Below are 112,677 nucleotides of genomic sequence, written 5' to 3'. Positions count from 1 at the left end.
TCACGCCGGCGCAGCCGATGCTCGCGATGCCGAAGCTGGTTGAAGAAGCAAAGACTTCTCCGCCGCCCGAGGCAGATATTCACCTCGCACTTGCCAGCGCCCCGCGGGCGACATATCTCGCATTGCGCGAGGAGGTGGTGAAGAACGTGCCTTCCGTGGCCAAACTCCTGCAAAGTTGGACCGAGGATAATGAGTAACCTGAGCCCGCCGCGTGATCTCAGCGGCGCCGAACGCGCGGCGGTGGTCTTGCGCGAACTCGGCGAGCCGCTGGCCGTCGATATCCTGAGGCACATGGACGAGGGGGCGATCACCAAGATCTCCCTCGCCATGGCGGGCCTTCCCAAGATCGATCTGCCCATCCGCAGCGAGATCATGCGCAGTTTCGCGCAGGATTTCGGCATGGCCGAGATGGGAGAGGACGGGATGCAGTTCATCACCAGCGTTCTGACGACGGCCCTGGGCGAGACTCAGGCCCGTTCAATCCTCGAACAGCTTTCCTTCAGCGATCGCGAGTCACCCTTCCGCAAGATCGACCCACAGACACTCGCCATTCAGATGAGCAACGAGCGGCCGCAGACGATCGCGCTTCTGCTTGCGCAGATCCCGCATGAGACTGGCTCGGCGATGCTGACCTATCTGCCCGAGCAGCTCGCGGCTGACGCTCTTTATCGCTACACGCTACTCGACACCGTGTCGCCTGGCGCCGTCAAGGAGCTGAAAGAGATGCTGAACGACATCATCGCCAGCAATGCGATGGGGCCGGCGCGGCATGTGGCCAACCTCGGCGGCCCGCGGGAGGCGGCGGATATCCTCAATCTCCTCCAGACCGGGCTTTCCGAGCGGCTGATGGGAGCGATCGCCGAGCGCGATACCGAGACAGCCGAGAAGATCCGAGCCAACCTCTTCACCTTCCTAGATCTCGTGAAGCTCAACGATCGCTCGATTCAGATCCTGATGCGCGAGATCTCAAGCGATCGGCTGGCAATGGCGTTGCGCGCGGTCGACGAAACGGTCCGCGATCGGTTTTTCACCAACATGTCCGGCCGCATGGCGGAGGTGCTCAAGGAAGAGCTGGCTAACGGGCCGCCGATGCGGCGCTCCGATGCTTTGGCGGCTCAGGCCGAGATCGTCAGCGCTGCGCTCAAGCTCGCGAATGAAGGGCGCATCGTCATCAACGCATCGGAAGATCTGGTCTGATGAATATTCTTCCCCGCCTCGTTCCGGTGCAGATATCCCCAGGCGACAGCGTGACTGCCGCCGCGGCGCACCCGGCCAACAGCGCCACTTGGGAAGAGGCGGTCGCTCAGAGCACGGCGGCCTCTTCAGCGCCCGCGCTGCGGCAGGGGCCGGCGCCGGCCCCTGTCACGCCCTCCGCGTCGAACGGCAGCGGCTCGGCGATTGCTTCGGCGGCGCCGCAGCCGAAGGGCCAAGCATCTCCAGCGCGAGCCACGCGGGCCGATGGAGCTTCATCAAGCTCGCTCGCCAGCCTCGTCGCCGACCTGCCCAACTATCACGCCGCGTTGCCTTCCCCTGCTCAGCTGCCGCCGACCCAGGACCAGGGCGCGCCTTCAGGCCACATGACCGCCGCAAGTCTCGGCACGCGCACGGGGGGGCGATCCGGTACGTCCCCGTCTGCTCGCGGGGTCGCCTTGGGGCAAGAGCCCGGAGCCCAAGCGAGCCGCAGCGGCGAAGCAACGAAGCCCGGGCTGGCGGCTCCGGTCAAGCATCATGATGGCCAGGTGGGGAGCGGGGCCACGGTGGCTCTCGCTAACCCGATGGCGATGGTCGTCGCGCCCGCTCAGCTTGCAGACCAGGTGCCACCTCCGCCCTCGCTCGCGGCCGCCATCGGCGATGGGTCAGAAGGCCAGGGCGGACGAGGAACGCGCCCAGGCCCCCTTGGTACAATCGGGCCACAGCAAGGGACGACCGTCGAGCGGCAAGGCTCAGCCGGCCCAGGCGCCTCCAGTGCGCCTCCTGCCACGGCCGTCGCCGCCATCGCGCAGGGCGGAGCGCTCCCGACCGGAGCCCCCGCGACGATCGCACTGGCAACCGGGGAAGCGGCAGCCGGGCAAACCGCTCCGAACGCACCAACACCGCGCCCGTCGGCGAGCGACAAGCTTGCCGCAAGCGCGCAAGGGGCTGTTGCAGGAGGGGTGACATCCGCCACCCTCCCAACCGCTCCCTCACAGGCCGCCGCTCCGGCGGGCCCACTGACGGGCGGCGCGCATGCGGCAACCAAGCCCGCTTCGGCTGCCCTCGGCACCCCGGTTGCAGCAGGCGTCGCGGCCGCAGCGCAGAGCGCAGCCGGTGGGCAAGCCGCGACGATGCCGGGAAGCTCTTCCACCCGCTCTCCTTCGGCGCCGCTGCCCCCGGCACGCGCTTCCGGCGCACAGCCCGCTGAGCCGAGCGCGGGCTCGACCGCATCGCCATCCCAGCCGCCAATCGCGGGGCTGAGCCAGGCGACGCCGGAGGTGACCGCCATCCGCGCGGTTGCGGCCTCGTCAGCGGCGCGCAACCTTCGCCCTACGCAAGATCAGACCGGCTCTTCGGTGACGCCAATCGGCGGGGCCGGCGTCCCGACCGCACCCGTGACGAGCGCAGCAGCGCCAAGCGGGGCCGCCGGCACTACAAGCCCTGTTGCGACAAGCACGCCGACGCTGCCGCCCGAAACGGTCACCAGCCTCGCCGCCTCCGTCGTGGCGCTCTCCCGCGGGGGGCGGCAGAGCGCGGAGTTGCGGCTTGACCCGGCAAGCTTGGGCGCGGTCTCGGTGCATCTCGCCATGATGCCGGGAAACGCGGTCAGCGTGACCTTCTCGGCGGCCGTACCGCAGACCGCCCAACTGCTCCACAACACGCTGGGCGACCTGTCACAGGCGATGGCCTCGGCGGGGCTCGGCCTCGCTCAGGCGCAGGTCGGTGGCGGACCGGCGGGCGGCTTCGGCGGCGGTAGCCAGAGCAACACGGGCGGCGGCCAGCAGGCCTTCCGCGCCTCTCCGCCGGCCGCGCCGAACAACGAGGCCGCCACCACCCCGCTCAGCGCCTCCGGCGCTCGGGCGATCGCATGACCTTCGACGCTCGACAACGCAGGAGCGCCTGGTAGATGTCCCCCACTCCCGAAAATCCGAATGCCGACCGGGTAGAGCTTGAGCCGCTCGAAGCGCAGGCGGAAGATAGTGCCGCGATCACCAGCCAGGCTCTCGTCGATCGCATTCCGATCGTCATAACGGTCGAACTCGGGCAGACGACGGTCTCGGTCAAGGAGCTGAAGAACCTGCGCAAAGGCCAGATCGTTGGTCTTGACAAGGCAATCGGCGATACGCTCGACATTTTTGCCAATGGGCAGAAGCTGGCCTCGGGCGAAGTCGTCGCGATTGGCCAGGAGCGATACGGCATCCGCGTCGTCTCCCTCGTCGAGGAAGGGGATCAGTCGGGCGAGCTGTTCCCATGAGCCGTGAGGGAATCACGGTCAACGCGTGGCTCGCCTTCATCCAGTTCTGCGGCCCGGCGCTGCTGCTCATGCTGGTGCTCGGCATTGCCATCAGCGTCCTGCAGACGGCAACGCAGCTGCGTGATTCCTCGTTTCCCTTCATCGTCAAGGCCGTGAGCCTCGGCATCCTCGTGAGCTTCGCAGGGAGTTTCATGTTGAGCGGCGTCGAGCACTACGCGGACCGACTGTTGCTCGCGATACCGGAGATTATCCATGGCTGAGGCGCTTCCGGCACGGCCTGCGCTGCGTCTTTCGGCAGGCGAGCTTGCTGGCCCGATCGTCATCCTGCTCGTGCTGACGATGCTCGTCGTACCGCTGCCGCCCGTCGCGATTTCGTTTCTCTTCGCGCTCAACATCTCCGCCGGCCTCGTCATTCTCGGCGCCAGCCTCTACATCGCTTCACCGGCGGAATTCTCGGCCTTCCCCTCGGTATTGCTGGCCACCACGCTGATGCGCCTCGCCCTCAACGTAGCGACCGCCCGGGCCATCCTCCTCCATGGCGCCACCGGCCCCGGTGCCGCGGGGCGGGTGATCGAGGCCTTCGGCCAATTCGTGGTCGGCGGCAACTACGTCGTCGGCGGCATCGTCTTCTTCATCCTCATCATCATCAATTTCGTCGTCATAACCCGAGGTGCCAGCCGCGTCGCCGAAGTCAGCGCCCGCTTCATGCTCGACAGTCTGCCTGGGCGCCAACTCGCGATTGATGCCGAGATCAACGCCGGCATGCTGACCCCACAAGCGGCAGAGAAGAAGCGCGATCTCCTCCGGCGAGAAGCGGATTTCTTCGGTGCCATGGACGGCGCATCGAAATTCGTTCGTGGGGATGTGGTGGCCGCCATGATCATCCTGGCGGTGAACATGATCGGCGGCTTGATCATCGGCACCGCGCAGGCCGGCTTGCCGCTCGCCGATGCGGCGCGGACCTATACGCTCCTGACGGTGGGAGACGGGCTCGCGGCGCAAATCCCCTCCCTCACCATCTCGATCGCCGCGGGTCTCGTCGTTACCCGGGTGAGTTCGAGCGAGGATCTCGGCCAGCAGATCCGGGCGCAGATCGGGCAGTATCCGCAAGCCCTGGCGATCGGCGCCGCCATCATGGCGGCGATCGGGATCATGCCAGGCATGGCGCACCTTCCCTTCCTCGGCATCGCCGCCGCTCTCGGCTTCGCCGCCTGGCGTCTCAGTCGTGCGACGCCGATGAACGAGAACGCGCATCTGCAGCCGAATGCGCCGGGGGCCCCGGGCGAGCTTAAGGTGGATACGGTAAGCGATGTCACCGGGGTCGATCCTGTCGGCATGAGCATCGGCTATGCGCTCACCTCGCTGATCGCGCCAGGTGAGGGGAAGTTGCTCAATCGCCTCACCGCCGTCCGCCAGCGCTACGGGCGCAGCATGGGCTTCCTGGTGCCGCCGGTGCATATCCGCGACAGCAGCGACCTGCCGCCGCACGGCTACCGCTTCTCGCTGCGCGGCGCGACCGTGGGCCATGGCGAGGCTTGGCCCGAGCAGTGGCTTGCGATCGAGAGCGCTCTGGTATCCGAGCGGATCACCGAAGGGCGGATCACCCGCGATCCCGCCTTCGGGCACCCGGCAGTCTGGATCGCGCCGAACCTCATCCCGCTCGCCGAGGAACGGGGCTATACGGTCGTTGATGCGCCAAGCGCGGTCGCGACCCATTTTGCCGAGATCCTCAAGCGCTACGGTGCCGAACTGCTCGGCCGCCCGCAGGTGGAAGGGCTGATCTCGCGCCTGGCCGAAACCCAGCCACGCCTTGCGGACGATATGCGCACCAATATGCCGATCGGGCTGATCCGGCAGGTTCTGCAGTCGCTCCTTTTGGAAGAGGTCCCGATCCGCGATTTCGAGCGGATCGCGGAAGCGCTGGTCGATGCGTCGAGCGTTCAGAACAAGGATGCGGAGGCATTGCTCGCCGCGGTGCGCATCCGTCTTGGCCGCTTCCTCGTCACGCCGTTTTTGGGCGCGGACCTTGTTCTGCGCGCCGCGGTGCTCGAGCATGGGCTCGAAGAGCTGGTCCTCAAAAGTCTGCGCGCCTCGCGGGATTCCGGTCTCGGGCAAGAGGTCGAGGCGGAGACAGCGGATTATCTGCGTCAAGCCGCCAGAAGCGCAGTACGCCAAGCCAATGAGGCGCGCCGCAAGCCCGTTATCGTCATCCAGGGCGGCCTGCGCCGCACGGTGGCGCGGGTGGTCTCGTCGATCGTCCCGGTGATATCGATCGAGGAAATCCCGGAGACCACGCAGATCCAGATCGTGGCGACCGTCGGCCCCGGGTCCGCTCATGGCTGAGATCCCACTCCCGGACCTGACGGATGCGACGCTCCGGGATCTTTACGGAAACTGGATCAAGCGCATGGCCCTGTTGGTGAAGAACCGCATGCCCTGGGCCGATCTCGATGAACTGCTGCAACTCGGTGCAGTCGGGATGCTTGAAGCGTTGCAACGGTACGATAGTTCGCGGGGCATCGAATTCCAAGCCTTCTGCGCCCGGCGGATCAAGGGCGCCATGATCGACGGCCTCCGCAAAGAAGGTGCCACCCATCGCGGGCAGACGGTCTTTGACGAAGAAGTGGTGGATGCCGCCGCGCTGATGAACGGCGACGCACCAGAAGATCCGCTGGCGCAACTCAGCCGTGCGGAAGACAAAAAGTTAATCAGTGAAGCGCTACTACTGCTACCGGCACTCGAATATCGCGTTTTGGCGCTACACTTTTACGAGGATATGAACAATCGTGAGATCGCGGCGATCCTCAATATCAGTGAAGGCTATGCCTCGCGCATCCGCAAGCGTGCCTTGCAGGCGGTCGCCCTTCATCTCGCGACTGCCGACAAGGGGATGATCCTACCATGTCCGTAATCATCGGCGTCGCGATCTCGATCGGCTTCGTCCTCCTGGCCGTCATTCTCGATGGGGACAACCCGAAAGAACTCATTGGCGTCTCCGCCGCGATGATCGTCCTCGGCGGCAGTTGCGGCGCGGTCATCACGCAGTTTGGCCTGGGCCGGTTGCCGCTGGCCCTCAAATCCGTCATCGCGCTCGTTAAGCCGAAACGGCGGGATATCGCCGCCTTCATCACCAATGTCGCCGATTGGTCCAACCTCGCGCGCGCGCAAGGCGCCCTGGCACTGGAAACCGTGCTCGAAGCCGAAAAAGACCCGTTCCAGAAGAAGGGTCTGCAAATGATTATCGACAATGTCAGTCAGGAAGATCTTCAGTCCGTCTTTACCATTTTGTCTGATAACGAATACCGGCAGGATCTGCGCGGCGCCGAGTTCTGGGAGGCTGCCGGAGGCTATGCGCCGACGATCGGCGTCCTCGGCGCGGTGCTCGGCCTCATTCACGTCATGACGCGGCTCGCTCACCCGAGCGAGCTTGGCTCCGGTATCGCCACCGCCTTCATTGCTACCGTCTATGGTGTGGGCTTCGCCAATATGGTGTTCCTCCCGCTCGGCGCGCGCATCGCAAGCGTCGCCCAGGCGCAGAAGGACGAGCGCCATATCGTCATCCGCGGCTTCATGCTGCTGTCGGAGGGCAAGTCCGGCACGCTGATCCGGCAGAACCTGCACAGCTTCTTGACCGACAGTGGCAAGAAACCCTCCCGCAAGGAAAATAAGCGCGATGGCGCTTTGAATGAGGCGGCGGAGCAGGCAGCATGAGCGACCAGCCCCTGCCTGACCACAAGAAGCCGAACCACGAACGATGGGTCATCAGCTACGCCGACTTCATGACCTTGCTCTTCGCGCTCTTCGTCGTCCTCTTCGCCTCTTCCACACGAGACCGGGTGAAGATGCAGCAAGAAGCACAAGGAATGATCGCAGCCTTTCATGGCATCACCCCCTCCTTGCTTCGCGAGATCGGCCGCAATTCCGGCGTGTTGAACCACCAGCCCTCGCCCATCGCCAAGCCAGTCGAAAACCCGGCGCAGATGACGCCGCGTAACCTGGCGCGGCCAAAGGATGTCGCCCCCGTCCACCCGGCGGTGAACCAGAAACCGCAGCCGCGGGTGACGATCCCGGTCGTGCGGCCGGCGGTGGAGCCGGTGCCCACCCACAAGCCCCAGCTCAGCCCGCCCCTCTCTCAGCAGATCGCGGCCGAGATGGCGGCGCTCGCAAAGCTGCGCGAGCAACTGGACAAGCTCTTGCATCCGCTGACCGTCAAAAATGCCGTCACCATCCAGGCGACGCCTCTGTCTCTCTCGATCAACCTCAACGCCGCCATCCTCTTCGACTCTGGAAAGGCGACGCTTCTTCCAGCCGCCCAAGCCTTGCTGACTAAAGTGGCGGAAAGCCTCAAGGCCCTGCCACCCCAGTTCACGATCGATCTTCAAGGCTATACCGACAATCAGCCGATCGCGACCGCGCAATTCCCATCCAACTGGTCGCTCTCCGCGGAGCGCGCTGTCAGCGTCGTCGCCCTGTTCGCCGCACAGCACATCGATGGAAGGCGGCTCTCAGCGCAGGGCTTCGGCAAATACGCGCCGATCGCAGACAATGCCACGGCCGAGGGGCGTGCCAAGAACCGCCGGGTGGTGATCGTCATCCGGGCGCCCGAAGTCAAATCTCCTGGAGGTGGATCATGACAAAGAAGCAGTCTTCGAACGAGAAGCCGAAAAGCATGCGCCGCGGCCTGGTGATCCTATCGATCGCCATCCTCTGGGCCGCCGCGAATCAGCCGGTAACGCTCAGCGTGACGTCGCTGATCGTCTGGGTGCTCGGCATCGTGACGGTCGGGCTGCTCGCCCGGGCAGCCTTCGCCGTCTGCGAACCGCTGCTCAAGCTTGGCATGGCGAGCTTCCTGCGCCTGCTGCAGCGCCCGCCGCAGACGGCCCGGAGCAAGATGTGAGTTTCCTCGTTGTTCAGCGTCCGACCGAATTAGAGGAGAGCGCCGAAGCAGGGGCTATCACGCTGCAACCGGCCGAACTTGAGCGTCTGATTCAAGAACGTACCGAGCGGGCTGTGGCCGAGCTGCGGGCAGTTGTCGAGGCTGAGGCCGAGGCGCGGGGGGCAGCGACGGCCGAGCGGGAGGCGACGCGGCTGCGTCTCGCGCAGGAGACGCAGATGGAGCAGGCCATGCGCACGATCGGCGCAATCCAGGCAGAGCTCGCCGCCCCCCTCGCCCAGAAGGAGCGTGCCCTGGCCGATCTCGTGGTCGATCTCGGCTTTCGCCTCGCGCGCCATTTGCTGCTGCAAGAGGTTTCGCTGAGCCAGGCCAGCGTTCAGGCGGTCGTCGAGCGCGTGCTCCAGCAGGCGGTGCATGAGCGCACGCATGAGCAGAGCATCGTGGTGCATGCCCACCCGTCCGACGAGGCGGCGCTCGCCCATCTCTGCCAGGCCGATCGCATTACGCTGCTCGCGGATGAGGCGGTGCAGCGCGGTGGGGCGCGCATCGAACTGGTGACGACGGATGGCGACCCCATCAACAAGGTCGAGTGGGATGCCGAAATCGGCAGCCGCCTTGAGGAACTGCGGCAGGCGCTCTCAGGTGCTGCCGCCGAGCCCTCCGCGGAGGGCGCTGGCTCGGGCCGACACGGCCAGGCCGCGGCGGCCGGCGAGCTCGCCGCCTGATGCTCGATCTGGCCCGGCTCGCAAGCCTGGTGGAGGAGCGCGCGGCACGCGCCTGCGCACATGATCCGATCTTGCGGTTCGGCCGGATCGTCCGCTCCGAAGGCGAAGTGCTGCATGCCAGCGGCATACGCGCCCCTATCGGCTCGCGCTGCATCATCGATGCAGAGGATGGCGCGCCGCGTGCGGCAGAGGTGGTGGGCTTCGGCGCCGGCGTGCTGCTCGTCATGCCCGAGCAGGGGATGCGGGGCATCACACGCGGCGCGCGGGTGCATGTGCAGAGCCAAGCGCCCTCCCCTCTCGTCGGCGAGGCCTTGCTCGGCCGCGTGCTGGATGCGCGGGGCACGCCGCTCGATGGCGGGCTGCCACCACTCGTCGATGTGCCCTGGCCGCTTTTCGGCGTCCCCATCAATCCGATGCAACGGGCGCGGATCGCCGAGGTCTTCGATGTCGGGGTTTCCGCGGTGAACGCGCTCGCGACCTTCGGCCGCGGCATGCGCGTCGGCCTTTTCGCGGGAAGCGGGGTCGGCAAGACGACGCTCCTCGGCATGATGGCGCAGCATGCCGCAGCGGAAGTGGTGGTGGTCGGGCTGATCGGCGAGCGTGGCCGCGAGATCCGCGAGTTCATCGAGGATCACCTCGGCAGCGCGCGGGAGCGCAGCGTCATCATCGCCTCAGCCGCAGACGATACCGCGATCGGCCGGGTACATGGCGCCTACCGCGCCGCCGCCATCGCCGAATACTGGCGCGCGCGCGGCCGACAGGTGCTGTTACTGGTCGATTCCCTGACCCGCCTCGCCATGGCGCTGCGCGACATCGGCCTTGCAACCGGCGAGCCGCCGGCGACCAAGGGCTACCCTCCCTCGGTCTTCGGGGCGCTGGCCGCCTATGTCGAACGCGCCGGCAACGGGGCGGATGGGCAGGGCTCGATCACCGCCATCTACACGGTGCTGGTGGAAGGTGACGATCATGTCGGCGATCCGGTCGCCGACACCGCGCGCTCCGTGCTGGACGGGCACATCGTGCTCTCCCGCGCCCTGTCGGAAGCCGCGATCTACCCACCGATTGACGTCTCCGCCTCGCTCTCCCGGCCGATGCCCGGGCTGGTGGCGCCCGGTCATTACCGTCTCGCCGCCCGCTTCCGGACACTCTGGGCGAGGCGGCAGGAGAAGCAGGACATCATCGATCTCGGGGCCTATGCGCCGGGGCGGGATCCGATCCTCGATGAGGCGATCCGCCGCGCGCCGCTGATGGAACGCGTCATTCGCCAGGATCCGGGCGAGGCGGTCAACCTTTTGCAAAGCCTCGGGCTGCTAGAATTGGCGCTCGCGGAGATGGCATCATGAAGAGCAAGACCCTCGATCGGCTGGATCTTATCAGAGCCTCGCAGGAGATGCGCCTGCTGGAGCAACTGGCGCATCAGAACAACCAGCTTCAGCAGCTTGCGCACCAACGGGAGGTTCTTGCCGCCTATCAGGAGAAGCTGGCGGAAGGCTGGCGCGCCGGCAGCACGAGCGATGCCGCCACGCTGCGCCGCGCTGCCTCCTTCTCCGCGGCCTCCCGCCAGGCCGGAGAGCAGATCAGCCAGATGCAAGCGGATATCGCCGAGCGTGTACTTGGGATGCAGGAAAATCTTGCTCAGTCCAAGGCCTATGAGCGCAAGCTCGCCGAGGCGCGGGATGCTGCGCTGCGACTTGAAGAGCGGCGCCAGCAAGCCCGCCGCGAGCGGCAAGAGGCGCCGAGCCGGCGCCGGGAAAATGCCTGAGATCGCGCCGGCCGTCCTCGCCGGCCGAGATCCGGCGGCCACCTGCCCCTTTTGCGAATGGATGGACTGAAGTCAGATGAGCGCATCCCTTTTCACGAATGTCGCGGCCAATATCAGCCTCCAGGAAGCGCAGATCAACACGCTGGAGCAGCAGATCGGCACCGGCTACGCCGTGCAGTCCGCGAGCCAGAACCCGAGCGCCTATGAAACCGCGACGGTCGCGCAGGACCAGATCGCCTCGCTCTCCACCGATAACGCCACGCAGGCAACGCTCCACTCGAAGCTCGGCAGCATCAGCAGCACCTATTCTTCCGTTTCCACCCTTTACAACTCGATCCAGTCGGTTCTGGAACAAGCGCTGAACGGCACCACGAGCGCACAGGATATGCAGACCCTGGCGAAGCAGGTGAGTTCCACGGGCCAGCAATTGCTGGGCCTGGCCAATAGCACGGCGCCGGACGGGACATACCTGTTTGGCGGCTCGCGCAACACGATCCTGCCCTTTCAGGCGAATGCCAGTGGCACCATTGTCTATATGGGTGATTCAGGCCAAAGCTCCGCCAGCATCACGCCCGATACCACCGCCCTGACCGTCGCCGATGGCAGTGCCTTCACCAATACGCTGGCCGGCAATGGCTACAGCACGATCACGGCGAGCGCGACGAATACCGGCACCGCCGCGGTCGCGGCCACAGGCATCGCCCAAGGGAGTGCCGCTGTCGCCTTCCAGGCCGGCAGCAGCGCGATCACGCTGAGCTTCGCCTCGGGCGCGAGCGGCCTGACCTATACCGCGAGCCAGAACGGCGCCACCCTCTCGACCGGATCCGTAACCACGGGCATGACGTTGCAACTGGCGGGGCAGGATTTCCAGATCAACGGAAGCCCGGCTGCGGGTGATAGCTTCACCATCAGCCCGAGCCGCCCGCAGACCGCCTTCGATCTGCTTTCGCAGATCTCCTCGACCCTGTCGAACGTGGTCGATACCCCCGCCTCCAAGGCACAGACCGCCCAGGCCCTTACCGGCGATCTAGCGACGCTCGCCCAGTATCAGCAGTCCCTGCTGACCGCGCAGGCGCAGAACGGTGTCACCCTGCAGGCGATCTCCAATGCCGGCACAAGCAACAGCAACCAGCAGACCGCGCTGCAATCAGCGGCGCAGAGTGCGGTCGCGGTCGATATGCCGAAGGCTATCACGCAATTGAACCAGACGGTGACGGCCATGCAGGCTGCCGAGAAGGCTTTCAGCTCCGTGCAGAGCCTCAGCCTCTTCCAATACATCTAAGGATCCCCCCATTGTCGGACGCGGTTTTTGTTGTCGGCTATTATCGGAGCGGCACCTCGGCGCTTTCGGGGATGCTGCAAGCCCTCGGCGTCGCCATGCATAACGATGCCGCGCCGAACGAACACAATCCGCGCGGCTTCTTCGAAATTCCCGAGCTGATCGAATTCGATGTCGAGCTGTTCGATCGTCTGGGCCGACAGTGGACGGATCTGCGGCCGCTTGACGACGGGTGGGATCGCCGCGCCGATATGGCAGCCTATCACGCGCGCGTCGGCGAGATTTTGCGCCGCCGCTTCGGGCAGGAAAGTCTCTGGGGCCTGAAGCACCCGCACATCTGCCGCCTGCTGCCGATCTACGAGCGCGCGGCCTCCGAGGCGGGCCATAAGCTCCACGTTATCCATATCGGGCGCGATCCATGGACGGTGGCGGCAAGCCAGGCGCACAAGAACGGCCTGTCGCGCGCTCATGCGCTGCTGCTCTGGGCATCCTATCTGGTGACGGCAGAGCGGAATGCACGCCATCTGCCGCGCAGCTGGCTGACCTATACCGAGCTGCTCAAGACCCCCACCCCCACCCTGCGCCGGGTGGAGCAGGATCTCGGCCTTTCGCTGATCAATCGCCGCCCGCAGGGCCTCCGCGAAGCGAATGCCTTCATCACCGCCCAGCTCGACCGCAGCCGAGCCCTTCCGCGCGATGGCTTGCTGCCCCCGCTCGAACGGCTGGTGGACGACATCTGGCAGGCCGTTCAGGATCGGGAAAGCGGCGCCGACGCCTGGGAGGGCTTCGCGCAGCGCACCAACGAACTGGTCGGCTTCGTCTCCGAACTCTCTGCCAGCCGCGGCTCCGTCATGCCCTGGCAAGCCCAAGCCCCGGCCGTCTCCACCCCGCAGATGGCGGAGACCCAGGCCGATGGCCTGCGCCCGGGCGAGCGGCTCGATGCCGGCGCCAAGGCAAGGCTGCTTGCCCGCCTGGAGAAGGCCGGCCCGCTGCCGCGGCTTTCCGTCTTTATCGCAGCGCCCCCACATCGGGCGCATGCGGTGGCGGAAACCCTCCAAGCCTTGCAGGCGCAATGGCACCGGCCGGACCACATCCAGGTTCTGTCCACCGATGAGCTGAACCTCCCCGATATCCCCGTGCTGCGGGTATCGGAGGAGCCTGGACGGCTGACCGAGGCGCTCTGCGATCTGCTGAACGCCCAGGCGGGGCAGAGCGATTACGTGGCCATCCTCAATGCCGGCGATCTGGTTGCCCCGGATGCCTGCCTCCGCCTTGCCTTGGAAGCGGGATCTGGCAAGCCGGACATGCTCTATACGGATGAGGTGGTGCAGCGCGATGGGGGCGCTTGGGTACGGCACAAGCCGGCCTGGGAGGCGACGCGCCTGCGGCAATCGCCCTTCGTCGGGGATTGGGTATGGTACGGCACCGCGGCGCTTGCCCGCATCGGCGGCTTCGATCCGCTCTCGGCCGGTGCCGAGGAATATGACGTGCAGCTGCGCCTTGCCGAGATTGATGCTCGCGTCGTGCGGGTGCCGGAAGCGGTCTTCACCCGCAGCCAGTTCAGCCGGCGGGACAATATCCCCTCCACCGTCTTCACCGCCCGCGCGGCGACCGCGATCGCGACCCATCTCGCACGAGGCGGCATGCCGGCCGAGGTTAAGCCGCGCGATCTGCAGGGCCTCTACCGCCATGAGCGGTCGCTCGAGGATCCCGGAACCACCCTTCTCCTACTCTGCGACGGCGCCGAGATCAGCGATATCGACCAGTGGCTGCGCCAAATCCTTTCGAATTCGGTGCTGACCGGCCCGATCATCCTGGCGGGCGCCGAGCTTGCCCCGCAGACCGCGACCTATCTTACCCAGATCATCGACAATAGCGCGGCTTTGGAGGGGAAGGTTCTGGCGGTTCCGCCCGTCGCCGACGCGCCGCTCGGCGACGTGCTGCGCCAGGCGATCGGCATGGTCAGCACGGCGCATCTGGCCCTGCTCGACGCCCGCGCCATCGCGGTCAATCCGGATTGGCAGGCGGGGCTCCGCTCCCGCTTCGCGGATCCGCGCGTCGCGGTGGTCGCCGCACGCGCCCTCACGCCGCTGCCGGGTGACGCGAGCCGCCTCGTCGTGCAAGGGCCGATCATCATCGGGGCCGAGGCCCGCCTTGGTGCTGGCCACCTTGCGGATGATCCGGGCCCCGGCGGATGGCTGGCGGTGGATCAGGAAGCGAGCGCGCTCGCGCCCCCCGCCCTGCTGGCGCGCACCGCGGCGCTCGCGGCCTGCAGCCTCTCACCGCTCTCTGGGGATGCGTTCTGGATCGATCTCGGCGCGCAGCTGCGGGCGGCGGGTCTTGCATTGGTCTGGACGCCCGATGTTTCCTTCGCCATCCGCGCCGGCACGGTGCGGCCAGATTTCGCGGGGCAGTTCCGCCAGGGCAGCTTGGCTGCGCGCGACCTGTCCTGGGAAGATCCCTTCCACCATCCGGCTCTCTCACTGCGCGGCGACCCGCTGGCCCCCGAGCAATGCCCGGGCCTCGTGCGCGCCGCGCCGTACGATGCCAACAGCCTGCTGCTGACCGGACCGATCGAATCGGCCCATCCCGCGCTCAATGCGGCGCGCGCGCTGCGCGCCACCGGGGCGGTGGAAGCCTCCTGGGCGCCGGGCGCGGCGCTGCCGGCCGAGATCGGGCGACGGGCTGCGGCGCGCTGGATCAGGATCGACCCGCAGGGGCCCGCGCTGCGCCATGCTCCGCCGCACGATGTGCTGCTCTCGCGGCCGCCCGCCGCGGGGGATAAGGAATGGCTGAAGGAAGCCGGGCAGCTCTACGCTACCTCACCCGGGCTTGCCGGGCTGATGCGCAAGCTCCTGCCGCCGCATCGTCAGGTCGCCCTCTGGCGGCCCGCGCTCTCGCGCCCGATCTGGGAAAGCTTCACTGCCGGCACCGGCATCAACAGCCGCCCCCGCATCCTGTGGGTCGACGAGGGGGTCGCGCCAGACTGGCTGAGCGAACTGATCAACCAGACGATGGCCGATGTTCTCTGGGTTATCGTCGAGAGGCCGGAATCCTCCTATGCAGGCTCCGTCACCCGGATCAGACGGCCGGACTCGGAACAGGGCTGGGCGCACGAACTCGCCAATGTCGCGCCCCATCTCTTCATCCGCCCAGTGAACCAGGATGCCGATGCGGTGCTGGACCAGTATCAGACGCTTCTGGCCGCGGCTGCCGGCTGCCGACTGATGGTGGATGACAGGCTCGATACACCGGCGGAACTCGGTGCCCTGCGCCTCGCCAATCGCTTCGCCGCCTGGCATCGGGCGATCACCCAGGCGGTCGGCGATCTGCAGGAGACCATCGCCCTGGGCCAGCAGGCACGCGCCGCCTGCCTCGCCCTGCCAGCCGCTGAGGAGGCGCTGCCACCCTGGGCCGAAATCGCGGCCGGTTCCGCAGGGTCCGGCCTGCAAGCGGCGGAATGAGGCTGGCGCGTCATCGGCAGGGGCGCAAGGCGACCATCATGCTCGCCTTCGCCGCGCTGCTGCCGCTGGCTGGCATCGGCACGGCCCGCGCTGCATCCGAAGACGCCAAGACCGTGACGAAGGCGGTCCAAAGCGCCGTCAATGCCATCGCGCCGCCGCATGCCGTGATCACTCTGGGGCCGGTGACGGGGGCACAGTATATGAAGCCGTGCCAGCGGCCTCTCGCCGTTACCATCAGCGGCACGCAGCCCTATCTCCAGGCGGCCGTGCTCTGCACCGAGCCGCGATGGACGCTCTATGTCAGCGCCGAGGTGGAAGCGAAGATCGCGGTGGTCGTCGCCGCGCAGACCATCCCCGCCGGCCAGCCGATCCGGGCGGAGGATGTGAAGCTCACGGAAGAGCCGATGTCATCCTTCGCCGGCCGGCAGGTTTTCTATCATACGGACGATGTTCTGGGCGATGTCGCCGATCTGACGCTGCCGGCCGGAACCCTGATCGTCGGCACCTCGGTGCAGCGCCCCATCTTGGTGCGGCCGGGGCAGATCATCATGGTCGATGTGCGGAATGCCGGTATCGATGTCACCCTCGATGCGCGGGCGGACGAAACCGGCCGGCTGGGCGATATGATCGCCGTTACCAACCTCTCCAGCGGCAAGACCTTCCAGGCGACGGTCACGCCCTCCGGCGCGCTCGTCGACCTCCAACCCTGACGGCGAATTTCTGGAAAACTCTCCCGCCTCGCTCCGAATGAATGGGCACGGCAACCGGAACGAAGGAGCGCAGGATGTCCGCCATCGGCTCAATTCTCACCAACCAGGGCGCGCTCAACGCCCTTAACTCGATCACCAATACCTCGAACCTCAACAACTCGCTGGAACAGCAGCTGTCGAGCGGGCTTTCCATCAACTCCCCGGCCGACAATCCGGCTGGCTACATCACCGCCCAAGGCTTCACCTCGCAGCTGAACGGCCTGACCCAGGCGACCTCCAACGCCAACCAGGGTATCAGCCTGCTCCAGACCGCCCAGGGCGCGCTGCAGCAGCAGATCGGCGTGGTGCAGAAGCTGAACTCGATCGCCGTCCAGGCGGCGAACGGCACGCAAAGCTCCTCCGACCGTGGCGCGCTGCAATCCGTTGTCAGCCAGCTCACGACGCAGATCACCAATACGGCGAACCAGACGCAGTTCAACGGCGTCAACCTGCTCGACGGCACCTTCACCAATGTGCAGTTCCAGGTCGGCACGCTGAGCGGCCAGGTGCAGAGCCTCTCCATCACCAGCACCAGCGCCAACAAGATCGGCCTCAACGAGTCTTCCGCCAGCGCCGCGGCCACCGGCCTCTATGGCACGGGCAACACCGGCGTTCTCACCTCCTCCGCGGCCGGCAAGGCTTTCACCGCTGGCAACGTCAGCTTCACGGGCGCCAATGGCCAAACCGCGAAGGTCGCCGTGACCGCCGGTGAGGCGGCCTCTGGCATCGCCACCGCGGTCAATGCCCTGTCTTCCACCACGGGTATCTCGGCCAAGGCCGTCAATAGCGTGAACGTGACGGCTGGTCAGGTTGCCGCTGGCAGCGGCTTCGCGTTCAAGATCCAGGGTAGCGGCAGCGCGCAGACCATCAAGGCGGCGACCCTCTCCGGCCTCGCCGCGCAAATCAACGCGCAGACCGGCACCACCGGCATCTCGGCGACCATCAACAAGAGCACCGGCTCGGCCGCCGGCTCTCTGACGCTGAGCCAGGCGAACGGCAAGAACATCAACATCACCGGGCTGACCGCCGGCTCCCTCACCGTCACCAACGGCTCTGCCACCGCCTCCAATGCCAAGGTCAAGGGCGCGCAGACCCTCAAGTCCGGCGGCACCGCGAGCGGCGTCATCCAGGGCCAGGTGCAGTTCCAGTCGAGCGGATCCTTCAGCCTCAGCAACGGTGCTGCGGTTGGGCTCAGCTCCAACTCGAAGCTGCATTCGCTCTCCTCGATCAACGTGACGACCTCTTCGGGCGCCAACCAGGCGATCGATATCGTGAAGTTCGCGCTGCAGGGCCTCAACCAGCAGGGCGGCGTTCTCGGTGCCGCGCAGCAGCGCCTGAGCGCGACGATCAACAACCTCAACACCAGCTCGCAGAACGTGACGAGCGCGCTCGGTGTCGTGCAGGATGCGAATATCCCGCAGGTCAGCAACCAGCTGACGCAGGCGCAGATCCAGGCCCAGGCGGGCGTGGCCGCGCTCAAGAGCTCGACGACGCTGCAGCAGTCCTTCCTCTCGCTGCTGCCGTAACCAGCCTAGCCGGCCGGGCCGCAGGCCCGGCCGGCCGCCTTCTTCCATTATGCAGGTAGGCCCATGAGCACGGTGAGTTCCCTCAGCTCGGCAACGATCCAGAGCCAGATCAGCACATTCGAATCGCGCCTCCAGGCGCCGATCACGCAGATCCAGTCTCAGATCGCCACGGAAAAGGCGGATATTTCCGCCTGGGGCGCCATCAAGGGCAGTATCTCCACCCTCTCGACATCGCTGAACGGGCTCAGCAATCTCAGCACCTTGGCTTCGCGCTCGGCGACCTCCACCAGCAGCAGCATCGCGACGGCGACCGCCACCAATGCCGCCGTGCCCGGCACCTATGCGCTAGGGCATGTCTCGCTCGCCCACTCGCAATCGATCTATTCCGGCATCAAGACCAGCGCCTCCACCTCGCTCGCATCGAGCGCCGGTTCGCTCACCATCGTCCAGAACGGCAAGACCGAGACGGTTGCCGTCGGCGCCGGCAGCCTCACGCTGAACGGCGTGGCTGCCGCTATCAACAAGGCTGGTGGTGGAGTCGCCGCTTCGGTGGTTTCGACGAGCGGCGGCGCCCGCCTCGTATTGCAAAGCAGCGCCACGGGAAGCTCGCAAGCCTTTTCCGTCACCGGTAAGGGCGGGCTTTCGACGTTCAATTACAGCCCTACTGGATCAAACACCGGCTCCTGGACGACGGCGCAGGCAGCGCGGAACGCGACACTGACGGTGAACGGCGTTCCCATTTCCAACGCCACCAACACCCTTTCGAACGCCTTGACCGGCGTGTCTTTGAGCCTCGCGGGCTCGGGCAGCACCTCCATCCGCGTTTCCAAATCCTCGGGCGCGCTGACCTCCGCCCTGTCCTCGTTGGCGACCTCGCTGAGCGGCGCGATTTCAAGCATCGCGACCCAGACGAAATACGTCGCGCCGAGCAGTTCGACATCGAGCTCGACCTCAAGCTCCACGGCGAAATCCGGGCCGCTCATCGGTGATTTTACTGCGACCAATCTTTCCTATCAGCTCGCCAACGCCATCTCGGGCGCAGCGGCAAGCGGCGTTACATCCAATACGATCGGGTTGACGATCAGCAGCGCGGGCAACGTCTCCTTCGATGCCTCCACCTTCAGCACCGCTTATGCCAGCAACCCGACCGGCGTGCAGACCCTGCTCAACAACATCTACAGCAGCCTGAAGTCGGTCACCACCGGTGCGCTCGGGAGCAGCAACAAGACAGGCGGCACGGCAAGCAGCGGTTCGATCACCTCGGAAACCAATGCGTTGAACGCACAAGTCACCTCCTTCAATGCAGAGATCGCTCAGATCTCGTCTCAGAACACCGATGCTTTGAACAACCTTATCAGCCAATATACTCAGGCCGAGACGAGCGCCAGTTCCGCCTCGATCAGCCAGTCCTATCTGAATATCTTCCTCTCGAACACGTCATCCTCGGGTTGATCTCATGAGCATTGTGACAGCCTATCGTTCTTCGATGTTCGACGGTGCGGCCGATGTGGATTGGCTGCGCTCCGGCTGGCGGGCGCTTCGGCTCTATGGGCACAAAGCCAAGACCGCGATCGAGGAAGACGATCTGCTCCTGAAGGCGGAGATGATCAGCCGCGCGGATAAGCTCCTCACCGTGATGACCGGGATCGTCGATATGAGCCCGGGTTCGCTGCTTGGCCAATCTCTCTCACGCATATACAATGCCCTGCGGCTCGCGCTGCTGGAGGCGAACATCACCAACCAAAGCAACCCGCTCGATGATTTCGACGCGGCCTTGCGCACGCTCGATTCGGAGTTTTCGAAACTCTCAGGCGCGGGGGCGCATCCGTCATGACGAGCCCGATTTCCTCCTACCGCGCTGATCAACCGAGCACTCTCGGCGTTTCGAGCAGCGCGCCGGCCGCCGGGCAGACGAGCGGTTCCGCGCAAAAGACGGCGCCGGCTGCTGCTGGCAGCGATACCGCGACGATCACGCCGCTCGCGCAGCTTTCCGCATTCTTGCTGACGGGTGCGCGCAATGCTCCCGGCGTCGATACGGCTGCGGTTTCACGGCTGCAAAGCGCCATTCAGGGCGGCAGCTACAACCCGCCGGCGGAGCAGGTGGCCGGTGCTATTCAGATGAGTGCTCTTGAACTGCCGAAGGGTTGAGAAGGCTGTGGCACCCAATTTCGATCACCAAGCGACGGCCGAGCATCCCGAAACCGGGCTCGCGCCTCTCTTCGCCGAGGCGCTGGACCTGCTTGACAAGGCCGAGCAGCGCATCACCCATCTCTCGAATACCTTGTTGACCGGACAGCCCCGGCTGATCACCGAAGAAACAGTGCGTTTCGAAGAAGAGCTGAACCGGGTCGATCGTCTCCTGCTGGCCTGCCATCATGCGGTTCGCCAGCTGGGTTACCCCGCCTTGCAAGATGCGGCTTGCGCCTTTCAAGCAGAAGATCGCGGCCTGGAAGGCGAGATGCTGGGCCGGCTGATCAAGCAGCTCAATCGGGTCGTGGCGCTTTGCGCCGCCGGCGCCAAGCGCGCCTCGCAGCTGGATCGAGATCTCAACCGCGCTATTGGCCAGCTTCGCGACGCTGGCATGGCGACCGGCCCTCGCCTTATCGCCTCAGCCTGACCGCCCGGCTAACCGCCGGGCGCGTCATTCGCGCTTTATGCCCGCGTGGATCTACGCGACCCAGGTCCGCACCTCGCTATAAAGCTCAATCATCCGGAGCGCGTAGCGGCCCGACCCGATCGAGACGATCTCCCCTTCCCCAAACGGGCGTCCTTCGACAAGAACGGAAAAGCTGGCATCGGCGTTCTTATCCAGGGTTATCAACTGGCCGACCTTGAGTGATTCGAGCTCGCCGACCGTCATCGAAACTTCACCAAGACGCACGGTCACATCCAGCAGAACGCGATCTAGGGCGCCCGTCTCTTCCTCTGTCGCGGCGCCGGCAGCCTCCACCGCCTTCGGGACAAAGAAGGGAAACTTCGGCTTCTCCAAGGGCCGCTGCGCGCGTGCGAGAAAAATCTCGCTACGCGTCACCACGGTCGGGCGGCAGCACACGAGCCCATCCTTCTGGCCGTAATCCGCGCTCAGAATATCGAGCCCCAACACATGTCCGGTTGCCTGGTTGGTCAGCCAGATCGGAATGAGCTTACCCTGCTCCAGTCGGCGGATGAGACCGAGCGGCAGTTGCAGGCGGGCAATGTCGAAGATTATCTCGCAATTCGTCCCGTTGGTAAGGTTGCCGACGCTAGTGCTCCATCGGTTGTCCACCAGCGCCGGCCCGATCAGCCAGGTTTGCGCGCTGATCCGCGCCTCGAAGGGCTCGAAAGCGGAATAGGGAACGATGGCCCGAATCGATCCGATACCGAGCGCGGTCTCGAAGATCCCGGTCGTCGAAATCATCCAGTCCTGCTTGTCGGCGATGGCGAGCATGTTCACGGCTGTCTCGTGCTGCACGATCGACCAGTCGAGCGGCGCGAAGCTGCTGAGAACCTCCGTAAAGCCCGCGAGCGTCAGCTCGATCATCTGCTTGCCGATGCGCATCTCCATGGCGGAGAGATCGTTGCGCTGCGCGAAATCCGAACTGGTTGCCCCGAACATGGCATCGACCATCGCGCCAATGAGATCGCCCTCCACCGCAATGATGATGCGGCCATGCAGCGGCGCGAGATCTGCAATGCCCGCAAGCATGACATCGGGGAGTGCGGCCAGGGCAGAATCATGGCTGATCACACCATTGACGCAGCTGAGCAACTGCACCGGGCACCGCATGCGCTGGGAGAGAGAGAAGGCGATCTTGCGCATGATCGGATCGGACAGCCCTTCCATGAGGGTGGAGCGGAGCTGCGGCGTGAGGGAGGATGCGAGCAGATCAAGCGGCTCGACATCGGCGGAACTTTCAAGAATCGGCATGAAGCGGCTCTACCCTTGTCAAGCGAACATGTCAGTCATCTTAATCTTCACTTGCCATTAACTCCCTTTTCATTTGTGTCGTGCTCAAGACGATTGGAGACGCTTATACGATGGAAGTGATGGCTGCGTGACCCTGCGATTCTTCGTTCTCTTATTCTATCATGCTTAACAAAAGGTGCTTGCGCTGCGGCCCCGCGTCCCATTTAGAGAAGCAGGAACCCCCTGTTTACGATCTTCCTGATCGCAGGGCTGCGGTGTGATCGTGGTCACTTTTTTGCAACGCATGGGCGGCTATGGTCGCCCTGCCCTCGGCCGATATCTTCGGTCTCAACAACAGCTAGGAAGAGGCCCCAACTGATGGCGTCGATTCTAATTCTCGATGATTCGGCTGCCATGGTGATGAACCTGGCGCAGATCCTGTCCAAAGCCGGCTACGAGGTAACAACGGCGGGGAACGGCCGTGAGGGCATTACCGAACTCTCCAACGGCCTCAAGCCGGCGGTGATCCTCACCGATCTGAATATGCCGGAGATGGACGGAATTGAGTTCATCAAGGAAGCCCGCAAGGCAAGCGCCACCAAGTTCACCCCGATCATCGTGCTCAGTGGCGAATCCGACGGGCGTAAGCGAGATGAGGCACGCGCCGCGGGCGCCTCGGGCTGGCTGACCAAGCCGCCGCAGCCGAACCAGCTTCTGTATGTCGTCAAACAACTCCTGCCGGCCAAATAGGCGGACACGCATGGACCGTACCCGCCGCCTCCGCCAGATGCGGCGCGGCCTCGCTGCTGCTTCAGCCGATCATCACCACACCGGTTCTGCAACGAGCTTCATACTTCTCAGAAACCGTTAGCTTTTCTCCTGTATAAAATGAGGTCTCCGGGGTGCGCGGCTTCTCTGCTTGCTTGTTGAGCGCCGCTCCCATCTGCTTTGGTTCCAGTTCCAGAAAGGGGACGTGCCATAGATATCCTTCAGCTCCCCACGGCCCTCGATCTCAAGACCGCTGCACAACTTCATGCCGACCTGCTCTCCCGGCGTGGCCAGGCGCTCGAACTGGATGCGAGCGGGGTCGAGCGGATCGGCGGTCTCGGTCTGCAGGTTCTCCTCGCCGCACAGGCCGCCTGGACCGCCGATGGTATGGATTTGCGGCTCGGGCCGGCGTCGGAGGAGTTTAAGGCGGGCCTCGCCGGCTTTGGAGCGGCCGGCATGCTCTTCAGTAACTCAGAAGGATGAGACCATGGCTCTGACAGTGCTGACGGTGGATGATTCGCGCACAATGCGCGATATGCTGAAACATTCGCTGCTTGCGGCCGGCTTTCGCGTTGTGCAGGCTGAGGACGGCATGCACGGGCTCGAAGTCCTCAAGACCGAGACGCCCGATGTGATCGTCACCGATATCAATATGCCCCGGCTGGATGGGTTCGGCTTCATCGAAGCGGTGCGCAAGGACACCGAGGCGCGCAGCACGCCGGTCCTCGTGCTGACGACGGAAGCGGACCCGGACAAAAAATCGCGGGCGCGGGCCGCCGGCGCAACCGGTTGGATTGTCAAGCCCTTCGATCCCGTCAAGCTCGTCGATGCGATCCGTCGCGTTGCCGCCTGAGGTACCGTCATGTCCAATGATCCGATGGCCGAAATCCGCGAGGTGTTCTTCCAGGAGTGCGAAGAGCAGCTCGGAGAATTGGAAGCAGGCCTCCTTGCCATGCAAGGCGGCGATCGCAACCCGGAAACGGTAAACGCCGTATTCCGGGCGGTCCATTCGATCAAGGGTGGCGCGGGAATTTTCGCGCTCGACTCGCTTATCCGCTTCGCGCATGTGTTCGAGACGACGCTCGACGCCGTGCGCGGCGGCCGTCTGGAGCCCGACGCCTCGGTCATGGCCCTGCTTCTGCGTGCGTCGGACTCGCTGACCGACCTCGTACGCGCAGCGCGGCGGGACGAGAGTGGCTTCGACGCGACGGCGCAGGAAATCATGCAGGCTTTTGATGCCCTGTCGCAGTCGCCGACGAAAGCCGCCGCCAAGCCTGCTCCTGCTTCCCCCTCCGCATCCAGCCCTGCCGCGCGTGCGCCAGCCGCCGCGCCACCGCCGGCCGAGCCGCAGCCGAGCGCCGCCGCCCGTACCTGGATCGTGCGCATCGCGCCCAAGTCCGAGCTGTACGCCAAAGCCAACGAAACCGCCCTCTTGCTGCGCGAACTCGCTCGCCTCGGCACGACCGAGGTTGAGCTTGACGCTTCGCGCCTGCCCGATCTTTCTGAACTCGACCCCGAAAGCGCCTATCTGGCCTGGACCGTCACGCTCACCACCGATCACGAGCCGGAGGCGATCCGCAATGTCTTCGAATTCGTCGAGGGCGATTGCGATATCGAGATTTTCGAACGCCCGGATTTCGATTTCGGATTTGGCTTCCCTGAAGAGGAAGCAGCGGAAGCGCCGGAGCCGGCTGAAGTCGGGCAGCCGATGGTCGAGGACAAGGCGGGCGCGGCGCCGCGCCCGGAATCGGGCAGCACAGCGGCGGCCTCCCCAGCCGGCGGCGCTGTCGAGATGATGGCCGCCCAGGCCGAGAGCGCGGCCTCCGTCAGCCAGACGATCCGCGTGGATCTCGATCGTGTCGATCGGATGATCGATCTTGTCGGCGAGCTGGTGATCACCGAAGCAATGCTCAACCAACGCGTGCTGGAAGCCGGGCTCGCCCGCACCTCGGCGGTGGCTATGGCGCTCGAAGAGCTCGAATCGCTCACGCGCGAGATTCAGGACAGCGTGATGGCTATTCGCGCGCAGCCCGTGCGTGCGGTCTTCCAGCGCATTCCCCGCCTGGTGCGCGAGGTCGCTGCCCATACCGGCAAGCAGGTGCGGCTGTTGACGGAGGGCGAAGGCACGGAGGTTGACAAGACGGTGATCGAGCGGATCGCCGATCCTCTCACCCATATGATCCGCAATGCGATCGATCATGGCCTCGAATCGCCGGAGCTACGCGTCGCTGCCGGCAAGCCCGCAGAAGGCATCGTCCGACTGAGCGCACTGCATCGCTCCGGCCGCATTATCATCGAAGTCGCCGATGATGGGGCCGGCATTAATCGTAGCCGCGTCCGGCAGAAGGCGATCGAGAAGGGTCTCATCAGCGCCGATGCCCAGTTGAGCGATGATGAGATCGACAATCTGATCTTCCTGCCGGGCTTCTCCACCGCCAGCACAATCTCGGACATTTCCGGCCGCGGCGTCGGCATGGATGTGGTGAAACGCTCTGTGCAGGCGATGGGCGGCCGCATCTCGATCTCATCGCGTCCGGGCCTCGGCTCCACCTTCACGCTCAGCCTGCCACTGACGCTCGCCGTGCTGGATGGCATGGTGGTGCGCACCGCCGGGCAGACCTTTATCGTTCCGCTCGCCGCCGTCCTGGAAACGCTGCGTCCGTCGAAGGCGGATATCTACCCGCTCGATAACCGCATCTCTGTTCTGGCGTTGAGGGGCGGGTATGTGCCCATCGTCGATGTTGCTGATGTGCTGGAGTTCGACGTCCGCTCCACCATTCCGGAGCAGGGGGTCGCACTCCTGGTGGAAAGCGAAGGTGGCAGCCGTGCCATTCTGCTTGTCGACGAAATCCAGGGCCAACGGCAGGTCGTCATCAAGAGCATTGAAGCCAATTACCGCGCGGTCGATGGTATCGCCGCCGCCACCGTGATGGGCGATGGCCATGTGGCGCTCATCCTGGATGTGGACCGGATCGTCTCCGCCACGCGCGAGACCAGCCGCGGTGATATCAGCCGTTCGCTTCCTCAAATGGTTTGAGATAGAGCGCCATGATCAGCAAAACCGGCGGCCCCAGCATGCAAGAACTCATCGCTTTCCGCGTCGGCAAGCAGGAATTCAGCATCCATGTCACCTCGGTGCGCGAGATCCGGGGCTGGAGTTCGGCGACTGCCCTGCCCAAGGTGCCGCGCTATATCCGTGGCGTCATCAACCTGCGAGGCGCCGTTCTGCCGATCGTTGATTTTGCGGCGCGGCTCGGCCTGCCGCATACCGAACCGACCGCCCGCAACGTGATCATCGTCGTGCAGATCGAGCAGAAGCAGATCGGCCTACTGGTGGATGCCGTCTCCGACATCATCACCTTCAACGAAGCGCTGATCCAGCCGGCGCCCGATGTTTCCTCCGAGACGGTGTCGAGCTTCATTCGCGGTCTCGTACCCGTCGAAGGGCGGATGATCAGCCTCATCTCGCTCGATAGCGTGCTGCCACCCGATCTTGCCGTGGCCGCATGAAACCGGAGGCCGATCGGATCGTCGCGGATGCCGAATTCACTCTGACGGCATCGGATTTCAAAACCCTCGCAGACGTGCTGTTTTCCGAGGCTGGGATCTCCCTCAGCAGCGAGAAGGTTAATCTCGTCTATTCGCGCCTTGCCAAGCGGCTGAGGGCGCTCCGCTTGCCCGATTTCCGCGCCTATTGCCAGCTGGTGACGAGTGCGGACGGAGCGGCTGAGCGGGGCGAGATGATCGCAGCCCTCACCACTAACGTGACACGATTCTTTCGTGAGCCGCATCATTTCGACCATTTGCGCACCCAGGTACTGCCGCCTTTGATCGAGCAAGCAAAACGCGGGGCGCGGCTGCGCTTCTGGTCCGCTGCCTGTTCCAGTGGCCAGGAACCCTATTCGATGGCGATGACGATCCTCTCCGCCATGCCCGATGCGGCGCGCTACGACATCAAGATTTTGGCCACCGATATCGACCCCAATATGATCCGCCAGGGCAAAGCCGGGGTTTATCCCGTGGCGAGCCTCGATACGGTGGCGCCCGCGCTGCTCAGTCGGTTCTTTGTCCGCCAGGGCGAGGATCAGATGGAAGTCGGCCGAGACCTGCGAGCGCTCGTCTCCTTCAAGAAGCTCAATCTCAACGGCGACTGGCCTATGTCTGGCAAGTTTCAGTCGATCTTTTGTCGCAACGTCGTCATCTACTTCAATGCCGAGACGCAGGCGCGGATCTGGCAACGCTTCGTTCCCTTCCTTGATCCGGGCGGGGTTCTCTATATCGGCCATTCGGAGCGGGTCACCGGTCCGGCGGAGCAGATGTTCAAGAGCGATGGCATAACCACCTACCGGCTCCTTTCTTCCGCAGCGAGGCGGCCATGACTGTGCGTGTATTGATCGTCGATGATTCTCCGACTATGCGGAGCGTCATCGCTGCGCGTCTGCGCGCCGATCCGGCGATCGAGGTGGTCGGCCAGGCGGCCGACCCTCATGAAGCGCGCGAGGCGATCAAACGGCTCAATCCCGATGTGATCACCCTCGATATCGAAATGCCGAACATGGACGGCATCGCCTTTCTCGAAAAGATCATGCGCCTGCGGCCCACGCCGGTGATCATGGTCTCGACGCTGACCCAGCGTGGCGCCGACGTTTCGCTCCGCGCACTCGAAATCGGCGCCTTCGATTGCGTCGCCAAGCCGAGCGGCGGTTCTTTCGAGGATTTCGACCAACTGCCCGATAAGGTGAAGGCGGCCGCGATCTCCCGGCGCCGCTTCCGCCGCGCGCCGGCGCTCACCCGCCCCTCGGTCGAAGGCTTCGTCCCCGATGGCCGCCTCATCGCGATCGGCGCCTCTACCGGCGGGGTAGAAGCGCTCATCGCGGTGCTGCAGGCCTTTCCGGAGAACTGCCCGCCTACCATTATCACGCAGCATATGCCCCCAGCCTTCACCCGAAGCTTCGCCGAACGGCTCAATGGCATGTGCCGCGCGCAGGTCGCGGAGGCGAAGGATGGCGATATCCTGGGCGTTGGTCAGGTCTATCTGGCGCCGGGCGATCGGCATCTGGAACTCACCGGCCAGGGGACGATGCGGTGTCGGCTCAGCACGGAGGCCAAGGTCAACGGGCATCGGCCGTCGGCCGATGTCATGTTCGGCTCCGTCGTCCGCACTGTCGGCGATCGCGCGGTCGGCGTCATTCTCACCGGGATGGGGCGTGACGGCGCGGATGGGCTTCTCGCCATGCGGCATGCGGGCTGCGAGACGGTCGGCCAGGATGAAGCAAGTTGCGTCGTCTATGGCATGCCGCGCGTAGCGCAGGAGATTGGCGCCGTGCAGCAGCAGCTATCGCTTGACCAGATCGGTACGAGGCTCGTTCGGATGACCAATGCCAATGCACAGTCGAGACTGGTAAGGCGCGCATGATCAAGGAAACCAGCCAGCCAAACCCTCGTGAGAGCTCTAAGCCGAGCCATCGGATTCATGTGGTCCAGGGAGAGCATTGTGTAAATGACGATCCGGACACCGTGTTGACGACGATCCTCGGCTCCTGCATTGCCGCCTGCCTCTGGGATGCGGAGAAGAATCTCGGCGGGATGAACCACTTCCTGCTGCCGGGGGACGGTATCAACGCGCAGGACGTGACGGGCGGCACGCCATCCTCCCGCTACGGGGTCTATGCCATGGAACTGCTCGTCAACGCGATGCTGCGCCGTGGCGCCCGGCGGGAGCGCATGCAGGCGAAGCTGTTCGGCGGGGCGCGGATGATCCGCGGCCTGACCGATGTCGGCCACCTGAATGCGACCTTTGCGGAGCGGTTCTTGCAGAATGAGGGCATTCCGGTCGTCGGCGGCAGTCTGCGCGGCACGCAAGGGCGCCGGGTACAGTTCTGGCCGGTCGGTGGCCGCGCCCGCCAGGTGCTGATCAAGGATGATTCGGATTCGCTCTTCCGGTCCGAATATCAGAGCTTCATGACGAAGCCGCCCCGCCAGGCGGGATCGATTGAACTCTTTTAGTGGAAGCTGCACATGGATCAGTCGACTCAGCTGGTGATGATTATGGATACGATCGCAGGCGAGATCAGCGAGCTCGGTACGACCATTGATCGCTTGCAGGCAATGCTCAGCCCGGCTCTTTCCACCATCGCTGAAGATGCGGAATATGTGCGCCATGTGCAGGCCTTCGATCTTGCGTCGCAGCGCCTTAACGCTCTTGCAACATTCATGTCCTCCCTCAATACGGCCATTCCGCACCACTACGTCGTTAACTCTTCTTCCGCATTGAACGAGGTAAAACTCTCTGCCTTGGCCCGCCGCCTCACCGGGCGCGAGGAAGTTCCGCCTGACTTGTCTTCCGGCGAACTTGACCTCTTTTGAACGCTCCCTGATTCACGACGATTGATGGATGCCATCATGACGAACCTCCAACAGACGAGCGGCCGGACCGCAGCAGATCGTGGAGATCAACTGCTGTCCGTGCGGGTGGGCGCACAGGAATTCGCCATGACTATCATGGCCATTCGTGAAATCCGCGGCTGGATCGCCTCGACGCCGCTGCCCCATGCGCCGGCCTATATCAAGGGTATGATCAACCTTCGGGGCTCGGTTCTCGCCATCATCGATCTGGCCGTGCGCCTCGGGCTGCCAAGCCAGGAGCCCACCACCGCCTCCGTCGTCGTGGTCGTCGAAACCGGAGAAACAGCGGTCGGCCTGCTGGTCGATGCCGTGTCCGACATCATCACCATCACCGAGGATATGCGGCAGCTTACGCCCGAGATCGGGGACAAAGTTTCCCGCGCCTATGTCGAGAGCCTGTTCATGGTGCATGATCGGATCATCGGCATTCTCTCGCTCGACGCCGTCATTCCCAAGGATCCGATGCTCGATCTCGCGCTCGAAAGCGTCGGCGCCTGAGGCTCGGCGGCAGGCGGATCGTGCGCCTCCTGTAAGCTCGCCCCAAGGGGCCAGACGTAACCTGGCCGGCTGTTTCCCTCCGCCGAAAGCCGGCGCTACGCCGCTATCCGCGCCAGCCATTCCGCCGCTTGGCGATCGGCCCCCGAGGGTAGCGGCGCGGCCGGCGCCAGAAGCCACTGCACCACATCTCTGGTCACCAACGCGCCGGCGCGGTCGCGGTGCAGCAGGTGGTAGCCGTCAGGATAGAAGGCGAAGCGGCGGGCATCCGGGTTGGCCGCGTGTTCACGCCGCCAGCAGGCGGCCATCGCATGCGGGGGCACCAGGCGATCCTTGCCGCCGTAGAGGAACAAGGTGGGCGCCGGGCGGGCGCCAGCGGCGTGGCAGGCGGCATCCATCAGATCGGCGAGGCCGCTCAAAGCGCGAATGCTGGCCGAGGGCCGGCCAAGGCTCGGATGCTGCATGCGGCGCAGCGCCTGCTGATTGTCGGTCGGCTTGATGCCCAGCCGATCGGCCCGCAACCTCAACCACGGCACCATCCGGTTGCCCCAGCGGAGCGATAGGCGAAACAGCAGCGCCATTTCCCGCCTGCCCCAAACGGCGGGCGCGCTCAACACGAAGCCTTCCACCGGCAAACTCTGCTCGCGCGCGGCCAATACCATCAGGATGGCGGCGCCCATGCTTTCACCCGCCAGAAACAGGCGCGCGCGGGGAAACCGCGCCCGTACCGCCGCCAGCATGTGCCGTGCATCCTCGACCAGCCGTTCCGTGCCAAACCACTGCCCCCGGCCGGTCGCGGCACCAAAGCCCCGCTGATCGGGCGCGACCATGCCGATTCCGGCTTCGGCGAGGTGACGCGCCGGCGCGTCCCACCCGTCGGCACTGTCATTGATCCCGTGCAGCGCGAGCAGGACGATCTCCGGCTCTGAGGTCGGCAGCCATTCGCGATAGGGCAGCCGCGCGCCATCGGGCATGGTGAAGACGCCATCCATCAGGCGCGGCGAAAAACGCTCCACGCGGCCGCGGCGAAGTTTGCGCGCGGGCGGAACCAGTTCGGCAACGGCGGGGGAGGAGGCGGCGTGCATCGTCCGGCCTTGCTAGCACGCGCCCGCCCGCAGACAAGTGAAATTGCCATCAGATTGTCACATGACGCCATCCCAGCAGCACGTCGCCCATCAGCCCTTGTCATGAAGCTGCGATGGCGTGCCAGCGCCAAAGCCCCCAAGCTGGCGCTTCCGCCTTTCGGGTCGGGCAGCCAACCCCGGCCGCTCGGTTTGTCATGCTGGCGTCATTGACAAATCCCGGCTCGCAATGTCATCTAGACATCTAGATCAACAAGGTTGCCATGCCGCTCGCCCCCTCCCTGACGCCCCGCCAGTCCTGGATGGCCGCTCTCGCTCGCAGCGATCGGCAACTCATCCTGCGCCACCTCGCCGAAGCGCCGGATCTGCCGGAGCACACTCGCCTGCGGGGGCCGGAGATCGGCCTCGTCATGCTGCGCGGCCGCGCCGGCGGCACCGGGGGGGCGGCCTTCAACCTTGGTGAGATGACAGTCACCCGCTGCACAGTGCAGAATGCGCTCGGGCTCATCGGCCACGCCTATGTCGCCGGTCGCGATCTTGCCAAGGCCGAGCTTGCCGCCGCCCTCGATGCCGCGCTGCAGGATGCGGCCCTCGGCCCCGCCTTGCAGGAGACGGTCATCGCTCCGCTCACCACAGCCCTTTCCGAAGCGGCCGCCGCGACCCGCGCCGAGGCCGATGCCACGCGGGTCGAGTTCTTCACCCTCACCACGATGCGCTCCTGATGCTCGGCGCACCCGGCTTCTCCGATCCCGTCATGCAGGCGCAGTTCTGTTTCCGCCGCATCCTCCAGGCGATGTCCGAGCCCGGCACCATCGTCACCCTCGCGCCGGCCCTGGCGGCGCCGCCCCTGGCGCCCGCCGCTGCCTCCGCCTTGCTCACGCTCGCGGATAGCGACGTCAGCCTCTGGCTTGACGAGGCGCTGGTGCCAAGTTGGGACTGGCTTGCCTTCCATGCTGGCATGGCCCGCGCCCGCGGCCCCGAAAGCGCCCATTTCCTCTGCACCACCACCCTCCCCCGGCTTGCCAGCCTCGCCACCGGCAGCGATGCCGCGCCCGAGGAGGGAGCGACCGTCATTCTGCAGCTCCCCGCGCTGACAGGCGGGCCGCGGCGCCTGATCTACGGCCCCGGGCTCGAAGCGCCGCGCCTGATCGAGCCCTGCGGTCTGCCGGAGGATTTCGACGCGCAATGGCAGGAGAACCACGCCATGTTTCCTTGCGGCATTGATCTCTTGCTATGCGCGGGCGATGCGCTCTGCGCGCTGCCCCGCAGCCTGCGCATCGGGGCGGGCTGAGCCTTGGCCTATGTCGCGGTCAAAGGGGGCGAGAAGGCGATCGACGCCGCCCATGAATGGCTCGCGCGCAGCCGCCGTGGCGCGCCGAGCGTGCCGGAACTCGGGATCGACCAGATCGAGGCGCAGCTCGGCCGCGCGGTCGATCGGGTGATGGCGGAGGGCTCCTGCTACGATCGGGGGCTCGCCGCCCTCGCCATCAAGCAGGCGCAAGGGGATCTCATCGAGGCCGCCTTCCTGCTGCGCGCCTATCGCACCACCCTGCCGCGCTTCGCGGCCTCGCTGCCGGTGGAGACAGAGCGGATGCGCCTCCGCCGCCGCGTCTCGGCCATCTACAAAGATGTGCCGGGCGGGCAGATGCTCGGGCCGACCTACGACTATACCCACCGCCTGCTGGATTTTGCGCTTGCCGAGCCGGGCAGCCCGCCCGCGGCCGCCGAGCCGCCGCCGCGCCGCCCGCACGGTGAAGCGCTGGCTGTGGCGGCAGCGGCAGAGCCCGAAAGCGAGAGGCCAGGGCTGCCGCATGTGCTCTCCTTCCTCGAAGCCGAGGCGCTGCTCCGGCCGGAGCCGGCCGAGGCGCGCGATGCGGAGCCTGGCGATATCACCCGCGCGCCCCTGCATTTCCCGGCCGGGCGGGATCTGCGGCTGCAAACTCTCGCCCGCGGGGATGAGGGCTTCCTCCTCGCCCTCGGCTATTCCACCCAGCGTGGCTATGGCGATACCCATCCCTTCGTGGCGGAACTCCGCCTCGGCGAAATCGCGGTCGAGATCGTGCCGCCCGAACTCGGCTTCGCCATCCAGATCGGCGAGATCACCCTCACGGAATGCGAGATGGTCAATCAGTTCACCGGCTCCCAAACCGAGCCGCCGCAATTCACCCGCGGCTACGGCCTCGCCTTCGGCCATGGCGAGCGCCGCGCCATGGGCATGGCGCTCGTCGATCGCGCAATGCGCGCGGCCGAGCTTGGCGAGGATGTCAAGGCGCCGGCCGAGGATGTGGAATTCGTGCTGTCCCATTGCGACAATATCCAGGCGACCGGCTTCGTCGAGCATCTGAAGCTGCCGCATTACGTCGATTTCCAGAGCGAGCTTGAAACCATCAGGGCGATGCGGCGCCTGCATGAGGCGCCGGCGGAGCAGGCGCCGGCGGCGGAGGAAGGGCGGTGAGCGGCTATAATTTCGCCTATCTCGACGAGCAGACCAAGCGCATGATCCGCCGCGCCCTCCTCAAGGCGGTGGCGATCCCAGGGCATCAAGTGCCTTTCGGCGCGCGGGAAATGCCGCTGCCCTATGGCTGGGGCACCGGCGGCATTCAGGTGACGGCGGCCATCCTCGGCCCGCAAGACGTGCTCAAGGTGATCGACCAGGGCGCCGACGACACCACCAACGCCATTTCCATCCGCCGCTTCTTCGCCCGCACCGCCGGCATCGCGACGACGACGCATACCGCCGCCGCCAGCGTGATCCAGACGCGCCACCGCATTCCGGAGGAGCCGCTGCGCCCCGGGCAGATCATCGTCTATCAGGTGCCCTTGCCTGAGCCGCTCTCGCATCTCGAGCCGAGCCGGGCGGAAGCGCGGCAGATGCACGCCCTCGCCGATTACGGGCTCATGCACGTGCAGCTCTACGAGGATATCGCCCGCTTCGGCCATGTCGCCATCAGCTACGATTATCCGGTGATGGTGAACGGCCGCTACCTCATGGCCGCCTCGCCCATCCCAGCCTTCGATACGCCCAAGATGCACCGGATGCCGGCCTTGCAGCTTTTCGGCGCCGGGCGCGAAAAGCGCATCTACGCGGTGCCACCTTTCACCGATGTCCGGCCGCTGGATTTCGAGGATCACCCCTTCGCCCCGCGCCGTGCGCCGCATCGCTGCGCGCTCTGCGACTCGGGCGAGAGCTATCTCGATGAGGTGATCGTGGACGATCGCGGCGGCCGGCTCTTCGTCTGCTCCGATACCGATTATTGCGAGGGCCGGCGCGACGGCCGCCCCGCCACGCTCGGGGGCCGCGCGTGATGGCGCCCTCTGAACCGTTGCTCGAAGCCGAGGCGCTGTCCCTCGCCTTCGGCCGCATCCGGGCGCTCGATGGCGTCGGGCTCAGCCTTTGGCCGGGCGAGGTGCTGGCGATCGTGGGGGAGAGCGGCTCGGGGAAATCGACCCTGCTCAGGGCGCTGGCCGGCATGCTCGCGCCCGATGCGGGCCAGGTGCGCTATCGCCCGCCCGGGGGCGGCCCGGTCGATGTGCACGCCATGCCGGCGCCGCTGCTCCGCCGGCTGCACCGCTCGGATTGGGGCTTCGTGCAGCAGAACCCGCGCGATGCGCTGCGCATGGGGGTCTCGGCCGGCGGGAATGTCGGCGAAAGGCTGATGGCGCAGGGTGGCCGCCATTACGGCGATATCCGCGCCGCCGCCGCCGATTGGCTGCGCCAGGTGGAGATCGACCCTGGCCGGATCGACGATCTGCCCGGCACCTTCTCCGGCGGCATGCTGCAGCGCCTGCAGATCGCCCGCACGCTCGCGACGCATCCTCGCCTCGTCTTCATGGATGAGCCGACCGGCGGCCTCGACGTCTCGGTCCAGGCCCGGCTGCTCGATCTCATCCGCTCCCTCGTCAGCCGCCTCGGCATCGCGGTGCTGCTCGTCACCCACGATATCGCGGTCGCCCGCCTGCTCGCTGGCCGCATCGTCGTGATGCATCGCGGTGCGATCGTCGAAACCGGCCTCACCGATCAGGTGCTGGATGATCCGCAGCACCCCTATACGCAGCTTCTGGTCAGTTCGGTGCTCCAGGCATGAGCGAGATCCTGCTGCGGACGGAGGCGCTCGCCAAGTCCTTCACCCTCCACCTCCAGGGCGGGCTGCGCATGCCGGTGCTGGGGGCGGTCGATCTCGAACTGCGGGGGGGCGAATGCGTCGTCCTCTCAGGCCCTTCGGGGGCCGGCAAATCCACGCTCATGCGCAGCCTCTACGGCAATTATCGGGCCGAGACCGGGCGCATCCTGGTCCGCCACCAGGGGGTGGTGATCGACCTCGCGGCGGCGAGCCCGCGCGAGATCCTGGACGTGCGGCGCCACACGCTCGGCTATGTCAGCCAGTTCCTGCGGGTGGTGCCGCGCGTGCCGACGATCGAGATCGTGGCCGAGCCGCTGCTCGCACGCGGCGCCAGCATGGCGGAGGCGCGGCAGCGCGCGCAAGCGCTGCTGCTCCGCCTCAACCTGCCGGAGCGGCTGCATGGCCTGCCGCCTTCCACCTTCTCGGGCGGTGAGCAGCAGCGGGTGAACCTCGCCCGCGGCTTCATCGCCGGCCATCCGATCCTCCTGCTTGACGAGCCAACCGCCTCCCTCGATGCCGAGAACCGGGACGCGGTCATCGCCATCATCGGGCAGGCGAAATCGGCGGGTGCCGCGATCCTCGGCATCGTCCATGATGCGCCGACGCGCGATGCCATCGCCGATCGTCTCTTCTCCCTCCAACCACGCGCGGCGGCTGCATGAGCGAGACCATCCTTTCCAATGCCTTTATCGTGCTCGAGGAGGAGGTGCTGCACGGCACGCTCCTGCTGCGGGAGGGTCGGATCGCGGCGATCGATCCCGGCCAGGGTGTCAGCCCCGGCGCCGAGGATTGCGCCGGCGATATCCTGATGCCCGGCATCATCGACCTGCATACCGACAATCTGGAGCGGCAGGTCATGCCCCGGCCGGATGCGCGCTGGCCCTCCCGCTCCGCCTATCTCGCGCATGATGCGCAATGCGCGGCGGCCGGTGTCACCACCGTCTTCGATGCCCTCTGCGTCGGCAAGCTCAGCATCGACAGCGAAGACCGCATCCGCACCTTCGCCGATGCGGTGGGTGATCTCACCGCGCTCGCTGAGACCGCGCTGTTCAAGGCCGAGCATTTCCTCCACCTGCGCTGCGAATTGCCGGCCGAAGGCATGCTGGCGCTGGCCGAACAGGCGATCGACCATCCGCAGACACGCATGGTGAGCCTCATGGATCACACACCGGGGATCGGCCAATATGCCGATCTCGGGCGTTTCCGCGCCCGGCGGGCGGCCAATGGCCGGGAAAGCCTGGCCGAGACCGAAGCGCTGATCGCGGAGTTGCAGGAGAGCCGCGAGCGCCTGCGCGGCCCCAATCGCCGCGCGCTGCTCGGCCTCGTGCGCGGGCGCGGCATCGTGCTCGCCAGCCATGATGACGAGACGGTCGCCGAGGTCGAAGAAAACCACGCCGACGGCATCGCCATCAGCGAATTTCCGGTCCGGCTCGCCGCTGCCCGCCACGCCAAGGATCTCGGCATGGCGGTGATCGCCGGCGCGCCCAATCTGGTGCGCGGCGGCTCCCATTCCGGCAATGTCGCCGCGGCCGACCTGCTGGCGGCAGGCGCGATCGATGCCTTCGCCTCGGACTATGTGCCCTCGGCGCTGCTCGAAGCGGCCTTCGCCGCAGCAGCCCGCGGCCTGCCGCTGCCCGCCGCGATCGGCTTGGTGACGAGCGGCCCCGCGCGCCTCGCCGGGCTCGCCGATCGCGGGCGGATCCGGCCCGGGCTCCGCGCCGATCTGCTGCGCGTGCGCCGGGCGGAGGGGCTGGCCGCCCCGGTCGCCGTCTGGCGCCAGGGAAGGCGCGTCGCGTGACGAGCGGGCGCGGACGCCTCGTTCTCATCGTCGGGCCCTCCGGCTCGGGCAAGGATACGCTGATGATCGGGGCGGCGCAGGCGCTCGCGGGCGATGCCCGCTTCGCCTTCGCGCGCCGGGCCATCACCCGCCGCGCCGCCGAGGAGGATCACGAAAGCCTCAGCGAGGCTGCCTTCCGCGCCCGCCAGGCGCAGGGAGACTTCGCGCTCTCCTGGCAGGCGCACGGGCTGTCCTACGGCATTCCCCGCGCCGCTCTCGCCCCGCTCGATCGCGGCGCGCTCGTCATCGCCAATGTCTCGCGCGGCGTGGTGGCGGAAGCGGAGGCGCGGTTCGCCGTCACCGTCATTGAAATCACCGCGCCCGTCGCGCTTCGTGCCGCGCGGCTCGCCGCCCGCGGGCGCGAGGATGAGGCGGCGATCGCGGCCCGGCTTGCGCGCGGCGCTCCGGCTGCGGTGCTGCCGCCCGGGCGGCTCACCATCGTCAACGACGGCAGCGTCGCGGAAGGGGTGGCGCGGCTGCTCGCCGCCCTCCACAGCCTCGCCGCAAACGCGCCCTGCCGGCCGGATCTCGTCCCCGGCGGCTGATCGCGGCTTTCCTTTGCCGCGCGGCCGGGCGATGCTCGGGCTAGGCCCCTCCCGGCCCAGCCCCTAGCACGATGGAGCCTCATGCGGATGGACGAGACCGGAGCGGCCTGGCCGCAGGCCGAGGGGGTTTTCCGCCTCGGCGATCTTCGCCTCGCGTCCGGCGCCGTGCTGCCGGATGCGCGGCTTTCCTGGAAGACGCACGGCACCCTCTCGCCGCGCGGCGATAATGCGATCCTCTACCCCACGAGCTTCGGCGCCCAGCACAGCGGCCTCGGCTGGGCGGTAGGGCCGGAAAGCCTGTTCGATCCGGCGCGCTGGTTCGTCATCATCCCCGACACGTTCGGCAATGGCCTGTCCTCCAGCCCGTCCAACACCGCAGACTATCCCGCGCTCGTCACCACAGCGGACAATGTCCGCGCCCAGGCAAGGCTGCTCGCCGAAGAATTCGGCCTCCGGCAACTCGCCGCCGTCTATGGCTTCTCGATGGGCGCGCAGCAGGCCTATCACTGGGCGGCGATGGCACCGCTGCCCGTCGCCCGCGCGATCGTTGTCTGCGGCAGCGCGCGCACGGCGCCGCATAACCAGGTCTTCCTCGCCTCCCTGATGGCGATCCTCGAAGCCGCACCGGAATTCCGCCCGCCCGGCCGCTTCACGGCCGAGCCCGTCGCCGCCCGCCGCGCCTTCGCCCGCTGCTATGCCAGCTGGGCGATGAGCCAGGCCTGGTATCGCGCCGGGCTGCACCTTTCCTCGACCGGCGCCCGCACGCTCGACGAATTTCTAGACGCGCATTGGGAGCCGGGCTTTACCCGCACGGCGGCCGATCTCTACGCCCAGCTCCACACCTGGTATGCGAGCGATATCGCGGCTGAGGGCTTCGCGGGCGATCTCGGCCAAGCGCTCGCCAGCATCACCGCACGCGTGCTGCTGATGCCGTGCGAGACGGATCTCTACTTTCCGCCCGCCGATAACGCGGCGGAACTCGGCGCGCTGCGCGCGGGCTGCCTGCGGCCGATCCCGAGCATCTGGGGGCATGTCGCCGGGGCGCCGGCAAGCCTGCCCGCGGAACACGCTTTCCTCAAAGCCGCGGTGCGCGCCTGGCTGGAGGATGAGGGCGGCAGCCGCACGGCTTCCTGATCGCTGGCCGCTCACCCAAGCCGGCGCCAGGGCGCTCGCGCTCTGCTATCAGGCTGCGGCAGGCTTACTGGAGAGGATCACCGCCGACCATGGCTGACTTCAACACGGCGCTCCGCCGCTTCATCGGCAATACGCTCTACGAGACCTTCGAGCATCTCATCATGCTCATCCTCACCCTCGTCGTGGTCGTGCTGATCGCCTTCGCCACCTGGCATCTCGTGCTCGCGACCCTGGTGCTCATCGCCGCCGGGCAGCTCGATCCCGCCAATCCCGCGGTCTATCCGGCGATCTTCGGCATGTTCTTCACCGTGTTGATTGGCCTCGAATTCAAACGCTCCTTCCTCATCGTCACCTCAAGCCAGGCGAGCATCGTCCGCATCCGCTCGATCATCCTCATCGGCATGCTGGCGACCTTGCGGAAGTTCATCATCCTCGACCTCAAGGAGATCAACGTCGCCGAGACCATCGCCGTCGCCTCCTCGGTCCTGGCGCTCGGCATCGTCTATTGGCTGGTGCGGGATCAGGATCGGCGTACGGTGGATGAGAGCAGAGCCGCCAGCCCCCGTGCAGAGGCACCGCGCGCAGAAGCCCACCGAGAGGGCGCGCTGCGTGGGCAAGCGCCCGGCGCCGAGGGGTTGGGCGGCCCCGCCCCGCATGGCTGAGGCAGCGAAGCCCGAGGGCGGCGCACCGCCGCCAGCCCCGGCATTCGCGGCGCGGCTTGCCCTCGGCCTCGCCATCACCGCCGGCTTCGCCGATGCCTTCGGCTATCTGCGGCTCAAGGGCCTGCTGACCTCCCATGTCACCGGCAATCTCGCCTTCATGGCGGTGGGTATCGCGCGGGGCGATCCGCATATCCTGATGAAGTTCCTGGCGGTTCCCATCTTCGTGCTCTGGGTCGGGCTTGCGAGCCTTGTGATTGGCGGCCGCGGGCGCGCACCGCAGGCGGCGCTGGCGCGGGGGCTCGCGCTCGAAATCGTTTTCCTCTGCCTCGCCTCGGCCGCACTCCTGGCGATGCCCCCTGCCCGCGGACCGGACGATCTCTCGGCCGTCATCCTCGGCACGCTGATGCTCGGTGCCATGGGGACGCAGAACGCGCTGATGAGGGTCGCCCTGCCCAGCCTGCCCTCCACCACGGCGATGACGACCAATATCTCGGAGGCCACGGTCCGCTGGGTGAGCGGCTTCCTGCTGCCGGTTGCGGAGCGCGCGCCGGCTGCGGCACAGGCCCGCGCCCTCGGCATGCGCCGGGCCGCCATCACGGTCGGCGCCTTCGCCGGCGGCGCGGTGCTGGGCGCGGCCGCCGCCCTCACCTTGGGCGGCTTCGGCCTCGCCCCGCCCATCCTCCTCCTCGCCCTGCTGCGCGCCCTTGTCTCCCTGCCCGGGCCGGGGCAGGCTTCGGCCGCTTGAAGCCCGATCGGGGCGATCCCCTCCGCCCCGGCGCCGCGGGTGGCCGCCACCCCGACGGAACCAGGAAGGAAACCACCATGCTACGCTTTATCGATCCCGTGCTCTCTCCCGATCTCCTGGCAACGCTCCGCGAAATGGGCCATGGCGACGAAATCGCCATCGTCGATGCCAATTTCCCGGCCGAGACCATGGGCCAGCGGACCCTGCGCGCCGATGGCGTGCCCGCCACCGCGCTGACCGAAGCGGTGCTCAAGCTCATGCCGCTCGATGAATTCGTCGAGCAGTCGGCCTTCGTCATGCAGCAGGTGCATGACCCCGCGAACCTCGCCCCGATCGCCGTGGAGTTCGAGGCGCAGGTGAAGAAATATTCCAACGGGCGCTTCGGCGTCGAGCAGGTTGAACGCTTCGCCTTCTATGAGCGGGCGAAATCCTGCTACGCCGTGGTGCAGACGGGCGAGCGCCGCCTCTACGGCTGCATTATCCTGAAGAAGGGCGTGCTGCACCCCGAAGAAGGCTGAGCGCGCCAGGTGAGGGGCGGCGAATCGCCCCGCCGCCACCCTTTTGCCGCAATGCGGCATCCTGCGGCCCGCAGCGAAGCGTGACATGCGATTTCCGCCATGCGCCGATTTGGCCGGCTAACCCCCGGCGGCACCATGCTTTTCCCGCGCTGCCGGCGCTGCCCTCGCGCGATGTTTCGCGAAGAAGCAAAATGTTGTTAGTGAAACCGACAACCGCCTTGCGCTAGGCTCGGAGTTGCCGACCTGCCGGATACCCTCCGCCTTACGGCGGATGCGGCCCCAGGCAGCAAACTCGCCGATTGGCTGGAGAAAGCGCGCATGGATCGACCAGACGACATCTTCTCTTTACACGCCGCCCTGCGGGACCAGACGCGCGAAAGAGAGATGAGCCTGGCGGACTATCTGAGGGCCTGCCGGGAAGATCCGCTGTGCTATGCAAGCCCGGCGGAGCGGATGCTGCGCGCGATCGGCGAGCCCGAACTCGTCGATACCTCGCGCGATCCGCGGCTCGGCCGCATCTTCCTCAACCGTACCTTGCGGATCTATCCCGCCTTCTCGGATTTCCACGGCATGGAAGAGACCATCGAGCGGATCGTCGGCTTCTTCCGCCACGCCGCCCAAGGGCTCGAGGAGCGCAAGCAGGTCCTCTACCTGCTGGGGCCGGTGGGCGGCGGCAAATCCTCGCTCGGCGAGCGGCTCAAGATGCTGATGGAACGCGAGCCGATCTATGTGCTGAAGGCGGGCGATCAGTTGAGCCCGGTTTTCGAAAGCCCGCTCGGCCTCTTCGATCCCGAGAGCATGGGGCCGATGCTGGCGGAGGAATTCGGCATTCCGCGTCGTGTGCTCACCGGTATCGCGAGCCCCTGGGCGCTGAAGCGGCTGGAGGAATGGGATGGCGATCTGCAGCGCTTCCGCGTGGTCAAGCTCTACCCGTCTCGCCGCAAGCAGATCGCCGTCGCCAAGACCGAGCCGGGGGACGATAACAATCAGGATATCTCCGCCCTCGTCGGCAAGGTCGATATCCGCAAGCTCGAAACCTATAGCCAGAACGACCCGGACGCCTATGGCTTCTCGGGCGGCCTCAACCGCGCGAACCAGGGGATTCTCGAATTCGTCGAGATGTTCAAGGCGCCGATCAAGATGCTGCATCCGCTGCTGACGGCGACGCAGGAAGGCAACTACGTCGGCACCGAGAATATCGGCGCGATCCCCTTCCAGGGCATCATCCTCGCCCATTCGAACGAGGCGGAGTGGCAGAGTTTCCGCAACAACCGCACCAACGAAGCCTTTCTCGATCGCGTCTCGGTGGTCAAGGTGCCTTACTGCCTCCGGGTGACGGAGGAGAGCAAGATCTACGAGAAGCTCATCCAGGGCTCGGCACTGGCGGAAGCGCCTTGCGCGCCGCATACGCTCGAAATGCTGGCACGCTTCGCGGTCCTGTCCCGGCTCAAGCCGCATGCGAATTCCCGGCCCTTCGCCAAGATGCGCGTCTATGACGGCGAGAATATCCGCGAGACCGACCCCAAGGTCAAAACCATGCAGGAGTATAAGGACGCCGCCGGGGTGGATGAAGGGATGGACGGCATCTCGACCCGCTTCGCCTTCAAGGTGCTGTCCGAGACCTTCAACTATTCCTCGGCCGAGGTCGGGGCCGATCCGGTGCATCTGATGTATGTGCTGGAACAAGCGATCCGGCGCGAGCAGTTCCCGCCCGAGATCGAAGCGGGCTATCTCGCCGCCATCAAGGACGAGCTCGCCTCCCGCTACGCCGAGTTCATCGGCAACGAGATCCAGAAGGCCTATCTGGAGAGCTATGGCGATTACGGCCAGAACCTGTTCGACCGCTACCTCGACTATGCCGATGCCTGGATCGAGGATCAGGATTTCAAAGACCCCGATACAGGGCAGATGCTCAACCGCGAACTGCTCAACGCGGAACTCACCAAGATCGAAAAGCCGGCGGGCATCGCCAATCCGAAGGATTTCCGCAACGAGGTGGTGAAATTCGCGCTGCGCACCCGGGCGGCCAATGGCGGCCGCAATCCCTCCTGGACCTCCTATGAGAAGATCCGTGAGGTGATCGAGAAGCGCATGTTCAGCCAGGTCGAGGATCTGCTGCCGGTCATCAGCTTCGGTTCCAAGAAGGATCAGGATACGGAACGAAAGCATAATGATTTCGTGAGCCGCATGGTCAGCCGCGGCTATACGGAGCGGCAGGTGCGCCGGCTCGTGGAATGGTACATGCGCGTCAAGCAGTCAGCCTGAGGGACGCTCTTGGAGATCATCGACCGCCGCCGCAACCCCCACGGCAAGAATCTCGAAAACCGTCAGCGCGTCTTGAAGAGAGCCCGGGCGGCGGTGGCCCGGGCGGCACGGGCGGCGATCGACCAAGGCACCCTGCGCCAGGCGGCGAACGAGCAGACGGTGACCATCCCGTCCGACAGCCTGCACGAACCGAGCTTCCATAGCGTCTTCTCGCGCGGCAAGCGGAGCTTCATCTTCTCGGGCAACAAGGAATTCTCAGTGGGGGACCGCATCAAGCGGCCGCCCGCGGCGGATCGGCAGGGCGGCGGCCCGGGCGAGGCGGGCTCGGGTGGCGATTCTGAGGACGGCTTCCGCTTCGTCCTGACCCGGGACGAATTTCTCGACCTTTTTTTCGACGATCTCGAACTACCCGATCTGGTCAAGAATCAGATCGTGACGACCGAGACCATGGCGCCCCAGCGCGCCGGCCTCTCGACCGATGGAGCGCCGGCGCAGATCGACATGGCGCGCAGCATGCGCCAGTCCATGGCACGGCGCATCGGCCTCAAGCGGCCGAAATCGGAAGAGATCCTTGCGCTCGAAGCAGAGATTGCCGCGCTCGAAAAATCCCGCGCCGATGCCGAGAGGCTGTGGCGCGCGCGGGCGGAACTCGAAACCGCCCTGCTCCGCCAGCGGCGGATTCCCTGGATCGATCCGGTCGATCTCCGCTACCGCCGCTTCACCCAGGTGCCCAAACCCTCGGCGCGCGCGGTGATGTTCTGCCTCATGGATGTCTCGGGCTCGATGTCCGAGCCAATGAAGGATCTCGCCAAGCGCTTCTTCCTCCTCCTGCACGTCTTTCTCGAACGCCGCTACAAGCATGTCGATCTCGTCTTCATCCGCCATACCGAGACGGCGGAGGAGGTGGATGAGGAACGCTTCTTCACCGATCCGCGGACCGGCGGCACCGTCGTCTCTTCCGCGCTCACCGAGTTTCTCCGCGTGCAGCGCGAACGCTATTCGCCGGACAGTTGGAACATCTACGTGGCGCAGGCGTCCGACGGGGACAATTCCGGCAGCGACACGCTGAAGTCGGTCTCCATGCTGGAGGCCGAGATCCTGCCGATCGTGCAGTATTTCGCCTATATCGAGGTCGGCTCGATGGCGATCATCCGCGGCGAGACGGACCTTTGGCGCGGCTACCAGCCGCTCTCCGCCCGCAATCCGCGCCTCGCCATGAGCCGGGTTTCCGATGCCCGGGATATCTTCTCCGTCTTCCGCCAGCTTTTCGCGCGAAAGGCCAATGCGTGACAGATCGCCCCCTGCTCTTCGAGGGATCGGACTGGGATTTCCCGACCATCCAGCGCAGCTACGATGCGATCGAGCGGATTGCCTGCGAGGAACTCGGCCTCGAGGTCTATCCCAACCGCATCGAGATCATCACCGCTGAGCAGATGCTCGATGTCTATACCGCCCACGGCATGCCGCTCACCTACCGGCACTGGTCCTACGGCAAGCGGTTCATGCAGCATGAGGCGAGCTATCGCCGCGGCTATTCGAGCCTCGCCTACGAGGTGGTGATCAATTCCAACCCCTGCATCAGCTATCTGATGGAGGAGAATACGGCGACGATGCAGGCCCTCGTCATCGCCCATGCCGCCTTCGGCCATAACCACTTCTTCCGCAACAACCACCTCTTCCAGCAATGGACCGAGGCTTCCGCGATCCTCGACTATCTCGAATTCGCGCGCGGCTACATCGCCTCCTGCGAGGATCAGCACGGGGTTGCCGCGGTGGAGCGGGTGCTCGATGCGGCGCACGCGCTCTCTCGCCACGGGGTGCATCGGCATGGCGGCGCGCGCCCGCTCAACCTCAAGCTCGACCAGAAGCGCGAGCGGGAGCGGCGGGAGCATGACGAGCGGGTGTTCGATGATCTCTGGCGCACGGTGCCGGGCGGCAAGCCCCGCCATGTCGCCGATACCATGGCCGAGCGGCGGCGGCGGCTCGGCCTGCCGGAAGAGAACCTGCTCTATTTCGTCGAGAAGATGGCCCCCCGGCTGCAGTCCTGGCAGCGCGAGGTTATCCGCATCGTCCGCCTCATCGCGCAGTATTTCTATCCGCAGCCGCAGGCCAAGGTGATGAACGAGGGCTGCGCAACCTGGGTGCATCAGCGCATCATGACGCGCCTGCACGAGACCGGGCAGATCACCGATGCCTCCTTCATGGAGGTGCTGCATTCCACCAGCAACGTCATCATGCAGCCGGGCTTCGATCATCCGGCCGGCGGCCCCGGCTTCAACCCCTATGCGCTGGGCTACGCGATGATGCGCGATATCGAGCGCATCTGCACCGAGCCCACCGCCGAGGATCGCGCCTGGTTCCCCGATTTCGCGGGAAATGGCGATCCGCTCGGCACGCTGCGTTATTCTTGGGCGAATTTCCGGGACGAGAGCTTCATCCTGCAATTCCTCTCGCCCGCCGTCATCCGCCAGTTCCGCATGTTCCAGCTGCTGGACGATACCAACGATCCCGATCTCGTGGTCGATGCCATCCATGACGAGGCGGGCTATCGCGCCATCCGCCGCAGCCTCGCCGCATCCTACGATCCGGCGGCGCATGATCCGGACGTGCAGATCGTCGATGTCGATCTCGCGGGTGATCGGCGGCTGCTGCTCCAGCATCGCACGCGCTCCGGCGCGCTGCTCGCCCAGCGCGATGCGGAGGCGACGCTCCGTCATCTCGCCGCGCTCTGGGGCTATGAGGTGCGGCTGCTCGAAGTGGATAGCGAGAGCGAGGCGGTGCTCGCCACCTATTCGGCAACCCCACCGCCCGGCTGATGGCGGGGCGGCGCTCTACCGTCGCGATCACGGGCGCGTGGCCTGATGCGGCGCGGCTCTTGCCGGATGCCAACCCCAACCCAGCTTGGTTACGAACACGTCACCTCGCGGGGAATCGTCATGCGCCTCTTGCTCATCATCCTGATCATCCTGCTGCTCTTCGGCGGCGGCTATGGCTTCGTCGGCGGCGGCTTCGGCGGGCCCTATGCCTATCCGCTCGGCGGCGGCCTTGGCCTCGTCCTCATCATCATCATCTTGCTCCTCGTTCTTTAGCGGCCTGCCTTGAGCGCCGGCCGGGCCGATCCCGCTTGACGGGCCACGGCCCGGCGGCGCACAGGGAGAGGGCGCGGGAGAGCCCGCCCCTCACCGGGCGGCACCGAAGGAGCAACCGCCCCGGAAACTCTCAGGTAGCCAGGACCGCGCTGGTTTTTTGACTCTGGAAAGTGGGACTTGTCCCACGCCGAAGGTGTAAGCCTCTCGCCCGAGGGTCGGGCGAGGCGCGAAGCTCTCAGGCCAATGACAGAGGGGGCCCGCACGCCGCCATATGCGGCAAGGAGCCTGCCCTATGTCTGCCGCTACCCCCACCGCATCCCAATCGCGGGTTGCCGTCATCGGCGCCGGCATTACCGGCATCACCACCGCCTATTGCCTGCTGCGCCAGGGCTTCGCGGTGAGCGTCTTCGATCGGCTGCCCTATGCGGCGATGGAAACCTCCTTCGCCAATGGCGGCCAGCTCTCGGCTTCCAATGCCGAAGTCTGGAACAGCTGGGCGACCATCCTCAAGGGTATCAAGTGGATGTTCACGCCCGGAGCGCCGCTGCTCGTCCACCCCGCGCCCTCCTGGCACAAGCTCTCCTGGATGGCGGCCTTCGTCGCCAATATCCCGCGCTATGAGGAAAACACCGTCACCACCGCGCGGCTCGCCATCGCCGCGCGCGCTCATCTGCTCGGCATGGCCGAGGCAGAGGGCATCGCGTTTGACTGCGAAAAGCGCGGCATCCTGCATTTCTACGCGACGAAGCGGGAATTCGAAGCGGCGGGCCGTGTCTCCGCCCTGCTCGCGCAGGCCGGGCTGGAACGCCAGGCAGTCACGCCATCGGAGATCCGGGGGATCGAGCCGGCGCTCTCCGGCGATATCTATGGCGGCTGGTACACGCCCTCGGATTTCACCGGCGATATCCATAAATTCACCCATCAGCTGGCGGCCGCCTGCGCGCGGCGGGGAGCGGCGCTGCATTTCGGCATGGCGGTGGAAGGGCTGCGGCCCGATGCGGCTGGCGTCACGCTGCGCCTCGCCCCGGCGGAGGCGCGGGGCGCCGGGGCGGAGAGCGTGCGCTTCGATCAGGTCGTCATCTGCAGCGGCGTGCGCTCCCGCCAGCTTGCCGCGATGGCGGGGGACAGGCTCAACATCTATCCGGTGAAGGGCTATTCGATCACGGTCGATCTCTCGGACCCCGCGGACCAGGCGCGCGCGCCCTGGGTCAGCCTGCTCGACGACCGGGCCAAGATCGTGACGAGCCGGCTCGGCCCCAGCCGCTTCCGGGTGGCCGGCACGGCGGAATTCGCGGGCGAGAATAAGGACATCAAGGCCGCCCGCATCCGCCCGCTGATCGCCTGGTGCCACGCGCATTTCCCGGGGATGAGCACGCGGCAATCGGTCCCTTGGGCTGGGCTGCGCCCGATGCGGCCCGACATGATGCCGGTGGTGCGGCAGGGGCACCATCCGCGCGTCTTCTACAATACCGGCCATGGCCATCTCGGCTGGACGCTCTCCGCGGCGACGGCGGAGAAGGTGGCGCTTCTGATGGCGGGCCAAGCCCGGCCGGTCTGAGCCGGCGGGGCTGATCAGCCCGGCACGCCCTTGCTGGTCGAATATTCGAAATGCAGGGCCTCGCCCGGATGTACGATGGGGTGGATGGCATGGGCCGCCATCGCCCCTTCGGCGAAGCCTTGCAGAATGAGCTTGAGCTTGCCGGGATAGGTCGCGATATCGCCGATCGCGAAGATCCCGGGCGTGCTCGTCTCGCAGGTCGCGGCCGTCACCGGCAGGTGGTGCCGCTCCAGCGCCAGGCCCCATTCGGCGATCGGGCCGAGATCCATCGCCAGCCCGAAGAAAGGCAGCAGCACATCCGCCGGCAGCACCCGCTGCTCGCCCTGCAAGGTCGCCACCACGACGCCGGACAGCCGGCCAGCTTCCCCTTCCAGCCCATGCAGCTGGTAGGGGATCACGAGGTCGATCGCGCCGGCCGCCGCCATCTCGTCCAGCCGCGCGGCCATCTCGGGCGCGGCGCGGAATTTCGGCCGGCGATGCACGAGGCTGATCGAGGCGGCGATGCCATTGAGCGCGATCGCCCAATCCACCGCCGAATCGCCGCCCCCCGCGATGACCACCCGCTTGCCGCGGAATTCCTCCCGCCGGCGGACGTAATACTGCACCCCGCCGCTCGCCTCGTACGCCGCGAGACCGTCAAGCGGCGGGCGGTTGGGCCCGAAGGCGCCAGCGCCGGCGGCGATGATCACCGCCCGCGCGGCGATCCGGTCGCCCTTATCGGTCGTCAGCGTGAAGGCGCCGCTCTCGCCCGCAAGCCCGCTCACCCGCCGGCCCAGCAAGCGCGGCGCGGCGAAGGGCGCGATCTGCGCTTCCAGCCGCGCGATGAGGTCGGTCGCTTCGATCGCCGGATGGGCCGGAATGTCGTAGATCGGCTTCTCGGGATAGAGCGCCGCGCATTGCCCGCCCACCTCGTCCAGCGCGTCGATCAGCAGGCAGCGCATCTTCAGCATGCCGCATTCGAACACGGCGAAGAGCCCGGCCGGGCCCGCGCCTATGATCGCCACGTCGGTTTCCAGCGTCTCGGCCATTGCGTCTCCGCTCCTCGCTCGGCAAGGCCCGCTAATAGGCGCTGGCCTTCCGGTCCGTCCAGCCTTCGGGCATGCTCGGCCGATGACGCCGCCCGCCGCCACCCTGAGCCTCACCCTGCCGAGCCTGGCCGAGACCGAGGCGCTCGGCCGCCGCATCGCGCGCCTGCTGGGCCCGGGCGATTGCCTGCTGCTTTCGGGCCCGCTCGGGGCCGGCAAAAGCGCGCTCGCCCGCGCCACGATCCGCACACTCGCCGAGGATCCGGCGCTCGAAGTGCCGAGCCCAAGCTTCACCCTCGTGCAAAGCTACGAGACGCCACGCGGGCTCGTGCATCACTACGATCTCTGGCGAATCGAGGCGGCGGCCGATCTCGCCGAACTCGGCCTTGAAGATGCCTTCGCGGAGATCACGCTGATCGAATGGCCGGATCGTCTCGGCACGCTGGCGCCCGCGCCCGGCGGCCGCACGCTTGCCATCAGCCTGGACCCGGCCGCCGATGGCAGCCGCCGCGTGACGCTCACCGGCTGGCCGGATCGGCAGGAGCGGCTTAAAGAGCGGGCATGACCGCGCCCCGCCCTGCCATGCCAGACCAGCCCCGCGCCACGCCGCGCTTCGCCATGCTCCTGGCAGCCGGGCTCGGCACCCGCATGCGGCCCTTGACTGCCGGAACCGCCAAGCCCCTGCTCCCTATCCGCGGCCGCGCCCTCATCGACCATGCGCTCGACCGGCTGGAGGAAGCGGGGGTCGAACAGGTGGTGGTCAATACCCATTGGCAGGCGGAGAAGGTCGCGGCCCATCTCGCGGCGCGGCGCGGCGGGCTGCGCATTACCCTCCGCCCCGAGCCGGCGCTGCTCGATACCGGCGGGGCGGTCGCCGCCGCCCTCGCCGAAGGGCTGCTCGGCGATGCGCCCTTCTACGTCGTCAACGGTGACGCCTTCTGGCTGGATGGGCCGACGCCGATGCTCGCGCGTCTGGCCGGCGCCATGCCGGCCGGGGCGGAGGCCGCGGCGACCCTTCTCTTCTACCGCACCGTATTGGTGCCGGGCGCCGTGGGCCGCGGAGATTTCGCGCTTGATAGCTGGGGCGTGCCCCGCCGGCCGGAGGAGCATGAGCATGTGCCCTATCTCTATGCCGGGGTGCAGATCGCCGCGCCCGCCCTGTTTCAGGATGCGCCGGGCGGCGCCTTCAGCTTCAACCGGCTGTGGGACCGGGCGATCGCCGCCGGCCGGCTCCGTGCCATCGTGCATGACGGGGTCTGGTTCCATCTCTCCACCCCGCCCGATCTCGCCACCGCCGAGATCGAGCTTCGCGCCCATAGCGCAGGGGAGCGGCGGTGAGGCTCGGCCTCTGGACCGTCCCTTTCAGCACGCCCTTTCTCGACGCGCTGGCCGCCCGCTGGCTTGCGCTCCACGGCGCCGATCCGCTGGCGGAAGGCCTCATCCTGCTGCCGACACGGCGAGCGGCGCGCGCGCTTGGCGAAGCCTTCCTGCGCGCGACCGATGGGCGGCCGCTGCTGCTTCCCCGCATCGCCGCCATCGGCGCGCCGGACGAAGCGCCCCTCTTGCTCGGGCCGAACCCGCTCGCCCTGCCGCCGGCCATGCCGGAGGCGGAGCGGCTCTCTACCCTCTGCCAGCTCATCCTGGCGCTGGAGGCGGCAAGCGGCGGCCCGCGCCCCAATCTCGATGCCGGGTGGCGGCTGGCGCGGGAACTCGCGGCGCTGATGGACGAGGCGGCGCGCGCCGAGGTCGATCTCTCGACCGCGCTGAAGGCGAGCGTCCCGGCGGAGCTTGCCATGCACTGGCAAAAGACGCTGACCTTCCTTGCGATCGCGACCGAGCAATGGCCGCGCATCCTGGCCGAGCGAGGCTTGATGGATCCGGCCGCCCGGCAGGTACGGCTGCTGCACGCCCTGGCCGATAGCTGGCAGGCGCGGGCGCCAGCTTATCCGGTGTGGATCGCCGGCCTCACCGCCGCGCGGCCGGCGCTCGTCCGCCTCGCCCATGCGGTCGCCCGCATGGCGCAGGGCGCCGTCATCTTCCAAGGGCTCGACCAGGCGATGCCGGAGGCGGCCTGGGCGGCGCTCCGCCCCGGCCATCCACAGATGGCTCTGCAGCGCCTGCTCGCTGGCATCGGCGGCCGGCGGGAGGAGGTCGCGGCACTGCCCGGCGCGGCGGCCGCCTCGCCGCGGGAAGGCTTGCTGAACCGAGCGCTGCTGCCGGCGGAAGCCCTCAGCCTCTGGCGGGAAGCGCCGCCGGCCGATCTATCCGACCTCTATCGCCTGCCGGCAGCCGACCAGCAGGAGGAGGCGCTGGCCATCGCCCTCATCCTCCGCGATGTGCTGGAACGCCCCGGGGCGCGGGGCGTGCTGGTAACGCCGGATCGGGCACTCGCCACCCGGGTGGTGGCCGAACTCGGCCGCTTCGGCGTCATTGCCGACGACAGCGCCGGCGAACCCCTGGCGGAGACGCCGCATGCCGTGCTGCTCCGCCTCATCGCCCAGGCGGTGGCGGAGCGTCTCGCCCCGGTGCCGCTGCTCGCGCTGCTGAAACACCCTTTCGCCGCCTGCGGCCTCTCACCCGCCGCCTGCCGCGCCGCCGCCCGCCTGCTGGAACGCTATTGCCTGCGCGGGCCGCGCCCGGCCCCCGGTCTCCTCGGCCTGCGCCAGGCGGCGGATTTCGCCCGCCATCCGGTGCCCGATACGGTGCCCGATCTGCTCAACCGGCTGGAAGCGGCGCTCGCCCCGCTGCTCGCCACCATGTCCGGCCATGCCCGCCAGCCGCCCGGCGTCCTGGTCGAGGCGCTGATCGCCGCCGCCGAGGCCTTCGCCAGTACCGATCGCAGCCCCGGCGCGGAGCGCTTGTGGTCGGGCGAGGAGGGGGAGATGCTGGCGGCGGTGCTGAGCGAACTCCGCCCTGCCCTGGCCGCGTTGCCGGACATGTCGCCCGCCGGCCTGCCCGGCCTGCTCGATGCCGTGCTGGAGGGCAAGCTCGTCCATTCCCGCCGCGCGCTGCGGGGGCGGGCGGAAGAGGAGATCATCCACCCGCGCATCTTCATCTGGGGCCTGCTCGAAGCGCGCCTGCAGGCGGCCGATCTACTCGTGCTCGGCGGCCTCGTGGAGGGTGCCTGGCCGCCCGCGCCCGATCCCGGCCCCTGGCTCAGCCGCCGCATGCGGGCGGAAGCCGGGCTGCCCTCGCCCGAGGAGGTGATCGGCCAGGCGGCGCATGATTTCCTGGGCGCGGTCTCCGCCGGTGCCACCATTATCCTCAGTCATCCTCGCCGGCAGGCCGGGGCGCCCGCCGTGCCGGCCCGCTGGCTCAAGCGGCTGGAAGCGATGCTCGCCGGGCAGAACCTGGCCCTGCCCGTGCACCCCGCCCTCGGCTGGGCCGCGCGGATCGACCAGCCCGCCGGCCCGCCGGCACCGGCACCACCACCCGCGCCGCGGCCCGCCGTCGCCCTCCGCCCGCGCCGGCTTTCGATTACCGAAATTGAGACCTGGCTCGCCGATCCTTACGCAATCTATGCCCGCCACATTCTTCGGCTGCCGGAACTCGACCCGCTCGACCAGGCGACAGACGCGGCCGATTTCGGGCGGCTGGTGCATGCCGGGATGCAGATTTTCCTGGCCGAGGCCGGAGCCGCCTGGGGGCCGCACTCGCCCGCCCGGCTGCGCATCGCGATGGAGCGCGCGCTCGCCGCCGCCCGGCTCCGGCCGGCGCTGGCGCAATGGTGGCGGCCACGCCTGATCCGCATCGCCGACTGGATCGCCGAGGCCGAAGCCGCGCGCCGCCCCGGCCTCGCGCTGACCGCGATCGGCGCCGAGGTTGCCGGGCGCTGGGAACTCGCCGCCCCCGGCGGCCCCTTCCTGCTCACCGGCCGGGCCGACCGGATCGAGCGGCGGGCCGATGGCAGCCTTGGCATCATCGATTACAAGACCGGGGCGGTGCCGGCCGATGCCAAGGTCAAGGACGGGCATGCGCCGCAGCTGCCGTTGGAAGCCGCGATGGCGGCCCGCGGCGGCTTCGGTGAGGCTTTCGAGGGGCCGACGGCGGAACTCAGCTACTGGCGGCTGAAAGGCGGGGGCGAGCCGGGCAAGATCGTCCTCCTGGTGCCCGACGCGGCCGAGCGCGCCGCCCTCATCGCCCGCTCGGCGGATGCGCTTGCCGCCCTCGTCGCCGCCTTCGACGATCCGGGCCGCCCCTATCTCGCCCGCCCGCATCCGGGCCGCGCGGCGCGTGAGAGCGCCTATGCCCGCCTCGCCCGCATGGCGGAATGGGCCGGCGCGATGGAAGAAAGCTGAGATGCCGAAGGATGAAAGCCAGCCCGGCCTGCCGCTGCCCGCACCTCCCTCCGCCGCCGATGCGCGGGCCCGGGCGAGCCGCGCGCAGCGCATCGCGGCCGATCCTGCCCTTTCCACCTTCGTCGCCGCATCCGCCGGCTCGGGCAAGACCAAGCTGCTGACCGACCGGCTGCTCCGCCTCATGCTCGCGGGCGTCGATCCCGGGCGCATCCTCTGCCTCACCTATACCCGCAACGGCGCGGCCGAGATGGCGCTCCGGCTGCAGGATCGGCTCGGCCGCTGGGTCAGCCTGCCGGATGGCGCGCTCGATGCCGCGCTGGAGGAGCTCGGCGTTACCCCGAGCGCGGCGCATCGTGCCCGCGCCCGCGCGCTCTTCGCGATCGTGCTCGATCTGCCTGGCGGCATGCGGATCGAGACAATCCACGCCTTCTGCCAATCCCTCCTCCGCCGCTTTCCTCTGGAAGCAGGCCTCTCGCCGCATTTCCGCCTCGAGGAGGACCGCGATGCGGCACTCGGCCTGCGCGAGGCGGTGGAGCGGGTGCTCGCCCGGGTCGAGGATGGCACGCCGCTGCACCAGGCGGTCGAGCTGCTGGCGAGCGAGGTCTCGGCTGCGACGCTGGATCAGATGCTCGCCCGGGCCGACCAGGCGCGCGAGAAGAGCGAGGCGCTGCTCGCGCGGCCGCCGGAGTGGCTGGAGGCGCGGCTGCGCCAACTGCTCGGCGCCACGCGCGATGCCGCGGTGCTGTGGCAGGAGGCGACGGCCGGGATGGACGCTCCCCGCCTGCGCGATGCCCTGGGCCTCTGCATGCGTGAGGGGTCCAAGACCGTCGCCGAGCGGGCGGTCAGCCTCCTCGATTGGCTGGCCGCACCAGAAGAGACCCGCCCCGCCCGCTGGCCGGCCTGGACCGCCGGCTTTTTCACCAAGGAGGAGGAACCCCGGGCGCGCGCCAAGCTCGTCAACGCCAAGCTCGATGCCGCGCACCCCGATCTCTGGCCGGTGCTGGAAGCCGAGCAACAGCGTATCGCAGCGCTGAACGAGGGTTTCGCCGCCGCCCGGCTCGCCGCCCTCGCCATCGCCTTCCTGCGCATCTGCCTGCCCGTGCTACACCAGCAGGCGGGGCGGCGGCAGGCGGAAGGGCTGATGGATTACGGCAGCCTCATCCTGCGTTCCAACGATCTGCTGCGCGATCCGGGCGCCGCCTGGGTGCTGTTCAAGCTCGACCACGGGCTCGACCATCTGCTGCTGGACGAGGTGCAGGATACCGCGCCCTCGCAATGGACCATCGCCGGCAGCCTGACGGCGGAATTCTTCGCCGGCCTCGGCGCGCGGGATGCGGCCGGCACCAGCACCCGCACCGTCTTCGCGGTCGGGGACCGCAAGCAGTCGATCTTCGGCTTCCAGGGCGCCGATCTCCGCTCCTTCGACGATTGGCGGGCGCGGCTGCGCGCCCAGGTGCAGGCAGCGGGGCTTGGCTGGCACGATGGCGCGCTCGATGTCTCCTTCCGCTCCGCGACCCCCGTGCTGCAACTGGTTGACGCCGTCTTCGCCGATCCCGAAGCGGCGCGCGGCGTGGTGGAGCCGGGGGGCCTGCCGCTCGCCCACCTCTCGGCGCGGCCCGAGGATGCGGGCGCGGTGGAACTCTGGCCGCTCATCCCACGGGAGGAAACACCCGAGCCCGAGGCCTGGACGATCCCGCAGGCCAATCTCGGCCAGGTCTCCGCCCCCGCCCGCCTCGCCCGCCAGCTCGCCCTATGGATCGCGCGGCTGACGGACGACACAACCCTGCTCGAAAGTCAGGGCCGCCCGGTCTCGGCCGGCGATATCCTCATCCTTCTGCAGCGCCGCGCGCCGCTCGCGCCCATGCTGGTGCGGGAACTGAAAGCGGCGGGCGTCGCCGTCGCCGGGCTCGACCGGCTGGCACTGACCGAGCAGCCGGCGGTGCAGGATCTCATGGCCCTTGCCGACAGCCTGTTGCTGCCGGAGGACGATCTCTCCTTCGCCTGCTGGCTGACGAGCCCTTTGGGCAACCTCTCCGATGCGAGCCTGATGGCGCTGGCCGCCGGGCGGGCGGAGCGGCATCTGGTGGAAAGCCTCCGCCGCCGCGCGGCCGAGCGGGCGGACTGGTCCGCCGCCTGGGGCTTCTTCGCGGCCTTGCAGGCCAAGGTCGATTTCACCCCGCCCTATGCGCTGCTCTCCCAGGCGCTCGGCCCGCTCGGCGGACGGGCGCGGCTCTTCGCCCGGCTTGGCCCGGAAGCGGCGGAGCCGGTGGACGAACTGCTCCAGGCCGCGCTTACCCATGCCGCGAGCCATCCGCCCTCGCTGCAAAGCTTCCTGCACTGGCTGCGGCAATCCTCGGCCGAGGCGAAGCGCGAGCCGGAGGCGGCGGGGGATGCCGTGCGCATCATGACGGTCCATGCCTCCAAGGGCTTGCAGGCGCCGATCGTCATCCTCGCCGATGCCGCGCGGCCGCCGGGCGGGGACCGCGAACCCCTGCTCTGGCTACGCGACGGGGAGAGCGGCATCGAGATCCCCATCCCGCTACCCGCCAAGGCCGACCAGTGCGCGGCGAGCGAGACAGTGCAGGCGCAGTTGCGGGCGGAGCGGCAGGAGGAACATCATCGCCTGCTCTACGTGGCGCTCACCCGCGCCGAGGACCGCCTCATCCTCTGCGGCTGGGAAGCCGGCCGCGGTGGCGCGCGAGGGGGCACGCCGAGCTGGTATGAGCTGGCCGAGCGCGGCTTCGCGCGCCTCGGCGCCGAGATGCAGCCCGCCGGCGAGGGCAGCACCTTCCCACCGGCGCGGCGGCTGATCGCCTCGCCCCAGCGGCGCCCGCCGCCCAGCCGCACGCGGGGGCGGACCACGGAAGCGCCGGCCCCGCCCGCCTGGCTCGGCTTCGGGCTCGGGCTCAGTGCGGGAGGCAGCCCAAGGCCGCCCGCCGCTGAACCCGCCCGCCCCCGCCCCCTCGCGCCAAGCCGGCCGGAGGGTGCGCAATTCGGCCCGGTGCCGGCCGCCCTCTCGCCGCGCGCCGCCGGCGCCACGAACCTCTCCGACGGCCGTTCAGCCGCCGGCGGCCTCGCCCGTGGCGCCCTGCTGCATGCGCTGTTGCAGCATCTGCCGGATCTGCCGGTGGCCGAGCGGCAGGCAGCAGGCCTCGCCTTCCTGACCCGTGGCGGCATCGGCGCAATGGAGCAGCCGGAGGCCGAGGCGCTGCTCGAGCAATGCGCCGCTGTGCTCGCCCATCCCGCCCTCGCGCCCGCTTTCGCCCCTGGCAGCCGGGCGGAAGTGCCGGTAGCGGGGGAAGTCGGCGGCGTCATCGTCAATGGCGTCATCGACCGGCTGGCGGTGACGGAGGCGAGCGTCACCCTGCTCGACTTCAAGACCAATCGCCGGCCGCCGGCCGAGGCCGCCCGGGTGCCGCCGCTCTATCTCCGCCAGATGGCCGCCTATGCGGCGCTGCTGGGCGCGATCTTCCCCGGCCGCCAGATCCAGGCGGCACTCGTCTGGACCGAGACGGCGAGCGTGATGCCCCTGCCCGCCCCGCTGCTCGCGGCTCACGCGCCGGGGGCAGCCACGCTCTCCAGAAACTGATCGAGCGCCCGGCTCAGCCAGCCGAGATCATCCCCCGCGGGGAACCAGGCGGCGCGCGCTGCGGCCAGGTCTTCCGGCCCGCGCAGAAATTCGATGCTTTCCGGCAAACCCGGCGCCGGCAGGTGCAGCGGCAGGCAGCGCGGATAATCCCGCACCCGCCATTCTGGCCGATGGGTGGTGAAGAAGGCGAGGCAAGGCACGTCGAAGGCATCGGCCAGGTGCAGGATGGCCGTATCGGTGGAGATGATCCCCCGCGCGCCGGCGACGAGGGCGCAGAGTTCCTCGATCCGCGAAACCCAGGGCGCGGCGATGGCGCCGGCCAGTGGCTCCCCCTGCGTCACCACCGGGCCTGCGCCGCGCCGCGTGAGTTGCTCCGCAATCGCCGCATGCACCACCTCCGGCATATCCCGGAGCGCTATCGAGGCTTGCGGGCAGAGCAGAACATAGGCCGGCGGCAGGCCAAGCCCGGGCAGGCGTGGCAGCCGGGGGGCGAGCCAGCGGTTGCGCTTGAGATCGGCCGGCACCGATTCGGGGGCGATGCCGAGCCGGGCCAGGAAGAAATCGATCATCGAGACGCGGGCGAAGCGCGGATCGAAGGCGAAATCCCGGATATCGATAAGGCGGCCGGCGCGCGGCGCCTCCTCCATCGGCATCACCTTGGCGAGATCGTCGATGAGGCCGTAAAGCTGCGGCACCAGCGGCTTCTCCGGCGGCTCTCGCCGGCCAAGCACCACCCGCCCGGTGATATGGCCGAGGGTGCGGGCCGCGGACAGCGCCTGCAGGCCGATAATGCCATCCCCGAGGCTGAGGCCGAAGCCATTCAGAATTGTCGTGACTGTCGTTTGCTGTGCCATGGGCACAACAGATACGCGGCTCGATCAGCTTGCGGGAAGCCAGCGGATGGCCCAACTTCGCCATAACTGTTCCATCACCGCGCCGTGAGGCTCGGTTTTATCGTGAGGTCTCCCATGGCTGCCAACACCAAGACCGTGACGGATGCGAGCTTCGATACAGACGTGCTGAACGCTCCCGGCCCCGTGGTCGTCGACTTCTGGGCCGAATGGTGCGGCCCCTGCCGCGCGATCTCTCCGGCGCTTGAAGAAATCTCGGCCGAATATGCCGGCAAGCTCACCATTGCCAAGGTGAATATCGACGAGAACCCGCAGACGCCGGGCAAATACGCCGTGCGCGGTATCCCGACGCTGATCCTCTTCAAGGACGGCAAGGCCGCCGCGACGCAGGTCGGCGCCGCGCCGAAGAGCGTGCTCAAGGCCTGGATCGACCGTAGCATCTGAAGGCAAGCCGCGCATGGCGACCCGCGACCCCCTCATCCGCGTCATCGCCATGCCGGCGGATACCAACCCCGCCGGAGATATCTTCGGCGGGTGGCTGCTGGCACAGATGGATCTGGCTGCCGGCAATCTCGCCCATCGCGTCGCCCGCGGCCGCTGCGCGACCGTCGCGGTCGATGCGATGACCTTCCTCGCCCCCGTGCATGTGGGGGATGAGGTCAGTGTCTATGCCGAACTGCTCTCGGTCGGCCGCACCTCGATGAAGATCACCGTGGAAGCGGAACGCCGCACGCGCGACCAGGAGGAGACGGTACTCGTCACCAAGGCGGTCTTCACCTTCGTGGCGCTCGATGAAGACCGCAGGCCGCGACCGATCGAGATGAAGGAAGCCTGATCCCGCCTTCGCGCGGAGGTTACAGCGCCCCTGCGGCTCACGCCGCGCACCAGCGGCGCAGCCCATCAAGCGTGCTGAACTGCGCCGCCGCGTAGCTCTGCGCGCCGCCGGCCATCTGGGCGAGCGCCGCACCGGGCCCAAGGTCGAGTATCCGGTCGCAGCCGAGTTCCCCCAGCGCTTGCATAGTCTCCGCCCAGTCGATCGGGCGGGCCACTTGGGAAGCGAGCCGCGGCAAGGCTGCCTCCACGCGAAAAATCCTTGCTCCGCCGCTGCCTGCGAGCAGCCACCGCCCCGCATCCGGGTCACGCGGCCGGCTTGCCGCGAGGGCCGCCGTGAAGGGCTCGATCGCGGCATCGAGCAGGCACGTGTGTGCCGCGATCCGCACCGCGAGCGGGGCGGCCCGCTCGGCACCTCCAGCCTCAGCCTCGGCACAGAGGGCCGCGATCGCCTCCTCTGGGCCGCCGACCACGAAGAGCCGGCCGGGATTGCGGATCGCGATGGCACAACCGCGCGCTGCGGCCATGGCGGCAAGCCGCCCTTCCGGCAGGCCTCGCACATAGGCAAGGCGGCCAGGCACGGACGCCGCCGCCGTCATCGCCTCGGCCCGCGCCGCGGTCAGCCGCAAGGCCCGCTCCGCATCCCAGACACCGGCAATGCTCCAGGCCGCCATTTCCCCCACGCTATAGCCGAGAACAGCGCAACATTCGGGCAGCGCATCGGCGAGCGCGGCATGGAGGGCGAGGCTCGCCGTGACGGTCAGGATCTGGCTGAGGCGGTTGTCGGTGAGCTGATCCGCCGCCTCCGCCCGCACCAGGCCGCGCGGATCCTGGCCGAGCAGCCCGGCGGCTGCGGCGAAGATCGGCGCGGCAGCCGGGCTGCCGGCGGCAAGGTCGAAGATGCCGGGGCCGAGGCGCCCCTGCCCGCCGCAGAGCAGCGCCAGCATCAGCCCGGCTCCGTCATGTCGAGAAAGAGGGTGATGGCGAGCAGATCAGCCGAGCCCCCCGGGCTGAGGTTGCGGGCGGAGAAGCGGCGGTGCAGCCCCTCGGCGGCCTGCCGCCAGCCGGGTGCGCCTACGCCGCCCCGCGCCAGGAAGGCAGCCGCGCCATCCTGGGCGAAACGCAGGCCGGCAGCGCCCCCGCGATGCAGCAGGTTGGTATCCTCAACCTGCGCGATCAGCGCAATGCAAGCCTGCACCCGCGCTGCCTCGGCATCTTCCGGCAGGCGCGCGCGGGCGGCGCGGAGCGCCGGCAGGCCGATGCCATAGGCGGAGGGAAAGCCCGCCGCCGCTTCCGCCCGTGCACCCCCCACCCGATAGCGCCGGCAAGCCATGGCGCCATGGCTGCCGGGGTTCGTCGGTGCTTGGGCGATCTCGGCCCCCCAGCGGCCGGCGACCAGCGGGCCGAGGCGGCCTCGCCATCCTTGAGCCGCACTGAGCCCCGCAGCAGCCACGAGCAGGCCGAGGCCGAAAATCGCCCCGCGATGGGTATTCACCCCTGCGGTTTCGGCCAGCATCGCCGCTTCCGCCGCCAGCCCGATGCGGCGAAGTTCCGCCATCCCGGCATCGCGCGCGCCGGCGGTTGCCAGGGCCAGGAAGAAAGGCTCCAGCACCGCCGCGCTCCGCCGCAGAAGATCGGCATCCATGTCCCGATGCGCGCCGCGATCGCGATGGCTGACGAGGCCGGGCTTGGGATGGGTTTCGACTTCCAGGACCAGGGCGGCGCGGGCAAGCGCGCCGAACTGGCTTGCCCGCGCCTCGGCCGCCGTCGCCTGCGTGAGCAGCGCCCCGCTCACCGCCTGCCCTCGCAGAAGGTAGCGCGGGCGATGAGGGCAACGCCCCCCTTGTCACCCTTCACCGCCACCGGATCGGCGCGCCGCAACTCGCGCCATTGCACGCCACCCCAGGGCCCCAGCACCTCGCCATCGATCCGCATCGGCGCCGCCGCGGCGATCCGCGCGATGCCATCCAGCATGACCAGCGGCGCGGGCGGCAGGTCCCAGAGCAGGTCGAGATCGGAGGTCGGCGCCAGATAGGCGAGCCCGGTGACATGCTGCCAGGCGAGGCTGCCGAAGCACCGCACCCCGGGCGTGAGCGCGAGGAGTGCCGCGATCGCCGGCTGCCAGGCGGGCGGCGCCGCATCCCGTGCAGCCGCGAGCGGCGGGGGCGGCCCGATCGCCGCCACCTCCGCCCGGCGCAACCCAAGCGCGATGCGCCGCTTGCCGGCGGCGGGCGGCAGCGGCAGGCCGAGCGGAATCGCCCCCACGGCGGCGGCATCGGCTTCGCCCTCGTCCCGCCTGCGCACCACCAGCGGCCAGCGATGGAGCGGCCAGAGGCGCAGCACCGGATCATGCGCGAAATCCGGCAGGGCGGCGGTGAGGGACGCCCAACCGGCGGCCGAGGGCGTCACCAGATCATGCCGTCGGCACATCGCCCGTCAGCTGCGCGGCGGGCTGCCGGGCGGCAGGCTACTGGGCGGCAGGCTACTGGGCGGCGGGCTCGGCACCTGGCTGGGCGGCGCGGCCTGGGGCGGGGCTTGCAGCAGCCGCTGCACCCGCTCGGCGATCGCCGCCGCCTTCGCCCGCCCGCCTCGTTCGGCGCCAAGTTGCGCGCGCCTATCCGGCCCGGCCGGCTCCTCCAGCGCCGCCAACACCCCTTGGGCGAGAGCTCCCGGATCGAGCGTCGCCCGGATGCCGCCGGTGAGCGCCAGATTGTCGAGCCCCGGTGCGAAAACCGGGGTGCGGCGCGCCATCTCTTCGAGCGTCTCGACCGAGAGTTTCGTCACCCGCGCCATGGAGGGCAGATCCATCACCGCCGGATGCGCGCCGGGCACCGCGAGCAGCGTTTCGCAGGCAAGCGCGGTGGCGATGAAGGCGCCGGCGGCGCTGCCGCCATAGAGCAAGCCGATGGTGCGATGCCCCGCATCCTGTACCAGCAGCAGCGCCTTGGCGAGATGCGCGAGATATTCGTAGAGGCCCATCAGCTCGTCATGCCGGCTCATGCGCTGGCTGGCGCTGTCAATCAGCACCAGGATCGGCGCATCGCCCCCGCCGCGGATCACGCCAAGCACCTCCTCGGCGAGGGCGAGCGCCCCCTCCGCCCCGAGGGGTATCGCGTCGGCAAGACCGATGACCCGGATGCCGCGGACGCCGCCGAGCGCGCCTTCGCCGCGCAGCAGCCCATCCTCCGCGCGCACCGCATGGCCCGCCGGGAAAAGGGCCGCGAGGATCTCAGCGAGCGTCATCGGCACGCTCCCGCCTGCCCTCGGCGAGGCTGAGGAAAGACCCAGCGCCGAGGCCGGGCACCGCCTCGGGCGCCGGGATGCCGAGCGACTGCCAGACCTCCCGCCCGTCCCGTGCCTGGCCGAAACGCCGCAGCCGCGCGGCGAGGCGCGCCTGCTCCGCCTCCAGTACGGCGAGGCTGAGCGGGTGCCTCCGGCCGAGTTCGGCGATCGCGGCGGCGCGGAAGGCTGCCGGATCATCATCGACGAAGACATCCGCCCCGCCTGTCAGATAGCGGTGCTTGCCACCCATGCTGCGCCAGACGAAGGCGCGATCCTTGGAGTCGAATTCCTCTACCCCGCGATGGGTCTCGATCACCTCCGGCCCGCTCACCGCGATCCGCCCGGGCTCGGAGACGATGAGGCGTGAACAGCACCCCGCGATGAGGCCGCCGCCGCCATAACAGCCGGCCCGGCCACCGATGAGGCCGAGCACCGTGCCCCCCGCCAGCCGCGTCTCGACGATGGCGCGCATCACCTCGGCTATCGCAAGCTCCCCGGCATTGGCCTCCTGCAGGCGTACGCCGCCGGTATCGAAGAGGATGAGCACGTCGCGCCCGAGATCGCGCGCCGCCCGCAGCAGGCCGAGCAGCTTGGCGCCATGCACTTCGCCAAAAGCGCCGCCCATGAAGCGGCCTTCTTGCGCCGCGATGAAAACCTCCCGCGCCGCGAGGCGGCCGCGGCCGATGACGATGCCATCGTCGAACTGCGCCGGAAGATCGAAGAACGACAGATGCGGCGAGATCTCGCGGCATTCGGGGCCGAGGATTTCCTCGAAGCTGGCAGGGTCGGCGAGGTCCGCGATGCGCTGCCGCGCCGTCGCCTCGAACCAGCTCAGCCCTTGGCTCGCTCCATGCGCACCGCTCACGCCTCCGCCTCCTCGATCATGCGCAAGCCCTGGGCCAGGCGCAGCGCCACCATGTCGGGCCGGGCGCCGGCATCGTTGATGGCGATCGCGAGGCCGCCCGCTCCGCGCCGCACGAAATCGGCGATCACCGCCTGCCAGACCGGCGCGAAGCCCCGCACCGGAGTCGCGACTTCGACAGTGCAGCGATCCGCCGGCCCCCGCCGTTCGACAAGCACTTCGAGATTGCCCGAGGCGACGACCCCGACGATCGCGACCGTGCGTCGGCCCTTGGCGGGGCTCGGCGCCGTGAGGGTGAAGGAGAGTTTTTCCATGCGCCTTCCCCTACCAGTTGCGGAAGCGGCTCGGCGGATCGTAAAGCCCGCCTGAGATCTGGACGAGATCCTTGATCGACCGCGCGGCGAGCAGCCGCCGGTCCGCATCGAGCGGATCGATGCCGAGATCCTCCGGCCGCTGGATAACCCGCCGGGCGCGCAGCGCCTCGACCATCCGCGCATCCCGCCCGCGCCCGATCTCGGTGTAGCCGGCAACCCCGCGGATGGCCTGCTCACGCTCGTGCCTGTCGCGGCAGAGGAGGAGGTTGGCGATCCCCTCTTCGGTCACGATATGCGTCACATCGTCGGCGTAGACCATCACCGGGGCGAGATCGAGCGCGAGCTTCTCGGCGAGTTGCAGCGCATCGAGCTTTTCGACGAAGAGCGGGACATTCCTTTCCCCAAAGGTCTCGCCGATCTGCACCACGAGCTTGCGGCCGCGGCGAAGCGGCGCGGGGGAAAGAGGATCGGCCTCAGCCCCGGCGCGCAGCCATGGCGCGCTCGGGTGGCGCCTGCCATGCGGGTCGGAGCCCATGTTCGGCGCACCGCCGAAGCCCGCGATGCGGTTCGCCGTCACGGTCGAGCTATGGCCTTCGAGGTCGATCTGCAGCGTCGCGCCGATGAACATGTCGCAGGCGTAGAGCCCGGCCGTCTGGCAGAAGGCGCGGTTGGAGCGGAGCGAGCCATCCGGGCCGGTGAAGAAGATATCCGGCCGCGCCGCCACATATTCCTCCATGCCGACCTCGGAGCCGAAGCAATGCACCTGGCTCACCCAGCCGGCTTCGATCGCCGGGATCAGCGTCGGATGCGGGTTGAGCGCGAAATGCGTGCAGATCTGGCCGCGCAGGCCGAGCCGCTCGCCATAGGTGGGCAGCAGCAATTCGATCGCCGCCGTGTTGAAGCCGATGCCGTGGTTGAGCCGGCGCACGCCATAAGGGGCGTAGATGCCCTTGAGCGCGATCATCGCGGTGAGGATCTGCGTCTCGGTAATCGCCGCCGGATCGCGGGTAAAGAGCGGCTCGACATAGAAGGGCTTGCCCGCGGCGACCACGAAATGCACCTGGTCCCCAGGGATATCCACGCGCGGCACCCGCTCCACGATCTCGGCCACCTGGGCGATCACCAGCCCACCCTTGAAGCTCGTTGCCTCAACGATCGTCGGCGTATCCTCGGTATTCGGCCCGGTATAGAGGTTGCCCGCGCGATCCGCCGAGACGGCGGCGATCAGCGCCACCTGGGGCGTGAGGTCGATGAAGTAGCGGCCGAAGAGTTCGAGATAGGTATGGACGGCGCCAAGCTCGATCTGCCCGGCGAAGAGCATGCGGGCGATGCGCGCCGCCTGCGGGCCGGAATAGGAATAGTCGAGCCGCCGGGCGATGCCCTTGTCGAAGAGATCGAGATGCTCGGGCAGTACCACGCCCGATTGCACCATGTGCAGATCATGCACCCGGGCGGGATCGACCTCGGCGAGCGCGCGGGCCAGCAGATCGGCCTGCTTCTGATTATCCCCCTCGATGCAGACCCGATCCCCCGGCCGCACCACCGCTTCGAGGAAGGGGCGGAGTGCTGCGGGAGGGACGGACTTGCCTTCGGCATAGGCTGCACCCGCGGCCAGCCGTTCGCTGAGGGCCGCGCGGCTTCGCGTCCAATCGGGCATGCGCAAGCTCCCCCCTCCTTCCGTCCCGGGCCCGCGGGGGTCAACCGGTCCGCGCCCCACCCGCCGTCGGATAGCGAGCCTGAGGTTGGCACAGCTTGGCCGCCCCTCAAAATCCGCCGGGCGGCACCACGAAGCGGCGCGCAGCCGGGCGCCCGGCTGCGGTGATCTCGGCATCGAGGGCTGCGAGAAAGCGGGAGCGATGCTCCTTCGTGAGCGACGCCGGCCCGCGGGTATCGACGCCCATCGAGCGCAGATGCTCGGCGACGGCACGGCCGGCGAGGGCGGAGCCGATATTATCCGTGGTCCAGACATGGCCGCGTGGCGAAAGCGCCCGCCCGCCACGCTCAAGACAGCGGGAGGCGAGCGGAATATCGGCGGTGATGCAGATATCGCCGGGGCCGATACGCTCGGCGATCCAATCATCCGCCGCATCGGGCCCTTCAGGCACCAGGATCAGCGAAACCCCCGGCCGCCCCGAGGGGCGCATCGGCCGCGACCCGTTGGCGACGACGAAGACCGCAAGCCCCCGCCGCTCCGCCACGCGATAGACCTCTTCCCGCACCGGGCAGGCATCGCCATCCACGTAAAGAACCGTCATGCGCCCTTGGTTAGCCGAAGGCTCAGGCGGCCGCCACCTGCATCTCGCCGAGATAGGCTTCGCGGATCTGCTCGTTCTCGCGCAGCTCCGCGGCGGGGCCGGAGAGCACCACCTGGCCGGTTTGCAGCACATAGGCGCGATGGGCGATGGAGAGCGCCATGGCGGCGTTCTGCTCCACCATGAAGATCGTGACACCCTGGCGGTTGATCTGCTGGATGATCTCGAAGGTCTGCTCCACATAGAGCGGCGACAGCCCCATCGAAGGCTCGTCCATGCAGATGAGCTTGGGCCGCGCCATCAGCGCCCGGCCGATCGCCACCATCTGCTGCTCGCCGCCCGACAGCGTGCCGGCAAGCTGGTCACGCCGCTCCTTGACGCGGGGGAAGAGCGTATAGACGCGCTCCAGATCGGCATCGAGATCGGCGCCGCGCTTGCGCGTGAAGGCACCCATTTCGAGATTCTCGAACACCGTCATGCGCGGAAACAGTCGGCGCGCTTCCAGCACCGGAGCGATGCCGCGCTTGACGCGCTCAGCGGTTGGCAGCCGGTCGATCCGCTCGCCCTCGAAGATCACCTCGCCCGAGGTCGGCCGCACGATGCCCATGATCGTCTTCATGGTGGTCGATTTGCCGCAGGCATTGCCGCCGAGCAGGCAGATGATCTCGCCCGAACCGAGGTTGTAGTTGACGTTCTTCAGAACGTGCAGATCGCCGTAGTAGGTATTGACGTTGCGGAACTCAAGCATGGGCGGCGGCCCCCCGGCCGAGATAGGCTTCCAGAACCTGTTCGTTGCGCCGCACCTCGTCCGGCAGACCCTCGGTGAGCTTCTCGCCATGATCGAGGACGATCACCTTGTCGGCGATGCGGGTTACCACGTCGAGCTTGTGCTCGATGATGAGCACGGTGAGGCCAAGGGCATGCAGCCCCTTGATCTGCTCGGCGAGCTCGAGGCTTTCGGAGGTGTTCATCCCCGCCGTCGGCTCATCGAGCAGCAGCAGCTTCGGCTTGGAGGCGAGCGCACGGGAAATCTCCACCCGACGGCGGTTGGCGTAGGAGAGGCCCACCACCGTCTGGGTCAGGCGCGGCACCAGGCGGTTGCCGAAAACCTGGGCGATCTCGACAATCCAGGCGCGCGCCGCCTTTTCCTCGGGCAGAGAGTTGGGGGAGCGGAATACGGCGCTGAGCGGCCCCGCCTTGAGCCGCGCATGCTGGCCGACCATGATGTTCTCTGCAACCGTGAGGGTGCCGAACAGGCGGATATTCTGGAAGGTCCGCGCGATGCCGGCTTTAAGGATCTCGTGCGGCGGCAGACCGAGGATATCCCGGCCGTTGAAGAGAATGCTGCCCTCGCCCGCGCGGGTCAGGCCGGTGATGGTGTTGAAGAGGGTCGATTTGCCGGAGCCGTTCGGCCCGATCACGGCGACGACGCTGCCCTGCGGCACGGTGATGTTCACCTTGTTGAGCGCCACGAGGCCGCCGAAGCGCACGGTGAGATCGCGGATCTCCAGCATCGGCACATCACCCGGCCGCGCCTGATGCGGCACGGTGCCGAGCGCGGAGAGGCGCACATCCTCGGCCCGGATGCGGGTCTGCACCGTTGCGTGCTGCTGCTCGAAGGAAAGCGCGCGCTGGCGGCGGTTGGCGGGGATGAGGCCTTCCCGCCGATAGAGCATCATCAGCACCAGGATGATGCCGAAGATCAGCTCGCTCGCCTGGGTCAGATCGACCGAGCTCATCCAGTTGGAACCGACGGCATCGCCCAGCGCATTGACCCATTGTGTGAGGTCACCCAGGAACCAGGATTGCAGCAGTTGGAGCGCCACCGCGCCGAGCACCACGCCCCAGACGCTGCCGAGGCCGCCGAGCACCACCATGACGAGGATCATCACCGAGACCGGAAAGCCGAACATATCGGGCGTCGCGGTCTGCAGCTTAGCGACGTAGAAGGTGCCGGCCATGCCGGCGAAGCCCGCGCCCATGCCGAAGGCGAGAAGCTTGAAGCGCGTCAGGTCGATGCCCATGGCGCTCGCCGCGATCTCATCATCGCGGATCGCCATCCAGGCCCGGCCGATGCGGCTTTCGCGCAGCCGCGTGCTCGCGAAGATGAGGAAGGCGACGAGCCCGATGCCGACATAGTAATAGGGCGTCGCGTTGATGCCGAAATGATAGCTGAAGACGGTCGGCGCCGCGATGCCGTTGAGCCCGGCGGCGCCATTCGTCAGCCCCGTCCAGTTGCGTGCCACGATCGGCACGATCTCGCCAAAGCCGAGCGTTACGATGGCGAGATAATCACCCCGCAGCCGCAGCGTCGGCGCGCCGAAGAGGACACCGAAGAAGGCGGCGATGACGCCAGACAGCGGCAGCATGATCCAAAAAGAGACGGTGAAATGGACCAGCGCCTGGCCGTTCTGCACGATCTTGTGCACGAGGCCGAGGGCCTGGAACGGCATCCAGAAGCCGCTCCAGGCCGGGGTCAACTGCCAGGAGGTGAGCACGCCATAGGCATAGGCGCCGATCGCGAAGAAGGCGGCATAGCCGAGATCGAGCAGGCCGCAGAAGCCGACGACGACATTGAGGCCGAGAGCGAGCGCGGCATAGGCGGCGGCATTGGCGGCCGAATCGATATTCGCCTGATCGCCGGTGATGACGGGAAACAGCACGGCGAAGAGTGCCAGGGCGCAGATCGCCGCGACGCGGTTGCGCTGCTTGTCGAATGGCGCGGCGAGCCAGCGCCATTTGCCGGGCGGCGCCTCCACCGTATGCAGGGCGTTGGTATTCTCATGCCCCGGCTTGGCATCAGGGGGCGCGGTGGTCGTATCCATGATCCGTGCTCCTCTCTTCAGGACTTGGTGGGGGCGAGGCGGCCGAGCAGGCCCGCCGGCTTGAAGATCAGCACCAGCACCAGCAGCGAGAAGATGATCACATCGGCCCATTTCGCGCCGATATACTGGCCGGCCATCGCCTCGATGAGGCCGATGATGACGCCGCCCAGCATGGCGCCCGGGATATTGCCGATGCCGCCGAGCACGGCGGCGGTAAAGGCGCGCAAGCCGGAGGTGAAGCCGATGCCGAAATTGGTGAAGTTGTAGTAGAGGCCGAAGATGAATCCGGCCGCCCCGGCAAGCGCCGAGCCGAGGAAGAAGGCGGTCATGATGACACGGTTGACATCCACCCCCATCATCAGCGCCGCATCCGGATCCTGCGCCGTCGCCCGCATCGCCTTGCCGAGCTTGCTGCGCTGCACGAACAGATAGAGCCCGCCCATCAGCAGGGCGGAGAGCACCCAGATGATGATCTGGAACACGGTGATCGTCGCGGTGCCGATATGCAGTTTCACCGGCGGGATGGGGTTGGGGAAATTCTTGGTATTCGCGCCAGCGCCGAGCATCACCACGTTCGAGAGCACGTAGGAGACGCCGATCGTCGTGATCATCGCCATCGGCCCCTGCACCCCGCGGAGCGGACGGAGCGCCAGCCGTTCGATGCCGACGCCGAGCATACCGCAGAAGGCCATGGTGACCACGAGCGTTGCGAGCAACACAGCGACGAGCGGCAAACCGTGCATCAGGATGGACTGGCCGTTGAGCCCGAACAGGGTCAGAACGCCCATCGCCACGAAGGAGCCAATCATGAACACGTTGAAATGCGAGAAGTTGATCAGCTCCATGATGCCATAGACGATGGTGAAGCCGAGCGCGAGGAGGGCGTACATCGCGCCCAGGCTCATGCCGTTGACGAATTGCTGGATCAGAAGATCAAGAGACGACATTCATGATATTCCCGGCGGGGTGAAGGTTATCTGAGCTTCAGACTGGCAAGTTCCGCCGGCCCCGGCCTGCCTGCCATCGGGTGATGGTGCGCAGGCCGGGGCCAATACGCGGCGCCGGCGGGGGAGTGGAGCCCGCTTGCCGGGCCTCGAAGCTTGCGGGGTCGCGGCGGCGGGGCATCGGCCACAGCCGTCTCGACCCTCGCGCTCAATCAGCTTTGCGGGGCAACGCCGATGTACTTGTACTGATGGATAGCGTCATCCAGGGGATATTTCGGGTTGTGGACGATCTGGAACACGCTCACCACCCGCTGCTTGATATCGCCATTGCTATCGAAGGCGACCGTCCCTTGCAGCGTATCAACGGTGAGGCCGGCAATCGCCGCGCGCACGTTCTGCCGCGTGGGCTTCTTGCCTTCGCTCACCACTTTCTTGATCGCTGCGATGATGACGAGCGTGCCGTCATAGGAGGTGATGGCGTAATCGTCCGGCGCCTCGTTGAACTTGGAGGTATAGGCGTTCATCCAGTTCGCGATCTTGGGATCTTCCGTCATATGCGGGGAGGCGTTGGTGACATACCAACCTTCCGCCGCGGGGAAGCCCGCGCCGGTCGTGACGTCCGGCGTATACATGCCGTCGCCCGCGCCCTTCTTGATGCTCGGCACGATCTGGTAGCTCTGCTTGACGAGCTTGACACCCGCATTGCTCACGCCGCCGTAGTAGAGCGAGGTCGCGTTGAGGGACTTGATCTTGGTGAGCACGGAAGAATAGTCCGACGCATTCGGGTCGAGCCGGTCGCGGCCGAGCACTTTGAGGCCCTTGGCCGCGGCCTGCTTCTGGAAGGAATCAGCCAGCCCGACGCCATAAGCGCCGCTGTCATCAAGGATATAGACATCCTTGAGGCCGAGCGTTTCGGCATAGAAATTGGCCATGTTCGGGCCCTGGAAGGCGTCGGTCGTCACCGTCCGGAAGAAGGTGGGTTTGCCGGACGGCATGTACTGGGCGGCGAATTGCGGGTTGGTGAGATCGGGGTTGGTCGCAGAGGGGGTGATGAGCGCGATGCTCGCCTCATTCAGAATAGGCACCATCGCCTTGGCCGAGCCGCTCATTTCCGGGCCGACCGCCGCCACCACATGCTGGTTGGAGACGAGCTTGCGGGCGTTGGTGGCGGCCTGGGCGGGGTCATACTGCCCGGCGGTCGGCGTCGCGTTGTTGAGGATCATCGGCTTCAGCGTGTAGCCGGGGATCTCGTTAGCGTCGTTCGCTTGCTGGATGCCAAGGAGCGCGCCGTTCATCATGCGCTTGGCGCCCGCCGCATCCGCCCCGGTGATCGGGAAGGTGAGGCCGATCACCAACTCCTTGGTAGCGGCCTCTGCGCCGCGCGGCAGGCCGATGGCCGCACCAAGCGCGGTGCCCGCGAACAGTGTGGCGGCAGAACGTCTCGTAATCATCGATAGATCTCCTAGATCATGACTTGTACGCATCGTTGCGGCTTTTCCGCCCGCACCAAGAATTGAAGCAAGCATCGCGCCGCCGCAGAAGTCCAGAGGAAATGTGCGGCCGGCCGCAAAGACTCCTTCTCAGCTCTTGAAGGCCTTATCCCATACCGCATAGCTATAGGCGCTGACCGGCTTTTTCGAGATCACAGGTGTCGATTTGGTCGACAGAAGTTCGTTTACCGTCCGATCATAATCGGCCGGCTGCAGATAGCCCCACGGCGTCGTGCCGAGCAGCTTGACCACCTCCTCCACCATCCGGGTTTGGTGTTGCTTCGTCAAAACACCAGCTGTGTCGGCGGCGAGGAGGATTTTTACTGCTTCGGCCTGATGCTTGGCCGCATAATTCCACCCTTCTTTTGAAGCCTTGAGGAAACGGGCGAGCCGATCAACCATCGCGGGCTTGTCGAGCGTCGATTGCAGAACGTAGAGCCCGTCTTCGAGGGTTGCCACACCCTCCTGCTGGTACTTGAAGACGATGAGTTGTGAGGGCTTCATGCCAGCTTCGATGAGCTGCCAATATTCGTTGTAGCTCATGGTCGAAATGCAGGCCGCCTGCTTCTGTAGCAGAGGATCCACGTTGAAGCCCTGCTTGAGCACGGTGACATCGGGGTGCGACCCGCTCGTTGAATAGCCAAGCTTGGCCATCCAGGAGAGGAACGGATATTCGTTGCCCGAGAACCAGACGCCGAGCGTCTTGCCCTTGAAGTCGGCCGGCGTCTTGATCCCGCTATCCTTGCGGCAGGTCAGTTCCATGCCGGAATGCTGGAAGACCTGGGCGATATTGACGATCGGAACGCCCTTCTCGCGCGTCGCGAGCGCCGAGGGCATCCAGTCGATCACCACATCGGCGCCGCCGCCAGCCAGCACCTGATCCGGGTTGATGTCCGGCCCGCCCGGCTTGATGGTAACGTCGAGGTTCTCAGCCTTGTAGAAGCCCTTTGCCTGGGCCACGTAATAGCCGACGAACTGCCCTTGCGTAACCCATTTGAGTTGCAGCGTCAGCGCATCCGCCGCCTTCGCCTCCCGCACCGCGAGCGGCGCCAGTGCCGCCAAAAGCAGCAGCCCGCCCGCCTTTAGTACAAGCCGCCTCATTCTTTCGCGCATCCAATCCTCCCTCGTCATTGAGATCATGGACGGCGGAGCAAGTTTGATGCCGTGGCGCCCCCAAGGCCCAAGCTAGCTGCCGCCGCCGAGGCACGCCAAGCCGCCGCTGGCCCGCGCGAGGCCGGCCGGGGCGCAGTCTTCGCCGCCTTAAGGCCGCCCGCCCCGCAGGGAGGGGTGCCAGAAGGTCAGCAGTCGCTCGAGCCCCGCGATGAGCGCGAAGCTGACCGAACCCGCAAGTGCCGCGACGCCGATCGTCGCCCAGACGACATCGAGGTTCATCCGCGCCGCCTCGGTAGAAATGCGAAAACCCATGCCCCGCGTCGGCGTGCCGAAGAATTCGGCGACGACCGCGCCGATCAGCGCCAGGGTGGAATTGAGCTTGAGCGCGGTGAAGATCATCGGCAAGGCCGCAGGCAGGCGCAGGTGGAGAAGCGTGCGCCAATAGCCCGCGGCATAGGTCCGCATCAGGTCGCGCTCCATCGCCCCGGCTTCACCGAGGCCCGCGCGGGTGTTCACGAGCATCGGGAACAGTGTCATGAGTACCACCACGGCGGCCTTGGAAGGCCAGCCAAAACCGAACCACATGATGGTAATAGGGGCAATGCCGATGATCGGCATGGCGCTGACGAGATTGCCCAAGGGCGTCAGCCCGCGCTGCAGGAAGGGCGAACGGTCGATCGCGAGGGCGAGCAGGAAGCCAGCCCCGCAGCCGATGGCGTAGCCGGCGACCACCGCATGCAGAAAGGTCTGGGCGAAATCCTCCCACAGGATGCCGAGATGGCTTTCGATCGCCCGCCAGATCGCCGAAGGCGGCGGCAGGATCACGAAAGGCACATGCAGGCCGAGCACCAGCATCTCCCACAGCCAAAGCAGCAGCAGGCCGAAGAGGATCGGCGTCGCCAGCCGGTCCGTCCGCCCTTCGCCGCGCGCGAAGAGCGTGAGGGCTGCGAGCATCAGGGCAAGGCCGATCGCGCCGGTCACCCAGGGATAGTGGTTCGGCACGAGCAGATCGGCCCGCGCCAGCGTGCAGAAGAAGAGGGCCGCCGCCGCCATGATCCATTGCGCGCCGCGCCGCTCGTCCCGCGGCCCGGGGCTCACAGCCGGCCTCCGCGCCCGGCAATGAGGGCGCGCTCGGCGAGCGTCACCAGCATCAGCGCGAAGAGGGCGAGCAGGCTCGCCATCACCAGCGCGCTCCACATCATCATCGTCTGCCCGTAATAGCTCCCGGCCAGCAGCCGGGCACCCAGCCCGACCTGGGCACCTGTCGGCATTTCGGCGACGATCGCACCCGTCACCGCGAGTGCGACCGCGACCTTGAGGCTCGGGAACAGGAAGTTCATCGAGGCCGGCCAGCGCAGCTTGGTGAAGACCATCGGGCGATCCGCGCTATAGGTGCGCATGAGGTCAAGCAACATGGGATCGGGCGTGCGGAAGCCCTTCACCATGCCGACGGTGACGGGAAAGAAGGTGAGGTAGCCCACAATCAGCGCCTTGGGCGCCAGGCCATGCACCCCGATCGCGCCGAGGGCGACCACCAGCATCGGCGCGATGGCGAGGATCGGCACCATCTGGCTCGCGATCACCCAGGGCATCACCGACCGATCGAGCACGCGGGCATGCAGGATGCCGATCGCGAGGAGAATGCCGAAGAGCGTGCCGATGACGAGGCCGGCGCCTGCCGCTTCAGCCGTATAGGCAGCCTGCAGCAGGAGGTTGCGCGGCGAGGTGAGCGGGTAGCCGAAGACGCTGTCGAGGAGCGCGCTCATGATCTGGTCCGGCGCCGGCAGCACGGGCCTGTCCATCGACCAGCAGGCCCGCACCACCGCCCAGAGATTGCCCTGCTGATCGGGGTCCATCAGCGCGCGCGCCTGGGGCAGGTTGAGCCAGATCGCCGCAGCATACCAGAGGATCAGCACCACGGCGAGCACCGTCGGGATCGGCAGGATCCGCCCGGCATAGGCCGCGCACCGGCGCTCAGACATGGGCGTAGCCGATATGCAGCGCCTCGCGCACGCGCTTGGAGAGCGCGATGAAGCCCGGACTCTCGCGATCCTCAAGGCGGCGAGCGAGCGGCAGGTCGCTCTCGATGATCTCCACGATCCGGCCCGGCCGGGCCGACATCACCACGATATGGGTGGAGAGGAATACCGCCTCGGGGATTGAATGGGTAACGAAGACGCCGGTGAGGCCGGTACGCGTCCAAAGTTCGTGCAAGTGCAGGTTGAGCCCATCGCGGGTGATCTCGTCGAGCGCGCCGAAAGGCTCGTCCATCAGCAGCAGGCTCGGCTCGAAGCTCAGCGCCCGGGCGATCGAGACCCGCTGCTGCATGCCACCCGAGAGCTGCCAGGGGAATTTCCGCGCCACATCGGCCAGCCCCACGAGGTCGAGATGCCGGCGCGCCTCCCGCTCGCGCTCGGCGCGGCCAAGGCCCATGATTTCGAGCGGCAGGGTGACGTTGCGCAGCACCGTGCGCCAGGGCAGCAGGGCTGGCGCCTGAAACACATAGCCATAGGCGCGGGCGAGGCGGGCGGCACCCGGCGTCATGCCTTGCACCCGCAGCAGGCCGCCGCTCGGCTGCACGAGGTCGGCGATAGCGCGCAGCAAGGTCGTCTTGCCGCAGCCGGACGGGCCGATGAGCGAGACGAAGGCGCCCTGCGGCACCACGAGATCGATCTCCGATAGCGCAAGGGTCGCCCCCGCTCCTTCGCCGAAGCGGATGGAAAGCTTCTCCGCCACCACCGCCGCCTCCCGCGGCGAAGGCGCCGATGCCGGGGCGGCGGCCACCGCTGTCACCGCCGCACTCATGCCGCCTCGCGCTCGGCAAGCAGCCGATCCATCGCCAGCACGGCTTGCAAGATGACATGGGCGCCGGCCGCGACATGCTCGACTTCGGCGCTTTCCAACTCGTTATGGCTGACCCCGCCGGCGCAGGGCACGAAGACCATGGTGGTCGGCGCAACGGCGGCGATATAGGCCGAATCATGCCCGGCGCCGGACACGATATCCCGGTGCGGCAAGCCCGCCGCCTCCGCCGCCTCGCGCACGGCCCGGACGCAGGCGGCATCGAAGCGCACGGCGGGGGAGTTCCAGATCTGCGTGAGGGCCGCCGAAACCCCGCTCGCCGCGGCGATCTCGGCGATGCGCTGGTCGAGCTTGCGCTCCATCTCGGCCAGCACCGCATCCTCGGGGTGACGGAAATCGACGGTGAAGAAGGTCTCGCCCGGGATGACGTTGCGGCTATTGGGCCGCGCCTCGATGAGGCCGACGGTGCCGACCGCATCGGGTGCGTGTTCCATCGCGATGTGATGCACTGCCTCGATCATCCGCGCGGCGGCGAGCAGCGCATCGTGGCGCAGCCGCATCGGCGTGGAGCCGGCATGGCTGTCATTGCCCGTCACCGTCACTTCGTACCAGCGCATGCCCTGCACGCCTGTGACGACGCCGATGACCTTGCCTTCCGCTTCGAGGATCGGCCCCTGCTCGATATGCAGTTCGAAATGCGCGGCGAGCGGATGGGCGCCACAGGGCTCGGGGCCGACGAAGCCGATCTCGTGCAGCGCATCGCTGAAGCGGATGCCCTCGCGGTCCTCGCGCGCATAGGCCCATTCGCGCGAGAATTTCCCCGCGAAAACGCCGGAGGCGAGCATGGCCGGGGCGAAGCGACTGCCTTCCTCGTTGGTCCAGTTGATGATCTCGATCGGCCGCTGCGTCTCGTAACCCGCATCCTTGAGCGTGCGCAGCACTTCGAGCCCGGCGAGCACGCCGATGATGCCATCGAATTTGCCGCCCGTCGGCTGGGTATCGAGATGGCTGCCGATGGCGATGGGGGCGAGGCTGTCATCCTTGCCCGGCCGGCGGGCGAAGATATTGCCCATGTCGTCGATCGCGATGCGGCAGCCCGCGGCCTCGCAGGCGGCGATGAACCAGCGCCGCACCTCGGCATCGAGCGCGGTGAGCGTCAGCCGCTTGACGCCACCCTTCGCCGTCGCGCCGATCCGCGCGGTCTCCATCACCGTATCCCAGAGCCGCGCCGGGTCGATTGTCAGGTTGCTCGGGATCGTCATGGGATCGGAAGCCTTCCGTTCAGGAGGATGCAGGCTCAACGCGGAGCGGATTGTTCGGATGCTCCTTCCAGGTTGCGAAGGGCAGGCCGGTTTCGACCGGTCGCATCGTGATGCAGCCATCCACCGGGCAGACGTGGCTGCAGAGATTGCAGCCGACGCACTCCTCGTCGATCACCTCATAATGGCGCCGCCCGTCCTGCCGCGTGGCGCTGATCGCCTGATGCGCGGTATCCTCGCAGGCGATGTGGCAGAGGCCGCACTGGATGCAGTGCTCCTGATCGATATGGGCGATGGTCTTGAAATTGATGTCGAGATCTTCCCAATGGACGAAGTTCGGCGTCGCCGCCCCCTGGAAATCCCGCAGCCGGGCATGGCCCTTGCCATCCATCCAGGTGGCGAGGCCATCCGTCAGATCGTCGATGATTCGGAAACCGTGATGCATCGCGGCCGTGCAGATCTGCACCGTGCCGGCGCCGAGGGCGATGAATTCCGCCGCGTCCCGCCAGGTGGAAATACCGCCGATGCCCGAGATCGGCAGGCCCGGCATATCGGCGGCGCGCGCGATCTCCCCCACCATGCGCAGCGCGATAGGCTTGACGCCCGGCCCGCAATAGCCGCCATGCGTGCCCAAGCCCCCCACCACCGGCTCAGGCGCCATACGGTCGAGATCCACCGAGACGATCGACATGATGGTGTTGATGAGCGAAACGGCATCCGCGCCGCCGCGATAGGCGGCCCGTGCCGGCTGCAGGATATCCGTCACGTTCGGTGTCAGCTTCACGATCACCGGCATGCGGGTGTTCTGCTTGCACCAGCGCGTGACCATCTCGACATACTCAGGCACCTGGCCGACCGCGGCGCCCATGCCACGCTCGCTCATGCCGTGCGGGCAGCCGAAATTCAGCTCGATCCCGTCCGCGCCGGTCTCCTCCACCCGCGGCAGGATCGCTTTCCAGGCCTCCTCGACGCAGGGCACCATGAGGCTGACGACGATCGCGCGGTCAGGAAAATCGCGTTTGACGCTCTTGATCTCCTGGAGATTGAGCTCGAGCGGCCGATCGGTGATCAGCTCGATATTATTGAAGCCCATGATGCGGTGCCCGCCATAGGAGATCGCACCGTAGCGGCTCGACACGTTGACGACCGGCGGATCCTCGCCGAGCGTCTTCCACACGACGCCGCCCCAGCCGGCCTTCAGCGCGCGGACGACGTTGTATTCCTTGTCGGTCGGCGGGGCGGAGGCGAGCCAGAAGGGATTCGGGGAGCGGATGCCGGCGAAGGTGACGGAAAGGTCTGCCATAGGGTGCCTCCTGCTGTCTCTCTCTGCCGCCGGCTCAGGCCGTGAGCGCGCGATGGATCGCGGAGGCGGCGTCTCGCCCATGCGCCACCGCCTGCACCGTGAGATCCTGCCCGACGCCCACGCAATCGCCGCCGGCGAAGACCCCGGGCAGGGAGGTGCGATAGTCGGCATCGACCGCGATGCGGCGGCCGGCGAGGCCCGGCCGCGCCGCCGCGGCGAGGGATTCGGGCAGGAAGCTCTGCCCCACCGCCTTGAGGATGAGATCGACGAACAGCGTCACCACCTCCTCGGTCTCGACCAGCACGCCGCCTTCGAGCCGCGTGCGGACGAGGTTGAAGCGGGCGGCCCGGCCATCGGGCCCCGGTTCGATCGCGCGCGGAGCGAGCCAATGGCGGATGCCGACGCCATGGGTCTGCGCCCATTCCTGCTCCACCTTCGTCGCCCCCATCTGGGCGGGGCCGCGGCGGTAGATGATCGTCACCGTCTCGGCGCCGAGCATCTTGAGCTGGCTCGCCGCGTCGATCGCGGTATTGCCGCCTCCGACGATCACCGCATGCCCCTGGGCGAGACGGGCCGCGGCGAGCGGTTCCTGCCGCAGCGTTTCGATAAAATCGACGGCGTCGAGCACGCCCGGCAGCTCTTCGCCCGGCACGCCGAGCCCGTTCGGCGCGGCAAGGCCGAGGCCGAGGAAGACCGCATCGAAGCTCTGGCGCAGATGGTCGATCGTGATGTCGCTGCCGATCCGCACGCCATATTCGATGCTGATGCCGTCGATACCGAGGATAAACTCCACCTCGCGGGCGGCGAAATCATCCACCAGCTTGTAGGCGGCGATGCCGTATTCGTTGAGCCCGCCCGGCTTGGGCCGCGCTTCGTAGATCACCACCTCATGGCCGAGGCGGGCGAGCCTATGGGCGCAGGCGAGGCCGGCGGGCCCAGCCCCCACCACGGCGATGCGCCGGCCGGTCAGCGCCGCGCGGGTGAAGGGCTGCTCGCCTTTGGCGAGCAGATCGTCGGTCGCGTAGCGCTGCAGCGCGCCGATCATCACCGGCTTGCTCTCCTGTGCATTGCGCACGCAAGCCTCTTCACAGAGGATCTCGGTCGGGCAGACGCGGGCGCAGCTGCCGCCGAGGATATTGCTCTCAAGGATGGTGAGCGCCGAGCCGCGCAGGTTGCCGGTGCGGACCTTGCCGATGAAGCCCGGAATGTCGATCCCCGTCGGGCAGGCTTCGATGCAGGGCGCATCGTAGCAGAAATAGCAGCGGTCGGCTTCCAGCCGCGCCTCGTCCGCCGTCAGTGGCGGGGTCATCTCGCCCAGCCGGGCCGCGACCTCCGCCGCGCTGCCGCAGGCGCCAATCCTGAAAGCATGACCCTGTCCCGACATCCCGCCTCCATTCCGCGCAAAGGCGGATGCTGCTGAAACCGCACCAAGGTGTCAACGGAGCGATGAGAACCCTTCCCAAGAGCGCCGCGCCGGTTCACCATGGGCGGGTTCTTTCGTGCAGGAGGATGCCATGTCCCTTCTCATCCGCGGTGGCGAGGTCGTGACGGCCGAGCGGCAGGTGCGGGCGGATGTGCTCTGCGAGGGCGGCAAGATCGTCGCCGTCGGGGCGGCCCTCGAAGCGCCGGCGGGCACCGAGACGATCGATGCCGGCGGCCTGCTCGTCATGCCGGGCGGGATCGACCCCCACACCCATATGGAACTGCCCTTCATGGGCACCGTCGCCTCCGAGGATTTCTTCACCGGCACCGCCGCGGGGCTGGCCGGCGGCACCACGATGATCATCGATTTCGTCATCCCGGCCGCCGGGGCTTCGCTGCTGGAGAGCTATCACACCTGGCGCGGCTGGGCGGAAAAGGCTGCGGCCGACTATAGCTTCCATGTCGCCGTCACCCACTGGTCGGACCAGGTGCATGAGGAGATGGGCGTGCTCACGCGCGCGCATGGCGTCAACAGCTTCAAGCACTTCATGGCCTATAAGGGCGCCATCATGGTGGAGGACGATACCCTCCTCAAGAGCTTCACCCGGGCGCTGGAACTGGGCGCGGTGCCGACCGTGCATGCCGAGAATGGCGAAGCGGTCGCCTATCTCCAGCAGAGCCTGCTGGCGCGGGGGATCACCGGGCCGGAAGGCCATGCCCTCTCCCGCCCGCCGGCGGTGGAGGGCGAAGCCGCGACCCGCGCCATCGCGATCGCGGGGCTGATCGGCGCGCCGCTCTACATCGTGCATGTATCGACCGCGGAAGCCGCCGCTGCCATCGCCCGCGCCCGCGCCGAGGGCCAGCGTGTCTATGGCGAGGTGCTGGCCCAGCACCTGGTGATCGACGAAAGCGTCTATCAGAACCGGGATTTCGCCACCGCCGCCGCCCATGTCATGAGCCCGCCCTTCCGGCCGAAGCACCATCAGCAGGCGCTCTGGGCAGGGCTCGCCGCCGGGCAGCTGCAAACCACGGCGACCGACCATTGCGCCTTCTGCGCGCCGCAAAAGGCAATGGGGCGGGAGAATTTCACCATGATCCCGAACGGCACGGCCGGGATCGAGGACCGGATGAGCGTGCTCTGGCACTACGGCGTACGCACCGGCCGGCTGACGCCTTCAGAATTCGTCGCCGTCACCTCCGCAAATACCGCCCGCATCTTCAACATCTATCCCCGCAAGGGCGCGGTGGAAGCCGGTGCCGATGCCGATCTCGTGCTGTGGGATCCGGCGGCAAGCCGCACCATCTCTGCCAAGACCCATCACCAGAACGTCGATTTCAACGTCTATGAGGGGATGGAGGTGACGGGCCTTGCCGCCACCACGATCGCGCAAGGCCGCATCGCCTGGCACCGCGGCGAACTGCGGGCCGAGCGTGGCGCCGGCCGCTATGTCGAGCGGCCGTGCTTCCCGCCGAGCCTCGCGGCCCAGACGCTGCTCAACGCCGCCCGCGCGCCGAAGCCGGTCGCGCGCTGAGAGCGTCCCCGCTTGCGTCCATCCAGACGCAAGGAAGGTTATGGAGTTGCCCAATCACCCGAGAAAGTCGTGCCGTCCGGTCGCTTTCCCCGGCTGGCGCCGATCCGGCAAGCGGGGCCCGCGGCCCGCTCGGCGGGGTAGAGCTCAGACCGCGCCGGGGGCGCGATCCGCAGCCCGTGGGCCAGGCCGCCCTCAATGCGGCTTCGGCCTCAGGATCGCGATCAGATTATCGTCCGTCGGCAGGCCCAGATACCAAGGCACCGTCATCGTGAAACCCGCTGAACCGGCCAGGCGATGAAGCGAGCTTTTGGTGAAATAGTTACAATGATCCGGGTATCTGAAGCCACACCAGCGCCGCTGCATGAGTTTCCGATTGAGCGAGTCGAAGTTCGGAACCTTAACAACGACGATGGAGCCAGGCCGCATCTTCGGCCTCAGGGCACACAGCACATCCCGCGCATCGGCGTCATGTTCAAGGTATGAACGCAGGATCGCCGCGGAGAAAAACGCATCCTGGAAGTGCTTGATACCGTCGGCCGCCGCCATCTGGATGGCACGCCCACCCTTTCTCGCGAAGACCGCATCCGCCGAACGCGCGAGGCCTGCGGAAATCTCGATGCCATAAGGCGTAAGGCCGGGCTTCAAAGCGGCGCTGAAGCCGCCATTGCCGCAGCCAAGATCGATCACCGGCCCCGCTTCCGCGAATTTATTGACGATATCGGCCGGCTGCACGCGAGGAAAGATCCTGAAGCGCCATTTCGTTGATTGATCTATGAAATCAAGCAACGGATAGTTCTTTTTCCTGAACGCCGCCTCCTCCGCATGGGTGTTTTCCCAGGCCAGCTCCTCCGCAAAGGCGGAAGCCAGCGGCACTTCGGGCAGGAAGGCGAAGCCGCATTGCCGGCATGAGACGATGCGCCAGGCATCTCTGCGATATTTTGTGGGAAGACCCTGCCGCCCCGGCGCCAGGCAGATCGGGCAATCGCGCTCCCGCCGCAAGATTTTCTTAACTTCTGTCATTGTCGCTTCCCAAGGCGCTTGCAGCAGCCCCTTACGCCGCGCGCCCCCCGGGGGAAGTGCTGGCTCCGCCGCCCGCCCCTGGAGGCGTCTGGTAAAAGGCCTGGATCTCGATACAGGCCCAGGGGATCGCCTCACCCACCCGCCGGTTCAGCCGCCACCACCAGCGCTGATTTTCGAGCGGATTGAGAATGCCTTCCGAGGCAATGCGGAAGCCGCGCAGGCTGAGCAGGCTGAGGCCGGAGAGCGCCTGCATCCGGCCGAGGAAGCTTCGCTGCGAAAAGGTCTGGATATGGCTCCAATGGCGCGCCGGGTTCCGGCGCAGCGTCCAACTCACATAAGCCGCCCGCGCCCAGGCGAGTGGCGGCAGGAAGATCGGCACGCCCACGATCAGCCGTCCGCCCGGCTTGAGAACCCGCTCCAGCGCCGGAATGGCGCGGTCGAGGTCGGCGAGATGTTCAAGAACCTGCTCGCAGACAACAACGTCGTAGCGTTCTGAAGGAACTTCCGGCATGCCCGCCATAAGGTCGCTCCGCTTGATATCGCGGAACAGATGTTCGCCATAGAAATCCCGCGCGAGATAATCGGCGCCGTCCAGATCGATCGCGTGGAAATGCGGGCGCGGCTCCAGATGGCGCAGGAGGGAGGCCGTGCCGAAACCGACATCGAGCACTTCCATCCGTTGGCCGAGGGCCAGAAACGCCGCCGCCCATCGGTCGATATCCTCCGCCGCGGCATCATACCGTGCCTGGCGCAGGCTGTAGCGCGGGGCGCGGGTCGGATCGACACCGAATGCCAGGGCGGGCGGCTTCCCCCGAGGCGGCAGGGGCATCGGACAGTACAAGGCCGTCGGTTGATGCGTATCGTCAATCATCTTGCGCTGCTTTGGGTCTTTTCGCGATGGTGCAGAGGCCGAGCCTGCGGGGAAGCCTTCGCAGAAGCCGCTTACGATTGAATTACGCTCCAAAAACGACATTTCATTTCAATCTCTGCTAGCACCAGTTTTCAGGTTCTGGAGCGGCGCAATCGCGATGATGGCGCTGGCGTCACCTCGGCGCCGCTCACGACCTTGCTGAGCGCCAGCGCGCCTGGCGGGCGCGGGCGGCGCATGGCCACGCCCGCCCGCTCCCCCGATGCCTGGCCCCCACTTGCTTGACAGGGCCTGGCATGAGTGTTGGGCTCGCCTTCCAACGATCAACAATAACCGCCTGGCCCACCCAGGCGGGAGGAGAGCTGGTGAGCACCATCACCTACCTCACGCGCATCGAATTCGGCGAAGGCGAGTTGCGGCGGCTGCCAGAATTCCTGGCGGAGCTTGGCGCCCGCCGCCCGCTGATCGCGACCGATCGCGGCATCGTCGCGAGCGGTCTTGCCGCGCGCGTCACCGATCTGCTGCCGGGCGCGCCGCTCTTCGACGGGACGCCCGCCAACCCGACCGAGGAGGCGGTGCAGGCCGCCCTCGCCCTCTATCGCGCCGAGGGCTGCGACGCGATCCTGGGCTTCGGCGGCGGCTCCTCGATCGATCTCGCCAAGGCGGTGCGGCTGCTCACCGGGCATGCCGAGCCGCTCGTGCAATATGCCGCTGTCGAAGGCGGCTCAGCCCGCATCCATGGCCGCATCTGCCCGATGATCGCGATCCCGACCACGGCGGGCACTGGCTCCGAAGTCGGACGCGGGGCGCTCATCACCCTCGCCGATGGCCGCAAGCTCGGCATTCTCTCCCCGCATATCCTGCCCTCGATCGCGCTCTGTGATCCGGAGCTGACCTACGGCCTGCCACCGATGCTCACTGCCGCCACCGGCATGGATGCCATTTCCCATTGCCTTGAGACCTTCATGGCGCCGGCCTTCAACCCGCCCGCCGAGGCAATCGCGCTGCATGGGCTTGCGGCGGCCCTCGGCGCCATCGAAACCGCGGTCGCCGAGGGCCGCCAGGCGGAAGCCCGGCGGCAGATGATGGTGGCCGCCTTCGAAGGCGCCATGGCCTTCCAGAAGGGCCTCGGCGCGGTGCATGCGCTCACCCATCCCTTGGGTGCCATCCGCAGCCTCAACCTGCATCATGGCACGCTCAACGCCGTGCTCATGCCCGAGGTGCTCCGCTTCAACCGCCCGGCGATTGGCGGGAAATGGGCGATCCTACAGGAGCGCATGGGCGGCCCGCCGGATGAGGTGATCGCCGGGCTCAATCGGCGGCTCGGCCTGCCCCCGGGCCTCGCGGCGATGGGGGTGACGGAGGCGATGATGGATCAGGTGGCGGAAGCGGCCTTGCGCGATCACTGCCACGCCACCAATCCGCGGCCAGCGACGGCCGCCGAGTATCGCGCGATCTTGCGCGCCGCAGCATAGTTTGCCGCAGGGCAGCGTAGCTTTTGCCTCTGGCGAGATCAAAAATTTTGCCCCATGCTCACGCTCCAAGCCGCAGCTCGACATGCGGCAGCGCAGGGGAAAGGTCACCGGAATGAGGAACACGCGTCGCACGCTCATCACGCTCGCCATCGCAGGCGGGCTTTTCGCCGCCGTCAGCCCGGCCCAGGCCAAGGAGTGGCGCATCGGCTTCGTGCCGAAGCTCATCGGCATTCCCTATTTCAATGCCATGAAGGAAGGGCTCGACAAGGGCGGCAAGGCATTCGGCGCCAAGATCATCTACCAGGGCCCGACGACGGCCTCCGTCTCTGGCCAGGCAGAGATCGCCCAAGGCATGATCAATCATCACCTCGATGCCGTCGGCGTTTCCGCCAATAGCCCGACCGCGCTCGAGGTGCAGGCCAACCGCGCCAAAAAGGCCGGCATCCTGTTCTATTCGAGCGATTCGCAGGTCGATGGCGATGCCGTCTCGCTCCGCGTCTCCCAGGCGAACGACCAGGATATCGGTTTCGCCTGCGCCGATCAGGTGGCCCAGCAGATCGGCGGCTCGGGCGATATCGCCCTCGTCTCCGGCGGCCCGACGGCGACCAACCTCAACGTCTGGATCGGCTATATCAAGCAGCGCATCGCGCAGAAATATCCCAACATCAAGATCGTCAGCATCCAATATGCCGGCGAGGATATCAGCAAAGCGACGGACCTGACGGCGCAGCTGCTCTCCGCCTATCCGCATCTGAAGGGCATCATCGGCGTCAATTCCACTGCCGTTCCGGGCGCGGCCCAGGCGGTGCTGCGCGCCGGGCTCACCGGCAAGGTCGCCGTCACCGGCGTGACCGATCCGAACACCATCCGCACCTATGTGAATGACGGCACGGTCAAATCCGTCGTGCTCTGGAACCCGATCGATCTCGGCTATCTCACCGTCTGGGGCGTGGTGCAGGAACTCGAACACAAGCCGTTGCAGGCTCAAAACACCGTGCCCGGCCTCGGCACCATCAGCTACGATGCGGCCACCAAGACTCTGCTGCTCGGCAAGCCGCTGATCATCGACAAGTCGAACATCGGCCTCAACTTCTGAGCCGCAAGCGGCCCCGCCATGCGGCGTGTCGAACTGCGCGGGATCGCCAAGAACTTCGGTGGCGTCCACGCCCTCAAAGGGGTGGATGCTACCATCGAGGTGGGCCGCGTGCTGGTGCTTCTCGGTGAGAACGGCGCCGGCAAATCCACCCTCATCAAGGTGATGACGGGGGCGGTGCGGCCCGATGGCGGGGAGATCCTGATCGACGGCACCCGCATCGCCCTCAGAGACCCCGAGCATGCCAATAGCCTCGGCATCGCTGCGGTCTATCAGGAGCCGATGATCTATCCGCATCTCTCGGTGCTCGAAAATATCTTCGTCGGGCGGGAGATGACGGATGCCTTCGGCCTCGTGCAGAAGGCGCGCATGGCCGAAGCGGTGCGCCCCTGGCTCGCCGAGCTTGACCTGCCGGAGAGCATCCTCGGCCGCGGCATGGGCTCGCTCGGCCTCGGCCATATGCAGCTCGTCCTCATCGCCCAGGCGCTGGTGCAGGATGCGCGTGTGATCATCCTCGACGAGCCGACCTCGATCCTCTCCCGCGCCGAGACGGACCGGCTGGTCGAGATCATCAAGCGGCTGAAGGCGAATGGCCGCGCCATCGTCTATATTACGCATCGGCTGGAGGAAGTGCCGCGCATCGGCGATCAGGTGACGGTGCTGACGGACGGGCGCGTCACCGGCAACTATCCGGCGCGGGAGGTCTCCGGCGAGCGGCTGCTGCAACTCATGGCCGGCAAATCGAGCGAGGCCCAGGCAGCCGAGGTCGAGGCCGCACGCCATGCAGCGGTTGACGGCAAGCCCCTGCTCAGCCTGCGCGGCCTCTCGCATCCGCATTTCTTCTCGAACGTCGATTGGGATATCCCGGCCGGCGCCATCACCGGCGTCTATGGGCTGGTGGGCGCCGGGCGCTCGGAGGTCGCGATGAGCGTCTTCGGCGCGCTCGCCCCGGCTGGCGGCACCATCACGCTCGACGGGCAGCCGATCGCGCCGCGCTCCCCGGCCGAGGCCATGCGCCTCGGCATCGGCTACCTGCCGGAAGACCGCAAGCGCCAGGGCATCTTCTCGCCACGGTCGCTCGAGAGCAACCTCACCAGCAATGCGCTCGGCCGCTTCCAGCGGCGCGGCCTGCTCGATTTCGCCGCCTTGCAGGTCGAGGCGCTGCGCATGATCCGGCATTTCGGCATCAAGGTGCCGGGGCCTGAAACCGCGATCGGCGCGCTTTCCGGCGGCAACCAGCAGAAGGGGCTTTTCGCGCGCTGGGCCGGCCGGCCGCTCAAGCTCCTCATCCTCGACGAGCCGACGCGCGGGATCGATCTGCGCACCAAGGAAGAAATCCACGATTTCATCCGCGGCCTCGCCCGCGCCGGCCTCGCCGTCGTCGTCATCTCCTCCGATCTTGCGGAAATCCTCGCCCTCGCCCAGCGGATGATCGTCATGCGCCAGGGCCGCGTCGTGGACCGCATGCAGGGCACCGAGATCGCGGCGGAACGCGTGCTCGCGGCAGCCCTCGGCACCGGTGGCGCGCATAGCGCCGGGCAAGATGCGGGGCATGCGGCGTGAGGGGCTGGCGCGGGCTCCTGCCCCTACGGGAAGCGGCGCTGCTCGGCGCGCTGCTGCTCGTCACCCTCGCCGTCAGCCTCATCTCCCACGGCGCCTTCTGGGATCCGGTCAATCTCCGCGCGCTGATGGTGACGGCCGCGATCACCGCGATTCCGGCGACCGGCATGACGATGGTGATCCTCACCGGCGGCATCGATGTCTCCATCGGCTCGATCCTCGGCCTTGTCGCCGCCATCTGCGGCACGGCTTTCGAAGCGCATTGGCCGCTCTGGATCGTCATGCCGATGTTCGGCGTCATCGGCGGGCTCCTGGGCGCGGTCAACGCCGCCATCATCCTGCCGGGGCGCGTGCCCCCCGTGGTCGCAACACTCGGCACGCTCAGCATCTATCGCATGTGCGTCTTCCTCGTCACCGGCAGCAACTGGATCACCACGATCCCCGGCGCACTGACGACGATCTTCATCGCCCTCCGCATCGCCATCTTCCCGGTGGCGAGCGTGCTGGCGCTGCTGCTGATGGCCGCCGTCGCCTTCCTGCTGCGCCGGCACCGAACCGGCCGACACATCTACGCCATCGGCAATAACGACGAGGCGGCGCGGCTGGCGGGCATCCGCGTCACGCTCATCCGTGCCGGCACTTACGTCTTTCTCGGCATCTGCACCGGCTTCGCGGCGCTTTTGCAACTCGGGCAAAGCCCGCTCGTGCAGACCTCGACCGGCACCGGTTTCGAGCTGACCGTGATCGCGGCGGTGGTGCTCGGCGGCACCGAGCTTTCCGGCGGCCGCGGCTCCATCCTCGGCACGCTGCTCGGCACGCTCATCGTCGGGCTCGTCACGGATGCGATCGTGCTCATCCATGTGCAGCCCTTCTGGGGTGGCGTCATCCTCGGCCTCATCATCCTCGCCTCGGTCGGCGCGGGGCGCGGCAGGGGCGAAAGCGCGAAGGGATTGGCCTGAGATGGCTCTGCGCTTCGGCCGCATCCTGCTGCTCCTGCTTATCGCCTTCGCCGTGCTCGGCGGCTTCGCGCTGGGCGACGCGACCATCCTCTCGGAGGATAATCTCACCAGCATGGCGGTCTTCGCCGTCGAGGTCGGGCTCATCGCCTTCGGCCAGACGCTGGTGATCTGCGGCGGCGATGGCGGTATCGATCTCTCGGTCGGCGCCATCTCCGCCCTCGCCCAGGTGGCGCTCGGCCTGCTCATCCATGCCGGCATCCCCTGGCCGATCGGGGTGGCGGCCGCGCTGCTCGCGGGGCTCGCCGCCGGCCTCGTCAACGGCCTCGCCGTCACGCGCTTGCGCATCCCGCCGATCATCGTGACGCTCGCGACCATGTTCGCCTTCGGCGGCCTTGCCCTCGTCGCGACCCACGGCATCAATATCGACCTGACCGCCGGGCCGCCTGCCTTCCTCGCCATCGGCCAGGGGCTGGTGGCCGGGCTGCCCTTTCAGGTGCTGTTCATCTACCTGCCTATCTTCGCCGTCTTCGCGGTGCTGCAGCACCGCAGCGGCTTCGGCCGGGCGCTCTACCTCACCGGCACCAATGCCCTCGCCGCCCATCTCTCGGGCATTAACGTCAGCCGCGTGCGCGCCACCACCTATGTGCTGGCGGGGCTACTCTCGGCGGCTGCCGGCATCGTCCAGGCGGCACGGCTCGGCACCGCCTCCCCCGATGGCACGGACCAGGCCAATCTCATCAGCATCGCGATCGTCGTGCTCGGGGGGGCCAGCATCTTCGGCGGCGATGGCTCGGTGATCGGCACGCTGGTTGCCACCATCGTCATCGCCATCGCCGACTACGGGCTGAGCTACAACAACTTCAACCCGATCTACCAGGCCGGGGTGATGGGCATCATCCTCGTCGTCGTCGTGCTGCTGGAAAACCTGCTGCGGCGGCACTGGGCCGGGCGGCGGCGCGCTTGACCCGAGCGGGCTATAGCGGGAAGGCGCGGCCATCCGGAAAGACGACGAAGTTGCCGCGCGTGCTATGGCCGAACCAGTCCCCGTAATCATCCTGGTGCAGGCCACGCACCGCCTCGAAGCCCTGGCTGCGCGCATCCGCCCTTGCCTCCGCCGCGCTGATGCTGCCGGTAAAGCACCAGCCGCCCAGCTGTTCCGGCGTCATCGGCGTGCCGACGGGGCCGGAGCTCATCGGGCTTGGCTGGGCGTGGGCGGTGCTGCCGAAGCCGGGCAGGCCACAGCCGCCGGCCGCGGCGCCCCCGAGAAGAATGGCGATCGCGATCATTCTGCGCATGTCGGCCGCTCCCTCCCTTGCGGGCCGGCCGGCCGCCGAGGGCCCCCGGCCCATTCTCAGTGTCTGGATTCTACACCCGGAGACTTGCTGGCGCGATCACTTATCTGCTCATCCCCCGAGGCCTCCGCCTCACCCCGCCCAGGCGAGATAGGCGGTGACGGTGAAGAGCGCGCCGATGGTCGAGAACAGGATGCTGTTCGCCGTCACCCGTGCCTCGCGGCGATAGAATTCCGCCAGCATGAAGGGCCCGGTGCCGGTCGGCAGGGCTGCCAGCACCACGGTCAGATGCGTGACCGACGGGCTCAGGTGAAAGACGAAACGGGCGAGCCCCCAGGCGAGCGCGGGCTGGGCGAAAAGCTTGAGCGCCACGAGCAGCAGGCTGCCCGAGAGTTCGCCCGGCCGTACTGCCTCCACCGTCTCGGTCTGCCGCCGCTCTCCGAGGAAGAGGCCGAGGGCGACGAGCGCGCAGGGTGAGGCCGCACCGCCGAGCAGCTTGAGAAACACCTCCGCGCTGCCCGGCAGGTGCCATCCCGTCGCTGCCCAGACGGCGCCGAGCGCGGGCGAGACCAGGAGCGGGTTGCGGGCGAGCGAGGTGCCGACCTTCCGCGCCAGATGGGCGGGATGCGTCTCCGTCTGCAGGCCGATTTCGATGAGGATGATGGCGGCGGCGAAGAGGATGCAAACCGTGATGATGGCGGCGATCGTCGTCAGGGTCAGGCTGCCGCGCCCGAAGATGACGAGGCTGAGCGGAAAGCCTATGAAGCCGGTATTGCCGTAGGCGGCGTTCAACCCGTCGATGCTGAGATCGGCGAGAGGCCGGCCGCGGCGCCCGCGCAGCGCGAGCGTGAGGCCGAAGATGCTGAAGCTGATGATGAGAAAGAGGGCGATGAAGCCCGGCTGGTCCACCGCGCGCCAGGTGGTATGCGCCATGATGTCGAAGAGCAGCGCCGGCAGCGCGAGGTAGACGACGAAACGGTTGAGTTCGCGCGTCGCATTCGGGCCGAGCACCTCGCGCCGCCGGCAGAGGAAGCCCGCCGCGATCAGGGCGAAGATCGGCAGGACGATGAAGAAGGTGGTGAGCATGGGCGCCTCGGCAGGTGATGCCTGCATAGCGGGCGCCGCGCGTGCCACCAAGCGGGGCGCGCGGGAAGCAGATAGCCCCCGGCACTCCAGCGCCGGGCGGGCCGCGCGGGGCTGACCCCGGCCGCGGCCCGCCCGAAAGCCGCTATCGTTCGATCACCAGATCGCTGAGCGGCTTGGAACAGCAGATCAGTACCATCCCCTGGTCGATCTCGCGCTGGCGAATGCCGCCCTGGTGCTGCATGGCAACCTCACCCGAGATGAGGCGGCTCTTGCAGGTGCCGCAAAGCCCGCGCGTGCAGGAGGAGGGCAGGCGCATGCCGGCCGCCCGCGCGGCCGCCAGCACATGCGTGTCGGCCGGCACCTCGATCACCCGGCGGCTCTTGGTGAATTCGACCCGGAAGGTGGGTACCGCGGCGGCAGCCCCTTCGGCCTGCCCCTCGGCCGCAAGCACCTCGGCGCCGACCGCCGGCTGCTCGGCCGCCAGCGTCTCGAAGTTGAAGCTCTCTTCGTGGTAGCGCGCCATGTCGAACCCGGCCTGCTCCAGCATCCGCTTGACCGCCGCCATATAGGGCGCGGGGCCGCAGGTGAAGATCTCGCGCTCGCGGAAATCGGGCGCCGTCAGCTCCAGGATCGGCAAGGAGAGGCGGCCGCGGAAGCCTCCCCAAGGCTCGTGCGGGCTATCCTGCTCGCAGATCGCATGGGCCCGGAAATTCCCGCTCCGCGCCATATGGGCAAGCTCGTCGCGGAAGATGATATCGGCGGGGCTGCGTGCGCTGTGCAGGAAAACGGTATCCGTCTCCAGCGCGAGATCGTGGAAGCTCCGCGCCATCGACATCAGAGGCGTGATGCCGCTGCCCGCCGAAAGCAGCAGGTATTTGCCGTTCGGCGATGCGTGGTCCACGCAGTTGAACTCGCCCATCGGGCCGAGGGCGCGGATCTCCGTGCCCGGCTGCACATGATCATGCATCCAGCGCGTCACGATGCCGGCCGGCATGCGCTTCGTGGTGATCGAGATGAGATGCGGCCGTGTCGGCGTCGAGGAGAGAGTGTAGCAACGGTTGATCGGCGCGCCGTCGATCACGAGGTCAAGGGTGATGAACTGCCCGGGCTTGTAGCGGAAGAGGCGCGGGCTCCGGCCGGAAAAGACGAAGGTCTTCACATCATGCGTTTCCTGCCGCACCGCGCGGCAGACGAGCACGTCATCCGCCTCGGCGTCCCAGGCGACATCCGCCGCCTGTTCGGGCCCGACCGCGATGCGCTTGGCCGGCCCCTCCATCAGGAAAGCCCGTCGCGCAACCGGTCGAGATACCATTTGCAGAATTTCTCGACGAGCATTTCAGTATAGGGCGAATAGGGCCCGGGCTCGTAGCCCGCGGTGCGCGCGCCTGCCTGGCCGAATTCGACGAGCGCCGCATCCTGTTGATTGGTCGCGTTCCACACCGTGGTGAGGTTAGCGACATCGTAATCGATCCCCTCGCGCGCATCCTTGTGCACCAGCCACTTGGTGCGAACCAGCGTCGTCTCGGCATCGATCGGGATGGCCGAGAAGGTCACGATATGATCGCTCATGAAGTGATGCCAGGAATTCGGCTGCGTCCAGAAGGAGAGGCCGCCGAGGGCGCTATCGGTCAGCGAACCGAGCAGCCGGCGGCAGGCGACGCGGGTATCGAGCGTCTGGCTCTCGCCTGATTGGTCGATCGGCAGGCGCTGGGTGCGGAAGCCGGCGATACGGTCGTCGAGATGGTCGATCTCGGCGGAGGCGATGCCGCAGCTTTCCCAGCGGGCATGGCTCTCGGTCACCAACTGGTCATACCGCGCGGCCTGGGCCAGTTCCTGCTCGTCCATGCTGCCCGGGGCGAAGCCGAAGCCATAGGCGAAAAGCGGGATGGTCAGCTCCGGATGGTTGCCCGCGCAATGGTAGCATTCGCGGTTGTTCTCCATCGTGAGCTTCCAATTGCCCTTCTCGATGAGATCGACGGTCGCCGCGACCTTGGTGTTGCGCACGTCATGCGGCGCGATATAGGGCGCCATGGCGGCGGCGAGATCCTCGATATCTGACGGCGCTTCCTTGGCCAGGCAGATGAAGATGAGACCTTCGACAGAGCGGACGTGGACCTTCTTGAGGCCGAAGCAGGATTTGTCGAAATCGGCCCCCATATGCTCGGCATAGATGAGGCTGCCTTCGAGATCGTAGGTCCATTGATGGTAGGGGCATACGATATTGCCGACCGCGCCGCTCTCCCCCTGCACCAGCTTCGCGCCGCGATGGCGGCAGACGTTGTGGAAGGCGCGCAGGCCCATATCATCGTCCCGCAGGATGACGATCGAGTTCCGGCCGAGATTCACCGTCACGTAATCGCCAGGCTCGGGGAGCTCCGGCTCCACCGCGACATAGATCCAGGTGCGGCCGAAGATCAGATCCATATCCGCCTGGAAGATCTCCGGGCTGGTATAGAAGGGCTGCTCCAGGCTGTAGCCCGGCTGGCGCCGCGCGATCAAAGAGCGCAGAGCGGCAACGGTCTCGCCGCTCAAGCCTGACTGTCCCAGGGCCATGACCCCGATCCTCCGATTAAGAATAGAGCCTCATCCTGTCCACCTCGCGCGGCGGCTGGTTGCGCCGATGCGACAGGCGATTTGCCCAAATCCGCGCGGGTCGTAATGCTACTCGAAAATGCGCAGGCCCGCGAGTTGCGCGGCGCGGGCGGCAGGCGGCGGGGCCGCCGGCCCGGGCGGCGCCTCGGCCTCGGGCAGAGGCGGGGCTTTCTCGCGGTTGCGCGCATCGGTCGGCGTGAAGCCGTGCAGCGCCTTGAACTTACGGGAGAAATGGGCGCAGTCGGCAAAGCCCGAATCGAGCGCGATCTCGGTGATCGACAGGTCGGTATGGTCGAGCAGCCAGCGCGCGTAGCGCAGGCGCAAGAGGCGGTAATGCGTCGCCGGGCGCACACCCATGACGCTTTGGAAGAGGCGTTCGAGCTGCCGCGGCGAGATTGAGAGGCGGGAGGCGAGTTCCGCGATCGGCAGCGGATCCGCGACATGCTGCTCCATCAGCAACAGCGCGCGGCGGACGCGCTCGTCCCCGATCACCTCATCGGCGGCCGGCGGATGCGGCTGCGCCTCGCTGCCCGATCGCACACGGTCGAGCAACAGGATGTGCCGGGCCTTCTGGGCGATGGCGCGGCCGAGATGCCGCTCGATCAGATAGCTCGCGAGATCGGCGGTGCCCGCCCCGCCCGAGCAGGTGATGCGGTTGCCGTCAACGAAGAACATGCGATCGGCGATCACCTGATGGTCGGGAAATTCGTTGAGGAAATCCTGGTAGGAATACCAGCTCACGCAGACGCGCCGGCCCTTCATCAGCCCGGCGCGGCAGAGGATGAAGCCGCCGGTGCAAAGGCCGATCAGCGTCACGCCTTCCTTGGCCGCGGCCTGGAGATAGGCGTTGGTCTCGGCGTCCATCTGCGGGCCGGCATGCAGCAGGCCGCCCACCACCACGATGTAGTCGAAATTCTTGGGGTCGAGGAAACCGCTATCGCGGGAGACCTGCACCCCGCAACTCGCCCGCACTGGTACGGGCTTGGAGGACATCACGCTCCATCGGCAGAGGATGCGGCGGCTGCGATCCCCCTCATCGGCGGCGAGGCGGAGAAAGTCGATGAAGAGCGAGAAGGCCGAGAGGGTGAAATTCTCCGCCAGAACGAAGCCGATCGAAAGCGGCGGGCGGGCGCGCAGCCCCGCCATCTTGCCGTCCTCGGTCAGCTTGCCCCGGTATAGATCTGCCACCATGGGTCGCAATATTACAACCAAATGGCGGAAACGCGAAGCGACATCTCGCCGGGGCGGCGGGGGCCGCGCGTCAGGCGGCGGCCGCCATCTCCTCCGTCACCACACGAAAGCAGCTCAGCTCATGCGGGCCGAAGATGGTGGAAATCGCGACGTCCGCCGCATCCCGCCCGATTCCGATCAGCACCCGGCCGACCCGCGGCTCGACATGGCGGGCGTCGAAGGTGAGCCAGCGCCCGCCGAGATAGGCTTCGAACCAGCCGCTGAAATCCATCGGTGCCGGGCTTATCGGCACCCCGATATCGCCGAGATAGCCGGTGCAGTAGCGGGCGGGGATGTTCATGCAGCGGCAGAGGGTGACGGCGAGATGCGCGAAATCGCGGCAGACGCCCACCCCTTCCGCCCAAGTCTCGTAGGCGGTGCGGGTGGCGCGCGCGTTCTCATAGCCGAAGCTGATGCGGTCATGCACATAGCGGATGATCGCCATCACCCGATCCCAACCGTTGGCGATGCCGCCGAACAGCCCCCAGGCGGTCGCCATCAGCCGCTCCGTCTCGCAATAGCGGCTGGCCAGGAGAAAAATCAGCGTCTCCGGCGGCAGACCTTCGAGGGCGATCTGCTCCGCCCCCGGCAAGGCAGGGTCGGGCAAGCCCGGGTCGCGGATGGTGGTTTCGCTGAGGAAGGTCACCCGCCCGGCCGGCGCCAGCACCCGCGCGCAGCGATTGCCGTAGAGGTCGATATAATCGGCGAAACCGAGGGCGGGGCTGGCCTGGATGGTATCGGGCGCCAGCAGATCGGCCATCCGCTCCGGCCGCACGTTCAGCATCAGCACCATAGGCGTCGGCTGCGGCACGGTGAAACCGATCTCGTAGCCGATTTTGATTAACATGCGTCTCTGCTGCTCCATCAGGCAGTCCCGCCAAGGATTGGCGGGGCTGCTCCTATATGGACACGGGAAGCGCCCGTTTCAGCAGCAAAAATGCCGGGCTTGGGCGAAATTTGCCGTGATGGACGGCAAATGGCGCAAAATTCGCCTCAGCCCTGGCGCCGCGGGGCCGCCGCGAAGCGCACCGCCTCCTCCGCCGCGCGGAAGAGGGCGCGGGCCTTATGGCGGCTCTCCTCGAATTCCAGCGCCGGCACGCTATCGGCGACGACGCCGCCGCCTGCCTGCACATGCATCACCCCATCTTTGATGATCGCGGTGCGTAGCCCGATGCAGGTATCCATCGTGCCATCGGGCGCGAAATAGCCGATGCAGCCGCCGTAGAGGCCGCGCCGCACGGGCTCCAGCTCCTCGATGATCTCCATGGCCCGCACCTTGGGCGCGCCCGAGAGTGTCCCGGCCGGGAAGCCCGCCATCAGCGCGTCAATCGCGTCGAGCCCGGGGCGCAGCTTCCCCTGCACGGTGGAGGAGATGTGCATGACATGGCTGAAGCGTTCGATCGCGAAGCTTTCCAGCACCTTCACCGAACCGAGCTCGGCGACGCGCCCGACATCGTTGCGCCCGAGATCGAGCAGCATGAGGTGCTCGGCGCGCTCCTTGGGGTCGGCGAGCAGTTCTTCCTCCAGCCGCTTATCCTCCAGCGGATCGGCGGCGCGCGGGCGGGTGCCGGCGAGCGGGCGGATCGTCACTTTTCCATCCCGCAGCCGCACGAGGATCTCGGGGCTCGATCCGGCGACCGAGAAATCACCAAAATCAAGGAAGAAGAGGAAGGGTGCCGGGTTGATGCGCCTGAGCGCGCGATAGAGGGCGAAGGGCGGCAGCGGGAAATCGAGCGAGAAGCGCTGGCTCGGCACCACCTGGAAGGCATCGCCAGCGGCGATGTACTCCTTCATACGGTCCACCATCTCCTCGAAATAGGCGCGCGTCATGTTGGAGCGCGGCTCACCGAGGGTGATCGCCTCCACGGGGGCTGCCGGCAGCGGAACGGGTTTGGCGAGGCCGGCTTCCGCATCATCGAGCCGGGCTTCCGCCGCGCGGTAGGCGGCTTCGGCGGAGACGCCGGGGCGCGGGAAGGCCGGGGCCGCGAAGGTCATGACATCCCGCACATTGTCGAAGATGACGAAGACCGTGGGCCGCATAAGGATCGCTTCGGGGATGCCGAGCACATCGGCATTCTTCTCGGGCAGCCGCTCCATCAGCCGCACCATATCGTAGCCGAGATAGCCGAAGAGGCCGCCGGCCATCGGCGGCATGCCGGCGGGCAGATCCATCCGCATCTCCGCCAAAAGGGCGCGGAGGCTGGCGAGCGCGCCCTGCTCTTCGGCCACATAGGCGGCGGGCTCGCTCAGCACCTGGCGGTTGAGGCTCGCCCGCCCGGCATCGCAGCGCCAGATGAGATCGGGCCGCATGCCGATCACCGAATAGCGTCCGCGGGAGGCGCCACCCTCGACGCTTTCGAGCAGGAAGGAATGCGGCTCGCCATGGGCGAGCTTGAGGAAGGCCGCCACCGGCGTTTCGAGATCGGCCGGGCTCTCCCGCCAGACCAGCGCGCCCTTCCCTGCCTCGTAGGCGGCGCGGAAGAGATCGAAGCTGGATGGGGCGGTCATGGTGGTCGGTCTTTCCTCGTTCTGCTCGGCGGTCAGGGCTGCGCGATCTGCTGGATCACGCTCTGGTTGATGCGCGGATTGGCCGCCGCCGTCACCACGCCGGCGAACACCGCCTGCATGTCGTTGGCAAGCGAGGCCGAGAGTGCCGCCTTCAGCTGGTCGTAGCCCACCGGATCGGCGCTCGGGCTCGGATTGGTGATGGCGCTGAGCTGGGCGACGACGAAGCCGTCCGGCGTCTCCACCATCGTCGCCTCACCCTGGCCGAGCGAGAAGAGCGGCGCGATGAGATTGGGCGGCACGCCATCGGGCGCCTGCCCCTGGCGCGTCAGCGGCGGGGTCGTGCTCACCGCGAGGCCGGCGGCGCCGGCGAGGGCTTGCAGCGTGCGCCCGCCCTTGAGGCCTTGCAGGAGGTGGGTCGCGGCGAGGTTCTGCTCGCGCCGCTGCTCCGCCGCCGTCCAGGAGGCGAGCACCTGATCCTTCACCTGGTCATAGGGCTTGGTGGCGGCAGGGGTGATGCCATCCACTGTCAGCGCGAAATAGCTGTTGTCCGGCCCGTTGATGAGCGCCGCCGGCTGGTGGATCCTCTGCTTGAAAGCCTGATCGACCACTGCCTGGCGAAGCGCCGGCGTGCCCGGAATGGGCGCGGGCGTTCCCTGCTCGGTCATCCCGTTCTGGTCGATCGAGCCTTGCAGCGCGGCGAGGCCGAGATCGGCCGGCAGCTTTTCGAGCGGCGTGCGGCCGGCCAGCGCATCCTGCAACTGGTTCACCCGGCTATCGACGAGGGCGAGGGCGCGCTCACGCGCGATCTGCTGGCGAAGGGCGGGCGCTGCCGCGGCGAAGCTCTGCACGCTGGCGGTCTTATCAATCGCCGTCACCTTGAAAACGGCGAAGCGGCCCGGCCCGGCAGCAACCGGCCCCTGCACGGCATCGGCCGGTGCCTTGAAGGCTGCCGCGCCGAGTGCCGCATTCGGTACCTGATCGGCTGTTACCTTCGGCAGATCGAGCGCGGTCGCCCCGGCAGCGGCCGCGGCCTTCTGCACTGCGGCCCAATCGGCCCCGCCCTGCCAGCTCTTGGCGATCGCGCTCGCGCTCGCGGCGCTGCCGCTCAGCACGACCTCGAGCGACCGGGTCTCGGTCGCGGGCGGCGCTTCGGCGACCATGCGCTGATAGGCGGCCTGCACATCGGCCTGCGGCACCTGCACGTCGCGCGCCAGCACATCCGGGCTGAGGATGACGAGGGTGATGCGGCGATATTCGGGGGAGCTGAACTCCGTCGGGTGGTTCTTGTACCAGCGCTGCAGGGTGGCGGCACTCGGCGGCGGCGGCACGGGCGCTGCGGCGAAGGGCAGCGTCACCAGCGCGGCGATGCGCGTCTGATTCTGGAAGGCGTAGGCGGTCTTGACCATCACCGGCGGCGCCACCACCGCGCCCCGCACCGAATTCAGGAGCTGGTTGCGGATGATCTGCGCCTGCATCAGGTGCAGGAACTCGACCTCGCTCATGCCATTGGCCTGCAGCAGCTGGTCGAAGCGGCTCTTGTCGAAGCCTCCCCCGGCACCTTTGAAGATATCCATGCCGAAGACCTCGTGCTGCACATCCCGGTCGGGCGCGGCGAGGCCCATGCGGCGGGCCATCTGGTCGATCGCCGCCTGGGAGATCAGCGTCGCCGCCGCCTGTTCGGCGATCATCATGCGCATCGGCGCCGTCACCTTGTCAGCCCCGCCGAGCTGTTGGCCGACCGATTGCAGCTGCTGGCGATAGGCGCCGTCCACCTGCTGCGGGCTGATCGCGACGCCGCCGACCTTGGCGGCCGAGCCATCATTGCCGAGCAGGTTGGGCAGAACGTTGCCGATACCCCAGACCCCGAAGGCGCCAACCAGAACGATAAACAGGATGCGGACCGGCCAGGTATTCAGCGAACGTCGGAAAACAGCGAGCATCGGGGCCTTCGGGCGAACGTGGAAGGTGCGCACCATAGGCAGAGCGGGCGGACTTTGCCAGTTCCCTGCCGGGGCTTAAACAGCGTGCCAGCAATACGGTTCCAAGGGAGGGATGACGATGCGGCCATTGATCGCCGGCAACTGGAAGATGAACGGGCTCTCGCAGGAAAGCGCGGCCCTCGCCTGGGCCGTCCGCGAAGGGCTGGGGCAGCAGCCGGGCCGGGCGGAGGTGCTGATCTGCCCGCCGGCGACCCAGCTCGCCCGCATCGCCGAGATCCTGGACGGCTCCGGCATCGCGCTCGGCGGCCAGGATTGCCACGCCCGCCAGTTCGGCGCCCATACCGGCGAAATCTCCGCCGTGATGCTGCGCGATGTCGGCGCGCGCTACGTCATCCTCGGCCATTCCGAACGGCGGGCGGACCAGGGCGAATCGAACCAACTCATCGCCGACAAGACGACGGCCGCGCTCGAAGCGGGCCTGGTGCCGATCGTCTGCGTCGGCGAAACCGCGGCCGAGCGGGAAGCGGGCCGGCAGGAGGAGATTGTCGGCAGCCAGCTCGCGGGCTCGCTACCTCCCGATTTCCGCGGCGTCATCGCCTATGAGCCGGTTTGGGCGATCGGCACCGGGCGTGTCGCCACCGCGCACGATATCGCCGCCATGCACGCCTTCATCCGGGCGGAGCTGATCCGCCTGCAACCGACCGGCACCGGCACCCGCATCCTCTACGGCGGCTCCGTCAAGCCCGGGAATGCGGCGGAAATTCTCGCCGTGCCGGAGGTCGGCGGCGCGCTCGTCGGCGGTGCCAGCCTCGTCGCCGCCGATTTCCTCGCCATCATCGGAGCCGCCTGAAGGCCTCCGGCGGCCGGAGCCCTTCGCCTGGGCGGATGATGCCCCGCACATCCGCCCTACCTTCAGCCCCGGCACACTGCTATAGCGCAGCCACATTTGTGCCCCTGTCCGGCCACGCCGCCTTCGCCCAGTCGGCGCCGACCGGATCAAGCCCCGAGGACGCCGCCATGGCCCGCCGCCGCCAACTCTATGAGGGAAAAGCCAAGATCCTGTTCGAGGGGCCGGAACCCGGCACCCTCGTGCAGTATTTCAAGGACGACGCGACGGCCTTCAACGCCCAGAAGAAGGGCGTGATCACCGGCAAGGGCGTGCTGAACAACCGCATCAGCGAATTCCTCATGCTGCGCCTCGCCGAAATCGGCGTGCCGACGCATTTCATCCGGCGCCTCAACATGCGCGAGCAGCTGGTGCGGGAGGTCGAGATCATCCCGCTCGAGGTCGTCGTCCGCAACGTCGCGGCCGGCAGCCTCTCGACCCGCCTCGGCATCCCCGAAGGCACCCGCCTGCCGCGCTCGATCATCGAGTACTATTATAAGAACGACGGGCTGAACGACCCGATGGTGGCGGAGGAGCACATCACCGCCTTCGGCTGGGCGACGCCCCCGGATATGGACGATATCGTCTCCCTCACCCTGCGGGTGAATGATTTCCTCTCCGGCCTCTTCCTCGGCGTCGGCATCACGCTGGTCGATTTCAAGCTGGAATTCGGCCGGCTGTGGGAAAACGACGAGATGCGTATCGTGCTGGCCGACGAGATCAGCCCGGATAACTGCCGCCTGTGGGACAGCAAGACCAACGAGAAGATGGATAAGGACCGCTTCCGCCGCGATCTCGGCAAGGTGGAAGAAGCCTATCAGGAAGTGGCCAAGCGTCTCGGCATTCTGCCCGAAGCCGGGATGCGCGACATGAAGGGGCCGGAGACCATGCAGTGAAAGCGATCGTCACCGTCATGCTGAAGCCTGGCGTGCTGGACCCGCAGGGCCGCGCCATCGGCCATGCGCTCGAAACCCTCGGCTTCGCGGGGGTGGGCGATGTCCGCGCCGGCAAGATCATCGAACTCGACCTGGCCGAGACCGATGCGGCCAAGGCCCGCGCAAGCGCCGAGGACATGGCGCGCAAGCTGCTCGCCAATAGCGTCATCGAAAGCTATCGGGTCGAGATCGTTTGAGCCCCTGCGCGCCTGGGGCAGGCGCGCTGTCTTTCGTCATTCGCGCGCAAGCTGCGCGGAGCCACCCGCCGAAGGCGCCTGAGCGGGTGGATGCGCGGGCCAAAGCCCGGGCAGGACATCGAGGCGTCTGACCTGTGAGTTTCGTGACATGAGTATGCGGGCCGGCATCATTCTCTTTCCGGGGACCAATCGCGAGCGGGACATGGCGATCGCACTCAGCCGCGCCACCGGCGGGCGGGAGCCGGTGCTGATCTGGCATAAGGAGACGACCCTGCCGCCGCTCGATCTCGTCGTGCTGCCGGGCGGCTTCAGCCATGGCGACTATCTCCGCTGCGGCGCGATGGCCGCACTCTCCCCGGTGATGCGCGCGGTGCGGGATTTCGCAGACCAAGGCGGCCATGTGCTCGGCGTCTGCAACGGCTTTCAGATCCTGACCGAGGCCGGCCTGCTGCCGGGCGCGCTGCTCCGCAATGCGGGCTTGCGCTTCCTCGCCCAGGACCACCACCTCAAGGTCGAGCAGACCGAGAGCCTCTTCACCCATGGCTATACGAAGGAGCAGGTCATTCGCGTGGTACTGGCCCATGGCGACGGCAATTATGCGGCCGAGCCCGCCGAGCTTGACCGGCTGGAGGGCGAAGGCCTCGTCGCCTTCCGCTATTGCGGGCCCGATGGCGCGGTTTCAGATGCCACCAACCCCAATGGCAGCGCGCGCAGCATCGCCGGCATCCTTTCCGAGAACCGCCGTATCCTTGGCCTCATGCCGCACCCGGAGGATTACGTCGATCCGCTGATGGGCGGGGTGGACGGGCTGCCAATGTTCCAGGGCATCGTCGAAAGGCTCGCCGCATGAGCCCGCGCCCGGTTGACGAGAAGCTCGCCCGCGAATTTGGCCTCAACGCCGAGGAATGGGGCCGGGTGCAGACCATCATGGGCCGCACGCCCTCCTTCACCGAGCTTGGCATCTTCTCGGTCATGTGGTCCGAGCACTGCTCCTACAAATCCTCCCGCATCTGGCTCAAGGAACTGCCGACCAAGGCGGAGTGGGTCGTCCATGGTCCGGGGGAGAATGCCGGCGTCGTCGATATCGGCGACAATCTCACCGCCATCTTCAAGATGGAAAGCCATAACCACCCGAGCTTCATCGAGCCCTATCAGGGGGCGGCGACGGGCGTCGGCGGTATTCTGCGCGATGTCTTCACCATGGGCGCGCGACCGATCGCCAACCTCAACGCGCTGCGCTTCGGCCGGCCCGAGAACCCGCGGACGAAGCGCGTGGTGGATGGCGTGGTGCGCGGCATCGGCGGTTACGGCAATTGCGTCGGCGTGCCGACGGTGGGCGGCGAAGTCAACTTCCACGCGGCCTATGACGGCAACCCGCTCGTCAATGCGATGACGGTCGGCATCGCGCCGCGCGACCGCATCTTCCTCTCGGCGGCCGCCGGTATCGGCAACCAGGTGGTCTATGTCGGCTCCAAGACCGGCCGCGACGGCATCCACGGCGCGACCATGGCTTCCGCCGAGTTCGATGCCGATTCCGAGGAGAAACGGCCGACCGTGCAGGTCGGCGATCCTTTCACCGAGAAGCTGCTCATCGAAGCCTGCCTGGAGCTGATGGGCACGGATGCGATCGTCGCCATCCAGGATATGGGGGCGGCCGGCCTCACCTCCTCCTCTGTCGAGATGGCGGGCAAGGGTGGCGTCGGCATCGAACTCGATCTCGATCAGGTGCCCCAGCGCGAGACGGGCATGACGGCCTACGAGATGATGCTCTCCGAAAGCCAGGAGCGCATGCTCATGGTGCTGCGGCCGGGGGCCGAGGATATCGCGCGGACGATCTTCGAGAAGTGGGATCTGGATTTCGCGGTCATCGGCCGTATCACCGATACCGGCCGCATCGTCGTCCGCCACCGGGGCGTGGTGGAAGCCGATATTCCGCTCGGCCCACTGGCGGACGAGGCGCCACTCTACCGCCGCCCGGTGGAATGGCCGGTGCCGCCCGCCCCGCTCGATCACACGGCGCTGCCCTGCCCGCTGCCGCTCGATCGCGCGCTGCTGCAACTCGTCGCCTGCCCCGATCTCTGCTCCCGCGCCTGGATCGCTCATCAGTATGATGCCGCGGTCGGCGGGCAGACGGTGAAGAAGCCCGGCCAGGCGGATGCCGCGATCGTCAAGATCGAGGGCAGTTCCCGCGCGCTCGCCATGACGACCGATTGCACCCCCCGCTACTGCCAGGCCGATCCGCGCACCGGCGGCGCCCAGGCGGTTGCCGAAGCCTGGCGCAACATCACCGCGACCGGCGCCCGGCCGCTCGCCGTGACGGACAACATGAACTTCGGCAATCCCGAGAAGCCCGAGATCATGGGCCAGTTCGCCGCCAGCATCCAGGGCATGGCGGAGGCCTGCCGCACGCTGGACTTCCCGGTCGTCTCGGGCAATGTCAGCCTCTACAACGAAACCGAGGGGCGGCCGATCCTGCCCACCCCCGCGATCGGCGGCCTCGGCGTGATCGAGGATGCGGCGGCCGCACGCGGCATCGCCCTCGCCACGCATCTCGACCTCGTGCTGATCGGCGAGACCGCCGGCTGGCTCGGCCAATCCCTCTATCTGCGGGAGATTCTCGGCCGGGAAGAGGGCGCGCCGCCGCCGGTCAATCTTGTTGCCGAACGGCGCAATGGCGATTTCGTCCGCCAGCAGATCGCGCGCGGCGGCGTCCATGCCTGCCACGATGTTTCCGATGGCGGCCTGCTCATCGCCCTCGCCGAAATGGCGCTCGCCGGGGATTGCGGCCTGGCGCTGGACGATCTGCCCGAGGGCATCCCCGCCCATGCCTTCCTCTTCGGCGAGGATCAGGCCCGCTACGTCATCGCGAGCGCGGATGCGAGCAGCCTGCTCGAAGCCGCCCGCAGCGCCGGCATCCCTGCCCGCCTCCTCGGCCGCTCGGGCGGGAATGAATTGACATTCCCAGGGGGCAATTCAGTATCCTTGGACGCGCTGCGAGAGGCGCATGAGCGCTTCTTCTCGGCCTGGATGAGCTGACGGCGGGCGCCCCCTGCCGTCTTTCAAGGAGAGCAGGCATGGCTATGTCCGCCACAGCGATCGAAAGCCTCATCCGTGCGGCCATTCCGGACGCGCAGGTGACGGTCGAAGATTTGGCCGGTGACGGAGACCATTACGCTGCTACAGTGGTCAGTGAGCAATTTCGCGGGCTGACCCGCCTGAAGCAGCACCAGATGATCTACGCGGCGCTTCAGGGCCGCATGGGCGGTGAGCTGCACGCCCTCGCCCTGCAAACCTCCGCACCCGAATAAGGAGCTTTCCATGTCTCAGACCGCCGTGGCTGATCGTATCCAGAAGGAGATCAGCGAAAATCCCGTGATGCTCTACATGAAGGGCACCGCGATGTTTCCGCAATGCGGCTTTTCCGCCCGCGTGGTGCAGATCCTCAGCCATATGAACGTGCCCTTCGCCTCCGCCAATGTGCTGGAAGATCCGGCACTGCGCGACGGCATCAAGGCCTTCTCCAACTGGCCGACCATTCCGCAGCTCTACGTGAAGGGTGAGTTCGTGGGCGGCTGCGACATCGTGACCGAGATGTATCAGACCGGCGAACTCGCGAGCCTGCTCGCCGAACAGGGTATTCCCCACTCCATCGCCGCCTGACCGCCGGGCGGCATGCGGGTCGCGGTCATTGTCGCGGCCCGTGATGTCGCCCCTTTCATCGGCGATGCCCTCGGCTCCGTCCTCGGCCAGAGCCACGCGGCGCTGAAGCTTATCCTCGTCGATGACGGCTCGACCGACGGCACCGCCGCTGTCGCGGCCCGTTTTGCCGATCCGCGGCTTTCGATCCTCTCCCAGGCGAATGCCGGCGTCTCGGCCGCCCGCACTCGCGGGGCGGTGATCGCCGCGGCCGATGCGCCCGATGCGCTGCTGGTCCTCGATGGCGACGATTGGCTGGCGCCCGATGCGCTCGCCCGCCTCATCGCTGGCCTTGTCGCGGCGCCGCGGGCGGTCGCGGCGCATGCGCCCTTCGCCTTCCTCGCCGAAAGTGCCACACCCGCCGAGCCCGGCCGGGCCGATCGTCGCGCCCTGCCCCGCGCGCCCGATCTGCTGCCCTGCCTCATCGCCGGCAATCTCTTCGCCAATGGCGGCCATCTGCTGATCCGCGCGGATGCCTGGGCGCGAGTTGGCGGCTTTCGGGAGGATCTGCGCTTCGGCGAGGATTGGGAAGCCTGGACGCGCCTTGCCCTTGCCGGGCCCTTCGCCGCGGTGGGCGGCCCTGCGGCCCTCTTCGTGCGCCGCCGGGCCGGCAGCGCCATGGCAACGGGCGCCACCACGGCCGCGGCCTATGGCCCGGCGCTTGCCGCCATCGCCGCCAATGCCGCCATCGCCGACCGCCTGGGCGCCCGGCACTTCGCCCGCCTCATCCGCCGGGCCGAGGCCGAAAGCGCCTGGGCGCAGGGCCGCGCCCTGCTGCGCCAGGGGGCAGCCCGCCCGGCCCTGCCGCTGCTGCTACGCGGCCTTGCCGGCCGGCCGCGACCGCAGCGGGCTGTCATCCTCGCCCAGGCCCTCGGCGGCGCGATCTCAGAGATGGCGTTCCGCCGCGGGCCATGACATGAAGCGCCTCGGACGCGATCTGGGGGGAAGTCATGGGGTTCGAGGTCGTCTCGCTCGGCGAATTGCTGATCGACATGGTGCCGCTGCCGGCGGAGCCCGGTGCGCTCAACTTCGCCGCCAAGCCGGGCGGCGCGCCGGGCAATTCGGCCGTCGGCCTCGCCCGCCTCGGCCGCTCCGTCGCGATGCTGAGCAAGGTCGGCAACGATGCCTTCGGCCGGCTGCTGACTAGCACGATCGCCGCTTCCGGCGCCGCGACCGACCATATCGTCGTCTCGCCGACGCACCTTACCGGCATGGCGGTCGTCACCCTCGACGCGGAGGGCGACCGGGATTTCCTCTTCTACCGGCATGATTGCGCCGATGCGAACTACGCGCCCGAGGATGTGCCGGCCGGGGTGATCGAGGCGGCCTCCATTCTGCACGTCAACAGCCTGGTGCTGGCAAGCCCGGTCTCCGCCGCCGCCCAGCGCCATGCGCTCCGCCTCGCCCGGCAAGCCGGCATCCTGATCTCGGCCGATCCCAATCTCCGCCCGCTGCTCTGGCAGGATCGACAGGAGATGATCGCCGCCGCCCGCGAGGTTATCGCGGCCGCCGATATCCTCAAGATCGGCGAGGACGAACTCGCCATCATCACCGGCATCGCGGAACCCGAAGCCGCCCTCGCCTCGCTCTGGCATCCGAAGCTCAGGGTTGCGGCCGTCACTGCCGGCAGCCGGGGCGGCACGATCGTGACGGCCGAACACCGCGTGCCCTTCGCCGGCATCGCGGTGAAAGTCGTCGATACCACCGGCTGCGGTGACAGCTTCATGGCCGCCTTCCTCGCCGGGCTCATCGAATCGGGGATGGACCTTGCGGCCCCGAGCCTTGCGCGACTCGGCCGCTTCGCTTCCGCCGCCGGCGCGATGACAGCAACCGCGCCAGGCGGAATGGACGCTATGCCGAGCCGCGCGGCGCTGGAAGCCTTCCTCGCCGCGCATGGCAGTTAGCCGGCGTGTGAAGGAAGCCCTAGAATGTCAATCGGCAGAAGCGTTGCAGGTTGCTGAATTCCGGGCAATCTGCTTGGCGTCCGCCAGACAGCCCGCTATAAGCCGCGCCACTAGCCCAAATCTTGCTCCGATGCGGGTTTCGATGAGCGCCAGCGGAGACTTCGCCGCATGATGATTACGCTACCGGCTGACTATCGTCCTTCCGAGGACGAAGACTTCATGAACCCTATGCAAGTCGAGTATTTCAGGAGAAAATTGCTCCGCTGGCGCGAGGATCTGCTGAAAGAGGCGAATGGGACGCTCGCCAGCCTCTCCGAAGGAGGCATCATGGAAGCGGACATTACTGACCGCGCCAGTGTCGAGACCGATCGTGCCCTCGAACTCCGCACCCGGGATCGGGCGCGCAAGCTCATCTCTAAAATCGAGCAAGCGCTCCAGCGGGTCGAAAACGGTACTTACGGCTTCTGCGAGGAGACCGGCGAGCCGATCGGCCTCAAGCGCCTTGAAGCCCGGCCGATCGCGACCCTGTCGATCGAGGCGCAAGAACGCCATGAGCGGATGGAGCGCGTCCACCGCGACGATTGAGCGACGGCGGGGCCACCGCACGAAGCCTCTCAGGCGTCGGGAGGAGGCGGGATCTTCGCCCCTCGGGGCGCCTCTATCCTTGTCCACCGCGCGCCGATCCGTGTCGTCTGGCGGATACCCGCCGGGCCGCGCCTGCCTTGCCCGGCAGCCAGGCTCCGCCAGCGCAGACCTGCCGCGCTTTGCAACCGGGCGAAGCTTCGGTAGAAGGCGCGCGGGCCATCCCCCGAAAGGCTGCATATGTTTACCGTCCTGCTCGTCATCCATGTTTTCGTGACCCTGGCGCTGATCGGCGTGGTGCTGATCCAGCGCAGCGAAGGCGGTGGCCTCGGCATCGGCGGCGGCCAGGGCATGGGCAGCTTCATGACCGGGCGCGGCACCGCCAATCTGCTGACGCGGACGACGGCGATTCTGGCCACCGCTTTTCTGGCGCTCTCCCTGATCCTGGCGTTGATGACGCGGAGCAGCAGCAACGGCGCGAGCGCGCTCTTCAATGCCCCGGCAGCAAGCACGGCGCCCAAAGCGGCCGGCTTGCCTTCCCCCTCCGTGCCCGCAAGCGCCGCACCTGGAACGCCTGCACCCGGGGCGGCGGCAGCCCCTGGGGCAGTAGCACCTGGGGCGGCAGCACCGGCGGCCCCTGCCAAGCCTTCGGCGCCTGCCACGCCCTGAGCCGGATGAATTGAGCGCGGCGCATTGAGCCCCTGCCCGCAGCCGGGGTTCCCCAAGCCGCGTCTCCCTTGCTAAGAGGAAAGCCCATGACGCGATTCATATTCGTGACAGGCGGTGTCGTGTCCTCCTTGGGCAAAGGCATCGCCGCCGCCGCCTTGGGTGCGCTCCTACAGGCGAGGGGGTACGCGGTCCGCCTCCGCAAGCTCGATCCCTATCTCAATGTCGATCCCGGCACGATGAGCCCTTATCAGCACGGGGAAGTCTTCGTGACCGATGACGGCGCCGAAACCGATCTCGATCTCGGGCATTACGAGCGCTTCACAGGCGTTCACGCCACCAAGCTCGACAATGCGACCACGGGGCGGATCTATTCCGAGGTCATCGCGCGGGAGCGACGGGGTGATTACCTGGGCGGAACCGTGCAGGTCATTCCCCATATCACCGACGCGATCAAGGAAACCGTCCTCAACAAGACGGACGGGCTCGATTTCGTCATCATCGAAATCGGCGGCACCGTCGGCGATATCGAGAGCTTGCCCTTCCTGGAAGCGATCCGCCAGCTGGGCAACGAACTCGGGCCCGAACGCTCGATGTTCGTCCACCTCACCCTCGTGCCCTATATCCCCTCTGCCGGGGAGCTGAAGACCAAGCCGACGCAGCATTCGGTAAAGGAACTGCTCAATGTCGGCATCCAGCCGCAGATGCTGCTCTGCCGCTGCGACCGGCCGATCCCGGAGAATGAGCGGCGCAAGATCGCGCTCTTCTGCAACGTCCGCCCCGAGGCGGTCATTCCGGCGCTCGATGTCGATAGCATCTATGCGGTACCTGCCCGCTATCATGCCGAGGGGATGGACCGCGAGGTGCTGCGCCATTTCGGCCTGCCGCGCAACGTCGAGCCTGACATGGCGCGCTGGGATGCGATCACCGAGGCGATCCGCTCGCCCGAGGGAGAGGTTCGGATTGCCGTCGTCGGCAAATATACCAGCCTGCTCGACAGCTATAAGTCCCTCTCGGAGGCGCTGTTTCACGGCGGCATCGCGCATCGGGTGCGCGTCAAGCTCGATTGGGTCGATAGCCAGATCTTCGAGGAACCCGATTCGGTGGCGCGGCTCGAAGGCGTTCACGGCATTCTCGTCCCTGGCGGCTTCGGGGAGCGCGGGACGGAAGGCAAGATCGAAGCGGTGCGCTTCGCGCGCGAACACAAGGTGCCCTTCCTCGGCATCTGCTTCGGCATGCAGATGGCGGTGATCGAGGCGGCGCGCAACCTCGCCGGCATGAAGGATGCCTCCTCCACCGAATTCGGCCCCTGCGAGACGCCGATCGTCGGCCTGCTCACCGAATGGGCGCAGGGCAACGAGAGGGTGCGCCGGGAAGCCGGCGGCGATCTCGGCGGCACCATGCGGCTCGGCGCCTATCCCGCCGCCCTCGCCGCCGGCTCGCTGGTGCGCGCGGTCTATGGCGGGGCGGCCGCGATCGAGGAGCGGCACCGCCACCGCTACGAGGTCAATATCCATTACCGCGAGCAGTTGGAGGCGACCGGCCTGCGCTTCTCCGGCCTGTCGCCCGACGGTGTGCTGCCCGAGATCATCGAATATCCGGATCACCCCTGGTTCATCGGCGTGCAGTATCACCCCGAGCTCAAATCCAAGCCCTTCGATCCGCATCCGCTATTCCGCGGCTTCATCGGCGCCTGCATCGCCCAGGCGAGGCTCGTCTGATGGCCGCCGCTTCGGCCAAGGATGTCACCATCGGCCCCGTCACGGTCGGCAACGCCCTGCCTTTCGTGCTCATCGGCGGGCCGTGCCAGATCGAAAGCCGGGATCATGCGATGGAGGTAGCGGCGGAACTCGTCGCCATCTGCCAGGGGCTCGGCATTCCGCTCATCTACAAGTCAAGCTTCGACAAGGCGAACCGCACCTCGGGCGCGGCCGCGCGCGGCATCGGCCTTGAAGCCGGCCTCGGCATCCTGGCCGAGATCCGCGCCCGCTTCGGCGTGCCGGTGCTCACGGATGTGCATGAGGCGGCGCAATGCGCCCCCGCCGCCGAAGCGGTGGATGTGCTGCAGATCCCTGCCTTCCTCTGCCGGCAGACCGATCTGCTGATCGCGGCGGGCGAAACGGGGGCGGCCGTTAACGTCAAGAAGGGCCAGTTCCTCGCCCCCTGGGACATGAAGAACGTCGCCGCCAAGATCGCGAGCACGGGCAATGAGCGCATCCTGCTGACCGAGCGCGGCGCGTCCTTCGGCTACAATACCCTGGTGAGCGATTTCCGCGCGCTGCCCGAAATGGCGCGCACCGGCTATCCGGTGGTGTTCGACGCGACGCATTCCGTGCAGCAGCCGGGCGGCCAGGGCACGGCCTCGGGCGGGCAACGCGAATTCGCTCCAATCCTCGCCCGCGCGGCACTGGCCGTGGGCTGTGCCGCGATCTTCATGGAAACCCATCCCGATCCGGACCATGCGCCCTCGGACGGGCCCAACATGATCCCGCTGCGCGATATGCCCGCCGTGCTGGCGCGGCTGCAGGCCTATGACAGGGTGACGAAGAACGCCTGAGGCGCGCCCGCGCCGAATACCCAATCAGGAAGGCCCCGCGCCATGACCGACCCCACCGCCCTGTCCGCAACCGCCCTTGTCGAGGCGATCGCGACAAGGCGGCTCTCCGCGGCCGAGACCATGGCGGCCTTCCTCGACCGGATCGAGCGGATCAACCCGGGCGTCAACGCCCTCGTCTCCCTCCGCCCGCGCGCGGCGCTGATGGCGGAAGCCGAAGCGGCGGACAGGCAGGCCGGCCATGGCCCGCTGCACGGCCTGCCGATCGCCATCAAGGATCTGGAAAACGCCGCCGGCCTTCCCACCACCCAAGGGTCCCCGCTATTCCGCGATGCCCTCGCCGAGGCCGATTCGCCCATGGTCGCCCGGTTGCGCGCCGCCGGCGCCATCATCATCGGCAAGACCAACGTGCCGGAATTCGGCTTCGGCTCCCATACCTACAACCCGATCTTCGGCACGACGCGGAACGCGTACGACCAGAGCCGCAGCGCGGGCGGCAGTTCCGGCGGCGCGGCGGTCGCGCTCGCGACACGGATGCTGCCGCTCGCCGATGGCTCGGATCATGGCGGATCGCTCCGCAACCCCGCCGCCTTCAACAATATCTACGGCATGCGGCCGAGCTTCGGCCGAATCCCCGCCGAGGCCATGGATGCCTTCGCCGCCTCCCCCGGCGTGCTCGGCCCGATGGCACGGAGTGTCGAGGATCTCGCGCTGCTGCTCGCTGTGCAGGCTGGCCCCGATCCCGCGATGCCGCTCTCGATCCGTCAGACCGGCGCCGCGATCACCGCCCCACTCGATACCTCGATCGCCGGGCGGCGCATCGGCTGGCTCGGCGATCTCGGCGGATATCTGGCGATGGAGCCCGGCATTCTGGCCCTCTGCGAAGAGGGTCTGCGCGTGCTGGAAGACCTCGGCTGCATCGTCGAGCCGCTGAGCCTCGGCTTCTCCATGGCCGAGCTGTGGGAGGCCTGGACCACGATCCGCAGCTGGGGCATCGCCGCCGCCCTTGGCGAGGCCTATGCGGACCCTGCCAAGCGCCCCCTGCTCAAGCCGGAGGCGCAGTGGGAAGTAGCGCGCGGGCTCGCCCTTTCGGGCCAGGCGGTATCCGCGGCACTCGCTGCCCGCACACGCTTCTTCCACCACCTCCGCGGGCTTTTCGCGCGCTTCGATCATCTCGCCCTGCCCTCCGCCCAGGTTTTCCCCTTCCCCGCAGAATGGCGCTGGCCGCAGGAAATTGCCGGGCGGGCGATGGACAGCTACCATCGCTGGATGGAGGTGGTGGTGCCGGCCACCGCCGCGCAAAGCCCCGCCATCAGCCTGCCGCTGGGCTTCGACGGCCGCGGCCTGCCGATGGGCATGCAGATCCTCGGCCCCTATGCGCAGGAACTGTCCTGCCTACAACTGGCCGCCGCCTATGACCGCGCCACCCGCTGGCCGGAGCGGCGGAAGCCCCCGCTCGCCGCCTGAGGCGGAAAACTTCAAGACCAGCGGCGAGAAACTTCTGTAGGCGCGCCCGCTGCCGTTCCATGCTCGCTCGGTCCATCCACACTCTTTGCATAGGTTGCCCGTATGAAGACCCAAGCGCGCGTAGTCGTCATCGGCGGAGGCGCGGTCGGCGTCAGCACGCTCTATCACCTGGCCAAGAAGGGCTGGAGCGATGTGGTGCTGATCGAGCGGCGGGAGCTGACCTCGGGCTCCACCTGGCATGCGGCGGGACTCTTGCCGCTCTTCAACCTCAGCTACTCGGTCGGCCAGTTGCACAAATACTCGGTCAACCTCTACCGCTCGCTCGGCGAGGAGACCGGCCTCAATGTCGGCCTCTCCACCGTCTCCAACATCCGCCTCGCCAAAACGCAGGACCGGATGGACGAATACCGCTATTACGCCGGCATCGCGCGCACCATCGGCGTCAATGTCGATTTCCTGACGGCCGAGCAGGTGAAGGAAATCTGGCCGCTGATGGAAACCCACGGCATCCTTGGCGCCATCCAGCACAAGGATGACGGCTACGTGCAGCCGGCGGACCTCACCCAGGCGCTGGCGCGCGGCGCGCGCAACCTCGGCGCCGAGATCTACCGCTACACCACGGTGACCGCCATCACCCAGAAGCCAAACGGCGAATGGCTGGTCTCCACCGACAAGGGGGACATCACCTGCGAGCATGTCGTCTCCGCCACCGGCAATTTCGCCCGCAAAACGGGCGAGATGGTCGGGCTCGACATCCCCGTCATCCCCGTCGAACACCAGTATATCGTGACGGAACAGCACCCGCTGATCATGGAGCGCCGCGCGAAGGGCCTGCCCGAGATGGGCGTGCTGCGCGAAAGCGACAGCTCCTGGTACATGCGCGAGGAAGCGGGCGGGTTGCTGCTCGGGCCTTATGAGATCGGCGCCCCCTGCTGCTACGTGGACGGGCCTTCCGAGCAGTCGGAATACGAGCTTTTTCAGGAGGATCTCGACCGCCTCGCGCCCTATATCGAAACCGCGATCGAGCGGGTGCCAGCCTTCGGCGAAGTCGGCGTCAAGAAGGTCTATAACGGCGCCATCGCCTATACGCCGGATGGCAGCCCGATCGTCGGGCCCGCCTGGCACCTCAAGAATTTCTGGCTCAACGAAGGCCATAGCTTTGGCATCACCGCCTGCGGCGGCGCCGGCTGGCAGTTGGCGGAATGGATCGTCGAGGGGGAACCCTCGGTCGATATGATGGGTGTCGATCCGCGCCGCTTCGGCCCCTATGCGGGGCGCGGCTATCTGCGGGAGAAGACGGAAGAGGCTTACGCCAAGGTCTTCACCGTGCATTACCCGGAAGAGGAGCGCGGCGCGGCGCGTGGGCTGAAACGCTCGCCGTGCTATGATCGCATGGCCGCGAAGGGTGCGGTCTTCGGCACTGTCTATGGCTGGGAGCGTCCGGGTTGGTTCGCGCCGGAAGGCTATGCCCTGAGCGAGACCGATCTCGCCAAGGCGGATGTGCTGCTCAACGAAAACCATGCCGAGCCTGGGCCGGATGGGCGCATCCGCGAGAAGTGGAGCTTCCGCCGCTCGAACGCCTTCGAGTTCGTGGGCCAGGAAGCGCGGCATGTGCATGAGAAAGTCGGCCTGCTCGACATGTCCGCCTTCGCCAAGATGGAGGTGACGGGGCCCGGGGCCGCGCAATGGCTGGAAAGCATCCTCACCACCAAGGTGCCGAAACCGGGCCGCGTGCAGCTTTCCTATCTTCTCACCAAGCGCGGCGGCGTGCGTTCCGAATTCACCATCTTCTCGATGGGCCCGTCCGCCTTCTACCTTGTCTCGGCCGGTGCGCTCGAACGGCACGATCATGACTATCTGGAAAAGCTCGCGCCGACCGACGGCAGCGTGAAGCTCTCGCGGGTGACGACGCAATATGGCGTGCTGGTGCTCGCCGGCCCCCGCTCCCGCGCGCTGCTTGCCAAGCTGACCGATACCGATCTCGGCAACAACGCCTTCCCCTGGCTCACCGGCAAGATGATTTCGGTGGGTGCGGCCTCGGCGCTTGCCATCCGCGTCAACTATGTCGGCGAACTGGGCTGGGAGCTGCATCACCCGATCGAGATGCAGAACTATATCTTCGACAAGCTCTTCGAAGCCGGCGCGGAATTCGACCTCAAGCCCTTCGGCATCAAGGCGATGGACAGCCTCCGCCTCGAGAAAGGCTACAAGCTCATCCCGCGCGAAATGTCGATCGAGTATTCGGCCTATGAATCCGGGCTCGATCGCTTCATCTCGCTCAAGAAGGGTGATTTCCACGGCCGGGATGCGCTGCTCGCCTGGAAGGAAAAGGGCCTCGCCAATGCCTTCGTGACGCTGGAAGTGCATGGCGTGACGGATGCCGATGCCCGTGGCTCGGAGCCGATCTATCTCGGCGAAGAGCTTGTCGGCCGCACCACCTCGGGCGGCTATGGCTGGCGCGTCGGCAAGTCCCTCGCGCTTGGCATGCTGCGGCCTGATCTCGCGGCGCAGGGCCAGGAGGTGGAGATTTCCATCCTCGGCAAGCGCCACCGCGCGACCGTCATCCCCGACAGCCCCTTCGATCCGGCGAACGAGGTTCTGCGCGGCTGATCCGAGCCCGCCCGGCCCGAGCCTGCCAAAACCCGCGCGCGCCCCAGGCCGCGCGGGTTTTTTGTGGGCCGTTAGAGTCTGTCAGGTTTTAATTAGATCATAGCCTGCGTGACGGAGGTATGCGGAGCACTTCTGAGGAGAAAGCGTCGAGGAGTGAGCCGACCCTTCGCCATGTTGCCTTCGACGGATCGCTCGTCGGCCTTTCGCAGAAGCGTCTTGAGTTTGGCGAACATCATCTCGATCGGATTAAGGTCGGGGCTGTAGGGTGGCAGGAAGAAGAGCCTGGCGCCGGCCGACCGGATAAGCTGTCGTGCAGGCTGGCCCTTAGTATCCGTCCGGCGAGAGCCGCTGCCGAAGATCAGGCGGCGGCGATTGCCTGAGTTTCGGGCCGCCAATTCCAGGGCAGTAGGTCCTGTAACCTGGAGGCGGGATGGTCACCGATGCGGCGGAGGACGTCGGCGAGCCAGACGCGTGGATCGACATCATTCAGGCGGGCGGTGATGATCAGCGAATACATCGCCACCGCGCGCTCCCCACCGCGATCAGATCCGGCGAACAGCCAGGCCTTTCGTCCGATGGCAATGCCCCGAAGTGCGCGTTCCGCTG

General features: G+C 67.3%; 109 protein-coding genes, 1 pseudogene and 1 riboswitch (1 of these 111 only partly in view). Of the genes and pseudogenes, 75 read left to right on the top strand and 35 right to left on the bottom strand.

Annotation, left to right across the window (positions count from 1 at the left end; all coding sequences use genetic code 11):
* From fliF to ACYQ7X_RS09690, 21 genes are all read left to right on the top strand, one after another.
* Positions 1 to 197: the 3' end of a flagellar basal-body MS-ring/collar protein FliF gene (gene fliF / locus ACYQ7X_RS09790; protein WP_459696827.1), read on the top strand. The gene continues 1,450 nt to the left of window position 1, outside the view; the window shows 197 of its 1,647 coding nt (coding positions 1,451-1,647); the start codon falls outside the window, past its left edge; its stop codon occupies positions 195 to 197.
* Positions 190 to 1,197 (top strand): flagellar motor switch protein FliG, encoded by a 1,008-nt coding sequence (gene fliG, locus ACYQ7X_RS09785; RefSeq protein ID WP_459696825.1) that lies wholly within the window; start codon positions 190 to 192, stop codon positions 1,195 to 1,197. Before fliF ends, fliG begins: the two co-directional genes overlap by 8 nt.
* 1,391 nt (positions 1,198 to 2,588) lie before the next feature.
* Positions 2,589 to 3,065, top strand: coding sequence for a flagellar hook-length control protein FliK (locus ACYQ7X_RS09780; protein WP_459696824.1), 477 nt, complete (start codon positions 2,589 to 2,591; stop codon positions 3,063 to 3,065).
* 35 nt (positions 3,066 to 3,100) lie between these two features.
* A complete protein-coding gene (locus ACYQ7X_RS09775) occupies positions 3,101 to 3,448 on the top strand; it encodes a FliM/FliN family flagellar motor switch protein (RefSeq protein WP_459696822.1) in 348 nt (115 codons plus the stop codon).
* Entirely contained in the window at positions 3,445 to 3,708 is a 264-nt protein-coding gene (locus tag ACYQ7X_RS09770) for a flagellar biosynthetic protein FliQ (RefSeq protein WP_459696820.1), read from the top strand. The genes ACYQ7X_RS09775 and ACYQ7X_RS09770 overlap by 4 nt, the downstream gene beginning before the upstream one ends.
* Positions 3,701 to 5,791: a flagellar biosynthesis protein FlhA gene (locus ACYQ7X_RS09765; RefSeq protein ID WP_459696818.1), complete on the top strand. Its 2,091-nt coding sequence runs from the start codon at positions 3,701 to 3,703 to the stop codon at positions 5,789 to 5,791. The genes ACYQ7X_RS09770 and ACYQ7X_RS09765 overlap by 8 nt, the downstream gene beginning before the upstream one ends.
* Complete coding sequence (locus ACYQ7X_RS09760; protein ID WP_459696817.1) at positions 5,784 to 6,359, top strand: sigma-70 family RNA polymerase sigma factor; 576 nt, start codon at positions 5,784 to 5,786, stop codon at positions 6,357 to 6,359. The genes ACYQ7X_RS09765 and ACYQ7X_RS09760 overlap by 8 nt, the downstream gene beginning before the upstream one ends.
* Positions 6,350 to 7,159 (top strand): MotA/TolQ/ExbB proton channel family protein, encoded by an 810-nt coding sequence (locus tag ACYQ7X_RS09755; protein WP_459696816.1) that lies wholly within the window; start codon positions 6,350 to 6,352, stop codon positions 7,157 to 7,159. The genes ACYQ7X_RS09760 and ACYQ7X_RS09755 overlap by 10 nt, the downstream gene beginning before the upstream one ends.
* Positions 7,156 to 8,082 carry an OmpA family protein gene (locus tag ACYQ7X_RS09750; protein ID WP_459696815.1) on the top strand — a complete coding sequence of 309 codons (927 nt, stop codon included), beginning with the start codon at positions 7,156 to 7,158 and terminating at the stop codon, positions 8,080 to 8,082. The genes ACYQ7X_RS09755 and ACYQ7X_RS09750 overlap by 4 nt, the downstream gene beginning before the upstream one ends.
* Positions 8,079 to 8,345, top strand: coding sequence for a hypothetical protein (locus ACYQ7X_RS09745; protein ID WP_459696814.1), 267 nt, complete (start codon positions 8,079 to 8,081; stop codon positions 8,343 to 8,345). The genes ACYQ7X_RS09750 and ACYQ7X_RS09745 overlap by 4 nt, the downstream gene beginning before the upstream one ends.
* Before the next feature lie 113 nt (positions 8,346 to 8,458).
* Positions 8,459 to 9,067 carry a FliH/SctL family protein gene (locus tag ACYQ7X_RS09740; protein ID WP_459696813.1) on the top strand — a complete coding sequence of 203 codons (609 nt, stop codon included), beginning with the start codon at positions 8,459 to 8,461 and terminating at the stop codon, positions 9,065 to 9,067.
* Positions 9,067 to 10,410, top strand: a complete 1,344-nt coding sequence (locus ACYQ7X_RS09735) for a FliI/YscN family ATPase (protein ID WP_459696812.1) — start codon at positions 9,067 to 9,069, stop codon at positions 10,408 to 10,410. The genes ACYQ7X_RS09740 and ACYQ7X_RS09735 overlap by 1 nt, the downstream gene beginning before the upstream one ends.
* Positions 10,407 to 10,829 carry a hypothetical protein gene (locus ACYQ7X_RS09730; RefSeq protein ID WP_459696811.1) on the top strand — a complete coding sequence of 141 codons (423 nt, stop codon included), beginning with the start codon at positions 10,407 to 10,409 and terminating at the stop codon, positions 10,827 to 10,829. Before ACYQ7X_RS09735 ends, ACYQ7X_RS09730 begins: the two co-directional genes overlap by 4 nt.
* A gap of 76 nt (positions 10,830 to 10,905) precedes the next feature.
* On the top strand, positions 10,906 to 12,111 hold the full coding sequence (flgL, locus tag ACYQ7X_RS09725) for a flagellar hook-associated protein FlgL (RefSeq protein ID WP_459696810.1): 1,206 nt from the start codon (positions 10,906 to 10,908) through the stop codon (positions 12,109 to 12,111).
* An 11-nt stretch (positions 12,112 to 12,122) separates the two neighbouring features.
* Positions 12,123 to 15,572 (top strand): sulfotransferase, encoded by a 3,450-nt coding sequence (locus ACYQ7X_RS09720; protein WP_459696808.1) that lies wholly within the window; start codon positions 12,123 to 12,125, stop codon positions 15,570 to 15,572.
* Positions 15,569 to 16,282: a flagellar basal body P-ring formation chaperone FlgA gene (gene flgA / locus ACYQ7X_RS09715; RefSeq protein WP_459696806.1), complete on the top strand. Its 714-nt coding sequence runs from the start codon at positions 15,569 to 15,571 to the stop codon at positions 16,280 to 16,282. Before ACYQ7X_RS09720 ends, flgA begins: the two co-directional genes overlap by 4 nt.
* A 74-nt stretch (positions 16,283 to 16,356) precedes the next feature.
* Positions 16,357 to 17,847 carry a flagellin N-terminal helical domain-containing protein gene (locus tag ACYQ7X_RS09710; RefSeq protein WP_459696804.1) on the top strand — a complete coding sequence of 497 codons (1,491 nt, stop codon included), beginning with the start codon at positions 16,357 to 16,359 and terminating at the stop codon, positions 17,845 to 17,847.
* A 63-nt stretch (positions 17,848 to 17,910) separates the two neighbouring features.
* Complete coding sequence (fliD, locus tag ACYQ7X_RS09705; RefSeq protein ID WP_459696803.1) at positions 17,911 to 19,299, top strand: flagellar filament capping protein FliD; 1,389 nt, start codon at positions 17,911 to 17,913, stop codon at positions 19,297 to 19,299.
* 4 nt (positions 19,300 to 19,303) lie between these two features.
* On the top strand, positions 19,304 to 19,681 hold the full coding sequence (locus ACYQ7X_RS09700; RefSeq protein WP_459696802.1) for a flagellar protein FliS: 378 nt from the start codon (positions 19,304 to 19,306) through the stop codon (positions 19,679 to 19,681).
* A complete protein-coding gene (locus ACYQ7X_RS09695; RefSeq protein ID WP_459696800.1) occupies positions 19,678 to 19,995 on the top strand; it encodes a flagellar biosynthesis anti-sigma factor FlgM in 318 nt (105 codons plus the stop codon). Before ACYQ7X_RS09700 ends, ACYQ7X_RS09695 begins: the two co-directional genes overlap by 4 nt.
* A 7-nt stretch (positions 19,996 to 20,002) precedes the next feature.
* Complete coding sequence (locus ACYQ7X_RS09690; RefSeq protein ID WP_459696799.1) at positions 20,003 to 20,464, top strand: hypothetical protein; 462 nt, start codon at positions 20,003 to 20,005, stop codon at positions 20,462 to 20,464.
* Positions 20,465 to 20,515: 51 nt separating this feature from the next.
* Here ACYQ7X_RS09690 and ACYQ7X_RS09685 read toward each other — a convergent pair whose 3' ends face one another.
* The gene (locus tag ACYQ7X_RS09685) at positions 20,516 to 21,754 is read right to left on the bottom strand and encodes a flagellar motor switch protein FliM (protein ID WP_459696797.1); all 1,239 of its coding nucleotides are present in this window, start codon (positions 21,752 to 21,754) and stop codon (positions 20,516 to 20,518) included.
* 357 nt (positions 21,755 to 22,111) lie between these two features.
* Between ACYQ7X_RS09685 and ACYQ7X_RS09680 the strand changes: the two genes are divergently transcribed.
* The 10 genes from ACYQ7X_RS09680 (at position 22,112) to ACYQ7X_RS09635 (ending at position 29,404) form a co-directional block, all read left to right on the top strand.
* Positions 22,112 to 22,483: a response regulator gene (locus tag ACYQ7X_RS09680; RefSeq protein ID WP_459696796.1), complete on the top strand. Its 372-nt coding sequence runs from the start codon at positions 22,112 to 22,114 to the stop codon at positions 22,481 to 22,483.
* 198 nt (positions 22,484 to 22,681) lie between these two features.
* Positions 22,682 to 22,984, top strand: coding sequence for an STAS domain-containing protein (locus tag ACYQ7X_RS09675; protein ID WP_459696795.1), 303 nt, complete (start codon positions 22,682 to 22,684; stop codon positions 22,982 to 22,984).
* 4 nt (positions 22,985 to 22,988) lie between these two features.
* Complete coding sequence (locus tag ACYQ7X_RS09670) at positions 22,989 to 23,354, top strand: response regulator (protein ID WP_459696794.1); 366 nt, start codon at positions 22,989 to 22,991, stop codon at positions 23,352 to 23,354.
* A gap of 24 nt (positions 23,355 to 23,378) precedes the next feature.
* Complete coding sequence (locus ACYQ7X_RS09665; protein ID WP_459696793.1) at positions 23,379 to 25,538, top strand: chemotaxis protein CheA; 2,160 nt, start codon at positions 23,379 to 23,381, stop codon at positions 25,536 to 25,538.
* An 11-nt stretch (positions 25,539 to 25,549) separates the two neighbouring features.
* Positions 25,550 to 26,011: a chemotaxis protein CheW gene (locus ACYQ7X_RS09660; RefSeq protein WP_459696792.1), complete on the top strand. Its 462-nt coding sequence runs from the start codon at positions 25,550 to 25,552 to the stop codon at positions 26,009 to 26,011.
* Positions 26,008 to 26,880 (top strand): CheR family methyltransferase, encoded by an 873-nt coding sequence (locus ACYQ7X_RS09655; RefSeq protein ID WP_459696790.1) that lies wholly within the window; start codon positions 26,008 to 26,010, stop codon positions 26,878 to 26,880. The genes ACYQ7X_RS09660 and ACYQ7X_RS09655 overlap by 4 nt, the downstream gene beginning before the upstream one ends.
* Positions 26,877 to 27,917 (top strand): protein-glutamate methylesterase/protein-glutamine glutaminase, encoded by a 1,041-nt coding sequence (locus tag ACYQ7X_RS09650; RefSeq protein ID WP_459696789.1) that lies wholly within the window; start codon positions 26,877 to 26,879, stop codon positions 27,915 to 27,917. The genes ACYQ7X_RS09655 and ACYQ7X_RS09650 overlap by 4 nt, the downstream gene beginning before the upstream one ends.
* Positions 27,914 to 28,507 (top strand): chemotaxis protein CheD, encoded by a 594-nt coding sequence (locus ACYQ7X_RS09645; protein WP_459696788.1) that lies wholly within the window; start codon positions 27,914 to 27,916, stop codon positions 28,505 to 28,507. Before ACYQ7X_RS09650 ends, ACYQ7X_RS09645 begins: the two co-directional genes overlap by 4 nt.
* 12 nt (positions 28,508 to 28,519) lie before the next feature.
* Positions 28,520 to 28,867, top strand: coding sequence for a hypothetical protein (locus tag ACYQ7X_RS09640; protein ID WP_459696787.1), 348 nt, complete (start codon positions 28,520 to 28,522; stop codon positions 28,865 to 28,867).
* Between the two features lie 24 nt (positions 28,868 to 28,891).
* Complete coding sequence (locus ACYQ7X_RS09635; protein ID WP_459696786.1) at positions 28,892 to 29,404, top strand: chemotaxis protein CheW; 513 nt, start codon at positions 28,892 to 28,894, stop codon at positions 29,402 to 29,404.
* Between the two features lie 95 nt (positions 29,405 to 29,499).
* Here ACYQ7X_RS09635 and ACYQ7X_RS09630 read toward each other — a convergent pair whose 3' ends face one another.
* Positions 29,500 to 30,486: an alpha/beta fold hydrolase gene (locus tag ACYQ7X_RS09630; RefSeq protein WP_459696785.1), complete on the bottom strand. Its 987-nt coding sequence runs from the start codon at positions 30,484 to 30,486 to the stop codon at positions 29,500 to 29,502.
* 260 nt (positions 30,487 to 30,746) lie between these two features.
* Between ACYQ7X_RS09630 and phnG the strand changes: the two genes are divergently transcribed.
* The 17 genes from phnG to ACYQ7X_RS09545 all read left to right on the top strand — a co-directional run bounded on the left by phnG (position 30,747) and on the right by ACYQ7X_RS09545 (position 46,957).
* Complete coding sequence (gene phnG, locus ACYQ7X_RS09625) at positions 30,747 to 31,205, top strand: phosphonate C-P lyase system protein PhnG (protein WP_459696784.1); 459 nt, start codon at positions 30,747 to 30,749, stop codon at positions 31,203 to 31,205.
* Complete coding sequence (gene phnH / locus ACYQ7X_RS09620) at positions 31,205 to 31,774, top strand: phosphonate C-P lyase system protein PhnH (protein WP_459696783.1); 570 nt, start codon at positions 31,205 to 31,207, stop codon at positions 31,772 to 31,774. Before phnG ends, phnH begins: the two co-directional genes overlap by 1 nt.
* A gap of 3 nt (positions 31,775 to 31,777) precedes the next feature.
* Entirely contained in the window at positions 31,778 to 32,938 is a 1,161-nt protein-coding gene (locus tag ACYQ7X_RS09615; protein ID WP_459696781.1) for a carbon-phosphorus lyase complex subunit, read from the top strand.
* Positions 32,935 to 33,789 (top strand): alpha-D-ribose 1-methylphosphonate 5-phosphate C-P-lyase PhnJ, encoded by an 855-nt coding sequence (locus tag ACYQ7X_RS09610; protein WP_459696780.1) that lies wholly within the window; start codon positions 32,935 to 32,937, stop codon positions 33,787 to 33,789. Before ACYQ7X_RS09615 ends, ACYQ7X_RS09610 begins: the two co-directional genes overlap by 4 nt.
* Positions 33,789 to 34,568, top strand: coding sequence for a phosphonate C-P lyase system protein PhnK (phnK, locus tag ACYQ7X_RS09605; protein ID WP_459696779.1), 780 nt, complete (start codon positions 33,789 to 33,791; stop codon positions 34,566 to 34,568). Before ACYQ7X_RS09610 ends, phnK begins: the two co-directional genes overlap by 1 nt.
* Entirely contained in the window at positions 34,565 to 35,266 is a 702-nt protein-coding gene (gene phnL, locus ACYQ7X_RS09600) for a phosphonate C-P lyase system protein PhnL (protein ID WP_459696778.1), read from the top strand. The genes phnK and phnL overlap by 4 nt, the downstream gene beginning before the upstream one ends.
* A complete protein-coding gene (locus ACYQ7X_RS09595) occupies positions 35,263 to 36,402 on the top strand; it encodes an alpha-D-ribose 1-methylphosphonate 5-triphosphate diphosphatase (RefSeq protein WP_459696776.1) in 1,140 nt (379 codons plus the stop codon). Before phnL ends, ACYQ7X_RS09595 begins: the two co-directional genes overlap by 4 nt.
* Positions 36,399 to 36,986, top strand: a complete 588-nt coding sequence (gene phnN, locus ACYQ7X_RS09590) for a phosphonate metabolism protein/1,5-bisphosphokinase (PRPP-forming) PhnN (protein WP_459696775.1) — start codon at positions 36,399 to 36,401, stop codon at positions 36,984 to 36,986. The genes ACYQ7X_RS09595 and phnN overlap by 4 nt, the downstream gene beginning before the upstream one ends.
* A gap of 87 nt (positions 36,987 to 37,073) precedes the next feature.
* Positions 37,074 to 38,120, top strand: coding sequence for an alpha/beta fold hydrolase (locus ACYQ7X_RS09585; protein WP_459696774.1), 1,047 nt, complete (start codon positions 37,074 to 37,076; stop codon positions 38,118 to 38,120).
* 89 nt (positions 38,121 to 38,209) lie between these two features.
* Positions 38,210 to 38,782, top strand: coding sequence for a phosphate-starvation-inducible PsiE family protein (locus ACYQ7X_RS09580; RefSeq protein WP_459696773.1), 573 nt, complete (start codon positions 38,210 to 38,212; stop codon positions 38,780 to 38,782).
* On the top strand, positions 38,775 to 39,527 hold the full coding sequence (locus ACYQ7X_RS09575) for a YoaK family protein (RefSeq protein ID WP_459696772.1): 753 nt from the start codon (positions 38,775 to 38,777) through the stop codon (positions 39,525 to 39,527). The genes ACYQ7X_RS09580 and ACYQ7X_RS09575 overlap by 8 nt, the downstream gene beginning before the upstream one ends.
* A gap of 77 nt (positions 39,528 to 39,604) precedes the next feature.
* Complete coding sequence (locus ACYQ7X_RS09570; RefSeq protein WP_459696771.1) at positions 39,605 to 40,045, top strand: RbsD/FucU family protein; 441 nt, start codon at positions 39,605 to 39,607, stop codon at positions 40,043 to 40,045.
* A gap of 318 nt (positions 40,046 to 40,363) precedes the next feature.
* Positions 40,364 to 42,310 (top strand): PrkA family serine protein kinase, encoded by a 1,947-nt coding sequence (locus tag ACYQ7X_RS09565; protein ID WP_459696770.1) that lies wholly within the window; start codon positions 40,364 to 40,366, stop codon positions 42,308 to 42,310.
* A gap of 9 nt (positions 42,311 to 42,319) precedes the next feature.
* Positions 42,320 to 43,600 (top strand): YeaH/YhbH family protein, encoded by a 1,281-nt coding sequence (locus tag ACYQ7X_RS09560; RefSeq protein WP_459696769.1) that lies wholly within the window; start codon positions 42,320 to 42,322, stop codon positions 43,598 to 43,600.
* Entirely contained in the window at positions 43,597 to 45,126 is a 1,530-nt protein-coding gene (locus ACYQ7X_RS09555) for a SpoVR family protein (RefSeq protein WP_459696768.1), read from the top strand. Before ACYQ7X_RS09560 ends, ACYQ7X_RS09555 begins: the two co-directional genes overlap by 4 nt.
* Before the next feature lie 120 nt (positions 45,127 to 45,246).
* Entirely contained in the window at positions 45,247 to 45,399 is a 153-nt protein-coding gene (locus tag ACYQ7X_RS09550) for a DUF3309 domain-containing protein (protein WP_459696767.1), read from the top strand.
* Between the two features lie 64 nt (positions 45,400 to 45,463).
* Positions 45,464 to 45,556: riboswitch (glycine riboswitch) on the top strand.
* 135 nt (positions 45,557 to 45,691) lie between these two features.
* Positions 45,692 to 46,957, top strand: coding sequence for a D-amino acid dehydrogenase (locus ACYQ7X_RS09545; RefSeq protein WP_459696765.1), 1,266 nt, complete (start codon positions 45,692 to 45,694; stop codon positions 46,955 to 46,957).
* A gap of 14 nt (positions 46,958 to 46,971) precedes the next feature.
* Here ACYQ7X_RS09545 and ACYQ7X_RS09540 read toward each other — a convergent pair whose 3' ends face one another.
* Positions 46,972 to 47,985: an NAD(P)/FAD-dependent oxidoreductase gene (locus ACYQ7X_RS09540; RefSeq protein ID WP_459696764.1), complete on the bottom strand. Its 1,014-nt coding sequence runs from the start codon at positions 47,983 to 47,985 to the stop codon at positions 46,972 to 46,974.
* Between the two features lie 82 nt (positions 47,986 to 48,067).
* Here ACYQ7X_RS09540 and tsaE point away from each other — a divergent pair, with 82 nt between their 5' ends.
* From tsaE to addA, 4 genes are read left to right on the top strand one after another with little or no spacing between them, the layout of a single operon-like run.
* Entirely contained in the window at positions 48,068 to 48,547 is a 480-nt protein-coding gene (gene tsaE, locus ACYQ7X_RS09535; RefSeq protein ID WP_459696763.1) for a tRNA (adenosine(37)-N6)-threonylcarbamoyltransferase complex ATPase subunit type 1 TsaE, read from the top strand.
* Complete coding sequence (locus ACYQ7X_RS09530; protein WP_459696762.1) at positions 48,544 to 49,320, top strand: nucleotidyltransferase family protein; 777 nt, start codon at positions 48,544 to 48,546, stop codon at positions 49,318 to 49,320. The genes tsaE and ACYQ7X_RS09530 overlap by 4 nt, the downstream gene beginning before the upstream one ends.
* Positions 49,317 to 52,280, top strand: a complete 2,964-nt coding sequence (addB, locus tag ACYQ7X_RS09525; RefSeq protein ID WP_459696761.1) for a double-strand break repair protein AddB — start codon at positions 49,317 to 49,319, stop codon at positions 52,278 to 52,280. Before ACYQ7X_RS09530 ends, addB begins: the two co-directional genes overlap by 4 nt.
* A gap of 1 nt (position 52,281) precedes the next feature.
* The gene (gene addA / locus ACYQ7X_RS09520) at positions 52,282 to 55,869 is read left to right on the top strand and encodes a double-strand break repair helicase AddA (RefSeq protein ID WP_459696760.1); all 3,588 of its coding nucleotides are present in this window, start codon (positions 52,282 to 52,284) and stop codon (positions 55,867 to 55,869) included.
* Here addA and ACYQ7X_RS09515 read toward each other — a convergent pair.
* Positions 55,833 to 56,723 carry a glycosyltransferase family 9 protein gene (locus tag ACYQ7X_RS09515; RefSeq protein ID WP_459696759.1) on the bottom strand — a complete coding sequence of 297 codons (891 nt, stop codon included), beginning with the start codon at positions 56,721 to 56,723 and terminating at the stop codon, positions 55,833 to 55,835. The genes addA and ACYQ7X_RS09515 overlap by 37 nt on opposite strands.
* A 114-nt stretch (positions 56,724 to 56,837) precedes the next feature.
* Between ACYQ7X_RS09515 and trxA the strand changes: the two genes are divergently transcribed.
* Both trxA and ACYQ7X_RS09505 read left to right on the top strand, forming a co-directional pair.
* The gene (trxA, locus tag ACYQ7X_RS09510; protein WP_459696758.1) at positions 56,838 to 57,164 is read left to right on the top strand and encodes a thioredoxin TrxA; all 327 of its coding nucleotides are present in this window, start codon (positions 56,838 to 56,840) and stop codon (positions 57,162 to 57,164) included.
* A 13-nt stretch (positions 57,165 to 57,177) separates the two neighbouring features.
* Entirely contained in the window at positions 57,178 to 57,555 is a 378-nt protein-coding gene (locus ACYQ7X_RS09505; protein ID WP_459696757.1) for an acyl-CoA thioesterase, read from the top strand.
* Positions 57,556 to 57,592: 37 nt separating this feature from the next.
* Here the strand turns inward: ACYQ7X_RS09505 and ACYQ7X_RS09500 are convergent, their stop codons facing one another.
* From ACYQ7X_RS09500 to ACYQ7X_RS09410, 19 genes are all read right to left on the bottom strand, one after another.
* Positions 57,593 to 58,498, bottom strand: coding sequence for an acyltransferase domain-containing protein (locus tag ACYQ7X_RS09500; RefSeq protein WP_459696756.1), 906 nt, complete (start codon positions 58,496 to 58,498; stop codon positions 57,593 to 57,595).
* Positions 58,498 to 59,346, bottom strand: coding sequence for a triphosphoribosyl-dephospho-CoA synthase MdcB (mdcB, locus tag ACYQ7X_RS09495; protein WP_459696755.1), 849 nt, complete (start codon positions 59,344 to 59,346; stop codon positions 58,498 to 58,500). The genes ACYQ7X_RS09500 and mdcB overlap by 1 nt, the downstream gene beginning before the upstream one ends.
* The gene (mdcG, locus tag ACYQ7X_RS09490; RefSeq protein ID WP_459696754.1) at positions 59,343 to 59,981 is read right to left on the bottom strand and encodes a malonate decarboxylase holo-[acyl-carrier-protein] synthase; all 639 of its coding nucleotides are present in this window, start codon (positions 59,979 to 59,981) and stop codon (positions 59,343 to 59,345) included. Before mdcG ends, mdcB begins: the two co-directional genes overlap by 4 nt.
* Positions 59,982 to 59,987: 6 nt before the next feature.
* A complete protein-coding gene (locus ACYQ7X_RS09485) occupies positions 59,988 to 60,794 on the bottom strand; it encodes a biotin-independent malonate decarboxylase subunit gamma (RefSeq protein ID WP_459696753.1) in 807 nt (268 codons plus the stop codon).
* Complete coding sequence (locus ACYQ7X_RS09480; RefSeq protein ID WP_459696752.1) at positions 60,781 to 61,698, bottom strand: biotin-independent malonate decarboxylase subunit beta; 918 nt, start codon at positions 61,696 to 61,698, stop codon at positions 60,781 to 60,783. Before ACYQ7X_RS09480 ends, ACYQ7X_RS09485 begins: the two co-directional genes overlap by 14 nt.
* Positions 61,695 to 62,009 carry a malonate decarboxylase acyl carrier protein gene (mdcC, locus tag ACYQ7X_RS09475; protein ID WP_459696751.1) on the bottom strand — a complete coding sequence of 105 codons (315 nt, stop codon included), beginning with the start codon at positions 62,007 to 62,009 and terminating at the stop codon, positions 61,695 to 61,697. Before mdcC ends, ACYQ7X_RS09480 begins: the two co-directional genes overlap by 4 nt.
* 10 nt (positions 62,010 to 62,019) lie before the next feature.
* A complete protein-coding gene (mdcA, locus tag ACYQ7X_RS09470; protein WP_459696750.1) occupies positions 62,020 to 63,666 on the bottom strand; it encodes a malonate decarboxylase subunit alpha in 1,647 nt (548 codons plus the stop codon).
* Between the two features lie 106 nt (positions 63,667 to 63,772).
* Complete coding sequence (locus ACYQ7X_RS09465; RefSeq protein ID WP_459696749.1) at positions 63,773 to 64,264, bottom strand: YaiI/YqxD family protein; 492 nt, start codon at positions 64,262 to 64,264, stop codon at positions 63,773 to 63,775.
* 22 nt (positions 64,265 to 64,286) lie between these two features.
* Positions 64,287 to 65,009 carry an ABC transporter ATP-binding protein gene (locus ACYQ7X_RS09460; protein WP_459696748.1) on the bottom strand — a complete coding sequence of 241 codons (723 nt, stop codon included), beginning with the start codon at positions 65,007 to 65,009 and terminating at the stop codon, positions 64,287 to 64,289.
* A complete protein-coding gene (locus ACYQ7X_RS09455; RefSeq protein WP_459696747.1) occupies positions 65,002 to 67,086 on the bottom strand; it encodes a branched-chain amino acid ABC transporter ATP-binding protein/permease in 2,085 nt (694 codons plus the stop codon). Before ACYQ7X_RS09455 ends, ACYQ7X_RS09460 begins: the two co-directional genes overlap by 8 nt.
* A gap of 17 nt (positions 67,087 to 67,103) precedes the next feature.
* Complete coding sequence (locus tag ACYQ7X_RS09450; RefSeq protein ID WP_459696746.1) at positions 67,104 to 68,033, bottom strand: branched-chain amino acid ABC transporter permease; 930 nt, start codon at positions 68,031 to 68,033, stop codon at positions 67,104 to 67,106.
* Between the two features lie 209 nt (positions 68,034 to 68,242).
* A complete protein-coding gene (locus ACYQ7X_RS09445) occupies positions 68,243 to 69,481 on the bottom strand; it encodes a branched-chain amino acid ABC transporter substrate-binding protein (protein WP_459696745.1) in 1,239 nt (412 codons plus the stop codon).
* Between the two features lie 129 nt (positions 69,482 to 69,610).
* Entirely contained in the window at positions 69,611 to 70,651 is a 1,041-nt protein-coding gene (locus ACYQ7X_RS09440; RefSeq protein ID WP_459696743.1) for an ABC transporter substrate-binding protein, read from the bottom strand.
* A gap of 129 nt (positions 70,652 to 70,780) precedes the next feature.
* A complete protein-coding gene (locus tag ACYQ7X_RS09435; RefSeq protein ID WP_459696742.1) occupies positions 70,781 to 71,731 on the bottom strand; it encodes an ABC transporter permease in 951 nt (316 codons plus the stop codon).
* Positions 71,728 to 72,615, bottom strand: a complete 888-nt coding sequence (locus ACYQ7X_RS09430) for an ABC transporter permease (protein ID WP_459696741.1) — start codon at positions 72,613 to 72,615, stop codon at positions 71,728 to 71,730. Before ACYQ7X_RS09430 ends, ACYQ7X_RS09435 begins: the two co-directional genes overlap by 4 nt.
* The gene (locus tag ACYQ7X_RS09425) at positions 72,608 to 73,426 is read right to left on the bottom strand and encodes an ABC transporter ATP-binding protein (RefSeq protein ID WP_459696740.1); all 819 of its coding nucleotides are present in this window, start codon (positions 73,424 to 73,426) and stop codon (positions 72,608 to 72,610) included. The genes ACYQ7X_RS09430 and ACYQ7X_RS09425 overlap by 8 nt, the downstream gene beginning before the upstream one ends.
* 8 nt (positions 73,427 to 73,434) lie before the next feature.
* Positions 73,435 to 74,697, bottom strand: coding sequence for an allantoate amidohydrolase (locus tag ACYQ7X_RS09420; protein WP_459696739.1), 1,263 nt, complete (start codon positions 74,695 to 74,697; stop codon positions 73,435 to 73,437).
* Positions 74,698 to 74,716: 19 nt separating this feature from the next.
* Positions 74,717 to 75,997 carry an NAD-dependent dihydropyrimidine dehydrogenase subunit PreA gene (gene preA / locus ACYQ7X_RS09415; protein WP_459696737.1) on the bottom strand — a complete coding sequence of 427 codons (1,281 nt, stop codon included), beginning with the start codon at positions 75,995 to 75,997 and terminating at the stop codon, positions 74,717 to 74,719.
* A 34-nt stretch (positions 75,998 to 76,031) separates the two neighbouring features.
* Entirely contained in the window at positions 76,032 to 77,381 is a 1,350-nt protein-coding gene (locus tag ACYQ7X_RS09410) for an NAD(P)-dependent oxidoreductase (RefSeq protein ID WP_459696736.1), read from the bottom strand.
* A 130-nt stretch (positions 77,382 to 77,511) separates the two neighbouring features.
* Between ACYQ7X_RS09410 and hydA the strand changes: the two genes are divergently transcribed.
* Positions 77,512 to 78,951 carry a dihydropyrimidinase gene (hydA, locus tag ACYQ7X_RS09405; RefSeq protein WP_459696735.1) on the top strand — a complete coding sequence of 480 codons (1,440 nt, stop codon included), beginning with the start codon at positions 77,512 to 77,514 and terminating at the stop codon, positions 78,949 to 78,951.
* A gap of 192 nt (positions 78,952 to 79,143) precedes the next feature.
* Here the strand turns inward: hydA and ACYQ7X_RS09400 are convergent, their stop codons facing one another.
* Positions 79,144 to 79,971: a class I SAM-dependent methyltransferase gene (locus tag ACYQ7X_RS09400; RefSeq protein WP_459696733.1), complete on the bottom strand. Its 828-nt coding sequence runs from the start codon at positions 79,969 to 79,971 to the stop codon at positions 79,144 to 79,146.
* A 31-nt stretch (positions 79,972 to 80,002) separates the two neighbouring features.
* Positions 80,003 to 80,800, bottom strand: coding sequence for a class I SAM-dependent methyltransferase (locus tag ACYQ7X_RS09395; protein ID WP_459696732.1), 798 nt, complete (start codon positions 80,798 to 80,800; stop codon positions 80,003 to 80,005).
* A gap of 404 nt (positions 80,801 to 81,204) precedes the next feature.
* Here ACYQ7X_RS09395 and ACYQ7X_RS09390 point away from each other — a divergent pair, with 404 nt between their 5' ends.
* The 5 genes from ACYQ7X_RS09390 to ACYQ7X_RS09370 all read left to right on the top strand — a co-directional run bounded on the left by ACYQ7X_RS09390 (position 81,205) and on the right by ACYQ7X_RS09370 (position 86,890).
* A complete protein-coding gene (locus tag ACYQ7X_RS09390; protein ID WP_459696730.1) occupies positions 81,205 to 82,314 on the top strand; it encodes an iron-containing alcohol dehydrogenase in 1,110 nt (369 codons plus the stop codon).
* A gap of 112 nt (positions 82,315 to 82,426) precedes the next feature.
* Positions 82,427 to 83,410 (top strand): autoinducer 2 ABC transporter substrate-binding protein, encoded by a 984-nt coding sequence (locus tag ACYQ7X_RS09385; RefSeq protein ID WP_459696728.1) that lies wholly within the window; start codon positions 82,427 to 82,429, stop codon positions 83,408 to 83,410.
* 18 nt (positions 83,411 to 83,428) lie between these two features.
* Positions 83,429 to 84,970 carry a sugar ABC transporter ATP-binding protein gene (locus ACYQ7X_RS09380; protein WP_459696726.1) on the top strand — a complete coding sequence of 514 codons (1,542 nt, stop codon included), beginning with the start codon at positions 83,429 to 83,431 and terminating at the stop codon, positions 84,968 to 84,970.
* Positions 84,967 to 85,926, top strand: coding sequence for an ABC transporter permease (locus ACYQ7X_RS09375; protein WP_459696724.1), 960 nt, complete (start codon positions 84,967 to 84,969; stop codon positions 85,924 to 85,926). Before ACYQ7X_RS09380 ends, ACYQ7X_RS09375 begins: the two co-directional genes overlap by 4 nt.
* A gap of 1 nt (position 85,927) precedes the next feature.
* On the top strand, positions 85,928 to 86,890 hold the full coding sequence (locus tag ACYQ7X_RS09370; protein WP_459696723.1) for an ABC transporter permease: 963 nt from the start codon (positions 85,928 to 85,930) through the stop codon (positions 86,888 to 86,890).
* A 10-nt stretch (positions 86,891 to 86,900) separates the two neighbouring features.
* Here ACYQ7X_RS09370 and ACYQ7X_RS09365 read toward each other — a convergent pair whose 3' ends face one another.
* The 8 genes from ACYQ7X_RS09365 to ACYQ7X_RS09330 all read right to left on the bottom strand — a co-directional run bounded on the left by ACYQ7X_RS09365 (position 86,901) and on the right by ACYQ7X_RS09330 (position 96,574).
* Entirely contained in the window at positions 86,901 to 87,221 is a 321-nt protein-coding gene (locus ACYQ7X_RS09365; protein WP_459696722.1) for a hypothetical protein, read from the bottom strand.
* 129 nt (positions 87,222 to 87,350) lie between these two features.
* A complete protein-coding gene (locus ACYQ7X_RS09360; protein WP_459696721.1) occupies positions 87,351 to 88,304 on the bottom strand; it encodes an AEC family transporter in 954 nt (317 codons plus the stop codon).
* A gap of 142 nt (positions 88,305 to 88,446) precedes the next feature.
* Positions 88,447 to 89,580: an FAD-binding oxidoreductase gene (locus tag ACYQ7X_RS09355; RefSeq protein ID WP_459696720.1), complete on the bottom strand. Its 1,134-nt coding sequence runs from the start codon at positions 89,578 to 89,580 to the stop codon at positions 88,447 to 88,449.
* Positions 89,580 to 90,857 carry an aromatic ring-hydroxylating oxygenase subunit alpha gene (locus tag ACYQ7X_RS09350; protein ID WP_459696719.1) on the bottom strand — a complete coding sequence of 426 codons (1,278 nt, stop codon included), beginning with the start codon at positions 90,855 to 90,857 and terminating at the stop codon, positions 89,580 to 89,582. The genes ACYQ7X_RS09355 and ACYQ7X_RS09350 overlap by 1 nt, the downstream gene beginning before the upstream one ends.
* 108 nt (positions 90,858 to 90,965) lie before the next feature.
* The gene (locus tag ACYQ7X_RS09345) at positions 90,966 to 92,087 is read right to left on the bottom strand and encodes a GlxA family transcriptional regulator (RefSeq protein WP_459696718.1); all 1,122 of its coding nucleotides are present in this window, start codon (positions 92,085 to 92,087) and stop codon (positions 90,966 to 90,968) included.
* Positions 92,088 to 92,157: 70 nt separating this feature from the next.
* Positions 92,158 to 92,973: a transglutaminase-like domain-containing protein gene (locus ACYQ7X_RS09340; RefSeq protein ID WP_459696717.1), complete on the bottom strand. Its 816-nt coding sequence runs from the start codon at positions 92,971 to 92,973 to the stop codon at positions 92,158 to 92,160.
* A 146-nt stretch (positions 92,974 to 93,119) separates the two neighbouring features.
* On the bottom strand, positions 93,120 to 94,634 hold the full coding sequence (gene trpE / locus ACYQ7X_RS09335) for an anthranilate synthase component I (protein ID WP_459696716.1): 1,515 nt from the start codon (positions 94,632 to 94,634) through the stop codon (positions 93,120 to 93,122).
* Between the two features lie 32 nt (positions 94,635 to 94,666).
* Entirely contained in the window at positions 94,667 to 96,574 is a 1,908-nt protein-coding gene (locus tag ACYQ7X_RS09330) for a SurA N-terminal domain-containing protein (RefSeq protein ID WP_459696715.1), read from the bottom strand.
* 118 nt (positions 96,575 to 96,692) lie between these two features.
* On the opposite strand from ACYQ7X_RS09330, the gene tpiA reads away from it, so the two are divergent.
* The 15 genes from tpiA (at position 96,693) to ACYQ7X_RS09255 (ending at position 112,071) form a co-directional block, all read left to right on the top strand.
* Complete coding sequence (gene tpiA, locus ACYQ7X_RS09325; protein WP_459696714.1) at positions 96,693 to 97,424, top strand: triose-phosphate isomerase; 732 nt, start codon at positions 96,693 to 96,695, stop codon at positions 97,422 to 97,424.
* A 167-nt stretch (positions 97,425 to 97,591) separates the two neighbouring features.
* Entirely contained in the window at positions 97,592 to 98,356 is a 765-nt protein-coding gene (gene purC / locus ACYQ7X_RS09320) for a phosphoribosylaminoimidazolesuccinocarboxamide synthase (protein WP_459696713.1), read from the top strand.
* Positions 98,353 to 98,592 carry a phosphoribosylformylglycinamidine synthase subunit PurS gene (gene purS, locus ACYQ7X_RS09315; RefSeq protein ID WP_459696712.1) on the top strand — a complete coding sequence of 80 codons (240 nt, stop codon included), beginning with the start codon at positions 98,353 to 98,355 and terminating at the stop codon, positions 98,590 to 98,592. Before purC ends, purS begins: the two co-directional genes overlap by 4 nt.
* A gap of 154 nt (positions 98,593 to 98,746) precedes the next feature.
* Positions 98,747 to 99,442 (top strand): phosphoribosylformylglycinamidine synthase subunit PurQ, encoded by a 696-nt coding sequence (purQ, locus tag ACYQ7X_RS09310; RefSeq protein WP_459696958.1) that lies wholly within the window; start codon positions 98,747 to 98,749, stop codon positions 99,440 to 99,442.
* Entirely contained in the window at positions 99,439 to 101,628 is a 2,190-nt protein-coding gene (gene purL / locus ACYQ7X_RS09305; RefSeq protein WP_459696711.1) for a phosphoribosylformylglycinamidine synthase subunit PurL, read from the top strand. Before purQ ends, purL begins: the two co-directional genes overlap by 4 nt.
* 38 nt (positions 101,629 to 101,666) lie before the next feature.
* Complete coding sequence (locus ACYQ7X_RS09300; protein WP_459696710.1) at positions 101,667 to 101,900, top strand: BolA family protein; 234 nt, start codon at positions 101,667 to 101,669, stop codon at positions 101,898 to 101,900.
* A 10-nt stretch (positions 101,901 to 101,910) separates the two neighbouring features.
* On the top strand, positions 101,911 to 102,252 hold the full coding sequence (gene grxD, locus ACYQ7X_RS09295; protein ID WP_459696709.1) for a Grx4 family monothiol glutaredoxin: 342 nt from the start codon (positions 101,911 to 101,913) through the stop codon (positions 102,250 to 102,252).
* Between the two features lie 12 nt (positions 102,253 to 102,264).
* The gene (locus ACYQ7X_RS09290) at positions 102,265 to 103,203 is read left to right on the top strand and encodes a glycosyltransferase family 2 protein (protein ID WP_459696708.1); all 939 of its coding nucleotides are present in this window, start codon (positions 102,265 to 102,267) and stop codon (positions 103,201 to 103,203) included.
* A 35-nt stretch (positions 103,204 to 103,238) separates the two neighbouring features.
* Positions 103,239 to 104,192, top strand: a complete 954-nt coding sequence (locus tag ACYQ7X_RS09285; RefSeq protein ID WP_459696707.1) for a carbohydrate kinase family protein — start codon at positions 103,239 to 103,241, stop codon at positions 104,190 to 104,192.
* A gap of 171 nt (positions 104,193 to 104,363) precedes the next feature.
* The gene (gene dksA / locus ACYQ7X_RS09280; RefSeq protein ID WP_459696957.1) at positions 104,364 to 104,777 is read left to right on the top strand and encodes an RNA polymerase-binding protein DksA; all 414 of its coding nucleotides are present in this window, start codon (positions 104,364 to 104,366) and stop codon (positions 104,775 to 104,777) included.
* Positions 104,778 to 105,014: 237 nt separating this feature from the next.
* Positions 105,015 to 105,443: a preprotein translocase subunit SecG gene (secG, locus tag ACYQ7X_RS09275; protein ID WP_459696706.1), complete on the top strand. Its 429-nt coding sequence runs from the start codon at positions 105,015 to 105,017 to the stop codon at positions 105,441 to 105,443.
* Between the two features lie 86 nt (positions 105,444 to 105,529).
* Positions 105,530 to 107,161, top strand: a complete 1,632-nt coding sequence (locus ACYQ7X_RS09270; RefSeq protein WP_459696705.1) for a CTP synthase — start codon at positions 105,530 to 105,532, stop codon at positions 107,159 to 107,161.
* A complete protein-coding gene (kdsA, locus tag ACYQ7X_RS09265; protein WP_459696704.1) occupies positions 107,161 to 107,997 on the top strand; it encodes a 3-deoxy-8-phosphooctulonate synthase in 837 nt (278 codons plus the stop codon). Before ACYQ7X_RS09270 ends, kdsA begins: the two co-directional genes overlap by 1 nt.
* 42 nt (positions 107,998 to 108,039) lie before the next feature.
* Positions 108,040 to 109,461, top strand: a complete 1,422-nt coding sequence (locus ACYQ7X_RS09260) for an amidase (protein ID WP_459696703.1) — start codon at positions 108,040 to 108,042, stop codon at positions 109,459 to 109,461.
* Positions 109,462 to 109,563: 102 nt separating this feature from the next.
* Entirely contained in the window at positions 109,564 to 112,071 is a 2,508-nt protein-coding gene (locus ACYQ7X_RS09255) for a GcvT family protein (RefSeq protein WP_459696702.1), read from the top strand.
* A gap of 176 nt (positions 112,072 to 112,247) precedes the next feature.
* Here ACYQ7X_RS09255 and ACYQ7X_RS09250 read toward each other — a convergent pair.
* Together ACYQ7X_RS09250 and ACYQ7X_RS09245 are read right to left on the bottom strand one after the other, a co-directional pair.
* Positions 112,248 to 112,466: pseudogene (locus ACYQ7X_RS09250) on the bottom strand (transposase); the annotation flags it as partial.
* On the bottom strand, positions 112,430 to 112,677 hold a 248-nt coding region (locus ACYQ7X_RS09245; protein ID WP_459696701.1), incomplete at its 5' end, for a transposase domain-containing protein. The pseudogene ACYQ7X_RS09250 and the gene ACYQ7X_RS09245, both read right to left, overlap by 37 nt.

The sequence above is a fragment of the Acidisoma sp. C75 genome (genome assembly GCF_054665095.1).
The sequence above is the reverse complement of the archived record's forward strand: the minus strand, read 5'-3'. Positions and strand labels throughout refer to the sequence as shown.

Coding starts and splice junctions, on each gene's coding strand:
- fliG (WP_459696825.1), top strand. CDS start 190: ATGAGTAACCTGAGCCCGCCGCGTGATCTCAGCGGCGCCGAACGCGCG.
- ACYQ7X_RS09775 (WP_459696822.1), top strand. CDS start 3,101: ATGTCCCCCACTCCCGAAAATCCGAATGCCGACCGGGTAGAGCTTGAG.
- ACYQ7X_RS09770 (WP_459696820.1), top strand. CDS start 3,445: ATGAGCCGTGAGGGAATCACGGTCAACGCGTGGCTCGCCTTCATCCAG.
- ACYQ7X_RS09765 (WP_459696818.1), top strand. CDS start 3,701: ATGGCTGAGGCGCTTCCGGCACGGCCTGCGCTGCGTCTTTCGGCAGGC.
- ACYQ7X_RS09760 (WP_459696817.1), top strand. CDS start 5,784: ATGGCTGAGATCCCACTCCCGGACCTGACGGATGCGACGCTCCGGGAT.
- ACYQ7X_RS09755 (WP_459696816.1), top strand. CDS start 6,350: ATGTCCGTAATCATCGGCGTCGCGATCTCGATCGGCTTCGTCCTCCTG.
- ACYQ7X_RS09750 (WP_459696815.1), top strand. CDS start 7,156: ATGAGCGACCAGCCCCTGCCTGACCACAAGAAGCCGAACCACGAACGA.
- ACYQ7X_RS09745 (WP_459696814.1), top strand. CDS start 8,079: ATGACAAAGAAGCAGTCTTCGAACGAGAAGCCGAAAAGCATGCGCCGC.
- ACYQ7X_RS09735 (WP_459696812.1), top strand. CDS start 9,067: ATGCTCGATCTGGCCCGGCTCGCAAGCCTGGTGGAGGAGCGCGCGGCA.
- ACYQ7X_RS09730 (WP_459696811.1), top strand. CDS start 10,407: ATGAAGAGCAAGACCCTCGATCGGCTGGATCTTATCAGAGCCTCGCAG.
- flgL (WP_459696810.1), top strand. CDS start 10,906: ATGAGCGCATCCCTTTTCACGAATGTCGCGGCCAATATCAGCCTCCAG.
- flgA (WP_459696806.1), top strand. CDS start 15,569: ATGAGGCTGGCGCGTCATCGGCAGGGGCGCAAGGCGACCATCATGCTC.
- ACYQ7X_RS09710 (WP_459696804.1), top strand. CDS start 16,357: ATGTCCGCCATCGGCTCAATTCTCACCAACCAGGGCGCGCTCAACGCC.
- fliD (WP_459696803.1), top strand. CDS start 17,911: ATGAGCACGGTGAGTTCCCTCAGCTCGGCAACGATCCAGAGCCAGATC.
- ACYQ7X_RS09700 (WP_459696802.1), top strand. CDS start 19,304: ATGAGCATTGTGACAGCCTATCGTTCTTCGATGTTCGACGGTGCGGCC.
- ACYQ7X_RS09695 (WP_459696800.1), top strand. CDS start 19,678: ATGACGAGCCCGATTTCCTCCTACCGCGCTGATCAACCGAGCACTCTC.
- ACYQ7X_RS09685 (WP_459696797.1), bottom strand. CDS start 21,754: ATGCCGATTCTTGAAAGTTCCGCCGATGTCGAGCCGCTTGATCTGCTC.
- ACYQ7X_RS09680 (WP_459696796.1), top strand. CDS start 22,112: ATGGCGTCGATTCTAATTCTCGATGATTCGGCTGCCATGGTGATGAAC.
- ACYQ7X_RS09670 (WP_459696794.1), top strand. CDS start 22,989: ATGGCTCTGACAGTGCTGACGGTGGATGATTCGCGCACAATGCGCGAT.
- ACYQ7X_RS09665 (WP_459696793.1), top strand. CDS start 23,379: ATGGCCGAAATCCGCGAGGTGTTCTTCCAGGAGTGCGAAGAGCAGCTC.
- ACYQ7X_RS09660 (WP_459696792.1), top strand. CDS start 25,550: ATGATCAGCAAAACCGGCGGCCCCAGCATGCAAGAACTCATCGCTTTC.
- ACYQ7X_RS09655 (WP_459696790.1), top strand. CDS start 26,008: ATGAAACCGGAGGCCGATCGGATCGTCGCGGATGCCGAATTCACTCTG.
- ACYQ7X_RS09650 (WP_459696789.1), top strand. CDS start 26,877: ATGACTGTGCGTGTATTGATCGTCGATGATTCTCCGACTATGCGGAGC.
- ACYQ7X_RS09645 (WP_459696788.1), top strand. CDS start 27,914: ATGATCAAGGAAACCAGCCAGCCAAACCCTCGTGAGAGCTCTAAGCCG.
- ACYQ7X_RS09640 (WP_459696787.1), top strand. CDS start 28,520: ATGGATCAGTCGACTCAGCTGGTGATGATTATGGATACGATCGCAGGC.
- ACYQ7X_RS09635 (WP_459696786.1), top strand. CDS start 28,892: ATGGATGCCATCATGACGAACCTCCAACAGACGAGCGGCCGGACCGCA.
- ACYQ7X_RS09630 (WP_459696785.1), bottom strand. CDS start 30,486: ATGCACGCCGCCTCCTCCCCCGCCGTTGCCGAACTGGTTCCGCCCGCG.
- phnG (WP_459696784.1), top strand. CDS start 30,747: ATGCCGCTCGCCCCCTCCCTGACGCCCCGCCAGTCCTGGATGGCCGCT.
- phnH (WP_459696783.1), top strand. CDS start 31,205: ATGCTCGGCGCACCCGGCTTCTCCGATCCCGTCATGCAGGCGCAGTTC.
- phnK (WP_459696779.1), top strand. CDS start 33,789: ATGGCGCCCTCTGAACCGTTGCTCGAAGCCGAGGCGCTGTCCCTCGCC.
- phnL (WP_459696778.1), top strand. CDS start 34,565: ATGAGCGAGATCCTGCTGCGGACGGAGGCGCTCGCCAAGTCCTTCACC.
- ACYQ7X_RS09595 (WP_459696776.1), top strand. CDS start 35,263: ATGAGCGAGACCATCCTTTCCAATGCCTTTATCGTGCTCGAGGAGGAG.
- ACYQ7X_RS09585 (WP_459696774.1), top strand. CDS start 37,074: ATGGACGAGACCGGAGCGGCCTGGCCGCAGGCCGAGGGGGTTTTCCGC.
- ACYQ7X_RS09580 (WP_459696773.1), top strand. CDS start 38,210: ATGGCTGACTTCAACACGGCGCTCCGCCGCTTCATCGGCAATACGCTC.
- ACYQ7X_RS09575 (WP_459696772.1), top strand. CDS start 38,775: ATGGCTGAGGCAGCGAAGCCCGAGGGCGGCGCACCGCCGCCAGCCCCG.
- ACYQ7X_RS09570 (WP_459696771.1), top strand. CDS start 39,605: ATGCTACGCTTTATCGATCCCGTGCTCTCTCCCGATCTCCTGGCAACG.
- ACYQ7X_RS09565 (WP_459696770.1), top strand. CDS start 40,364: ATGGATCGACCAGACGACATCTTCTCTTTACACGCCGCCCTGCGGGAC.
- ACYQ7X_RS09550 (WP_459696767.1), top strand. CDS start 45,247: ATGCGCCTCTTGCTCATCATCCTGATCATCCTGCTGCTCTTCGGCGGC.
- ACYQ7X_RS09545 (WP_459696765.1), top strand. CDS start 45,692: ATGTCTGCCGCTACCCCCACCGCATCCCAATCGCGGGTTGCCGTCATC.
- ACYQ7X_RS09540 (WP_459696764.1), bottom strand. CDS start 47,985: ATGGCCGAGACGCTGGAAACCGACGTGGCGATCATAGGCGCGGGCCCG.
- tsaE (WP_459696763.1), top strand. CDS start 48,068: ATGACGCCGCCCGCCGCCACCCTGAGCCTCACCCTGCCGAGCCTGGCC.
- ACYQ7X_RS09530 (WP_459696762.1), top strand. CDS start 48,544: ATGACCGCGCCCCGCCCTGCCATGCCAGACCAGCCCCGCGCCACGCCG.
- addA (WP_459696760.1), top strand. CDS start 52,282: ATGCCGAAGGATGAAAGCCAGCCCGGCCTGCCGCTGCCCGCACCTCCC.
- ACYQ7X_RS09515 (WP_459696759.1), bottom strand. CDS start 56,723: ATGGCACAGCAAACGACAGTCACGACAATTCTGAATGGCTTCGGCCTC.
- trxA (WP_459696758.1), top strand. CDS start 56,838: ATGGCTGCCAACACCAAGACCGTGACGGATGCGAGCTTCGATACAGAC.
- ACYQ7X_RS09505 (WP_459696757.1), top strand. CDS start 57,178: ATGGCGACCCGCGACCCCCTCATCCGCGTCATCGCCATGCCGGCGGAT.
- ACYQ7X_RS09500 (WP_459696756.1), bottom strand. CDS start 58,498: ATGCTGGCGCTGCTCTGCGGCGGGCAGGGGCGCCTCGGCCCCGGCATC.
- mdcG (WP_459696754.1), bottom strand. CDS start 59,981: ATGTGCCGACGGCATGATCTGGTGACGCCCTCGGCCGCCGGTTGGGCG.
- ACYQ7X_RS09485 (WP_459696753.1), bottom strand. CDS start 60,794: ATGACGCTCGCTGAGATCCTCGCGGCCCTTTTCCCGGCGGGCCATGCG.
- mdcC (WP_459696751.1), bottom strand. CDS start 62,009: ATGGAAAAACTCTCCTTCACCCTCACGGCGCCGAGCCCCGCCAAGGGC.
- mdcA (WP_459696750.1), bottom strand. CDS start 63,666: ATGCCCGATTGGACGCGAAGCCGCGCGGCCCTCAGCGAACGGCTGGCC.
- ACYQ7X_RS09465 (WP_459696749.1), bottom strand. CDS start 64,264: ATGACGGTTCTTTACGTGGATGGCGATGCCTGCCCGGTGCGGGAAGAG.
- ACYQ7X_RS09460 (WP_459696748.1), bottom strand. CDS start 65,009: ATGCTTGAGTTCCGCAACGTCAATACCTACTACGGCGATCTGCACGTT.
- ACYQ7X_RS09455 (WP_459696747.1), bottom strand. CDS start 67,086: ATGGATACGACCACCGCGCCCCCTGATGCCAAGCCGGGGCATGAGAAT.
- ACYQ7X_RS09450 (WP_459696746.1), bottom strand. CDS start 68,033: ATGTCGTCTCTTGATCTTCTGATCCAGCAATTCGTCAACGGCATGAGC.
- ACYQ7X_RS09445 (WP_459696745.1), bottom strand. CDS start 69,481: ATGATTACGAGACGTTCTGCCGCCACACTGTTCGCGGGCACCGCGCTT.
- ACYQ7X_RS09440 (WP_459696743.1), bottom strand. CDS start 70,651: ATGACGAGGGAGGATTGGATGCGCGAAAGAATGAGGCGGCTTGTACTA.
- ACYQ7X_RS09430 (WP_459696741.1), bottom strand. CDS start 72,615: ATGTCTGAGCGCCGGTGCGCGGCCTATGCCGGGCGGATCCTGCCGATC.
- ACYQ7X_RS09420 (WP_459696739.1), bottom strand. CDS start 74,697: ATGACGATCCCGAGCAACCTGACAATCGACCCGGCGCGGCTCTGGGAT.
- preA (WP_459696737.1), bottom strand. CDS start 75,997: ATGGCAGACCTTTCCGTCACCTTCGCCGGCATCCGCTCCCCGAATCCC.
- ACYQ7X_RS09410 (WP_459696736.1), bottom strand. CDS start 77,381: ATGTCGGGACAGGGTCATGCTTTCAGGATTGGCGCCTGCGGCAGCGCG.
- hydA (WP_459696735.1), top strand. CDS start 77,512: ATGTCCCTTCTCATCCGCGGTGGCGAGGTCGTGACGGCCGAGCGGCAG.
- ACYQ7X_RS09400 (WP_459696733.1), bottom strand. CDS start 79,971: ATGACAGAAGTTAAGAAAATCTTGCGGCGGGAGCGCGATTGCCCGATC.
- ACYQ7X_RS09395 (WP_459696732.1), bottom strand. CDS start 80,800: ATGCCCCTGCCGCCTCGGGGGAAGCCGCCCGCCCTGGCATTCGGTGTC.
- ACYQ7X_RS09385 (WP_459696728.1), top strand. CDS start 82,427: ATGAGGAACACGCGTCGCACGCTCATCACGCTCGCCATCGCAGGCGGG.
- ACYQ7X_RS09380 (WP_459696726.1), top strand. CDS start 83,429: ATGCGGCGTGTCGAACTGCGCGGGATCGCCAAGAACTTCGGTGGCGTC.
- ACYQ7X_RS09370 (WP_459696723.1), top strand. CDS start 85,928: ATGGCTCTGCGCTTCGGCCGCATCCTGCTGCTCCTGCTTATCGCCTTC.
- ACYQ7X_RS09365 (WP_459696722.1), bottom strand. CDS start 87,221: ATGCGCAGAATGATCGCGATCGCCATTCTTCTCGGGGGCGCCGCGGCC.
- ACYQ7X_RS09360 (WP_459696721.1), bottom strand. CDS start 88,304: ATGCTCACCACCTTCTTCATCGTCCTGCCGATCTTCGCCCTGATCGCG.
- ACYQ7X_RS09355 (WP_459696720.1), bottom strand. CDS start 89,580: ATGGAGGGGCCGGCCAAGCGCATCGCGGTCGGGCCCGAACAGGCGGCG.
- ACYQ7X_RS09350 (WP_459696719.1), bottom strand. CDS start 90,857: ATGGCCCTGGGACAGTCAGGCTTGAGCGGCGAGACCGTTGCCGCTCTG.
- ACYQ7X_RS09345 (WP_459696718.1), bottom strand. CDS start 92,087: ATGGTGGCAGATCTATACCGGGGCAAGCTGACCGAGGACGGCAAGATG.
- ACYQ7X_RS09340 (WP_459696717.1), bottom strand. CDS start 92,973: ATGTTAATCAAAATCGGCTACGAGATCGGTTTCACCGTGCCGCAGCCG.
- trpE (WP_459696716.1), bottom strand. CDS start 94,634: ATGACCGCCCCATCCAGCTTCGATCTCTTCCGCGCCGCCTACGAGGCA.
- ACYQ7X_RS09330 (WP_459696715.1), bottom strand. CDS start 96,574: ATGCTCGCTGTTTTCCGACGTTCGCTGAATACCTGGCCGGTCCGCATC.
- tpiA (WP_459696714.1), top strand. CDS start 96,693: ATGCGGCCATTGATCGCCGGCAACTGGAAGATGAACGGGCTCTCGCAG.
- purC (WP_459696713.1), top strand. CDS start 97,592: ATGGCCCGCCGCCGCCAACTCTATGAGGGAAAAGCCAAGATCCTGTTC.
- purQ (WP_459696958.1), top strand. CDS start 98,747: ATGCGGGCCGGCATCATTCTCTTTCCGGGGACCAATCGCGAGCGGGAC.
- purL (WP_459696711.1), top strand. CDS start 99,439: ATGAGCCCGCGCCCGGTTGACGAGAAGCTCGCCCGCGAATTTGGCCTC.
- ACYQ7X_RS09300 (WP_459696710.1), top strand. CDS start 101,667: ATGGCTATGTCCGCCACAGCGATCGAAAGCCTCATCCGTGCGGCCATT.
- grxD (WP_459696709.1), top strand. CDS start 101,911: ATGTCTCAGACCGCCGTGGCTGATCGTATCCAGAAGGAGATCAGCGAA.
- ACYQ7X_RS09290 (WP_459696708.1), top strand. CDS start 102,265: ATGCGGGTCGCGGTCATTGTCGCGGCCCGTGATGTCGCCCCTTTCATC.
- ACYQ7X_RS09285 (WP_459696707.1), top strand. CDS start 103,239: ATGGGGTTCGAGGTCGTCTCGCTCGGCGAATTGCTGATCGACATGGTG.
- dksA (WP_459696957.1), top strand. CDS start 104,364: ATGATTACGCTACCGGCTGACTATCGTCCTTCCGAGGACGAAGACTTC.
- secG (WP_459696706.1), top strand. CDS start 105,015: ATGTTTACCGTCCTGCTCGTCATCCATGTTTTCGTGACCCTGGCGCTG.
- ACYQ7X_RS09270 (WP_459696705.1), top strand. CDS start 105,530: ATGACGCGATTCATATTCGTGACAGGCGGTGTCGTGTCCTCCTTGGGC.
- kdsA (WP_459696704.1), top strand. CDS start 107,161: ATGGCCGCCGCTTCGGCCAAGGATGTCACCATCGGCCCCGTCACGGTC.
- ACYQ7X_RS09260 (WP_459696703.1), top strand. CDS start 108,040: ATGACCGACCCCACCGCCCTGTCCGCAACCGCCCTTGTCGAGGCGATC.
- ACYQ7X_RS09255 (WP_459696702.1), top strand. CDS start 109,564: ATGAAGACCCAAGCGCGCGTAGTCGTCATCGGCGGAGGCGCGGTCGGC.